Source organism: Mycolicibacterium nivoides (assembly GCF_003855255.1).
GTDB lineage: Bacteria > Actinomycetota > Actinomycetes > Mycobacteriales > Mycobacteriaceae > Mycobacterium > Mycobacterium nivoides.
In genome coordinates, this window is record NZ_CP034072.1 from 6112660 (window position 1) to 6228002 (window position 115343).

A 115343-nucleotide genomic window follows, 5' to 3' on the forward strand; every position below is an offset into this window, starting at 1 on the left:
CACCCGGCGTCGGTGCCCATCAGGATCTTCGCGTCGGCCCCGATGAGCGTGCGCTCGTTGTCTGCGAAGGCACCACTGCCTAACAGGGCGGCCCAGCTGCCGACTTGTTCCAGGCCCTCGCGGTGGTCGTCGTGAATGGTCTGCAGTTCGGCATAGGAGTCGCTGGCGACGATCTTGTCAACGAGGTGGTGCGGAATCGGTTGGCCCATCGTGTAGTTGGCGTGGATCAGAACATCCGCGCCAAGATCGACAGCGGTTTCGAGTGATTCCACTGAAAGGCTGTGACTCAAGACTGGGACCCCGGCCGACCGCGCTTCTTCGACCATGAGGTCGAGCACTGGCCGGGTGAAGGTGAGATAGGAACGGTCCAACCCAACTGTCATGAAGATGTGGTCGCTGACGGCGATCTTGAGCATGTCCACGCCGCGGGCGAGGTAGTCGCGGATGCGGGGACGAATCTCACGGCGTGGCAACAGACTGAGTTGATGGCCCACCCCGGCCTCGAACAGCGCGTCGACGCGGTTGACGAACGACTGCGTGGCGGCCTTACGGCCCGCGAAGTGAAAGTCGGCGCTGAACGGGCCCCCCATGCCGACGATCGCTCCGGCAGCGAAGATGCGTGCACCCTGGGCGGTTCCGGCGTTGATACGGTCACGCGCGGCCAGGACCGGTTCGAGGGCGTTGTAGGTGTCGAACACGGTGGTGACCCCGTTGCGGAGCTCCAGCTGCGCTGCCTCTTCGATCACCTCGACGTAGCGACCCTCCCAGCGAGCGAGGTACTCAATGGTGCCTGGTCCCACCATGAACATCCAGGCATCCAGCAGGTGGACATTGCCGTTGATGAATCCGGGCAGCATCCAACGGTGTCGCCCGTCGACGACAGTGGCGCCAGCCGGCATTTCAACGCTCGCGGCGGATCCGATCGTGCGGAACGTGTCTCCGTCGATGATGACCGTCGCGTCGCGCTGGGGCAGTCCGCCGAGGCCGTCAATCAGGTGAACATTGGTTACCGCGGTGAGTGTCGACGTCATGAAGATGCTCCTTGTGTGATTCAGACCTCCCCAAGAGTATCCGAATCGTTCGATTCGGTAAAGACGGAGGGAGGTCCTCAATAAGATGGTGGGATGGCGAACGCGATCGACGGCGACTCGACGACCACGGACGGGCGGTCCCTCCGTTGGGAGCACAGAAGGCCTGAGTTACTGCGTGCAGCAACGGAGTACGTCCTGGAGAAGGGTGTCACCGATCTGTCACTGCGCCCGTTGGGCGCTGCCATCGGCGCGTCCATCACCACACTGATCCGGCAGTTCGGCAGCAAGGACGAACTGATCCAAGAGGTGTGCCAAGAAATTCACGGGCAGATGGTCAGCGCGTTCGACGGGTTCTGGGCTAGCAGCGAGGGCCGTCCACTCGAGGTGCTACGGGAACTGTGGAATCTGTGGCTCGCCCCCGAGTACTCCCGACAGTTCATCTTCCTGTTCGAGTTGTACGGGCTGGCGCTTCGCAAACCCGAGAATTACGAATGGTTCGCCCAGTCGGTCGTGCACGCATGGATCGCACCGTTGGAGGACGCGTTGTGCGCCCAGGGTGTCGACGCAGACAGCGCCCGGGAACTGGCGACGCTTGTTGTCGGCATCATTCGCGGCCTCTACCTCGACATGGTGGCAACCGGAGACGACGACCGGGTAAACCGGGCTTATGAACGCTCGCTCGTGCTGCTCACCCCCGCCTTGGAGCCCGATATGGATTGACGGGCGACGCGCGTCTCCGTGAATTCGGCCTACGCTTCGACCCGGCGCCGGGCCACTTGCTGAATCGACAACGTCACCCTGACTGGCCTGTAACGTCACCCTGACTGGCCTGTATTGAAGCGAAACTTAGGCTGGTGCGTCAGTGCACGGTCGCCGGCCAGAATCAACGGCCCGCGCAACGGCTGGGCTGCACACTGGCAGCCTTCCGGCATGAAGCTCAAAAGTCATACCTTTTGCAGTCCGAGATGGCGAATTCGCCATCGTCTGCCATTCCGAAATGCACAATGCCACGGAGAATTGCAACCAACAGTCCTTGAAAACACCCCTTGTCACATAACGCTACGGCGCGTAGCGTAACGCCGCGTGACCCGGAGCTTCCATGTCGGCCAGCCGTTCACCACGCCCGACGCCGACATCGCGGCGGCATTAGAGCAGGTCAGCATTCCGACGCTGCTGCTCTCGCTCGTGCACATCACCGGCGACCCGCGCTACATCCGCGAGTTCAAGCAGGCCGGGCTGTTCCTCAACGAGGTCCAGGGCTTCATGAGCGAGGAGGACAAGGCACGGGTCCGTGAGGTCGCGCTGCCCGTGCTCACCGACTACCGCGACCGCGGTTGCCCGGTCCCCGACCCGCTGCCCGCCGAACTGGTCAGGGAGATGCTGGACTGGGCGGCCTGCGAGGCGGTCGACGACGACAACCTGCCGCTGGTCCTGGAGGAACTCGACCTCGAGGGTGTCGATCCGCGCCGGCCCACCACGCTGGAGAACACCGACGATTTCCGCGTCGTCGTGATCGGCTGCGGAGAATCCGGCGTGCTGGCCGGGGTGCGCCTCAAGCAGGCCGACATCGATTTCACGATCGTGGAGAAGAACGCCGGTCCGGGCGGAACCTGGTGGGAGAACAGCTATCCCGGCGCCCGCGTCGACGTGGCCAACCACTTCTACTGTTACAGCTTCGAACCCAGCAACCACTGGGACCACTTCTTCGCCGAGCAGCCCGAGTTGCGCCAGTACTTCCGCGATGTGGTGGACCGCCACAACCTGGAACCCCACATCCGGTGGAACACCGAGGTGGTCTCCGCCGAGTGGGACGGCACGATGTGGAACGTCACGGTGCGCTCGGCCGCAGGCACCGAGACGCTGCGGGCCAACGCGGTCATCACCGCCGTCGGCCAGCTCAACCGGCCGCAGATCCCCGACTTCCCCGGCGCGGAAACCTTTGCGGGACCGGCATTTCACTCCGCGGCGTGGGACCACGACGTCGACGTCACCGGCAAGCGGGTCGCCCTGATCGGGGCAGGCGCCAGCGGCTTCCAGATCGCCCCAGCCATCGCCGACAAGGTCGAGCACCTCACGGTCTTCCAGCGCACCGCGCAGTGGATGTTCCCCAACCCGATGTACCACGAGCCCGTCGCCGACGGGGTGCGCTGGGCAATGGAGCACCTGCCGTACTACGGCCGGTGGTACCGCTTCCTGTTGCTGTGGCCCGGAGCCGACAAGGGCCTGGACGCCGCACGGGTGGACCCTGACTACGACGATCAGGGCAACGCGGTCAGTGAGATCAACGCCATCGCCCGAATCATGTTCACCGACTGGATCACCACCCAGGTCGGCGACGACCCCGAACTGCTGGCCAAGGCGCTGCCCGACTACCCGGCCACCGGGAAGCGCACGCTGCAGGACAACGGCAGCTGGCTGGGCACCCTCAAACGCGACAACGTGGACCTGATCCGCACCCCGATCGAACGCATCACCCCGACCGGGATCGTCACGGCCGACGGCCAGACCCACGACGTCGATATCATCGTGTACGCCACCGGTTTTCGCGCCACCGACGTGCTGTTCCCGATGACCATCACCGGGCGCGACGGCGTCGACCTGCATGACGTCTGGGGCCAACGTCCATACGCCTATCGCGGCATCACGGTGCCCGGCTTCCCCAACTTCTTCATGACCTACGGCCCGGGGACACACCTCGCGCACGGCGGCAGCCTCATCCTCAACTCCGAACTGCAGATGCGCTACATCAACAAGTGCCTGGAGCACCTCATCACCGAAGGCCTACGGACCATGGAGCCGCTGCCCGAACCGACCAGGGAATGGCACCGCCGCTCGCAGGAGGCGATCCGCCAAACCGTGTGGGCACAGCCCTCGGTCAAACACTCGTACTTCAAGAACGCTGACGGCGAGATCCACACAGTCAGCCCGTGGAGGTTGAGCGAATACCGCTCTGCCATCAACGAACCCATCTGGTCAGACTTCACAGTGCAGGAGGCGTGAGTATGCGCGCGGTCGTCGTCGATAGCTCGGGTCAGGTCAGCGTCGAGACCCGGCCGGACCCGGTCCTGCCCGGCCCGGACGGGGCGATCGTCAAGGTCGAGGCCGCCTCGATCTGCGGGTCGGACCTACACTTCCTGGAAGGCCACTACCCCATCGCCGACCCGGTGTCCGTCGGACATGAGGCTGTCGGCACGGTTGTCGAAATCGGGCCGGAGGTAACCGGATTCGCCGTCGGCGACCGGGTGCTGGTGTCCTCGGTCGCGGGATGTGGGCACTGCGGCGGCTGCGCTACCCAGGACCCGATCCGCTGCGTGCAGGGACCGCAGATCTTCGGCACCGGATTCCTCGGCGGCGCCCAGGCCGAGCTGCTGGCCGTACCCGCCGCAACCTTCCAGCTGCTGAAGATGCCGGATGGCATCAGCACCGAGCAGGCGCTACTGCTGACCGACAACCTGGCCACCGGCTGGGCGGCGGCCAAACGCGCTGAAATCCCGATCGGCGGCTCCGTCGCGGTGATCGGCCTGGGCGCGGTCGGCATGTGCGCCCTGCGTAGCGCCATCACCCTCGGTGCGGCAAAGGTTTTCGCCGTCGACCCGGTCGAGGCCAGACGCGACCGCGCAGCGGCCTCGGGGGCGACCACCTTCGCGCCGCCCTCTGCACAGGCGATCCGGGAGGCCACCGGCGGCCTCGGCGTGGACTCCGTCATCGACGCGGTGGGCATGGACGCCTCGATCAACGACGTCATCGACGCGGTCCGCGCCGGCGGCACGGTGTCCATCGTCGGCGTGCACGATCTGCAGCCCTACCCGATGCCCGCACTGGCCTGCCTCCTGCGCAGCCTGACCATCCGGCTGACCACCGCACCGGTACAGCAGACCTGGCCCGAGCTGATCCCGCTGCTGCAGGCCGGCCGGCTCGACGTCGACGGAATCTTCACCACCACGATGTCGCTGGATGAAGCGGCCGATGGTTATGCCGCGGCGTTCTCCCGTTCGGGTGAGCACCTGAAGGTTCAGCTCAAGCCGTAGTTGGCGCGGGTCAGCCGCCACCGGCCGCGAACGTGGCACGTATGCACGAAAACCGTGGCAAACGCGTGCAGGAACGCCACGGTCGGCACCGCCCGGCCGCTACAACACATCGTTGCACTATGCAAATTTTCGTGAGTCGCTTCACATTTCGGAATTTGCTCGCCGCCAACGGAATAACACCTCCGGCGTGGGCAGTTAAACGGACACGTGCGCCAATCGAACTCGTTAGTTGACTGTCCGAACTTGGCGCCACTGCGCCAGGCACTGCCGACAGCCCTCACCGGGCTGCGCTGATGCGCCAGGGTCCGCTCGCCGGCCGGTATCCCGCGGTGGCCGCCATGGTCACCTTGGCGTTGATCCCCTACCTGGCGTTGTCCGCCGCGGTCGATCCGCTGGTGCCGATCATCTCGGCACAGCTGCACATGTCGGCCCAGGCCATGAGCCTGGGCTTCGGTCTCGGCAACGCAGCCTATGCGGTGGGGACCGTCCTGGCCGTCCAGTTCGCCCAGCACCTACCCCAGCGCCGGATGCTGCTCGCCTACGCGGTGGTACTTGTCCTGGGCTCGATTCTCGCCGCTTCGGCAGTCAACGGGGCCATGTTCATCTCCGGTCACGTCCTGCAGGGACTGGCGACCAGCATGCTGCTGATCGCCGCGGCGCCGCCTCTGACCATCGGCTTCCCGAGAGACAAACTGCGCTACACGGCCGTGATCATGAACATGTGCGTGTTCGGCGCCGTGGCTCTCGGCCCGTTCATCGGCGGAGTGCAGGCCGAGGCCCACGCGTGGCGTCCACTGTTCTGGATCATCGCGGGAATCTCCGTCCTCGCTCTGCTGATGGCCGCTCTGACCTTCGAGGACGCGCCGCCGGCCGATCTCGACGCGCCGCGGGACTTGAAGGCGATCGGACTGGCCGCCGTTGGCTGCGCCGCTGCCTTCATCGGTGCCGCACAACTCACCAGTCACAGTTTCACCGACCCGGCGGCGCTCGCGCCGATGGTGGGCGGCCTGGCCCTGATCGTGGTGCTCATCGCCTACCAGTTCCGGGCCCGTCGCCCGTTGCTGACCGTCCGCACGATGCTCACCAGTTCGATCCCGGTCGCCGGTGTCGGTCTCGCACTTTTCGCGGCCGCGGCATCGGTGGCGGCGACCGCGTTGACGGCCGAGGTCTTCATGCAGACCTACAGTCCGGTGCAGGTCGGGCTGCTGTACCTCCCGGAACTCGGCGGTGCCATCGTGATGGCCTTCGTGTTCGGCGCCGTCATCTCCAGGCGAGCGATGCACTACCTGCCACTCGTCGGCATGGCGCTGCTCGCCGCGGGGATCCTGGTGTTCCGGCTCGCCATCCCGGCGAACCAGCCACTTGCCCTTCTCGCCTCGGCGCTGACCGGGCTGGCGTTGGGCGCCACGGTGGCCCCCGCATTGTTCGTCGCCGGTTTCTCGCTGCAGTCCAACAGCCTTCAACGCGTGTTCGCGATCATCGAATTGCTGCGGGCCGTCGCCGCCTTCATGGTGGCGCCGATCTTCGCCCACTTCGCGGCCACCGCCGCCGGCGGTCTCACCGTGGGAGCCGGCGACGCGTTATGGGTCGGATTCGGACTGTCGGTCGGCGGCGCCATCTTCGGGGTGGCCGTCTACGTCCTCAGCGGCGCCCGGCCCCAGCAGCCCGACCTTGATCAGTTCCTCGATGGCGAATCCCCAGCCTGGTACTCGCCGCCACTGCTGGCACGGCTCCGTCGCGGCCTGCCCGCACCGATCACCCCGTCCGGCGCCGCCCATCCCGCTGTGCCGATCGCACAGGGCTCGAGTTCGATCTCCCCCGGGCCGGTGCTGCTGGCCTACGACGGAACACCGCGCGCCGCGTCCGCCATCGAACATGCGGCAGCCGAGCTGTCAGCCCACCGCGACGCGCTGGTGGTGTGCGTCTGGCAGCCGGTCGATGTCGGATTCACGCCGGTCGAGACCATGCACTTCGATGCCGATCAGGCCACCGAAGTGCGCCGCGTCGCCCAGCAGACGGCCGCGCACGGCGCATCGCTGGCCAACCGGGCGGGCTTCTCGGCCCAGGCGTTGGCCGTCGAAGCCGCGCCAATTTGGAAGGGCATCGTCGAGACCGCCGACGAGCACAACGCGAGCCTCATCGTGGTCGGCCCGCACCGGCGCAACGGACTACTGGGCCACTTGGAAGGCAGCGTGGCCGCCGCCGTCGTCGCGCATTCCACGACTCCGGTGATGGTCGTGCCCGAGGAGCACAGCTGTCAGACGCTGTCCTGAACGTGCTTACGGAGGTTGTCCCGGAGCGTGGAAACTCCGCGCTGCATGATCCTGAGTTCGTCCAGTGACAGACCGGTGGCCGCCACGAGGTCCATCTCGAACGCCTCCGCGCGGAGTTCACGGCCGGCCTCGGTGAGGCTGACCACCACCTGACGCTCGTCGCTGGGATCACGCTGCCGTGTGACGTATCCCAGCGCTTCGAGCTTCTTGAGGATGGGCGTCAACGTGTTGGACTCCAGGAACAGCTTTTCGCCCAGCCCGCCCACGGTCTGACGGTCCTGTTCTGAGAGCGCGACAATCGCGATGTACTGCGTGTACGTGATGCCCTTGCTGTCCAGGATCGGCTTGTAGGCCTTGCCGTACGCGAGGTTGGCCGAGTAGATGGCAAAGCACAGAAAATCGGAGAGCTGCGGAGCCTCAGGTGCCATGCCAAAATTATATCGGATCCGATTCAATCGGATGGGATGGAATGCGGAGCATCCTGCGTTCATCTCTAACGCATCCAATTGCGTCGGACCATCCATACAAAGGAGACCGCAGTGACCAGCAGCCAGACCGACAACGTCCTCTACACCGCGCAGACCCACACCACCGGCGGGAGACAGGGCGAGTCCTACAGCTCCGACGGCAACCTCGACATCCAGCTCACCCCGCCGGGTGGCAACGGCGCCGGCACCAACCCCGAGCAGTTGTTCGCGGCCGGCTGGTCGGCGTGCTTCCTGAGCGCCATGGGCCTGACCGCGGGCAAGCACAACGTGAAGCTGCCCGCCGAGACCGCGGTGGACGCCGAGGTCGACCTGCTCAACACCGATGGAGCTTTCTCATTGCGGGCCCGGCTCAACGTCACGATCCCGGGTGTCGACCGGGAAACCGCCCAGGCGATCGCCGATGACGCGCACCAGGTCTGCCCGTATTCCAAGGCGACCCGCGGCAACATCGACGTCACAATCAGCGTGGCCTGACACGTTGCGCCCGGCCGGGGTTACTCCTTCATGTCCAGCACCGGCGTCGGCCGCTGGAAACCACGGGTAACCCCGGCCAGCCACACGAATCCCACTGCCAGCCAGCACAACCCGACGATCAGCGTGGTCCCGGACAAACTCGTCCACAGCCATACGGTCAGCAGGAAACCGGTCAGTGGCAGGACGAGCTTGCTGAACACCTGGAAGCCGTCGCGTTCCTGTCGGTCGACGAAGTAATGCTTGATAACCGACAGGTTGACCACCGAGAATGCCACCAGCGCACCAAAACTGATCAGCGAGGCCAGCGTGGCCAGGGAGATGACGGTCGCCAGCAGCGATACGACCGACACCGCCAGGATCGCGTACACAGGGGTGGCGAACCGCGGCGAGACGTAACCGAAGACCGGGCGCGGCAGGATGCCGTCGCGTCCCATCGCGTACAGGATTCGGGCCACCGAGGCCTGCGAGGTGATGGCGGATCCGAGCGCACCGGCGACGTAGGCCGCGGTGAAGAAGGTCTGCAGGAACTGCCCGCCCGCGGTCAGCATCAGGTCCAGGGACCCGGACTCGACATCGGCGAACTGGTTGGAAGGAAACACCAGCTGCCCGAGATAGGACAGCACGACGAAGATCACGCCCGACACCAGCGTTGCGATCATGATCGCCTGCGGCACAGACCGTCTGGGTTCCTTGGCCTCCTCGGACAACGTGGACACCGCATCGAATCCCAGGAACGACAGGCACAGGATCGCCGCTCCGGCCAACACAGGGCTGAATCCGGTCGTGGTCCCGTCGCCGTGGATCGGAGCCATCAGATCGAGCGTGCCCAGGCTCAACACCTTGGAGGTGGCCAGCACCAAGAAAGTCACGATGAAGATCGCCTGCACCGCGATGATGACGAAGTTCGCCCTGGCCACCGACACGATGCCGACGATGTTGAGCACGGTCACGATCGCGATGGACAGTACGACGAACACCCAGGACGGAATCGCGGGCAGTGCGGCGTGCAGATAGATCCCGATCACCAGGTAGTTGATCATGGGCAAGAAGAGGTAATCCAGCAGGAGCGACCATCCGGCGAGAAACCCGACCGGGGCGCCGAAAGTCTTCTGCGTGTAGGTGTATGCCGATCCAGCGACTGGGTAGGCGACCGCCATCATGGCGTACGACCGGGCGGTGAACACCATGGCCGCCAGCGTCACCAGATATGCGACCGACAACCGGCCGCCGGTGGTCTGGGTGACGATGCCGTAGGTGGTGAACACCGTGAGCGGCACCATGTAGACCAGACCGAACAGCACCAACGACGGCAACCCCAGAGCACGGCGCAGCCGCCCCTCGGTCACTTCAGCCACATCGGACATGCCAGTTCCTCTCATTGCTCGGCCGAATAGACCTGTGCGCCCTGCAGATAGGTGGCGCGCACCTTCAGCGCCGGAAGCTCGGATGGTGAGAGATACCTCGGATCGCGGTCCAACCACACCAGATCAGCACTCGAGCCGGGAACGATGCGGCCCCAATTCTCTTCCGCGAAAGCCTGATACGCCACGGCAGTGGTGTAGGACGTCAGCGCGTGCTCGATCGGAAGGACCTCTTCGGGGGTCCAGCCGCCCGCCGGCTCACCCTCGGACGTGCACCGCGAGACCGCGACGGCGATACCGTCCAGCGGCGCACCCGAGGACACCGGCCAATCCGATCCGAACGCCAGCGCCGCACCTGAACTCTCCAGCGTGCGCATCCGATACTGCCGATCAGCCCGCTGCGCTCCCAGCCGGGGAATCGTGAGCACTGTCATCAGGGCGTCCATCTGCGCCCACAGCGGCTGCATGTTCGGGATGACACCGAGCTCGGCGAACCGGCCCAGGTCGGCGTCGTCCACTAACTGGGCGTGCGCGATCACGGGTCGCCGGTCCCGCGGACCGTTATGCCGCGCAACGTGTTCGATGGCATCGAGGGCCTGGCGCACCGCGGCATCGCCGATCGCGTGGATGTGGATCTGCAGACCCAGATCGTCGACCCTCTTGGCCGCCTCGGCCAGAGCGTTGCCCTCCCACAACTGCATGCCGTGCGAGTGCAGGCCCGAGCAGTACGGCTCCAGCAGCGCACCGGTCTCGTTCTCCACCACGCCGTCGGCGAAGAACTTCACGGTCTGCGCGGTCAGCAGCGGTGAACCCGCGGCCTGAACCCGGTCCCTGGCCGCAGCGTATTGCGTGACCTGGGTGTCGAAGTGGCGCGGGTCGGCGTAGAAGGCGAGATTGAACCGCATCCGCAGAGTGCCCTGCCGGACGGCCGCGAGGTAGGTGTCCAGCTCGGCCGGCTCGACCCAGGCGTCCTGAACCCACGTCACACCGCGCGCCAGATAGTAGTCGGCGGCTGTACCCAAGGCCGCGACCCGGACGGTCTCGTCAAGGGCCGGCATGACCGCGGTGATCAGGTCGGTGGCACCCCATTCACGCAACGTGCCCAGCGGTGAGCCGTCCTCACGGCGCGGAATCTCGCCGAGTACCGGCTCGGGGCTGTCCGCGGTGATGCCGGCGCGCTGCAATGCAACCGAATTGACCCAGAAGGTGTGGTAATCCCAGGCGCGCAACACCACGGGGCGGTCCGGGACCGCCGCGTCGAGCCATCGCGCGTCGAACAATCCACCGGGGGCAAGGCTGCCGTCGTACGACGCGCCGACGATCCACTCCTGGTCGGGGTTCGCGTCCGCGAACTCCTTTACCGCCGAAACAATTTCGTCGATCGACCGGCAGGGCCGGACCGCGGGGCCCGCCGACTCCAAACCGCCGAACAGCGGATGTGCGTGGCCGTCACCGAACGACGGCATCAGGAAGCCGCCCTCCAGGTCGATCTTCCGATCGGCCGCCGATGCCAACGCGTCGTCGCCCACAGCCTGCACCACCCCGTCGGCGACGAGCAGCGCATCGGTCGTCGTCGTGGGCGTCCAGATCGCACCGCCGTGGAAGAGGGTCGCAGCCTTGTCCGGCACGGAGAACGAAGTCACAAATTGGTCCTATTTCTCGGGCAGAAGCACCGCGATCCCGCGGAGCACGTTGGTGAGTTCATCGAGGTCAGAGCCACACCGACCCACCCGCACGAGCCGCCGCCGCGAGGCGGCACCGCATGGCAGCGGTGCGCGGGCGGCCGCAGTGAGCGTGGTCATGTCACTCCTAAAGCGAATGGAATTCGTTTATTCTGTGACCCAGACCACCCTTTGTAAAGTGGTGAGATGAAATCAGGGGGGAACAAGTCATGGGGCGTCCATCGATACCGATCCTGTCAATGGACCGGATTGCCAGTACGGCAATGGATCTCGTCAACACAACGGGGGGATTCACCATCCCCGAACTGGCCCGCAGGCTCAAGGTCAGCCCGTCATCGCTGTACAACCACGTGTCCGGGCGCGAGCAGATCGTCGAACTGCTCCGCGAACGGGCGATGTCGGAAGTCGAGTTACCCGACATCGACGCCGACCGGCCGTGGGCCGACATCCTGGCCGACATCATGCGGTCATACCGCAACAGCTTCGCCCGCTACCCGCGCCTGATTCCCCTGCTCACCGCCCATGCCGTCAACAGCAGCCAGGCCCTCACGATGTACAACGCACTGGCCGTCACCCTGACCCGCGCGGGGTTCAGCCCCACCGACACGCTGCGGACCATCACCCTGGTCGACAACTACGTGCTGGGGTCGGCCCTCGACCTCACCGCCCCCGACAAACCGTGGGAGTCCGGGGACCCGGTCGGTCCGGAGTTGACCGCCGCGCTGGCCACGGGCGCGCCCAGGCCGGCGCGCGCCGACGACGCGTTCGAGTACGGACTGGCGGTGCTGCTCCGCGGGCTGGTCCGGGCCTGACCCAGCCCACACTGTGAATCGCGATTACCCGCAGCGGTTACGGAAATCAGTCGCCGGTTGCCGCAGGCCCTGCAGTTCGGCCCGGATCTGCGGCTTGTCCTCGAGGTATACCTGCACCGAATCTTCCATCTGGTCGTTCGACTGCCCCTTGAGGCTGGTGAAGAAGTCATTGACGTCGGGATGGGTGAACAGGTAGGCCGAGGTGGCCGCGCGGACCCCGGCCATCACACCGGCCAGGTCGGCAGCCGTGCAGTTCGGCTCGTCCGCGACAGCGATAGGCGCGCCAACGGCCAAGAGCGACAGGCTGATTGCGCCGGTGGCGATCACACGGGTGAACATCGTGGCTCCTAAATCGACTCGGATAACTGAGCTAAGGCTCACGGACGCCCCGGCCGCCAGCCGCCGCCACCACCACCACCGTTGTCGGGCGGGCGGGGGTCGATGTTGATTTCCAAGCCCCCGCCGGCGCAGTACCAGTCGTTGGCGCAGTAATACGGGTAGTAGGGGCCCGCCTTCGGGGGTGTCGGCCCCCCGCCGCGGACGTTGCCCTGCGCGCACACCGTCGAACCGCCGGCATCGACACAATCAGCGGCGGCGGGCGGCGCGGAGGCGACGGCGATCGGTACAGTTAAACTGGCCAGGCCGAGTAACACTGGACGCCACATGCTCCGCATGACCACTCCTCGGTAGGTCCCCGTGAGTCGAGAGTAATTCCCGGGGGACGCCCTATATGCGGGATCGACAATAACCGGTCCAATGCCAGGATGCACCTCGTTCGTAACCGGTTGTATTCGCAGAGATCGCAAGGCTCCCCGGCGGTTTTGGAGCTCTCTAGCCTGACGCGCGTGAACGAAGACTGGCTGGCCGTGATCGTCGGCCTCACCCTACTGGCTCTCGTGCTCGTCGGTGCCATCCCCGGCAGCGTGATCCCATGACCAGCACCGAGGAACGCTCGCAAGAGCGCTCGCCGAAGATCGGCTACGCCGTCGCCGGCGTGCTGGTGGTCATCGCGCTCGGTGCGGCGACCCGCTTCCTGGAGACCCAGGTTCCTCACTGGGCCGCCGGAACTCCTTTGGCCAAGATCGCCAAATCAGTCGAATTCCCTGTCTACGCAATCGCTCTCGGGTTGATCGGCAACGCGCTTCTGGCCAAGTTCGCACTCCGCGACGTCCTGTCCCAGGGCTTTCGCACCGAGTTCTTCATCAAGACCGGCCTGGTCCTGTTGGGAGCATCGATCAATCTCAAGGTGCTTGCCACCGCTGCGGGACCGGCGATCATCCAAGCCCTGCTGCTGATTTCGATCGTCTTCGGGTTCACCTGGTGGCTGGGCGGACGACTCGGTCTCGACGACAAACTGCGAGCACTGCTCGCCTCGGCCGTCTCCATCTGCGGGGTGAGCGCGGCCATCGCAGCCGCCGGTGCGGTACAAGCCCGAAAAGAGCAACTGGCCTACGCCGCGTCGCTCGTCATCGTGTTCGCGCTCCCCTCGATCTTTCTGCTGCCCTGGCTGGCCGACGTGTTCGGATTGTCCGACGCGGTCGCCGGAGCCTGGATCGGCGGCAACATCGACACCACGGCAGCCGTGGCCGCGGCAGGCACGATCGCCGGCGAGCAGGCCCTGCAGATCGCCACGATCGTCAAGACCACCCAGAACGCACTTATCGGCATTGTCGCCATAGCCCTCACCGCCTACTTCGCGTGCAAGGTCGAGCGCCAGTCCGACACCCCCGACCCGGCGGTGGCCCGCCCGTCGCTGCGCGAATTCTGGGACCGCTTCCCCAAATTCGTGCTCGGATTCATCGCCGCCTCGGTCATCGGCACGCTGTACCTGCAGTTCGTGTCCGACGGCAAAACGGCGATCGCAACGGTCAACGACCTGCGGACCTGGTTCCTGATCTTCGCTTTCGTGGCGATCGGACTGGAATTCTCACTCCGCGGCCTCAAAGAGGCCGGCTGGCGGCCCATCGTGCTGTTCGCCGCGGCCACCGTGGTCAACATCGTGGTGGCGCTCGGGTTGGCCTCCCTGCTGTTCGGCGGTTTGTTCGGCAGCTTCGGCACGGGGTAACCGTTACCCTGGCTAAGTGCCGACAACCTGGTCACGACGAGGGTTTTTCGCGGTCACCGCCGCGATGACCCTCGTCGCCGCATGTAGCACGCAAAAGCCCGGCGAAGTCAAGAAAGACGGTTCGGTGACCGTCCGCCACCTCTTCGGGGACACCAACATCCCGGGACCACCGCAACGGGTGGTCAGCGCGGGATTCACCGAACAGGACGACCTGCTGGCCCTGGGTGTGGTCCCGATCGCGACGACCGAATGGTTCGGGGGCGAGCCGTACGCGGTGTGGCCCTGGGCGCAACCGAAACTCGGGGGCGCCCAGCCCACCGTGCTCGGCCTGAACGACGGCATCCAGGTCGACGAGATCGCAGCGCTCAAACCGGACCTGATCGTGGCCACCAACGCCGGGCTCGACGCCGACACCTACGCCAAACTCTCCGAGATCGCCCCGACCATCGCGCAGTCCGGACCTGACGCGTTCTTCGAACCGTGGCGCGACCAGGCCACCCTCATCGGCCAGGCGCTGTTCCAGAACGATGCGATGACGGCCCTCATCGCCGGCGTGGACGACAGGTTCAAGGCGGTGTCCACGAACAACCCGGGGTTCGCCGGCAAGAAGGCCATGCTGCTCGCCGGTACGTTGTTCCGCGACGGTGTGCAGACCCAGACGGGGTGGCGCACTGAATTTCTCACCCAGATGGGCTTCGTCGTACCCCCGACCCCCGAACTGATCCCGCGCTCGGACTTCGCCTCGGTGCTCGACGCGGCCGACGTGCTGATCTGGACCACCGAGAGCGATCAGGAGCGCGACGCCCTACTGGCCGACCCGACCATCGCCGAGCTCAGAGCGACCACCCGTAAACGGCACATTTTCACGCCAAAAGACCTGGCCGGCGCCATCGCGTTCGCCTCGCCGCTGTCCTACCCCGTGGTGGCCGATCAACTGCCGCCCCTGCTCAACCGTGCGCTGACCTGACAAGATGACCGGGTGACAAGCACCCAGGAGCACTCCGAGCACCGCGGTACCGCCATCGTCGGCTCGGCCTACTATCCGGTGCTCGTCGCGGTCTTTACGGCCTTGGTGATCATCTCCAACGTGACCGCGACCAAGGGCGTCGCCTTCGGGCCGGTCATCGGCAACTGGTCGATCATCACCGACGGCGGTTTCATCGTCTTCCCGCTGACCTACGTAATCGGCGACGTGCTCTCCGAGGTGTACGGATTCAAGGCTGCGCGCCGTGCGATCTTCCTCGGATTCTCCATGAACGCACTAGCCGCACTGGCATTCTGGATCACGATCTACCTTCCCGCGGCGGACTTCTACACCAACCAGGAGCACTTCGAGAACATCGTCCACGCCTACACCCAGTTGATCGTGGCAGGCCTGGCCGGGTTCATCGTCGGACAGACCATCAATGCCTGGGTCGTGGTGGCCATCAAAGAGCGGACCAAGGAGAAGCACCTGTGGGCCCGCCTGGTCGGATCCACCTTCGCCGGCCAGCTCGGCGACACCCTGGTGTTCTGCGGCATCGCGGCCAGTGCGATCGGTATCAGCACCTTTGGCGACTTCGTCACTTACACGGCGCTGGGCTGGGTCTACAAGACCGCGGTCGAGGTGGTCATGCTGCCGATCACCTACCGCGTGATCGCCACCATCAAGCGCCGCGAGCCCACATATCAGGCCGCCGTTTGAGGCTTCGATAAGGCACCTCTGGCAAGGTTCATAGAGCCGGAGCTTTCTTAGCTACCGACGGGTAGCTTCAGGTCATGAGTGTGACATCAGAGGTGATGGACGCGGGACCGAGCCTGAACCCAGGCACCGCCCGCGACTATGGCGATCAGGCTCTGCTGCTCGAGTTCGACAGCACTGCCGATGTTTTGGCGTGGACCGCCACGCTCACCGCGGCCCAACTGCTGGGTGTGCTCGATATCGTGCCGGCTTCACGCACGATCTTGATCAAGCTGGCCGATCCCCGCTACCAGGCACCCACGCGACAACGGGTGAGCAAGTTGCGGCTACAACCCGGATCGGCGCCTGTCCGCCCGGCCGGCCAGGCGGACGTGACCATCGACGTGACCTACGACGGCGCCGACCTGCACGAGGTCGCGACACTGACCGGGCTCACCCCGGCACAGGTGATCGCGGCGCACACCGGCACCCCGTGGCAGGTCGGATTCATGGGCTTCGCGCCCGGATTCGCCTACCTCGTCGGCGGCGACGAGCGACTACGGGTGCCACGCCGGGCCGAACCCCGCACCAGCGTTCCGGCCGGGGCGGTGGCACTGGCAGGCGAGTTCAGCGGCATCTACCCACGGCAGTCGCCCGGCGGCTGGCAGCTGATCGGGCGCACCGACGCGGTGTTGTTCGACGTGCATCGGGACCAACCGGCACTGCTCACCCCCGGTACATGGGTGCAGTTCCGGGCCATCGGCTAGTCGGCGAGGAGCAGACCCATGACCACAACACTGGAAGTACTGCGCACCGGACCGCTGGCCCTGGTCGAGGATCTCGGCCGTCCCGGAATGGCCCACCTCGGCGTCACCCGCTCGGGTGCCGCCGACCGTCGGTCCCACACGCTGGCCAACCGCCTGGTGGCCAACCCGGGCGAGCACGCCACCATCGAGGTGATGTTCGGCGGATTCTCCGCCCGGGTGGTCGGCGGGGATGTCTCCATCGCCGTCACGGGCGCCGACACGGACCCTGCAGTCAATGGAATCCCGTTCGGCACCAACAGTATTCATCACGTTCGGGAGGGCGAGGTGATCTCGCTGGGAGCCCCGCACTCGGGGCTGCGCAGCTACCTGGCGGTACGCGGCGGCATCGCCGTCGAACCGGTCCTCGGTTCGCGAAGCTACGACGTGATGTCGGCGATCGGCCCGGCGCCGCTGCAGCCCGGCGACATCCTGCCGGTCGGTGAGCACACCGCCGACCTGCCCGAGACCGACCAGGCCCCGGTCGCCTCGATCAGCGGGGATGTGCTGGAACTCAATGTGGTGCCCGGCCCGCGCGACGACTGGTTCGTCGACCCCGACGTGCTGATCCGGACCAACTGGCTGGTGACCACCCACAGCGACCGGGTCGGGATGCGTCTGGTCGGCATGCCACTGGACTACCGCTGGCCGGACCGTCAACTGCCCAGCGAGGGCGCCACCCGCGGGGCAATTCAGATACCGCCCAACGGTTTTCCGGTGATCCTCGGGCCCGACCATCCGGTCACGGGCGGCTACCCGGTGATCGGCGTGGTGACCGACGAAGACATCGACAAACTGGGCCAGGTCCGGCCGGGGCAGACCGTGCGACTGCACTGGGCGCACCCCCGCCGGCCGTTCGAGGGCTAGTCCACGGCAACGTAGAGACACCGGCGCGCAGCGCTGGTAGAACATGGGTGTGCCTTTCCAGGATGTCAGCTCGCCGTCCGTCCGAGGCGGGATCCTGCACACCGCGCGTCTGGTCCACACCTCCGATCTCGACCACGAGACCCGCGAGGGCGCCCGGCGCATGGTCATCGAGGCGTTCGAGGGTGATTTCACCGATGCCGACTGGGAGCACTCGCTCGGCGGTATGCACGCGTTCGTCTGCCATCACGGTGCGCTCATCGCGCACGCCGCCGTGGTGCAGCGACGCTTGATCTACCGCGACACGGCGCTGCGCTGCGGCTACGTGGAAGCCGTGGCGGTGCGCGAGGATTGGCGCGGCCAAGGCCTGGCCACCGCCGTCATGGACGGGGTCGAGCAGGTCCTGCGCGGTGCCTACCAACTCGGCGCGCTCAGCTCGTCGGAGATCGCCAGGGACATCTACATCGCCCGCGGCTGGGTGCCCTGGCAGGGCCCGACCTCGGTGTTGCGGCCCGCCGGTGTGACGCGCACACCCGAGGACGACCGGTCGCTGTTCGTGTTGCCGGTCGACCTGCCCGCCGGCATGGAACTCGACACCACCGCGGAGATTACCTGTGACTGGCGCGACGGGGACGTCTGGTAACCACCAGAAAAGCACAGGCTCACATCCATGTAGGTGAGCGGGTGAGCGGAATTTCACGGCCGGGTCACTGTGGGGAGCGCCTGCGCAATAATCGCTTCCTACTTTTGCGCCATGCCCACTCTGCTGAAGTCGAATCGCATCACCAACTGGGATCCCGAGGACACGCTGGCCTGGGAAGCCGGGAACAAGTACATCGCGCGCCGGAATCTGATCTGGTCGGTGTTCGCCGAGCACGTCGGATTCTCGATCTGGTCCATCTGGTCGGTCATGGTCCTGTTCATGCCCGAAGCCGTGTACGGCTTCTCGGCCGGGGACAAGTTCCTGCTGGGCGCCACCGCCACTTTGGTCGGCGGCTGCCTGCGCATCCCCTACACCCTGGCCACCGCCACCTTCGGCGGCCGCAACTGGACGGTGTTCTCCGCCTTCGTCCTGCTGATCCCCACGGTCGGAACGATGGTGCTGCTGGCCAATCCGGGGCTGCCGCTGTGGCCCTACCTGCTGTGTGCCGCCCTGGCCGGTTTCGGCGGCGGCAATTTCGCCTCCTCCATGACCAACATCAACGCGTTCTTCCCGCAGCGGCTCAAAGGCTGGGCGCTCGGGCTCAACGCCGGCGGCGGCAACATCGGCGTACCGATGATCCAGCTGGTCGGCCTGCTGGTGATCGCCACCGCGGGCAACCGCGCCCCGTACTGGGTGTGCGCCGTGTACCTGGTGGCTCTGGCAGTGGCCGGCATCGGCGCGGCGCTCTACATGGACAACCTCGACCAGCACAAGATCGATCTGGGCGCGATGAAAGCCATTCTGGCAGAACGGGATACCTGGGTGATCTCGCTGCTCTACATCGGGACATTCGGTTCCTTCATCGGCTTCGCGTTCGCCTTCGGACAGGTACTGCAGATCAACTTCGCCGCAGGCGGCCAGACCGCGGCGCAGGCCTCGCTGCACGCCGCGCAGATCGCCTTCATCGGCCCGCTGCTCGGCTCCGTGTCGCGGGTGTACGGCGGGAAGCTGGCCGACCGCATCGGCGGCGGCCGGGTGACCCTGGCGGTGTTCGGCGGCATGATCCTGGCGGCCGGAATGCTGGTCACGATCAGCATGTTCGACGATCACACCGCCGGTGCGGCCAGCGGCCTGATGATGATCGGCTACGTCGTCGGCTTCGTCGCCTTGTTCCTGCTCAGCGGCCTTGGCAACGGCTCGGTCTACAAGATGATCCCGTCGATCTTCGAGGCCCGCAGCCACTCCCTGCAGGTCAGCGAAGAGGAGCGGCAGCGGTGGTCCCTGTCGATGTCGGGCTCGCTGATCGGATTCGCCGGCGCCATCGGCGCGCTGGGCGGCGTGGGCATCAACCTGGCCCTTCGCCAGTCGTACCTGTCCAGCGGATCGGCTACCGCGGCGTTTCTGATCTTCCTGGCGTTCTATGTGTTGGCCTCGGCATGCACCTGGTTCCGCTACGTCCGGCGTCCGGCTGAGACGGCCGTCACAACGGCCCCTGCAGACCGACACGCCTCGGCAATGGCCGGGTAATCCCTTGGAAACACGAGGTGCCTTCACTGGATCCATGAACGAGCCCGACTGGGCACCGCTCACAGGTTTTCGTGTGGCGGTGACCTCCGCCCGACGTGCCGACGAACTGAGCGCGCTGCTGACCAGGCGTGGCGCGATGGTGACCAGTGCGGCCGCCATCACGATGGTTCCTTTGCCCGACGACGAAGAGTTGCGCGCGCACACCGCGTCGCTGATCGACGTGCCGCCGGACATCGTGGTGGCGACCACCGGGATCGGCTTCCGCGGCTGGTTCGCCGCGGCCGACGGCTGGGGCCTGGCCGCCGAGCTCACCGACTCGCTGAGTAGCGCCCGCATCGTCTCCCGTGGCCCGAAAGCCACGGGGGCGTTGCGGGCCGCGGGCCTGCCCGAGGAGTGGTCGCCGGAATCGGAATCCTCCCGGGAAGTGTTGCGCTACCTCATCGACAAGGGGGTCGAGGGGCAGCGCATCGCCGTGCAACTGCACGGGGCCACCGACGATTGGGACCCGTTCCCCGAGTTTCTCGATGAGTTGCGCGCCGGCGGCGCCGAAGTGGTGCCGATCCGGGTCTACCGCTGGCACCCCGCGCCACGGGACGGCGATTTCGATCAGATGGTCACCGGTATCGCCGAACGGCGTTTCGACGCAGTCAGTTTCACCTCGGCAATGGCTGTGGCCTCGGTGCTGATGCGCGCTACCGAGATGGATGTCGCCGACCGGGTGCTGGCAGCGCTGCGCACCGATGTCCACGCCATGTGCGTCGGCCCGGTCACCGCGCGGCCCCTGGTCCGGCTCGGGGTTCCGACCTCGGCACCCGAACGGATGCGATTGGGCGCCTTGGCCCGTCACATCACCGACGAACTGCCACTGCTGCAGGCGCGGACCGTCCGGGTCGCCGGGCACACGCTCGAGATCCGGGGCACCTGTGTCCTGGTCGACGGCACGGTCAAGTCGCTGTCCCCGGCCGGGATGGCGACCATCCGCGCACTGGCCAACCGTCCGGGTGCGGTGGTGTCGCGGTTCGATCTGCTCAGCGCGCTGCCGGGCACCGGCACCGACACCCACGCCGTGGAGACAGCAGTACTGAGGCTTCGTACTGCCTTGGGAGACAAGAACATCGTGTCGACGGTCGTCAAACGGGGTTACCGACTGGCCGTCGACGACGCCGAGATGGTCCGGACGCAATGAGCCTGGTCCTGGTCGCCCACGGAACCCGCAAGCCCGGCGGTGTCGCGATGATCGGCGATCTCGCCGCGCGGGTGTCCGACATGCTGAGCCGGCCCGTGCACGTCTCTTTCGTCGACGTGGTCGGCCCGACACCGAGCGAAGTTCTCGCATCGCTACCGATGGACTGCCCAGCGGTGGTGGTGCCCGCGTTCCTGGCTGCCGGGTATCACGTCCGGGTCGACGTGCCCGACCACGTGGCGGCCAGTGACCACCCGGCCGTCACCGTCACCCAGCCGCTGGGCCCGTGTCAGGGAACCGTCCGGGTTCTCGCCGAACGGCTGATCGAATCAGGTTGGCGGCCAGGAGATTCAGTGATCCTCGCGGCAGCCGGCACCTCGGACCGAAGCGCCCAGTCCGACCTCCGGCGCATCGCGGCGCTGCTGTCAGCGATGACCGGCGACCGCGTAGAAATGGCCTTCGCCGCGACCGGTGCGCCGAGCGTTGCCGAAGCCGTCGCCGCGCAACGCAGCCGCGGCCATCGCCGCATAGCTGTGGCGTCCTACCTGCTCGCCGACGGGCTTTTCCAGGACCGGCTGCGTGAATCCGGCGCCGACCTCGTGAGCGAACCACTCGGCACCCATCCCGGCATGGTCCGGCTGATTGCGAACCGCTTCCGCCGCGCCGGGGTACTGAGCCTGCCTGCCGCGGCGTGAGCGGATCGACTGCGCGATCAGCGGCCCGGCCGTCCCCGCCAGCAGGAGTGCCCCACCGGCACCCGCAACCACGAAGAACGCCGATCGCCGTTCGCCGACCAACGCTGAACATTGCTCGACGTAATCACTGGCCATGAATCCCGGTCCGGCGAGCGTGTGCTGGTCCAGGTTGAGCTGGTCCTGCTGGGCGGCGACGCTGTAATCCGGTCGCGCTCCGTTACCGCACGGGATGGGTTGACCGGCACGATCCACGGCGTCCAGGGCCAGGGGCACCAACGTTGCCCCGAGTGCGCCCAGCATCGCTGCCGCCCCCACCAGATTCACTACCGAACGCGCAAACATGCCTTGTCAGCCCCTCAGACGCCGCTTACTTGAGAGGGAGTCTAAACACACCCAGCGAACTATTCTAGTTAGCCAGAGAGACGCGCACCACAGCTTTGGTGAGATTGCAGACCATGCAATTCTGGCAAATTTTTCCGCGAAACCGCCCCTGTCCAGGTATTTGCCTGAGTAACGAGCCTCCGGCCGTTTGCCAGCGGATCGCGGCGTCAGATCCGGGTCGAAAACTCAGCTATCGTTATCGCGATCATTGGGCGATTTGGCGGGAGCAGAAGCAAAGGTGCAGGTGACAACACCGGCGGGCGCAAGCCGTCGAGACGACGTGCACGGCAGTGCGACCCGGTGACCGGGTCCCGGCCGAACGTCTGCGTCAGCACCTGCTCAATGCACTGGAACGCACGTCCCGGCCGATGACCACTGCCCAGCTACGTGACGATATGCACCAGCACTTCCGTGCACCGGTCGTAATCGAGTCCGTGTACCGCAATCTGACGGTGCTCGAGCGCCGCGGCGCCGTGGAGCGCCGCAAGCTCCAGGGGCGCGACGCGCACTGGAGCCGGGCGACCGATCAGGCTGAGATCTGAACGAACCCGCCCGGGGTGATCCGGGTCCGGTAGACCGGGACCGACACCGTGCCATCGTCGAGGCAACTGCCGTCGTCGAGCGCGAAGGCCTGCTTCTTGATCGGCGACTGCACGGTCGCCCGACCCGCACGATCCCCCACGATGCCGCGGGAGAGCACCGCAGCACCCGAGAACGGGTCGATATTGCCCACCGCGTGCAGCGAACCGTCGTCGAGGCGGAACAGTGCCGCCTGCGAGCCGTCAGGCAGCAGTACCGCGACGCCGCGGCACGGCATCAGGAAGTCATAGCGGCAGGCGGTCGTCCACTCCCCGGGCGTCGCGGCGTGAACGTCTTGGTGATCGTCGAGCAGTGTCATTTCGCCTCCTGGAATCCGCGGACCTTTGGCATCCCGATGTCTGTCGCCCCCGGCACCTTGCGGCCCCCGCGCTCGGTGAACGTGATGGTGGGGTCATCCACGTCGGGTGCATTGACGAACGACACGAAACGCGACAGCTTCTCCGGGTCCTCCAGGACGCCCTTCCACTCACACGCGTAGCCGGCGACGTGGCGCTCCATGGCCGCTTCGAACTCGGCGGCCAGACCAAGGGAGTCGTTGCACACGACGTCGCGCAAGTGGTCGAGGCCCGTCTTGCCCCCCGGGGAATCCATCGCCTCCAGCCACGGCGCGGTGCGCTGCAGGCGGTCGGCAGTACGGATGTAGAACATCAGGAAGCGGTCGATGTAGCGGACCAATGTCTCGTCGTCGAGATCACCGGCCAGCAACTGGGCGTGCCGGGGCGACATGCCGCCGTTGCCGCATACGTAGAGGTTCCAGCCCTGTTCGGTGGCGATGACGCCGACATCCTTGCTCTGCGCCTCAGCGCATTCACGTGCGCATCCCGAGACAGCCATCTTGATCTTGTGCGGTGAGCGCAGGCCCCGGTACCGCTTCTCGATCTCGACGGCCATGTTCACCGAATCCTGTTGGCCGTAACGGCACCACGTGCTGCCGACGCAGCTCTTCACGGTGCGCAGCGACTTGCCGTAGGCGTGCCCGGACTCCATGCCACCCTCGACCAGGCGCGCCCAGATCTGCGGCAACTGTTCCACCCGGGCGCCGAACATGTCGATCCGCTGGCCACCGGTGATCTTGGTGTACAGGTCGAAATCCCTTGCGATCTCGCCGATCAGGATCAACTGCTCAGGGGTGATCTCACCACCCGGCGACCGCGGCACCACCGAGTAGCTGCCGTTCTTCTGGATGTTGGCCAGGAAGTGGTCGTTGGAGTCCTGAAGCGAGGCCTGCTCACCGTCGAGCACGTGATCCGAGCTGGTGGATGCCAGGATCGATGCGACCGTGGGTTTGCAGATGTCACAACCCTTTCCGGTCCCGAACTTCTCGATCAAGCCGGAGAAAGTACGGATCTCAGTGGCGCTGACGATCTCGAAGAGTTCAGCCCGCGACTGGCTGAAGTGCTCGCACAACGCCTTGGACTGCTCGACACCTTCGGCTTCCAGCAGCTGCTTGAGCAGCGGCACGCAGGAACCGCACGAAGTACCGGCCAGCGTGCACTTCTTCAGGCTGGGCACATCGTCACATCCGCCGCAGATGGCTTCCTTCAGATCGCCCTTGGTGACGTTGTTGCACGAGCAGATCTGCGCGATGTCGGGCAGTGCGGCCACGCCCAAAGAAGCGGAAGCACCGGCCTCTCCCTCTGAGACCGGCGCGATCAATGCCAGCGGGTCTCCGGGAAGCTCGCTGGCGACCATGGGCCGCAATACGCCGTAGGCCGATGCGTCGCCGACCAGGATGCCGCCGAGCAGCGTCTTGGCGTCATCGGAGAGAACCAGCTTGGCGTAGGTCTGCTTGACCGGGTCGTTGACCACGACCTCCAGGCAGTTCGGCGTATTCCCTTTCGCATCACCGAAACTCGCGACGTCGACGCCGAGCAGCTTGAGTTTGGTCGACATATCGGCGCCGGGGAATTCGGCCTCACCACCGAGCAGGCGGTCGGCCACGATCTCGGCAGTGGTGTAACCCGGCGCGACCAGGCCGTAGCAGCGGCCCTCGATGGCGGCCACCTCGCCGATCGCATAGATGCTGGGATCACTTGTGACACAGGCCAGGTCGGTGAGGACACCACCCCGCTGCGCCATGTCGAGGCCGGCGGCACGGGCCAGCTCGTCGCGCGGACGCACACCGGCGGCGAAGACGACCAGGCCGGCGTCGATCGTGGTGCCGTCGTTGAGCGCAATCCGCATCGAGTCGTCGACGTCGGACTTGCGCAGCGGCTTGTGCCTCTGCACGGGCTGAATGCTGTCCGTGCCGACAGCTGTGTGCACCTCGATCCCCAGGCCCCGCATCATCCGGTTCAGCAGTGTGCCACCGGCTTCATCGAGCTGCGCCGACATCAGGTGCGGCGACATCTCCAGGACATGCGTCCGTAAGCCGAACTGCCGCAACGCGTTGGCCGCTTCCAGGCCCAGCAGACCGCCGCCGATCACAACGCCGACCGGCGACTTCGAGTCCAGCGCTGCCTTCGCACTGGCGCGGATCGCGTCCAGGTCATCCAGCGTGCGGTAGACGTGCACACCCGGCAGGTCGCGCCCCGGGACCGGAGGCACGAAGGCGTACGAGCCGGTGGCCATCACCAGCGCGTCATAGTCGAAGCTCTCGCCGGTGGTGGTGCGCACCGTGCGGGCCTCCCGGTCGATCTCGGCGACCGCACATCCCAGGCGCAGATCAACCCGGTCGTCACCTGCATAGTCATTACCCGGCAGAGCCAGCCGGGCACGGTCCCAGTGCTCGGTGTAACCGGTCAGGCCGACCCGGTCATAGGCCGCGTCAGCTTCCTCGGACAGCACGGTGATCCGCCATGAGCCTGCGGCGTCACGCGACCGCAACGCCTCGACGAAGCGGTGGCCCACCATGCCGTGTCCGATGACCACGACGTTCTGTGTTGACGACATATGGCGAGGTTAGGAACCCGAAGTTGCCGAAATGTCGCCCTGTGTGAAGCGCCCGTCACGGTGTGCTCACGGCCCACGCGACGCACATGTGAGATTGGGCGGCCGTGAGGTCCAGCTAACCCGTCTGCCGGGCCAGAGCCTCCCCGATGACCCGGGCTGCCTCGGGAAAACGTTGCGGATCCGGCCCGCAGTAGTTGAGTCGCAGGTACGGCCCGGACGGCTCGGCGGGAAACCATTCGTTGCCCGCCGCCACCAGCACGGAGTCGGCCTCGCACTCGCGGACCAGCCGTTGCGGGTTCGTCGCATCGGGCAGTCGCAGCCACAAGTGCAGCCCACCGCGGGGCACATGCTCCAACTGTGCGCCCGGCGCATGCTCGGCCAAGGCGGTGATCAGCAGGTCACGCCGGGCCTGTAGCTGCTGGCGCAGGTCACGCAGGTGAGTTCGCCAGGCCGGCTGGGTGACAACGTCGAGTGCCGCCGCCTGTAATAACCCACTGACATACATCGACTCCGCACCGCGGTCGGCCAGGATCCGGTCGCGGGCGGGGCCCCGGGCGACCATCGCGGCCACCCTGATCGAGGGCGAGACGCTCTTGGTCAGCGACCTCAGATATATGACGTGTCCGGCGTCGTCTGAGGCCACCACCGGCCTGGAGGCGGTCTCGATGCCGAAATCGTGCGCCCAGTCGTCCTCGACCAGGAAGGCACCGTGACTGCGCACCACCTCCAGAATCTGACTCGAGATTTCTGGATCCCATTGGGCACCAGTCGGATTGGCGTAATTCGGCTGCGCGTAGAACACCCGGGCACCGGTCTCGGCGAAGGCCCGCGAAAGCTCCTCGGGCTCAGGACCCCGCGGCCCACTGGGCACCGGCACCAACCGCACACCGGACTGGGCAGCGGCCAGGATGGCTCCCCAGTAGCTCGGAGACTCGATCAACATCGGCTGCCCGAACCCGACCAGAGCGCGGAAGATCGAGCTCAAACCGCTCTGGCTGCCGGGCAGAACGATCACCTCGCGGGCCGTCGGCGCGGTCACACCCGCACCGAACGCCTCGGCCAGTTCCTGGGCGAACCAGGCCTGCAGGTCGGGCCGGCCGGGCGCGGGTGCCGGGCTCAACGCGGCGTCCCCGCGGGCAGCGCGCGCGAATGCCGTACGGACCAGTCGCTGGGGAAGCAGTTCGCGCACGGGATAGCCCGAGTGCAAGGCGATCACGTCAGGCGCGACACTGCGCAGCGGCGTCGACAGCGCGGGGATGCGCGCCTGCGGGGACCGCAGCGCCGCGGTCTGCCAGCCGTAGTCGGGCAGACGCGCGCTACGCACCGCTCGCACGAACGTCCCGACCCCTGGCCGGCTCTCCACCAGCCCCAGGCTGCGCAGCGTGCGCATGGCCTTGGCGACCGTCACCGGGCTGGCCGCGTAGTCCGCCACCAGGGTCCGGTTGGACGGTAGCTGCGCGCCCGGTGGCGCCGTGGTGATCCACTTTCGCAGGCCGGACACGATCCGCTCGGTGCTATCGTTATCCATGTTGATACAGAGTAGCGCTACTCGAAATAGTTCGTCAGCGCTATCCCACCCGGGATTGTGGTGGGGCCTGCTGGGCGTGACGGCGTTCTCGTTCACCATCGTGTTCACCAAGGTGGCCACCGGTGGGCTGTCCCCGCTGTTCATCGGCGCCGGACGGGCCGTCGTCGCCGCGGCCATCGCGGTGGCCGCTCTGGCACTGACCCGGCAGACCTTGCCTTCGTCCCGGCAGTGGGCCCGGCTGGCCGTGGTGGCTGCCGGTGTCGTGGCGGGATTCCCGCTACTGACCTCCTATGCGCTCACGGTCGTTCCCGCCAGCCACGGCGCCATCGTGGTCGCGCTGCTACCGGCCGCCACAGCGGTGTGCGCGGTGCTCCGCGGCCACGAGCGTCCGCCGGCCGCGTTCTGGGTCATGGCGGCCGCCGGAGCGCTGGCCGCAGTCGTGTTCGCCATGGTGCACGGCGCCGGATTCGGCCATCTGAGCTGGCCCGACCTGTTGCTGTTCGGAGCGGTGCTGGCGGCGGCGGTGGGCTACGCCGAGGGCGGTTTGCTCGCCCGGGAACTGGGCGCCTGGCAGACGGTGTCGTGGGCCCTGGTGGTCGCGGCGCCGGTGATGCTGGCCTTGACGGTGCTGGCGTTCGTCCAGCAGCCGCCGAATGCGACGCCGGTGCAGTGGGCCGCGTTCGGTTATCTGGCGGTGGTCAGCATGTATCTGGGCTTCTTCGCCTGGTACCGCGGCCTGGCCATCGGACCCATGACCCAGGTGAGCCAGGTCCAGTTGATCCAGCCGGTGATGACCATCGGCTGGGCGGCACTGTTGCTGCACGAGCGCCTGGAGTGGTCGACGGTGCTCGGCGGTGCGGTGGTCATCGGGTGCGCGGCCCTGGCCGTCCGTATCCGCCTCCGGTAGGTCGACCACGACGAAAGCCGTTGGAAACCATGGGTTTCCAACGGCTTTCGCGCGAGTCAGAGATTTACCGGGTAGTCCGAGCTGTAGACGTCACCGCGAATGCGTCCCGGCGCCGGTGGACCCTCGACAACCACCCAGGCCTGCGTAGCGTCTTGCGCCAGTGACCCGGCCACCGTGACGGTCGCCGTCCCACTGGCGTCGGTATGCAGCACCGCGCCGGACACACCGGGATCTCCGGCGTTGCACGTCGCGTGCGACGGCCGCGGCAGCTGGATGAGCCGGACCTGGTAATCGGTGTCGGCCCGGGCCGACTGCAGCGACACCTCGGCACCTACGTGCGAGCCATCGGCGCCGATGCTGGCCCGGCCGGAGCCGGTACCCGAGCCCATACCGCCGAGAAACAATGCCTTCGTGAAATCACACCCCCGGATGGAATTCGACAACGGCACCATCGTCGTCGCCCCAGCCGGTGGGGCGACGATCCCGCTCAGCACCACCCCACCGGCCGCCGCCAGTGTCACCACACTTCTCATGCGCCAAACCATCGCTGCATCCCGCCCGCTCGACGTATCAGTGCGCAATTATTGGCACAAATCGCGGGCCGAGAAGCGGCAGTTCGCCCAAAATCCCTGTTCGGCTCGGATGGGAAACGGTCAACCGACGATGGCTACCGCCAGCGCGCCAGCACTTCCTTGGCCCGCGCGCTCAACACGCCCTGCAGGAACGGCCCGAAGGTGATGCGGCCGACGCCGGCCGCCGTCAGCTCGGCGAGATCGGCGGTGTCGGGCGGAACGGTCACGCTGACCGGCAGCGGAACCTCGGACACCAAGCGTGCCAACGCTTCCGGGTCGCGCAGGCCAGGCGGGAACAGCGAGTCGGCGCCGGCGGCGGCCGCCTCGGACAGCCGAGCGATCGCGCGGTCCACGCGGTCGGCATCATCTCCGTCGTTGTGCAGGAACAGGTCCGTACGCGCGTTGATCACCACGTGCACACCCGCGGCGTCCGCGGCGGCGCGCAGCTGCCCGACCAACTCGGCGTGCTCCGCCGAACTGCGCAGCCGCTTGCCCTCCTTGTGCACGGTGTCCTCGATGTTCAAACCGACAGCCCCGACGTCGAGCAGCCCCTCGATCAACCGCTCGGGCCGCTCGCCGTAACCGGACTCGATGTCCACCGACACCGGCACATCGACCGCGTCGGTGATTTGCCGCACGCGGGTCAGCAGATCGTCGAACGACATCACCTCGCCGTCAGCCTTGCCGATCGAATCCGCCAGCGGATGGCTTCCCACGGTGAGTGCGGAAAAGCCCTCGCCGACCGCGAGCCGGGCCGACCAGGCATCCCACACCGTGGGCAACACAACGGGGTTGCCGGGTTGGTGCAGCGCCAGCAGTGCCGCCGCCCGCTCCTGCAACGTGGTCTCACTCATAAGTCCTCCAGGTGCTCAGATGTCCTGCTCAGATGTGCTTCTGCCAGGCGCGATGCCGGCGGAACCAACCCTACGACCAGGGTTCCGGCAGCCCATTGGCAGCGGCCCGGGATGACCCTTCCGACGTGATGCGCATCACGTCTCGATCGTGATGTGGCTAGCATTGGTTGTCGTACTGTGAGCCCTGACACCTTCAGCCCGAGGAGGTCACTTGTCCACCACCACCGAGTTCTCTGAACTGCACAACCTGATCGGCGACATGCGTCGCTGTGTCACCACGTTGGCGTCGAAGTACGGGGATTCCCCTGCCATGCGCCGCGTGGTCAACGACGCCGAGCGGATCCTCAACGATATCGAGCGGTTGGACATCGACGCCGAAGAGTTGGAGATGCGTCACGGCGTGACACGCCAAAAACAGACCCGCGAGAAAATCGGCATCCCCGACACCCAATACGGAAGCGAGTTCTGGCAGGACGTCGCCGACGAGGGTCTCGGCGGATACCGCTGAGCTCACGGGCGTTTGACGCCCGACGAAACAACTGAACCTCAGAAAGGGAACCGTGAGCGCACCCACCGCTGACCGTCGCGCGACCGGGGTCTTCTCGCCCACACGAGCGCAGATACCCCAACGCACCCTACGGACCGACCGGTGGTGGCAGGCACCACTATTGACCAATCTGGGGCTCGCGGCGTTCGTCATCTATGCGACGGTCCGGGCGTTCTGGGGAAGTGCGTACTGGGTAGAGGACTACCACTACCTGACGCCCTTCTATTCACCGTGCGTCAGCACGGCGTGCGCGCCCGGATCGAGCCACTTCGGCCAGTGGGTGGGCGAGCTGCCCTGGTTCATCCCGATGGCGTTCATCTCACTGCCGTTCCTGTTGGCCTTCCGGCTTACGTGTTACTACTACCGCAAGGCGTACTACCGGTCGGTGTGGCAGTCACCGACCGCCTGTGCGGTGGCCGAACCGCACGCGAAATACACTGGTGAGACCAAGCTTCCGCTGATCATGCAGAACCTGCACCGGTACTTCTTCTACGCCGCGGTGCTCATCTCACTGGTCAACACCTACGACGCCGTCATGGCGTTCCATTCGCCGTCCGGCTTCGGGTTCGGCCTGGGCAACATCGTCTTGACGGGCAACGTCATCCTGCTGTGGGTCTACACGGTGTCTTGCCACTCGTGCCGGCACGTTACCGGCGGCCGGCTCAAGCACTTCTCCAAACACCCTGTGCGCTACTGGATGTGGACACAGGTGAGCAAGCTCAACACCCGCCACATGCTCTTCGCCTGGATCACGCTGGGCACCCTGGTCCTCACCGACTTCTACGTCATGTTGGTGGCCAGCGGCACCATTTCGGATCTCAGGTTCATCGGCTGAGTCGGCCAGCTGAATTCGTTGGCCGACAAGTACATACACGTACATACACGCGAAAGGGCGAGTGGGGATTTTCATGGGTGAGCTGGAACGGCACTCCTACGACGTTGTCGTGATCGGTGCCGGAGGAGCGGGTCTGCGCGCGGTGATCGAGGCACGCGAACGCGGTCTGCGGGTGGCCGTGGTCACCAAGTCGTTGTTCGGCAAGGCCCACACCGTGATGGCCGAGGGCGGCTGCGCGGCAGCCATGCGCAATGTCAACACCAAGGACTCCTGGCAGGTGCACTTCGGTGACACCATGCGCGGCGGCAAATTCCTCAACAACTGGCGGATGGCCGAACTGCACGCGCAGGAAGCCCCTGACCGGGTGTGGGAGCTGGAAACCTATGGCGCGCTGTTCGACCGGACCAAGGACGGCCGGATCAGCCAGCGCAACTTCGGCGGGCACACCTATCCGCGGTTGGCCCACGTCGGTGACCGCACCGGCCTGGAGATCATCCGCACGCTGCAGCAGAAGATCGTCTCGCTGCAGCAGGAGGACAAGAAGGAACTCGGCGATTACGAGGCCCGGATCAAGGTCTTCCACGAATGCTCCATAACGGACCTGATCAAAGACGGCGACCGGATCGCCGGGGCCTTCGGCTACTACCGCGAGACCGGCAACTTCGTGTTGTTCGAAGCGCCCGCGATCGTGCTGGCCACCGGCGGTATCGGCAAGTCGTTCAAGGTCTCGTCGAACTCCTGGGAGTACACCGGCGACGGCCACGCCCTGGCACTGCGCGCCGGGTCGGGCCTGATCAACATGGAGTTCATCCAGTTCCACCCGACCGGCATGGTCTGGCCGCTCTCGGTCAAGGGCATCCTGGTCACCGAGGGTGTCCGCGGTGACGGCGGGGTGCTCAAGAACTCCGAGGGCAAGCGGTTCATGTTCGACTACATCCCCGCGGTGTTCAAGGGCCAGTACGCCGAGACCGAGGAAGAAGCCGACCAGTGGCTCAAGGACAACGACTCGGCACGACGCACCCCTGACCTGCTCCCCCGCGACGAGGTGGCACGGGCCATCAACTCCGAGGTGAAGGCGGGGCGCGGCTCGCCACACGGCGGTGTGTACCTCGACATCGCCTCCCGCATGCCGACCGAGGAGATCAAGCGCCGGCTGCCGTCGATGTATCACCAGTTCATGGAGCTGGCCGAGGTCGACATCACCAAGGATGAGATGGAAGTCGGCCCGACCTGTCACTACGTGATGGGCGGAATCGAGGTGGATCCCGACACCGGTGGCGCCACCACACCCGGCCTGTTCGCGGCGGGCGAGTGCTCGGGCGGCATGCACGGCTCCAACCGCCTTGGCGGGAACTCACTTTCGGATCTGCTGGTGTTCGGCCGGCGCGCCGGTCTCGGCGCCGCCGACTACGTGGCGACGCTGCCGGAGCGGCCCAAGGTTTCAGAGGCCGCGATCATCGAGGCCACGGAGTTGGCGTTGTCTCCGTTCGAGTCTCACGCGCATCCCGAGAATCCGTACACGCTCCACGCCGAACTCCAGCAGTGCATGAACGACCTGGTCGGCATCATCCGCAAGGCTGAAGAGATCGAGGAAGCTCTGGCCAAGCTCGCCGAGCTCCGCACCCGTGTGCACAACGTCAGCGTCGAGGGCGGTCGCGTCTTCAACCCGGGCTGGCACCTGGCCATCGACATGCGCAACATGCTGCTGGTCAGCGAGTGTGTCGCCAAGGCCGCGCTGGCCCGGACCGAAAGCCGCGGCGGGCACACCCGCGACGACTACCCGGACATGGACGCCAACTGGCGCAACACCCTGCTGGTCTGTCGCGCGACCGGCGACGATCAGGTGGTACCGGACGTGACGGTGACTCCCGAGTCGCAGCTGCCGATGCGGGAGGACCTGCTGGCCACGTTCGAGCTGTCCGAACTCGAAAAGTATTACACCGCACAAGAACTGGCCGAACACCCCGATCGGAAGGGCCGAGCATGAGTGCCTACAACGCGAACCTGCGCGTCTGGCGCGGCGATGACACCGGTGGCGGTTTGGAGGACTACACCGTCGAGGTGAACGACGGCGAGGTGGTGCTCGACATCATCCACCGGCTGCAGGCCACCCAAGCCGGCGATCTGGCGGTGCGGTGGAACTGCAAGGCCGGCAAGTGCGGATCCTGCTCGGCGGAGATCAACGGCCGCCCGCGGCTGATGTGCATGACCCGGATGTCGACGTTCGATCCGTCCGAAACCGTCACTGTGACGCCGCTGCGGACATTCCCGGTGATGCGCGATCTGGTGACCGACGTGTCGTTCAACTACGAAAAAGCCCGCCAGATCCCGTCGTTCACACCACCCAAGGAGCTGCAGCCGGGCGAGTACCGGATGCAGCAGGAGGACGTCGAGCGCAGCCAGGAATTCCGCAAGTGCATCGAGTGCTTCCTGTGCCAGAACGTCTGCCACGTGGTGCGTGACCACGAGGAGAACAAAGAGGCGTTCGCCGGGCCGCGGTTCCACATGCGGATCGCCGAGTTGGACATGCACCCGCTCGACGTTCTCGACCGCAAGGACATGGCCCAGGACGAGTTCGGGCTGGGCTACTGCAACATCACCAAGTGCTGCACCGAGGTGTGCCCGGAAAACATCAAGATCACCGACAACGCGCTGATCCCGATGAAGGAACGGGTCGCCGACCGCAAGTACGACCCGATTGTGTGGTTGGGCAACAAGCTCTTCAGGCGGTAGTTCCTGCGCCGAGCGTGCGCTCAGATCGCGAATTCGTTTCAGAATGCGATCTGAGTGCACGCTCGGTGTTGCTCGAGGCGCGTAGGCTCAAGAAAAGCAGCCAATCAGCGTCGAAAGGCGGCTCCATGAGCATGGGACAGACTCACAGCGTCAACGAGATCCGGACCGCGATCCGGGAACTGTCGGTCCGGGCCGACCTGGCCCGTAAAGAGGGCAGGCCCGGCGACGCCGGCGAGATCGAACAGCGCATCGCCAAGTACCGCGAGGAACTCGCCGCGCGGCCCTGACCTGCAGCAGCCGCGCCCGTTACGCGCCGAGCTTGCGGAACGTGCTGCGGTGGAACACGATTGGCGCCACATCGGCGTTGACCGTGATGTCGCTGACGCGCAGCACCACGATGGTGTGATCCCCGGCCTCCACCAGCTGCTCGATGGCACTCTCCAGCCACACACTGGTTCCGTGGATGAACACCGCGCCGGATTCGCGTGACTCGGTCTCCAACCCGGCGAACCGGTCCCCGGTCTTGGCCGCGAGTGTGCGGGCCGCCTCGTCATGGGATTCGCCGAGCACGCTGATCCCCAGCGACGGCAGGTCCTTGAGCTTGGGCCAGGTGGTCGAGGAGTTCTGAACGCAGAACGACACCAGCGGCGGGTCGAGCGACACCGGCACGAAGGTGCTGGCAGCCAAACCGACCAGGGTGCCCTCTACCTCGGCAGCAATCGCGATGACACCGGACGGAAAGTGGCCGAACGCTTCACGCAGCGACGTCGGGCTCAGTTCTGTTGCACTCATAACACCTCCATCTTCACACAGCGCCGTGTCACACCTGCTCCGCCCGTCCGTAGCCGTGAGCGGCGGCGACGTCCGGGTGCGCTCGCACCCGGCTCTTCCACGCATTGCGCCCGTACACCGCATAGATACGGTCGTTCGACGGGTCGACACTCACGCCCCGGGCGTGGGCCGCGAGTTCGTCGGGCAGCGTCAGCACCGGCAGGCTGGCGTCGAGCCGGGGATTGAAGAAGTACGGCACCGAGATGCGCTCGGCGGTACTCACCCGCACCCGGTGCTCGGTGGCCCGTAGGTAGCCGCCGCTGGCCATCTCGAGCATCTCGCCGATGTTGACGATGAATGCCCCGGGCAGCGGATCGACATCGATGTACGCGCCGTCGCTGCCACGGACCTGCAGACCTCGGGTGCCCGGTTCAGCCAGAAGCAGGGTCAGCACCCCCGCGTCGCGGTGCGCCCCGACCCCCTGGTCGGTCTCGGCCTGCGCCGGGTACCGAACGATCTTGATCAGGGTCGCCGGAGTGTCGGCGAACGCGGCGTCGAACACGCCGGGGTCGGCACCGAGGCCGGCGGCCCAGCACTGCAACAGCACGCGCCCGACCCGGGCGAGTTCGGCATCCCACTGCGCGATGACCTCGGGGAGCTCCGGCAGGCCCGCAGGCCACTGGTTGGGGCCCTGCAGCCGCAGATAGTCCTGATCGGGGTCGGCCAGCGGGGTGCGCTCAGGTCCGATGTCGATCTGTTCGCGCCAATCGACCCGCCCGCCGGTCAGCTCACCACCCAGCCGGGTATAACCGCGGAAATGCGGGCTGTTGGTCATCGCCACCGCATCCTTGGCCGCCTGCGGCAACGCGAACAAGCGGCGGGCGGCGGCCAGCAGCCGGTCCGACAACTCGGTCGGGACCCCGTGCCCGGTCAGGTAGAAGAAGCCCACGTCGTGAGCGACCTGGCGCAGCCGCTCGGGCGCGTCGTTCAGATCGACGACCGGTAAGGCCGTCCGCACAGACGTCACGCGCTCCATCATCGTCGCGACCAGCGGTATCGGCCAGGGTCGCAATCTCGCTGAACACAACCCGGAGCCCGGACGGTAAGTTGGCGCCCATCATGTGGATTCCGCTTCTGGTGATGGCCGCCGCCGTCAGCCTGGAGCCGTTCCGCATCGGCATGACCATCCTGATGCTCAACCGGCCGCGGCCGCTGCTGCAGCTGCTGGCCTTCCTCATCGGCGGTTTCGCCATGGGCACCACCGTCGGAATGATCGTGCTCTTCATCCTGCGGCCCGCCCTGGGGTCGGCCCATTTCACCCTTCCCAGAGTGCAACTGGCGGTCGGCGCACTGGCACTGTTGGCTGCGGCTGTGCTGGCCGCGGGAAGGCCTGCGAGCATGTTCGGGCCGAGACCCGATCGGGAACCCGGACCACTCATGACGCGCTTCCGGCAGGTGTTGGGCGGCCACTCGCTGTGGACGGCAAGTGTTGCAGGCCTTGGTATCGCGCTGCCGTCGGTCGACTATCTCGCCGCGCTCGCGCTCATCGTCGCCTCCGGCGCCGCGGCGGCCACCCAGCTGGGCGCCCTGCTGCTGTTCAACGTGGTGGCGTTCGGGCTCGTTGAGATCCCGCTGATCTCCTACCTGGTGGCCCCGGAGCGCACCCGTGCCGCCCTGTCGGCGCTGCACGAGTGGCTGCAGACCCAACGCCACCGCAAAGTCGCCGCCGTGGTGGCCACCGTCGGCGCGGTGCTGGTCGTCGTGGGGCTCGTCGGCCTGTGATTCGTCAGCCATTCCGCCGGGCTCGATGCAGCGTCGAATTCCTTTGACGGCAAAGCTATCTGACGGACCAACCCGTGCGCTCAGGCGTCCAAGCGGGTGAATTCGTCCTGTCGGTACTGCTCGACACAGGCGGCGCGCCGAACCTTGCCGCTGGTCGTCGTGGGAATCGACCCCGGAGATACCAGGACGAGGTCTCCGACATTCAGCCCGTGCGCATTGGAAATCGCGGAGGTGACGTCGCTCTTGATCTCCTTGAGCCAGTGCACCGCTTCTATCGTGGACTCTCCCCGCTTCTTGACCTCGATCACGGTCACCAGCTTCTCGGTGCTGTTCACCGGAACCGAGATCGCCGCGACCCGGCCGCCGGTGATCTGTTGGACCGTCGCCTCGATGTCCTCGGGGTAGTGGTTGCGGCCGCGGATGATCAGCAGGTCTTTGATGCGCCCGACGACGAACAGATCGCCCTCGGAGACGAAGCCCAGATCACCGGTTTTCAACCACGGTCCGGCAGGAGTACCCGGCGTCGGGTCGGCGAGTGTGGCGCCGAAGCACTGCTGCTCCTCCGGCGACCTGCTCCAGTAGCCGGCTGCGACATTGTCGCCGTGGACCCAGATCTCGCCGACCACGTCCTGCGCGCATTCGGTGTTGGTGTCGACGTCGACGATGCGCACCATCGGTGACTGCGGCAGGCTGTATTTGACCAGCGCAGAGCCGGTTCCGGCCGCACACCGCCGGACCCGGCCCGCTGCCAACTCATCGACATCGAACTGAGCAACCTCCGACGACTCACTCCAGGTACCGGTCGCCACGAATACGGTTGCCTCGGCCAGCCCGTACGACGGTCGCAGCATGTGCTCGCGAAAGTTGAAGTGGGCGAACCTATCTGCGAAGCGTTCCAGGGTGGCCGGCTCGACGCGCTCGGCGCCGTTGATGATGCCCGCCACCCCGCCGAGGTCGAGACCGGCGAGGTCGGCGTCCTTGGTCTTGCGGGAGGCCAGGTCGAAGGCGAAGTTGGGCGCCGCGGAGAAGGCACCCGTGTTCTCCGCGAGTGCTCGTACCCATCTGGCCGGTCGCTCCAGGAACGACACCGGGCTCATCAGGGCCGCGGAGTAGCCGCCCAGGATGGGTGCGCAGACACCTAGCACCAGACCCATGTCGTGGTAGAAGGGCAGCCACGAAACGATGGTCATATTGGACGAGGTCTTGACGTTGGTATCCGCGAACAGGCCGCGCATCAACTGCTCGAAATTCGCTTGAAGGTTGCGGTGGGAGATCATCACCCCGGTGGGCAGCCGGGTCGAGCCGGAGCTGTACTGCAGATACGCCGTGGCGGGGAATTCGGTTGTGCCGCTGTCGAACCCGTCTGGGCCATCGGCATCCAGCTTCAACCCATCGATTGCCACGATCTTCGGCGCCGTGTTCATCCGCGATTGATCCACGTAATCCCCGACGTCCTCGGCGACCGCCGATGTCGTCAGGACAACCGAGGGCTTGGTATCGGTGAAGACCGCGCTCACGCGGTCATGACTCGAGCCGCGGTGGGGCATGGGAAGCGGAACCGCCACCAGGCCGGCCTGCATGGAACCCAGGAACGCCAGGATGTATTCGAGGCCCTGCGGGGCCAGAATCACCGCCCGGTCACCGACCGACCCGTGAAGGCGGACCTCGCGCGCCACCTTCATCGTCCGACGTGACAGCTGCGACCACGTGAGGGTCTCGTCGATGCCCGCGGGATCGACGGCGTAATCAGTGAATGTGAAGGCCACGTCGTCGGGGCGCAGGCTGGCACGCGCATGCAGCATCGAGAGAATTGATGACTGAGGGGTAGGCATCACGTCACGTCCGTAACTCGTCGAATCCATCAGCTCGGAAGGCGCCGTCAGCCGGCGCCGTGGGGGTTCAGCACCGACAACGCAGCATTGGCAAGCTCCGACATGGGATCGGTGCCCCCGCCGAAGGTCGCCTCGTTGGCCGGTGCGGTGACTTCCGCAGGGTCGAACCCGTGCACCGGGTCCACCGTGATCGGCGCCGTCGCCGGATCGTCGTTTCGCGAGTATCCCGCATCGACCATGGGCAGGAGTACCGCGTCCAGTTGGTTGAGTGTGTTCTTGTCATAGCCGAGGTACTTGAAGGGCAACACCAGCGGAAGGTGCTCTTCGGGAACCATGTACGTCGTCGTCGTCGCACCTTTGGAGTTGACCGTCGTCCTGATGTTCTGCGCCGGGACATTGCTCGGATCGGTGAACGCGATCGCGGTGTGACCGGTGGCAAGGCCCGCGATCGCGTTGATCACGCTCATCCAGTTGTCGGGCCGGTCCGGCCAGTCGGCGATGCTGTCGTAGGCGGAGATGTACTGGTCAGTGTGATACTGGCTCTCCACGGGAGCCGGGATCCGGTAGTCCATGAACGGCACGACGCTGCCGACGGGGAAGTTCTGGGTCAGGAAGCTCTCACCGAAGGGATGCTTGGCAATCGGGTCGCCGAATGTCGCGAAGCTCAGTTGGTCCGGCGGCGGAGCAGTCGGGTCACCGGCCAGTCGCGTCTTCACGGCGTTGAGCACGAGCGCTCCCTCGGACAGCCCCATCGCTGTTCCCTTGCCACCATTGCGGATGGCCGCGTCGAGGTTTCCTTCCCCCTCGTCGACCGACTCGCCGATGCTGGGACCGTCGAGACCGATGCCGGGATAGAACTTCTCCCCGAGAGCACCGATCCCCGGGAAGAAACGTTCGAGGGTGTGACCCTGAACCTGACCGGCCGGGTAGTCGACCTTCGTCCGCTTCATGCCGGGGAACCACTTCTCACCCGTCATCCGGATGTACTCGTCGTAGGGGATCCCGAGGACGTGGGCGCCGCCCAGCGCGTACGCGGTTCCTGGGTTCGACGGCGTACCGGCGGCGGGGCCGCCCGGCGGCGGCGTCGGGGCCGGCGTGTCATCGGCCCAGGCATTCCCGAGGACCCCGAAGGATCCTGTGACGCTGGTGGCCATCAACAATGCAAGTCCTGCAAGGAGTTTCTTCATCTCCACGCCCTATCGCCCCGCTTCGTTTCGTAGTCTCACACACATCCCACGTGCGCGCTCACCCGTACTTACGCGCGCAACTTCCTGACTCCTCACGTGCGCACCCTCCCTCCGGCCACCCGCGACGGCCACCAGTTCGCCTTACCGACCAGCGCAGCGATGGCGGGCACCGTGATGGTGCGCACCACGAAGGTGTCCAGCAGGATGCCCACGCCGATCATGAAGCCGCCCTGGACCACTATGCCGATGGACGAGAACATCAGACCCGCCACCGAGGCGGCGAAGATCAGACCCGCCGCGGTGATCACGCCGCCTGTCGAACTCAGCGTGCGGATCACGCCGTACCGCGTGCTGTGCGGCGACTCATCCCGAAGTCGCGACACCATGAGCATGTTGTAGTCGGCACCCACCGCGATCAGCACCACGAAGGCCAGTGGCGGCACACTCCAATGCAATTGCTGGCCAAGGAGATTCTGGAACACCAGGACGCTGATACCGAGTGCCGCGAAGTAGGAGACCACCACGGATCCGACGAGGTACAAGGGTGCGATGAGCGAGCGCAACAGCAACATCAGGATCAGCAGCACCACGATGAGGGTCGCCGTCATGATGAACCGGATGTCCTGCTGGTAGTAATCCCGCGTATCCCGAAGTCCGGCCGGGAATCCGCCCATCGATATCGAGGCGTCGGCCAGCGTGGTGTTCGGCTGGGCACCGCGGGCGATGTCCTGGATCTGGTTGACCTGATCCATCGCCTCAGAACTGAACGGGTTGAGCTTGGTCTGGACCAGATACCGCACCGACCGGCCGTCCGGAGAGACATACGCCGCGGAGGCCTTTTTGAACTCAGGCAGGCCCAATACCTCAGGCGGAATGTTGAATCCCGCCTGCGACGGATCCGTCGCCTCGTTGCGCATCGTCAGCAGGAACGCCGAGGCCTGGTTCAGACCCGCGGAGATGACCTTGATCTGTTTGACGAGTTCATCCACGCCACCGGCCACTTCTCGACTTCCGCCGGCCAGGCGGTTGGCGCCGGACTGCAGATCCTTCAAGCCCGACTGCGGACCGCCCGGCTTGTTCAGCCCCATGGCGTTGACCGCCTTGTTGACGCTGGCCAGGGCCGCATTCAGCTTGGTGACCGTGGAGTTGATCGATTGATTGCCGTCGCCCGCGCCGTTCAGCTGATGGGCGAGATCGTTGATCTCGTTGAGGCTGCCGGAGTTGTTCTCGTCGACCAGCCGCTGAAACTGGATGCGGGTCTCGGCGCAGGACGGGTTGTTGTCGCAGACCGCGTTGTTCTGGAGCGCCGCCAGCACCGGCTCGATCCAGCCGAAGATGTTCTTGACCGCCGACAGGTTGTACCCCATGGCGTTGGAGAGCGCGTTGATGCTCTGCACGAGCTTGGCCGCGGTTGCGACGTCCTTCACCAGTTTGTCGCCGCCGTACTCGCTGCGCGCCGAGGAGAACGTGTCGACCACACTCTGGAGACTGGGCGCGATCTGGTTGATCTGAGCCCGCACGTCGGCGAGGCTGCCGGCCAGCGTATTGGCCCCGTTCGCCAGCCGGTTGAGATCGCCGGAGCGCTGATCGATCTGCTGGGAACCATCGGCCAGCCGGGTACCGACGATGCCCGCCTGGAACGTGGCCCGGAATTCCGCGGGCACCTCGCCCAGGGGACGGCTGATGCCACTGACCAGACCGACATCGGGTAACTGGGCGACGCGCGAAGCCATCTGCTCCAGATCTGCCAGGCCGCGCGGCGTCCGCAGGTCGTGCGGCGACTGGATGAGGATGTATTCGGGAATCGACTGACTGATCGGGAAATGACGTTCGACCGCGGTGTACCCGATCGAACTCGGGGCCGATGCCGCCACGACCTTGCGATCGTCGTAGTTGTACTTGGCGAAGATCGCGGCGCCGGCCAGCAAGGCCAGCACCAGAAGACTGGCGACGAGATGCGGCACCGGACGGCGCACGATGCGGATGCCCGAACGCCGCCAGAACCGGGCGGTGAGTTCGCGCCGCGGCTTCACCCACCCCCGAGGCCCGACCAGCACCAGGATGGCCGGCAGCAGAGTCAGCCCGGCCAGGTACGCGACGGCGATACCGATCGCCGCTGCGATTCCGACTGTCTTGAACACTCCCATCTTGGTGAAGCTCAACAACAGGAAAGTCAGCCCCACCGTCGCGGCGGACGCGGTGATCACCTTCCCGATCGACAGCATCGCCGCCCGGACCGCCTCGTCGAAGTCTTTCCCCGACCGCAGATAGTCGTGATAGCGGCTGATCAGGAACACCGCGTAGTCCGTGCCGGCGCCGGCCATGATCGCGCTCAGAAACACGACTGACTGGTTCGAGACCCCTGCGCCCGTCAGCTCGGAGAACCCCGCCACCAGTGCCTGCGCGATGAGTAGGGACGACCCGATCGTCACCAACGGCAGCAGCATCGTCACCGGACTTCGGTAGACCACCAACAAAACCGCCAGGACCAGTACCGCGATCGCGATCTCGATCGGGAGCCGATCTTTCTCTCCAGCGACGGTGAGGTCGGCGGCGGTGGCCGCGGGACCGGTGAGGTGCACTTGCAGCGGGCTGCCGGCGGTGCTGAGTTTGACGATCTCGGAAACCCGGTTGAACGAGTCGATCGCGCGCGGGGTGCCCAATTCACCAACCAGACCCACCGGCAACACCCAGGTGGTCTTGTCCTTGCTGGTCAGGAACTGTCGCAGTTGCGGGGTGCCGACGAAATCCTGAACGCTCTCGACATCCGTCACGTCGTCGCGCAGCGCGTCCACCAGCTTGCGATAGGTCGCCTCGTCAGAGGGGCCCAGGCCGTCCTCATTGATCAGGGCCACCAGCAGCAGGTCGTTGTTGCCCGACTCGTGAAAGGCCTCGGTCATCTTCTGCGCGGTGACGCTCGACGGTGCATCGCCGGGAAGGATCGCGAGTGGATGCTTCTGGGCCATGTCGCTCAGCGACGGACACGCGAGCGGCAGGGCGACCAGCAGTGCCGCCCAGATCCCGATCACCGCCCAGGGCCACCGCACTACGAAATCGGCTAGCCGTCGCATCTCGCCCTCACCCTCGTACCGCTTCCATGGCAATCGCCCTTTTGCTCGCCGCTACGCGACGCGCCCCCAGTGCCCGCTGTCAGCAACCCTGGAAGACACTGATTTCATCGCCTCCATGTACCGCGTAACCGACTTCTCGGCAACGGGATTGTCCGGATGCATGATCGCCATGACCGTGCCCTCTCCGTACCTGAATATGTAGATCGTCAATTGGTACGAGAACCGGTTGTCGGGGTACATCCCGATGTTGTTCGCGAGGCCCAAGTCACCTGCCGCGAGGATCGCGTTGAGCGGTGCGGCACCACCGTGAAGGAAATTCGAGACCGGAAAGTTCGGCTGCGGCCAATTCAACCACGGCGCCAGCTCGAGTACGCGATAATACGGCACCCTCGCCATATCCAGGCCCGAATCGAAAGATGCCTGTGCGGCTCCGGCCGCGTCGCTGAAAGAGGTCGCCGCGACCGGCACAACAATCGGGATCAACCCTGTAAACCAGCCCTGCGTGTTGAAATTGTCGCTGGCCGTGCGGGAATCTCTCGGCGTGAGTCCGTAATACGTCATCGCACCGGTGAACTCATGCTCGACCAGGCCCAGACAGGCGAACAAGCCGCCGACGAAACGTGCGCCTGCAGCCGCGCAGGCCGCGTCGAAGCGTTCTGTCTGCGCCGTGTCCATCAGGACCATAGAGCTCCAGGCACTGCTGGTCGACTTGTCCGGATTGCCCAGTGGCAGTGGGAATTCCGGAAATCCGTCACCGTTGTTCTCGGCAAAGTCTATCCACGCCTGCACTCCTGGCGACTCCAGGGTCAACGTATCGGTGTATTCCCGTTCACGGACGCAGAAGTCGTCGAAACTGCCGGGTTCGGGCAGCTGAAGAGCATGACCGCTTCCGCTCATCGCGGAATACATGCCATTGGCTTCCATCATCGTCGTGCCGATCAACGTGGCATCCCCGTGCACGTGATCCATGGCCGCGAAGAATGTGAAGTGATCGTCGTTCTGAATAATTCCGAAAGTGAAGCAGCCCCATTCCAAGGGATTGGGTATGCCCACCACATGGGCGTGTATTTCTTCGACGGTCATGTCGCCCTGATCGACCGGTACGAACTCGATATCGTCCGGACTTTCGATCGTTCGCCTAACGAATTTGCCATCATCGGCCTTTTCGAACCAGCTGCGGAATGTGTCGTGCCGACGCAGGTAGGTGTTGACCGCGTGGTCCATGGCCGAGATGTCACACTGGCCGGCCACCTCACAGCTCGCGATGATCTGCCGCGAGAAGTTCAGGCCCGCAGCCTTCCGCTCGCTGTAATTTCGAAGATGTTGACTCTGCATGTAGCTAACTGGCACCGAGCTCACAGGTGCCCGATCGGCCGTTTCCTGAGCGGCAGCCGTCGGATGCCAGGACGTGACCGATCCCGGACTCAACGTCCATTCCTCAAGTGCGCCAACAGTTATCTTCCCGATGCGCAAAGCGTCGCCCTCCCGTTCGGCCGGCTGTGGCCGTGATCACCCGTGGCTGCCAAACATACCCCCGGTCCGCTGGCAACCGCTGCCCCCGCCTCACCGCGGACGCTGCGCCTCACGCGTCACAGGTTCACGTGTAATAGTGCTCTAGTGCCGTCGGGGGGTGGACAATTTTTCGCGTGCGACAAATGTCCGGCGTAGTCACGTTGTGACCGCCGATGCTAGGAGGACAACGGCCATGGGAACCGCTGAACATCCGATCGACAAGAGCCCCCGCTTTGCCATTGTCGGCTACGCGGCGCGCTTTCCCGGCGCACCGGACGCCGACGCGTTCTGGGAGGTATTGCGCGAGGGCCGCGACGCGGTGTCGGAGATACCCGAGGACCGGTGGGACGTCGACGAGTTCTTCGACCCAGAACCAGGCGTACCCGGCAAGGTGGTGACCCGCCGTGCCGGGTTCGTCGACGACGTGACCGGGTTCGACGCGCCGTTCTTCGGCCTGTCGACGCGCGAGGTTCGGTTGATGGACCCGCAACATCGGCTCCTGCTCGAGACGGCATGGCGCGCAGTTGAGCATTCGGGCACTGCGCCAACGGCTTTGGCCGAAACCAACACCGGCGTGTTCGTGGGTTTGGCCACCCACGACTACCTGGGAATGGCGTCCGACGAGCTGACTTACCCCGAGATCGAGGCCTACATGGCCATCGGGACGTCGAACGCCGCCGCTGCGGGCCGGATCAGCTACCGGTTGGGCCTGCAGGGTCCCTCCGTCGCCGTCGACACTGCATGCAGCTCCTCGCTGGTGGCGATCCACCAGGCATGCCAGGCGCTGCGGCTGGGTGAGTGCGACCTCGCGTTGGCGGGCGGTGCGAATGTGCTGCTCACACCGGCCACGATGATCACGTTCTCCAGCGCCCACATGCTCGCCCCCGACGGCCGCTGCAAGACATTCGACGCCGCCGCGGACGGCTATGTGCGCGGTGAGGGCTGCGGCGTCATCGTCATCAAGCGCCTCGAGGACGCGATCCGTGACGGCGACCGAATTCGGGCTGTGATCCGCGGCAGCGCAATCAACCAGGACGGCGCATCCGGCGGGTTGACGGTGCCGAATGGCGTAGCCCAGCAACGGGTTATCACCGACGCCCTGGAACGCTCCGGCCTCAAACCCAGCGAAGTCAACTACCTGGAAGCACACGGCACCGGGACTTCGCTGGGCGACCCGATCGAGGCGCAGGCCGCAGGCGCGGTGCTGGGCGCAGGACGCGAACCCGACCGCCCGCTCTTGATCGGCTCGGCGAAGACGAACATCGGTCACCTGGAAGCGGCCGCGGGCATCGCGGGCGTCATCAAGGTCATCCTGTCGCTCGAGAACGAGATCTTGCCCAAGCACCTCCACTTCGAGAACCCGTCGCCCCACATTCCGTGGGACCGGCTTGCGGTGGAAGTGGTCAAAGAGTCCATCCCCTGGGAACGCAACGGTGAGCCCCGCATCGCCGGCGTCAGCTCATTCGGGTTCGCCGGGACCAATGCGCACGTCATCCTGGAAGAAGCTCCCGAACCGACGGCACGGCCGGCGGCAGAGCCAGGCCCGACCGGGCACCCTGAGAGCAAGCGGTTCAGCATCCTTCCGGTGTCCGCACGGACACCGGAAGCGTTGGTGCAGGTCGCCGACGAGTACCGCAACTGGCTGGGCGCACATCCGGACGCCACCTTGGCGGATGTGTGTCTGACGGCCGGAGTGGGACGCGCACACCTGGAGCACCGCGCCGCATTGGTGGTCAATTCCAGGGAGGCCGCGGTAGAGCTGCTCGGTGCACTCGCGGACGACCGCCCGGCACCCGGTTTGGTTCGCGGGGAATCCCATGACACGCCGAAGACCGCGTGGCTGTTCACCGGCCAGGGCAGCCAGTACCCCGGCATGGCCCGCGAGTTGTTCGACATCGAGCCGGTGTTCGCCGAGACTCTGACTCGCTGCGCGGCGGTGGTCGCCGATGTCCTCGAAAAGCCGCTGCTGGACGTGATTTTCGACCTCGACAGTCCCGACGCCGAAGAGACACTGCGGCAGACCTCCTACGCCCAGCCCGCGCTGTTCGCCCTTGAGATGGGCCTGGCCCGGCTGTGGCAGTCATGGGGCTTCGAACCGGACGTCGTGCTGGGTCACAGCGTCGGCCAGTACTCGGCCGCGTGCGTCGCGGGAGTGTTCAGCCTCGAAGACGGCGCGCGGCTCATGGCCGAACGCGGCCGCCTCTTCGGCAGTTTGCCCGCGGGTGGCCGCATGGTGGCGGTGTTCGCCGGAGCCGAGCGGGTGGAGAGCCTCACCGACGAGTACCCGACACTGTCGGTCGCCGCCTACAACGGGGCCAACACCGTGCTGTCCGGGCCTGCGGACGACCTGGAGCAGGCAGTGGCCAGGTTGACGGCCGACGGCGTTCGGTGTGACTGGCTGGAGACCAGCCACGCATTCCACTCGGCACTGCTGGACCCGATCCTCGACGAGTTCGAGGCGTACGCGAACCGGTTCACTTTCAAAGCACCACAACGGATTCTGATCGACAACCGCACCGGCGCAGCCCTGGGCCGGAGCGTCAAGATGGATGGCGCCTACTGGCGTCGCCACGCACGCCAACCGGTGGAGTTCGCCAAGAGCGTGCGCACCCTCGCGGACCTGAACTGCAAGGTGCTGCTCGAGGTCGGCCCACGTCCGGTGCTGACCGCGACGGCCCTGGGCGCATGGCCCGATCCGGCCACCGCGCCTCGGGTGATCACCTCGCTGCGGCGGAACACCGCCGACCACCGGCAGATCACCGAAGCCGTCGCCGATGCCTACGTGCTGGGCCACCTGCCCGACTTCGGCGCCTTCCGGCAGGCACACGCGCAGAAACTGGACCTTCCGACGTACCCGTTCGAGCACCGCCAGTACTGGTACCGCGACAATCGTGAAGAGCCCAACCAGCAGCAGCATGTGGCCGCCCGCACCCAGGCCATCCGACTGCTCGAGGACGGCCGGATCGAGGAACTCGCAGCCCTGCTCGACGGCGCAGGCGAAGACGATCAGACGTTTGCGGTGCTGACCAAGCTTGCGGCGCAACACAATCAACAACGCTCGACGCAGTCCATCGCGGACGACCGTTACGAGTTCCGATGGGAAAAGGCGGTCACCCCCCTCTCCGGCGCGGAAGCCGGGGACAGTTCCTGGATCCTCATCGGCGACGAGTCCGAAGCCCTCAAGCCTCTGGTGGACACCCTTACCGCGCGTGGGCAGCAGTATCGATTCCTCCAGTTGCCCGCCTCCGACGCCGACGAGGTGCAACTCGCAGCGACGTTGCGCGCCGCGGCAGCCGGTGATTCGACGCTGCGCATCGTGCACGTCGCCGCACTCGACTCCGGCGCCACCCCCTCGATGCGATCACTGCTGCGGATGCAACACCAGGTCCTGGCCGGAACGCGGCGGCTCTTCCGCGCCGCGGTCGCCGCTGACCTGAGGGCGCCCGTCTGGCTCGTCACCCGCGGGGCACAACACGTCACCGAGGCCGACACCGTGACGCCGGAGCAGAGTGCCCTGTGGGGATTCGGCCGCGCCGCGGCCCTCGAGCTTCCTCAGCTGTGGGGCGGTCTGGCCGATCTCTCCGAGGGAACGACCGGCGAATGGTCCGCACTGCTCAATCGGATCCCGACGGCATCCGAATCGGCCGTCAAGGAAGACCAGGTCGCACTGCGGGGCCACGAGGTCTACGTTCCCCGGCTGGTTCGGCCGGTGGACCTACCGAGCGGCAAACCGCTGGAACTACGCGCTGACGCAACGTATCTGGTCACCGGAGGGCTCGGCTCCATCGGGCTCGAGATCGCCGGGTACCTGGCCGCGCACGGCGCCAAGCAACTGGTACTGACCAGCCGGCGCCAGCCCGGCGACACCGCCCAGAAGCGCATCGACGCACTGCGCGACCAGCACGGCTGTGAAATCCGGGTCGCCACGGCCGATGTCGCCGACGCACACGACGTCGCCCGCCTTCTGGCCGGTGTGCGGGCCGACCTGCCACCTTTGGCAGGCATCGTGCACGCCGCGGGCGAGATCGGCACGACTCCGCTGAGTGAGCTCGACGACGCTGAAGTGGATCGGGTCTTTGCCGGGAAGGTCTGGGGCGCCTGGCATCTGAGCGAGGCGGCGGCCGACGAGAAGCTCGACTTCTTCATCAGCACCTCCTCGATCGCCTCGGTGTGGGGCGGATTCGGCCAGACCGCATACAGCGCGGCGAACGCCTTCCTGGACGGCCTTTCCTGGCGGCTGCGTAAGCAGGGCATCGCCGGCACCAGCGTCAACTTCGGTCCGTGGTCGGCGGGTATGGCCGATGCGGAATCCCGTGCACGGCTGGAGCAGCGCGGGATCAAGACGCTGTCGCCCTCCGACGCTCTGGCCGGTCTGGCCGATGTCGTGGCGGCAGCTTCGGCAGATGGCCCCGCCCAAGGAGTGATAGCCCGGATCGACTGGTCGCGCTTCCTGCCGCTCTATCAGCAGGCAGGCCGACGGGCATTCCTGTCCGAGCTGGAACGCGAATTGCCCGCTGCGCTGTCGGGAGCAGCGACTCCGGTCACCGCGTCCGGGAAGACCAAGCTGGTCGAGCAGCTCACGAATGCACCGGTGCAGCAGCGCAAGAAGCTTTTGACCGATTACCTGCGCGACGCCGTGGCAGAGGTGACCCGCGTCGACGCAGCGGAAATCCGTGAGGACGCAGGGTTCTTCGACCTCGGCATGGATTCGCTGATGGCCGTCGAACTGCGCCGCCGCATGGAACAGGGAGTTGGAGCGGAGATCCCGATCACCCTGGTGATGGATTATCCCCGAATCTCCGATGTGGCCGACTACCTGCTCGGTGACGTGCTGGGACTCAGCGAGCAGGCCAAGCCCGCACCGCAACTGGCAGCGGCGGCGACGCGCACCGACGAACCGATCGCGATCGTCGCGGTGTCGTGCCGCTTCCCCGGTGCGCCCGACCCGGAGGCTTTCTGGGACGTACTCTCCGGCGGTGTCGACACGATCCGGGAAGTTCCGGAAGATCGGTTCGACATCGACGAGTTCTTCGACGCGGATCCGGACGCTCCGGGCAAGACCTACACGCGCTTCGGCGGATTCCTCGACGGCATAGACGGATTCGACCCCGAGTTCTTCGGCATCTCCCCGCGTGAGGCCGTCTGGATCGAGCCGCAGCAGCGGCTGATGCTCGAAACGGTCTGGGAGGGCTTGGAAAGAGCGGGATACGCGCCGGCGACCTTGCGCGGCAGCCAGACCGGCATCTTCGTGGGTGTGGCGGCCAACGAGTACGCGCATCTGCTGTCGTCGGAGTCCATCGACAAGATCGAGCCGCACTTCATCACCGGCAACGCCCTCAATGCCATTTCCGGTCGCGTGGCCTTCGCGCTGGGACTCGAGGGACCCGCGGTGGCGATCGACACCGCCTGCAGCTCGGCGTTGGTGGCGGTCCATCAGGCCTGCCAGGCACTGCACTCGGGTGATTGCGACATGGCGTTGGCCGGCGGCGTGAACGTCCTGCTCTCGCCGGTGACCGTCGTCGCCGCATCCCGCGCCAGGATGCTGTCCCCCGTAGGGCGGTGCAAGACGTTCGACGCCTCCGCGGACGGGTATGTGCGCAGCGAAGGCTGTGGAATTCTCGTCCTCAAGCGGTTGAGCGACGCACAACGCGACGGTGATCGGATCTGCGCGGTCATCCCGAGCAGCGGGGTGAACCAGGACGGCGCTTCGAGCGGTTTGACCGTGCCCAATGGTGGTGCGCAGCAACGGCTTATCGGCTCCGTACTGGCCCGCGCAGGGCTGTCCGGCGGCGACGTCGACTACCTCGAGGCGCACGGAACGGGAACTCCGCTGGGTGACCCTATCGAGGTGCAGGCGGCCGCAGCGGCCTACGGCGGCTCACGCGACACGGACCGGCCGTTGCTGATGGGGTCGGTGAAGACCAACATCGGCCACACCGAATCGGCATCGGGGGCAGCAGGTCTGATCAAGGTCGTGTTGTCGTTGCAACACGAGACGTTGCCGCAGAGCCTGCACTTCGACAATCCGTCGCCGCACATCCCGTGGGACTCGCTGCCGGTGCGCGTCGTCGACAAGGCGATTCCGTGGCAGCCCAACGGCAGGCCGCGACGCGCCGGCGTGAGCTCCTTCGGCTTCACTGGCACCAACGCCCATGTGCTGGTCGAGGAGGCGCCCCTGCAACCGGCACCGGCACCGGCCGACGACCTCGCCGATGGAGATCTCGCCGAGGGCGCCGCGCCGGAATCGACGCCGGAAATCCAGCCCGAACAGGTGAATGTGCTGACGCTGTCCGCACGGTCGCCGGAGGCACTCGTCGCGTTGGCGCAGCGTTACGCGACCTGGTTGACCGCGCATCCGGATGCCGACCTCGCGAACTTGTGCCTCACCGCGGGCACCGGCCGTTCGCATTTCGAGCACCGTGCCGCACTGGTGGTGGACTCGGTCGACGATGCGCGCATCTACCTGGAAGATCTGGCCGAGAATCGCACGCGGCCCGGTGTCGTACGCGGCGAGCACTTGAACCAAGTGACCACGGCATGGTTGTTCACGGGACAAGGCAGTCAGTACCCGGGAATGGCCCGTGAACTGTTCGACTCCGAACCGGTTTTCGCGGAAACCGTGAAACGCTGCGCAGACGCGGTCAAGGACATCCTGCCGAGCCCGCTGCTCGAGGTCATTTTCGCCACCGATCGCGAGACCGGCGGCAAGGCCGGAGAGACGTTGCGGCACACCTCCTTTGCCCAGCCGGCGATCTTCGCCGTCGAAATGGGCCTGGCTCGGCTGTGGCAGTCGTGGGGCATCGAACCCGACGTGGTGCTCGGGCACAGCGTGGGCCAGTACGCAGCAGCATGCGTGGCCGGAGTGTTCAGCCTCGAGGACGGTGCGCGGCTCATGGCCGAGCGCGGCCGGCTGTTCGGCAGCCTGCCCGAAGGCGGACGAATGGTGGCTGTCTTCGCCGACCCCAAGCACGTCGAGCAGATCGCCGGCGAGTTTCCCCGGGTGTCGGTCGGCGCCTACAACGGGCCCAACACAGTGCTGTCGGGTCCGGGTGACGATCTCGAGCAGATCGTCGACAAGTTGGGTGACGAGGGAATCCGCTGCACCTGGCTGCAGACAAGCCACGCCTTCCACTCTGAGCTGCTGGACCCGGTGCTCGATGAGTTCGAGTCGTACGCAGCGCAGTTGCAGTTCGCCACCCCGACATTGCCTCTGGTCTGCAACCGCACCGGTAACGTGCTCACGGCCCAGACCCCGCTCGATGCGAAGTACTGGCGCCGACACTCACGCCAACCGGTGCAGTTCGCCGAGAGTGTTCGCACCGTGGCGGCACTGGGTTGCTCGGTGTTGATGGAGATCGGTCCGCAGCCGGTGCTGACCGGGGCTGCGGTCCAGGTCTGGCCGGAGCACCTGCCGGCGCCGCGCGCAATCGTCTCGATGCGTAAGGGCGTGGCCGACCGGCGCCAGATCGCCGACGCGCTGGCCTCGGCCTACGTCGGCGGTCACCGACCCGATTTCACCGCGCTGCATCGTCAGCCCGGTCGCCGGCTCGAATTGCCGACCTATCCGTTCCAGCGTCGGCGCTTCTGGCCCAAGGGAAGCGGCATCGTCGGCTCCGGCATGGACGGTGCCATGGAATCCGGAATTTTGGGCAGTGAAAAAGACCTGGCCTCTGGCGATTCCGTGTACACCAGCAGGTTGTCCGTCAAATCCCAGCCGTGGCTTGCCGACCACGTCATCTACGGCACCGTCGTCGTCCCCGGGGCGACGTACGCGGCCATGGCACTGGCCGCGGTCGGTACCCCGGCACGGGCAAAGGACGTGTTCTTCTACGAGCCGATCATCCTGCCCGAGAAGAGCTCTCGCGAGGTGCAGCTGACGTTGCACCCGCTGGACGACGGCGGTGGGTGGAAGTTCCAGGTGCACAGCCGTCCCTACGGGGACCGGATCGCCGACTGGTCGCTGAACGCCGAAGGCACGGTTGTGAGCGGTCTGGAGGACGCGGCCGAGGCGCCGGCGTCGGAGGACGACCCGGTCGACGAGGCGATCGAGCGCATGAACCGGATGCGCCCGCAGGAACTGTTCGAGACCTTCGCCGACCTGGAACTGTCGTGGGGCCCGAACTGGTCCGGTTCGCTCAAGTCGCTGTGGCTCGGTGAGGGTGAGGCGATCGGCGACATCCTCGTCGGCGCGGAACTCGCCGAACAACTCGGAACAGAGCCGATGCACCCGGTGCTGATGGACCTGTGCACCGGCGTCGCCTTCCCGGCATTCCCGGCACTGTTGGCGGCCGAACAGGGCGTGAACGACCTGTTCCTGCCGCTGCGCTACGGGCAGGTGACGTTGAAGGAGAAGATGCCCCGGCGGTTCTACTGCCGCGCGAAGTGGCACGAGAGCGCCCTGGACAGCGAAACCCAGGTCTTCGATCTCGATTACCTCGATCGAGATGGCCGCTACCTGGGCGGAATTCGGGAGTTCACGGTCAAGCGGGCACCTCGCGAGGCGCTGCTACGCGGCCTCGGCGGTGACGCCACCCGGCTGCTGTACACCCTCGGCTGGGCCGAGGTCCCGGTCCCGGCTTCTGCCGACGAGGCAGTCGACGCAGCGGCAACCGGCACCTGGCTGGTCGCCGGATTCGACGACCTTGCGGGCAAGGTGCCGGGCTGCATCCCGTTCGATCGGAACACCGGTCAGCAACTGGGTGAGGTCCTGACCGAGGCCAAGGAGCGCGGCCTGCCGTTCTCCGGTGTCGTCTGGCGTGCCGCCGCACCGAGTCCGGGAGAGTCGAGCGCTGACGGCCAGGCTCGACTCGAGACCGAGATCGCCAACCTGCTCGGCGCGGTGCACACCGTGCAGGGCGGGGAGATCAAACTGCCCGGCGGACTCTGGATCGTCACCGAGCGGGCGGTCGCCACCGAATCCGGTGAGCCTGTCGATCCCGTACAGGCCGCGCTGTGGGGATTCGGACGCACCACGATCAACGAGGAACCGGCGCTGCGCGCCAAGCTGGTCGATACCGACGGATCACCCGAGGCCGTGCAGGCGCTGGCGAAACTGTTGGCCACACCGGTCGAGGAGCCGGAAATCGCTGTGCGGCAGGGTAAGCTGCTGGCCTCCCGGTTGCTGCCGTGGTCGCGCAGCGGGCATCTCACGGTGCCGCGCGGGAGCGACTACGCCCTGTTGCCCACCGAACGCGGGGCGATCGACAACCTGCGGATCACCGAAAAGGAAGTACCGGCGCCGGACGAGGGCTACGTGCAGGTGCGGGTCGAGGCCGCAGGTCTCAACTTCCGTGACGTGCTCAACGTGCTGGGCCTGTACCCGGGTGACCCCGGACCGATCGGTGGTGACTTCGCCGGTGTTGTCACGCAATTGGGTGAGGGCGTCACCGAAGTCGAGGTGGGCCAGCGGGTCTACGGCTCCATGCAGGGTGCCTTCGCCAGCCGGTTCAACGCGCCGGCGCAGTTCCTGGCACCGATCCCCGACGGGGTCAGCGCGGTCGAGGCCGCCACGATTCCCGCCGCGGCGCTGACGGTCCGGCTCGCATTCGACTGGGCGCAACTGAAGCCGGGCGACAAGGTGCTCATCCACGCCGCCAGTGGTGGTGTGGGACTGGCGGCCATCCAGATGGCGCAGCAGTGCGGTGCCGAGGTCTATGCGACGGCGAGCACCTTCAAGCGGGCAACGGTTCGCAAGCTCGGCGTCAAGTACGTGTATGACTCGCGTACAACTGATTTCGCCGACCAGATCCTGGCGGACACCGGCGGCGCCGGCGTGGACGTGGTGCTCAACAGCCTGACGAGTGAAGGTTTCGTCGAGGCGACCGTGCGCGCCACCGCCAAGAACGGCCGGTTCGCCGAGATCGCCAAGCGCGATATCTGGACCCCGGAGCAGATGGCCGAGGCCCGACCCGACATCGCGTACGAGATCGTCGCGTTGGACACGGTGATGTTCCAAGAGCCCGAACGCATTCGCACCTTGCTGACCGAGGTGTCGGACGGATTGGCCAAGGGACAATGGACGCCACTGCCCGCCGAGATCTACCCGCTGACGGAGGCCAGGACGGCGTTCCGGCGCATGCAGCAGGCCCGGCACATCGGCAAGATCGTGTGCCAGATGCCGAACCCGCTTGCACCGCGCCCGGATCGGACGTACCTGATCACCGGTGGCCTGGGTGCGATCGGTCTGCACACGGCTGCGTATCTGGCCCAGCTGGGCGCCGGTGACATCGTGTTGACCAGCCGCCGGGCACCCGATGCGGACGCTCAGCGGTTGATCGAGGAGATCACCGAGCGTTACAAGACCCGCATCCACGTCTTCGCCGCCGATGTCGGCGAGGAGTCCGAAGTGGTGAAGCTCCTCGAGCGGATCCGCGCCGAATTGCCCCCGCTCGCCGGTGTGGCACATCTGGCGGGTGTGCTCGATGACGCGCTGCTGGGCCAGCAGAGTGTGGAGCGATTCCGGACCACCCTGGCGCCCAAGGCCTTCGGCGCCGAGTACCTGGACAGGTTGACGAAAGACGACGAGCTGGACTTCTTCATCGTGTCCTCCTCGGTGTCCAGCTTGTTCGGTTCACCCGGTCAGTCCAACTACGCGACCGCCAACGCGTTGCTCGACGGTCTGATCGCGCAGCGTAGGTCTCAGGGCCTGCCGGCCACGGGGATCAACTTCGGTCCCTGGGGCCAGGGCGGCATGGCCTCCTCGGAGGCGGCGACCGCGAATATCAGTGCACAGGGCCTGATTCCGCTGGAGCCGTCGGCGGCGCTGAGTGCCCTGTCCGAGGCCATCGCCAACGGAACCGGCCAGGCCACCGTCATCAAGGCGAACTGGCAGCGGGCCGCCAAGGTGCTGGGCAGTCAGCGGCCGCCGATCCTCGACCTGGTGTTGCCGAGTGCCGTCGGCGAGGTCGTCGGTGACAGCGAGGTTCTCAAGCAGCTGCTCGAGATCCCGGTGCCACAGCGTGCCGGGTTCGTGACCGAGTTCCTGCAGAAGGAAGTGCAGAACTTCCTGCGGCTCGCCTCACCGCCTGCCGCGACCAGTCGGTTCCTGGATCTCGGCACGGACTCGCTGATGGCGATCGAACTCCGCAACCGGCTGCACACTCAGTTCGGCGGCAAGTTCACGCTCAACGCCACCGCGGTGTTCGACTACCCGACCATCGGCGGGCTCGCCGAATACCTCGTCGGTCAGCTGCCCGACGCGGAATCGGCGGAGTCACCGACGGATTCCCCGGACGCACCAGCGGAGTCGACGGAATCGCCGGAGGCGTCACAGCAGGAGGCTCAGGAGGAGTCCGCCGCAGAGGCGCCCTCCGACCCCGAGCCGCAGGCTGACGCGGCCGAGACCACCTAGCGCGACAAGACGCAAAACTGCCCCTTTTCACACGAAAAGGGGCAGTCTTGCGTCTGCTCGGCGATCGGGAGGATCAGATCCAGCGGGTGGCCTCGACCTCAGGAGGAAGCGGTGGGTGCAACGGCACGTCGAGTCCGTCGTAGATACCGGGCTTCTGGGTGGCCAGCCAGTCGATCGCGCCGAGCAGGCGGTTGGCCGCGGTGGTGTTGCCGCCATCGGCCCGGGTGCCACCCGGCACGTCGGCGCGCACCACGATGCTCAGCTGTGGATCGCCGTCGACGATCACCCGGTGGTCGCCGACGCCTTCGTCCGGCTGCGGCCAGTCCGGCGCGCAGGCGGGGTCGATGCGGGTGATGTGTTCGATGACGACCCGCTCGACACCGTTGGCCCATCCGATGACCTGCAACCGGAACGCGCCCTGCGTGCCGGCCTCGAACCGGCCCATGACGTTGTCGACGGCCTCGGTCAGCGGCAGCCGTTCGACCGTCTCGGTGATGTCGTCGATCTCCAGTCCGAGGCCGCGGCCGATCAGCCGGACGTTGCCGCCCCACACCATGGTGGGGATGGACGGCAGCAGCATCATCGGGGTCTCGTCCATCGACCCGCCGAAACCGCACAGCACCCGCACCGAATGCGGTTGGTTGTAAGTGGAGTAGTCGAAGATCTCCTGACACCGGATGGTTCGGACCCGGGTACACAGTCCGGCCGCGATCACGGCGAGGGCGTCATTGCCCCAGCCCGGGTCCACACCGCTGACCAGAAGTGCGGAGTTTCCGGCCACCGCGGCCTCGGTGAGCCGGTCGACCCACTCCGCCGGAGCCGAGGCCGGGTCGTAGAGCGAGTAGAGCGACGGTGTCACCACCTGTTTGCCCGCCCGCAGGCACCGTTCGATCTCGACGATGGCCTCCTCAGGCCGGATATCGCCGGAGGACATATAGGCGACGGCATCGCACTGGGCGAGCGCCGCGTCCACGTCGGTGGTGGCGCTGACACCGGTGAGGCCGTCGAGCTTGGCGAATGTCGCGGCGTCACGACCAGCCTTGTCCGGGGATGACGTGATGACAGCAGCCAGTTCCAGGCCCGGGAATGCAGTGGCCGACCTGATGGCCGTCGCACCCATGTTCCCCGTACCCCACACCGCGATTCGACGCATCCGCCCACCCTAAGTGGTGATATTCGTGAGGATCGTCACAATCCGATAACACTGCTGGTCAGCCGCGTTTTGCACGGGAGGTACAGAGGTCGATCAACCACTGGGTTGGTTAGCTTCCAGAAATTGCTCAGAGTCTCTTTGCGTTGAAGTTACCGAACGGTATAGTTAGCCGCAGTTACTGGTGGGTAACTTATCCAAAGTACCCAACCTCAGGTGGCATTCCACAAGGAGGAAAAGTGAGCCACTACAAGAGCAATGTCCGTGACCAGGTCTTTAACCTGTTCGATGTCTTCGGGATCGACAAGGTGCTCGGCACCGGTGCGTTCGCGGACCTCGACCAGGATTCGGCCCGTGAGATGCTCGCGGAGATCGCCCGGCTGGCTGAAGGCCCCATCGCCGAGTCGTTCGCCGACGGTGACCGCAATCCCCCGGTGTTCGACCCCACGACCCACAGCGTCAAGCTGCCCGAGGCCTTCAAGAAGTCGATGCGCGCACTCCTCGACGGTGGCTGGGACAAGGTCGGCCTCTCCGAGGAACTCGGCGGCATGCCGGTGCCTCGCGCCCTGCAGTGGGCCCTGATCGAGCACATCCTCGGCGCCAACCCCGCGGCCTACATGTACGCGATGGGCGCGGGCATGTGCGAGATCTTCTACAACAACGCCACTGACGAGCAGAAGAAGTGGGCCGTGCTGGGCGCGGAGCGCGGTTGGGGCGCCACCATGGTGCTCACCGAGCCCGACGCCGGTTCGGACGTCGGCGCCGGCCGCACCAAGGCCGTCAAGCAGGAGGACGGCTCCTGGCACATCGACGGCGTGAAGCGGTTCATCACCTCCGCCGACTCCGACGATCTGTTCGAGAACATCATGCACCTGGTGCTGGCCCGCCCCGAGGGCGCAGGCCCGGGCACCAAGGGTCTGTCGCTGTTCTTCGTGCCGAAGTTCCTCTTCGACTTCGAGACCGGTGAGCTGGGCGAGCGCAACGGCGCCTTCGTCACCAACGTCGAGCACAAGATGGGCCTCAAGGTCTCCACCACCTGTGAGCTGACCTTCGGCCAGCACGGTGTCCCCGCCAAGGGCTGGCTGGTCGGCGAGGTACACAACGGCATCGCGCAGATGTTCGACGTCATCGAGCAGGCCCGAATGATGGTGGGCACCAAGGCCATCGCGACCCTGTCGACCGGTTACCTCAACGCTCTCGAGTACGCCAAGGAGCGCGTGCAGGGTGCCGACCTGACCCAGATGATGGACAAGACCGCCCCGCGCGTCACCATCACCCATCACCCCGACGTGCGTCGCAGCCTGATGACGCAGAAGGCCTACGCCGAGGGACTGCGCGCGCTGTACATCTACACCGCGACGTTCCAAGATGTCGAGGTCGCCAAGGCCGTGCACGGCATCGAGGGCGAGCTGGCGCACAAGGTCAACGACCTGCTGCTCCCGATCGTCAAGGGTGTCGGCTCCGAGCGCGCATACGAGAAGCTGACCGAGAGTCTGCAGACCTTCGGTGGCTCCGGCTTCCTGCAGGACTACCCGGTCGAGCAGTACATCCGCGACGCCAAGATCGACTCGCTGTACGAGGGCACCACCGCCATCCAGGCGCAGGACTTCTTCTTCCGCAAGATCGTCCGCGACAAGGGTCAGGCGCTGGCATTCGTGGCCGGTGAGATCGAGCAGTTCATCAAGAACGAGACCGGCAACGGCCGCCTCAAGACCGAGCGCGAGCTGCTGGCCACCGCCCTGGCCGACGTCCAGGGCATGGCCGCCACCCTCACCGGCTACCTGATGGCCGCGCAGGAGGATGCCGCCAGCATCTACAAGGTGGGCCTCGGTTCGGTCCGCTTCCTGATGGCGGTCGGCGACCTGCTGCTCGGCTGGCTGCTGGCCCGCCAGGCCGCGGTTGCGATCGAGAAGCTCGACGCAGGGGCCACCGGCGAGGACCGCACCTACCTCGAGGGCAAGATCGGCGCCGCATCGTTCTTCGCCAAGAACATGCTGCCGCTGCTCACCAGCACCCGTCAGGTCATCGAGACCATCGACAACGAGGTGATGGAGCTCGACGAGGCTGCGTTCTAAGAAGCTGCCAACGATGAGGCCCCGGGTTCGCCCGGGGCCTCATTGCATTTGGGAGACAGGCAAACTGGTTCCATGACCGAAGCCCGTGGCATCCTGCTGGTCGTGTCGCTGATGGCGACCACAGCACTGACCCTCGCTCTGGGGATCACCGATCCGGCCGCACCGATGTCCTACCCGACCAAGTTTCTCGTGTGGAACCTGGTGCTGGCATGGATCCCGATGGTCGTCGCGATCGCGTTCGATCTGGTCGAGCGCCGGTTGTGGCTGCTGCCACTGGGTCTGGCGTGGTTGGCGTTCCTGCCCAATGCGCCCTATCTCGTGACTGATCTCGTCCACCTCGGCGAGGGCTACGAACTGTGGCGCCACGTGCTGCAGTACGGGTTCGCCGCGTGGACCGGGATCCTGCTCGGCGTCGTGTCTCTCCTGCTCGTGCATCAGCGCATCGACGACGAGTTCGGCGTGTTCTGGGGCTGGTTGGCCGCCGTCCTGTCCGTTACGGCGTGCGCGGTCGGCGTGGTCATCGGACGGTTCCAGCGCTGGAACTCCTGGGATCTGGTAACCCAGCCGGACGCGGTGGTCGCGGCGACGTTCGACTGGATGCGCTCACCGCTGTCCTACGTGCAGTCGACGGGCGTGGCGATAGCGGTCGCGGCTTTCTTCGGGTTGGCCTATCTGACGATCTGGGCACTCAACGGATTGAATGTGCGCAGATAGTGTTCTGATTGTTATCGAGGTTTATCCCATTTGCCACATGGGTAACTCCTGTATCAGCGGAGCAAACCCGCGACCGCACTGAAACAGAAAGAGGCGAATGGATCGTCACCATGAACACCGTCCTATATTTCAGCGTCTATGGCGCCGTCTATGAAACCCGGGCCTACACCACTGCTGATATCAACCAACTTGTCCACGACCACGGGCTGCACTGCCTGACCTCCGCCGATCGGCAGTTCGACTTCTGGTTCAGCCCGTCGGCACACTCGTGCCAGCGTCACGTGAATCGGAAGGCAACCGAACTCCTGCTGGCCACAACAGCTTTCACCCCCAAGACAGTTCCTCTGCTGCGTGGATGTGTCGTCGTCGCCACACACGACGCCGACGGTGAACTCGACGGGCTGAGCTGGCAGCAACTGGATCGCCTGGCCCGCCGTGACCGCTCACTGACCAAGCAGCAAAGACGTGCGCTCGGCCGGCACATCAACCGCGCCGACAGCCGCCGAAACGACCCGCTCACCCCTGCCGCACGCTGCGACGGGTCGCACCACGTCGCGGTCAGCCGCGTCCGCGCGACCAGCCGGCGGGCCTGGTCCGAATGACCGGGCAGAACGCTGCTGGCGGTCCGACGCTCAGAAGCGGGTCAGGCTGGGCATCAACACATCGTCGACGAGCGTGCGAACCCTGGCCTCGGTCGGCGGACGTCCGCGGATGAGGGACCGGAGCACCAGATACCCCGGCAGCACGCGGACTGCGTTGAGGTGTCCTGACAGCCAACGGGTTTACCTCGTTTGTCATATGGGCATCCCGGTCGCGACGAGTAATCCATCCATCGGTCGTCCTCCGTCGGCCGGCTTCGGGCCGGCTCTGGCATCTTGCGAGGAGAACCCGTGACAGATCCGCCGCTCCCCGCTAGCGCTTTGCGAGTTCTGGTTACCGGCGCGACCGGATACATCGGCGGCCGCCTGGTTCCTCGGTTGAGACAGGCCGGCCACCGGGTGCGGGCAATGGCCCGCAACCCCGACAAGATCAGCGACGTGCCCTGGGCATCGGATGTGGAAGTCGTTCGCGGCGATCTCACCGAGCCGGACACGCTCGACGACGCCTGCCGCGACATCGACGTCGTCTACTATCTCGTGCACTCGATGAACGCAGGCGGAGAGTTCATCGAATCCGAGAGGCGCAGCGCCGAGAACCTCGTCAGTGCCGCCCAACGCGCCGGAGTGCGACGCATCGTCTATCTCGGCGGCTTGCATTCGGAATCGGATCGACTGTCGATGCATTTGCGCTCACGCGGCCAGGTCGGGGAGATACTGCTGAACTCAGGCATCCCCACCCTGGTCCTGCAGGCAGGCGTGGTCATCGGTTCCGGGTCGGCGTCTTTCGAGATGATCCGGCATCTGACCAACAGGCTGCCTGTCATGACCACGCCGCGCTGGGTCAACAACCGCATACAGCCCATTGCGGTGCGTGATGTCATGTACTACCTGTTGGAAGCCGCCACCGCGGAACTTCCGCAGAGCCGCGCCTACGACATCGGTGGCCCCGACGTCTTGCAGTACGGCGAAATGATGCAAATCTATGCCGACGTCGCCGGCCTGGCTCGACGACGGATTCTCGTACTCCCCGTTCTCACACCGAAACTCGCCGGACTGTGGATCGGGCTGGTCACCCCTGTGCCCCCGAAAATCGGGCGCGCCCTGATCGAATCCCTGAGCACCGATGCCGTTGCCGCTGAGCACGACATCGATTCGATCATCGCGCCGCCGCCGGCAGGGGCGACCCCATATCGGGAGGCCGTTGCACTCGCACTCCGTCGCATCGAAACCGGCGAAGTCGAAACCACGTGGGCCAACGCGTCTCCGACCGGTGCACCCGCCGACCCACTGCCCTCTGATCCCAGCTGGGCCGGCGAAGTGATCTACACAGATGAGCGCAGCCTCGACTGCAACGCAACGATCGAGCACGTGTGGGAGGTTGTCGAGGGCGTCGGTGGTGAAAACGGTTGGTACTCGTTTCCGCTGGCCTGGACCATTCGCGGATGGCTGGATCGACTTGCCGGGGGCGTGGGCCTGTCTCGCGGTCGCCGCAACCCTCACTCCCTGCACACCGGTGATGCCCTGGACTTCTGGCGCGTCGAACGCATCCAGCGGCCGCACTTGTTGAGGTTGCGTGCAGAGATGCGCACGCCCGGCAATGCCTGGCTCGAATGGCGACTCGAACCTCGCGGCAAGCACGCCACCCGACTGCACCAGCGTGCCATCTTTTTCCCGAAAGGTCTTGCGGGACGGGCCTATTGGTACTCGCTCATGCCGTTCCACGGCATCATCTTCACAGGCATGATCAACAACATAGGCGTCGCCGCCCAGAACGGATCCATGAACCGCGGTCTGGCAGCAGCGGAAGATGACGAGTCATAACCCCTGCGTCGACGTCGGCATCGGATCGATAATGGTCATTTCGAATCTGCCCCGGACAGCCTAACCGGAGTAACAGAGCTCAGAAGCGGGTCAGGCTGGGCATCAACACATCGTCGACGAGCGCGCGAACCGTCGCCTCGGTCGGCGGACGTCCGGGGATGAGGGACCGGAACACCAGATACCCCGGCAGCACGTCCCACAGCTCGTCGTGGATGGCCGCGGCCTCGATCTCGCCCCGCTCCACCGCATTGGCCAGAACATCGGCCATCAGTTTCTTGCGCTGTAGCACGAACTGACTCTGCAGGGCCGCACTCAACTCCGGGCTGTGCGCCACCTCGGACATGATCGCGCTCATCGTGCTTCCGTGTTCGCGTGCCTGTGCACACACCGAAGCCCCGATGCTGAGCAGGTCGGTGCGTAGCGAGCCGGTGCGGGGCGGGACCAGCTGGACCCGGGTGCCCTCGATGAAGGCCGCCAGCACGAGCTCGGTCTTCGAGGGCCACCGGCGGTAAATGGTGGCCTTGCTGGACTTGGCTTCGGTCGCAACGGCTTCCACGGTCAACCGGTCGTAGCCGTGCTGCTGCAACAGCCGCAGCGTCACCGCCAGCAGCTCGGCCTCGCGCTCAGTCCACTGCGACGCCGGAGCCGGCGGTGACACGTCGTGCGTCGAAGCGGAAGCCACGCGGGGAAACCTTTCGGTAGCGGGAGCCGATGTCCATCGGCCGTAAGTCTTGCCCCCTCGAGGATAGTACCGTACGGTACCGTTCAGATACTTGGTACGGCCAAAGACATCCGCCTCAAGGCGCGCGGGGCGCCCGTTGTCGAAAGGCTCTGAGATGCAGGGGATCTCGGTAGGAAGCCTGGTCAGGCGGCGCTGGACGGTGATCGTTGCCGTGCTGGTGGTGGCGGTCGTCGCCTTCACCGTCGACCGGTTGCACGGCATATTCGGTTCCGACAACGAGGTGTCGCGGCCCAGCGCTGACACCCTGGAGAACACCGGCTACAACCCGAAACGGGTTCTCTTCGAAGTGTTCGGATCACCCGGTTCGGTCGCCACCATCAACTACCTGGACATCGACGCACAACCCCAGCGGGTCGACGATGTGGCCTTGCCATGGTCACAAACCCTGGTCACAGACGACCCGACGCTGTTCGCCGACCTCAGGGCACAAGGGGACGGCGAGACCATCGGGTGCCGCATCACCGTCAATGGCGTGGTCAAGGACGAAAGGTCCACGAGCAACGTGAACGGTTACATCGCCTGCTTGGACAAGTCCGCATGAGCAGCCGGCACGCCGAAGATGAAGTCGTCGGCTCCAGGACGGCCTGGACCATCCGCGTGCTCGCCGTACCGATCGTGCTCATCTGGCTCGCCATCGCCGCACTGACGAACATCCTTGTGCCGCAGCTGGAAGTGGTCGGAGCAGCACGCTCTGTGGGACTGAACGCGCCCGACGCGCCATCGACCGTGGCGATGCGACACATCGGCCAGGTCTTCGACGAGTTCAACTCCGACAGCGCGGCCATGATCGTGCTCGAGGGCGACCAGCCTCTCGGCGATGACGCCCACCGCTTCTACGACACCCTGGTGAAACGGCTGGCCGAGGACACCAAGCACGTCGAGCACATCCAGGACTTCTGGGGTGACCCGCTCACGGCCGGCGGATCGCAGAGCAAGGACGGCAAAGCAGCTCTGGTGCAGGTGTACCTGGCCGGTAACCAGGGTGAAGCGCTGTCCAACCAATCGGTCGACGCCATCCGCGAGATCGTGGCCAGCGTCCCGCCACCGCCCGGGGTCAAGGCCTACGTGACCGGCGCCGCACCGCTCATCACCGACAACTTCGAGGTGGGCAGCGAGGGCACCGAAAAGGTCACCGGCATAACCTTCTTGGTGATCGCGGTGATGCTGCTCGTCGTCTACCGATCCCTCGTCACGATGCTCCTCATGCTCGTCACGGTCCTCATCGAACTGGCGGCCGCTCGAGGCGTCGTCGCCGCGCTCGCGCACTCCGGGGTCATCGGCCTGTCCACCTACTCGACGAACCTGCTGACCCTGCTGGCGATCGCCGCGGGCACGGACTACGGCATCTTCATCGTCGGCCGCTATCACGAAGCACGAAGCCGTGGAATGGACCGGGAAGCCGCGTACTACGACATGTTTCGCGGTACCGTGCACGTCATCGTCGGCTCCGGGCTGACCATCGCCGGCGCCGTGGCCTGCCTGCACTTCACCCGACTGCCCTACTTCCAGACCCTGGGCATACCCGCCGCCATCGGCGTGCTCGTGACGCTGGTGGCCGCGCTGACGCTGGGGCCCGCCGTACTGACCATCGGCAGCCGGTTCGGACTCCTTGAGCCGAAACGCAATCCACGCGCACCGCGATGGCGCCGCATCGGCACCGCGATCGTGCGTTGGCCCGGCCCCATCCTGGTGGTGTCGTGCCTGATCGCGCTCGTCGGTCTCCTCGCCCTGCCGGGATACAAGACCAGCTACGACGGCCGTCCCTACCTACCTGAATCAGCACCGGCGAACGTCGGTTACGCAGCCGCGACGCGCCACTTCTCCGAGGCCAGGCTGAATCCCGAGCTACTGATGGTCGAAGCCGACCACGACATGCGGACGCCCGCAGACATGCTGGTACTCGAACGCATCGCCAAGGCCGTTCTGCACACCCGCGGCATTGCCCTCGTCCAGTCGATCACCCGACCGCTGGGCACGCCGATCAAGCACAGCTCCATCCCATTTCAGATCAGTGCGCAAAGCGCCAGCCAGATCATGAATTTGGGTTACCAGCAGGACCGCGCCGCCGATCTGCTCAAGCAGGCCAACGAGCTGTCGAACACGATCAACATCCTCAAGCAGCAGGTCGCGTTGCAGCAGGCCAGTGCTGCCGCCACCCACGAGCAGACCCAGGCCTTCCACGACACCGTCGCGATCGTGAACGACCTGCGCGACAAGATCGCCAACTTCGACGATCAGTTCCGCCCGCTGCGCAACTACTTCTACTGGGAACCGCACTGCTTCGACATCCCCATGTGCGCGGCGCTGAGGTCGGTGTTCGACGCACTCGACGGCATCGACAAGCTCAGCGACCAGTTCGGCCAGATCACAGCGAGTTTGGACAAGCTCGACGCCCTCCAGCCGAAACTCGTGGCGCTGCTCCCACCGCAGATCGCCATCCAGGAGAGAAACCGTGACCTGACCCTGTCCAACTACGCCACCACGTCCGGGACCAACTCGCAGTCCCAGGAAGCCCTCGAGAATTCGACCGCGATGGGACAGGCCTTCGACTCCGCCAAGAACGACGACTCGTTCTATCTGCCGCCGGAGGCCTTCGACAATCCCGACTTCAAACGCGGCCTGAAACTGTTCATGTCACCCGACGGCAAAGCTGCCCGCATGATCATCACTCATGAGGGCACCCCCGCTACGCCCGAAGGCATCTCACACATCGACGCGATCAAGGACTCCGCGTTCGACGCGATCAAGGCCACTCCCCTGTCCGACGCCAAGATCTATGTGGCGGGAACCGCCTCGGCATACAAGGACATTCAGGACGGCGCCAAATACGACCTGCTCATCGCCGCGTTGGCCGCGATCAGCCTCATCCTGCTCATCATGATGTTCATCACCCGCAGCCTGGTCGCCGCAATGGTCATCGTCGGGACGGTCGTGCTGTCGTTGGGAGCGTCGTTCGGCCTGTCGGTCCTGGTGTGGCAGTACATCTTCGGCATCCAGTTGTACTGGATCGTGCTGGCACTGGCGATCATCCTGCTACTGGCGGTCGGAGCGGACTACAACCTGCTACTGATATCCCGGTTCCAGGAGGAGATCGGGGCAGGGCTGAAGACCGGCGTCATCCGCGCCATGGCCGGGACCGGCCGGGTGGTGACCGCCGCCGGCCTGGTGTTCGCGGCCACCATGTCCTCGTTCATCTTCAGCGATCTCATCGTGCTCGGCCAGATCGGCACCACGATCGGCCTCGGCCTGCTCTTCGACACCCTGATCGTGCGGTCGTTCATGACACCGTCCATCGCGGCGCTACTCGGCCGGTGGTTCTGGTGGCCACAGATCGTGCGGCCCCGCCCGGCCAGCCGCATGTTGCGTCCCTATGGTTCGCGCACCTCGGTACGCGAACTGCTCGAACCAGAACCAGAACCCGAGTCGAAGGCCGAGGCTGGGGCGACCACCTGAGGCTGAGCGTTGCCCGGCGAGCAGACACATATGTACCCGAAAACAGGTGATCTGCGGTACATATGCGTCTGCTCGGCCACGAAACTTGGTCTAGGAGTTCAGGTAGGTGACGACCGCCAGCACGCGGCGGTGATGCGCGGTCGACGGCGGCAGGTCGAGCTTGGTGAAGATACTGCCGATGTGTTTCTCCACGGCACGCTCGGAGACCGAAAGATGTTCGGCCAGGGCACTGTTCGAGTGCCCCTCGGCCATCAGGGCGAGAACCTCACGCTCGCGGGGAGTCAACCGGGCCAGCGCATCACCGCTGCGCCGGGTTCCCATCAGCTGGCGCACCACTTCCGGATCCAGCGCGGTGCCGCCGGCGGCGACGCGCCGCACCGCGGCGTCGAACTCGCCGATGTCGGCCACCCGGTCCTTGAGCAGATAGCCCACCCCTTCCGGATTCCCGGCCAACAACTCGGCGGCATAACGAGTCTCGACCCACTGTGAGAACACCAGCACACCGACATGCGGATGCGAGCGCCGCAACGAGACTGCAGCGATCAGCCCCTCGTCGGTGAAGGTCGGCGGCATGCGGATGTCGATGACGAACACCTCCGGCCGCAGCGTTTCGGCGATCTCCCGGATCTGGTCGGCCGTGCCCACCTTGGCCACGACATCGTGCCCGCGTTCGACGAGCAACTGGGTCAGGCCGTCACGCAGGATTGCATTGTCCTCGGCGATCGCCAGCCGGGTCACCGCTGTGCTCCCGACGGTACGACGGCAGTCACCGTGGTGGGCCCGCCGGCGGGACTGTCGATGTCCAGCCGGCCGTCAACCATCCGCAGCCGATCCGCCAGTCCGGTCAACCCCGAGCCGTTGGCGGGCTCCACCCCACCTGACCCGTTGTCCGCCACGGTGATCCGCAATTCGTCGGCATCGCTGTGCAGCCGCACCGTGGCCTGAGTGGCACCGGAATGCTTCGATACGTTGGCGAGCAACTCGGCAACACAGAAGTACGCCAGCGTCTCCACACCCAACGACGGCCGCACGGCGAGATCGTCGACCAGCTCGACGGGGATCGGGTTACGCGCCACCAATGTCTGCACAGCCGGCACCAGGCCGAGATCCAATGCAGGCGGCCGGATTCCGCGGACCAGGTCACGCAGTTCGGTCAGGGTGTCCTTGGTGTTCGCCAGTGCATCGGAGACCAGTCGCCGGGCCCGATCGGCCTTGTCGGGGTCGGCCAGCTGTTCCTCGGCGCGCGCCAGCGTCATCGCCACCGCGATCAGCCTGGCCTGGGTTCCGTCGTGCAGATCACGCTCGACGCGGCGCAGCGTCGCTGCCGAATCGTCGACGACATCGGCACGGGCCCGCTCCAGTTCGCCGACCCGGCGGTCGCGGTCGTTCGGGGCGAGCAGCGCTTCGGCCAGCCAGACATGGGCACGCCCGATACCGATCATGACCCACGCCAACAGATACAGCGCGAGCAGTCCACCCGCCGACAGCAGTAGGTAGATACCGAGGGAGTCCACGGGTTCGTCGAAGCTGACGATCGCTTCTCCCGTGATCGCCCAGATCACCGGGGAGACCACCAGGACCGCCGAAATCACGACTCCCAGCACGACCCCGTATCCGAGAGGTGTCATCACGATGCTCTGCAGCAGAAGGAAACCCAGGCTGCGCCAGCCGACACCGTCTGTCAGCGCAGCGGCCACGGTCTGGGGCCAGCTGGCCTGCCGGGCGAACGGCGCCGGCGGGTCGATGGTGACGCCGACCAGCCGGGCCAGCAACCGGTACAGCGCGTTCCACCGTCGTCCCGACAGCACCACGAGCGCCAGCAGCGGTATGCCGACCAGGGTGATGAGCAACAGCCCCGAAGTCAGGCCGGTCACGAACAGGTAGACCACGCCGACGAGTGCCAGGACGCTCACCAGCAGGAAATAGAGATAGCCACGGCCCGCCGCCGCGGTGAACGGGGTTCTCAGTGTTCGGCGCCGGCCTTCGGGTGCGGAGGTAGAGGTGATTGCGGTGGTGGTCACGGTCATCATCGTTGCCGGATACGTTGGCACCGGGCGATGGTGCTGTCCAGCCAATATGGGGTGTGGCTGGCCACACCGTCAGCTGTCGAGTGAACGCAGCAGCGCCCGAGTGCGGGCCCTGGTTTCGGGCGATGCGTCGAACACCACCCCGACGTATTCGTCCACGCCCACCCCGCCGAGCGCCCGAATACGTTCAGCCACAGTGCTTTCGTCGCCGATGATCGCAGCGTCCTCAGGACCGGCGTAGCCCTCCCGGTCGAGCATTGCCCGGTAGGACGGCAGATGCCCGTACATCGCGAACTGTTTGGCGGCCTGGACGCGGGCCCCGTCGACGTCATCGGTGACGCTGACCGGAAGTGCCGCCACCACCCGGACCGGACGGTCCCCGGCGGCGTCCCGCAGCGTCGGGACAACGTGACCGGCCAGGGTTGCCGGACCCGTCATCCAGGTGACCGTGCCCGCGGTGCGACGCCCCGCCAGTTTGAGCAGTTGCGGCCCCAGTGCGGCGATGTACACCTCGGGCGCCGACGCCCCCGGGATCTGCAGTGCGCCGCGAGTGGTCACCGTCTCCCCCGGCGCGTCAGCGGGCTCGCCGTCCAGCAGGGGCTGTAGCCCGTCGAGATACTCGCGGAGCCGGCGGACCGGCTTGTCCCACGGAATTCCCCACATGCCCTCGGTCACCGCCGCGTGCGTCATGCCGAGGCCGAGCAGGAAGCGGCCTCCGCTGATCAAGCTGAGCGTGAGCGCGCGCTGGGCCAGCAGCATCGGGTGTTGATTCTGGATGGGGATGACACCGGTGCCCACCTCGATGCCGTCGACCTCGCGGAACGCGACCGCGAGAACGGTCAGCAGGTCCGGTTCATAGGGCATCTGTGTCATCCAGACCCGCCGGAATCCCTCTTCGTGCAGTTGCGCGAGATTCTCTACGGTGGCGTCGACCGGGGAGCGTCCGCCGGTTTCACTGAGCGAGGCGATGAGGCTGATCTGCATGGCACCACGCTATGCGGAGGGCGGGCCGGATGGGACCAGAAGTAGCGGCCATTCAGACAAAAAAGGGCGGGTTCGGGAGGACACTTGGGGGCGTTTCAATTCGTCTCACGCAGCCGGTCTTTCACCCCTGTACCGACTCTTTGGATCAGTCACTCCCGAACCCGTCGTAGGCTCGATCGTACGCCTCGGGTACCCCTCAAACCAGAGAAAAGTACGGCCGAATTTGCCGAGAATTCGAAGCTAGGTCGCTCCGTGTTGCCGTCGGGTCGGGGGGTCAGACGGCAACACGGAGCTACCCGTGTATCGACCTCTATGCCGCGGCCGTTACACATCCCCGAAAGAAACTTTTCGGATGTTTTTCGGCCTGCGGTCGGGCCTGGTCAAGCCCCGGCTATGCCTCCGGCCCGATGGTCGGACTCCGCAAGCTACGCCTCCGGCCCGATGGTCGGACTCCGCAAGCTACGCCTCCGGCCCGATGGTCGGACTCCGCAAGCTACGCCTCCAAGATCGCCGTGACGCCCTGCCCACCCGCCGCACAAACGGAGATCAGGCCGCGCACCGGCTGACCGGTTTCCTTCTTCTTCTCCGCCAGTTGCTTGGCCAGCTGCGCCACGATCCGGCCGCCGGTGGCCGCGAACGGATGACCCGCGGCCAACGAGGAGCCGTTGACGTTGAGCTTGGTGCGGTCGATGCTGCCCAGCGCCTTGTCCAGGCCGAGGCGCTCCTTGCAGTACTCGTCGGATTCCCAGGCCGCCAGCGTGGCCAGCACCACCGATGCGAACGCCTCGTGAATCTCGTAGAAATCGAAGTCCTGCAGGGTCAGCCCGTTGCGGGCGAGCAGCCGGGGTATCGCATACGTCGGCGCCATCAGCAGGCCGTCGGGCCCGTTGACGTAATCCACCGCCGCGGTCTCGCCGTCGACGAAGTAAGCCAGCGGTTCGTGTCCATGCGCCTGGGCCCAGTCCTCACTCGACAACAGCGCCACCGAGGCGCCGTCGGTCAGCGGGGTCGAGTTGCCAGCGGTCATGGTCGCGTCGCCGGCCTTGACGCCGAACACCGGCTTGAGCTTGGCCAGCTTCTCCACCGACGAATCAGCCCGGAGGTTGTTGTCCCGGTACAGCCCGAGGAACGGGGTGACCAGGTCGTCGAAGAAGCCCCGATCGTAGGCGGCGGCCATGTTGCGATGGCTGGCGGCGGCCAGTTCGTCCTGGTCGACCCGCTTGATACCCATCTTCTTGGCGGTGACCGCGGCGTGCTCGCCCATCGACATCCCGGTGCGCGGCTCGCTGTTGACCGGGATCTCGACGCCCAGCGCGGCCGGTAGCTTGCCGACCAGCTTGAGCCGGTCCAGGTTGGACTTCGCCCGGCGCAGGCCCAGCAGAACCTGTCGCAGGTCGTTGCCGAACGCGATGGGGGCGTCCGATGCGGTGTCCACACCACCGGTGGCCGCGGACTCGTATTGTCCCAGCGCAATGGCGTTGGCGGCGACGATCGCGGACTGCAGGCCGGTGCCGCAGGCCTGCTGAAGGTCGAAGGCCGGGGTGTACGGCGACAACGAGCTGCCCAGCACGCATTCGCGCATCAGGTTGAAATCGCGGCTGTGCTTGAGTACCGCACCGCCGATCACCGCACCGAGCTGCTCACCGGCCAGACCGAAGCGCTCGATCAGCCCGTCCAGGGCGGCGGTGAACATGTCCTGGTTGGAGGCGTTTGCGTAGGCGCCGTCGGACCGTGCGAACGGAATCCTGTTGCCACCCAAAACGGCAACGCGTCGCCGGGTCGTGTTGTTGGCCATCTGTTTGCCCTCCACTGTCGGGTTGTCCGGGGCCATATTACCCACTGTTCTTACTCTGGAGTAAGTTCGGTGTGGACAACGCAGTACTGCGAAGCGAAAGGCAGCTGAAGTGGCTTCCGACCTGTTCTCCCAAGTGGTCAACTCCGGGCCGGGATCGTTCCTGGCCAAGCAGCTGGGCGTGCCGCAGCCCGAAACGTTGCGCCGCTATCGCCCCGGGCAGCCGCCGCTGGCCGGCTCCCTGCTGATCGGCGGCGAGGGCCGTGTCGTGGAGCCCCTGCGCGCAGCGCTGGCCGGCGACTACGACGTGGTGTCCAACAACATCGGCGGCCGCTGGGCCGATTCGTTCGGCGGCGTGGTGCTCGACGCCACCGGCATCGCCGACGCCGCTGGGCTCAAGGAGCTCTACCAGTTCTTCACCCCGGTGCTGCGCAACCTCGCGTCGTGCGCCCGCGTGGTCGTCATCGGCACCACCCCGGATCAGGCCGGCAGTGTCAACGCCCAGATCGCCCAGCGCGCCCTCGAGGGCTTCACCCGCTCACTGGGCAAGGAACTGCAGCGCGGCGCCACGGCGTCGCTGGTGTACCTGGCCGCCGACGCCAAGCCCGCCGTCACCGGCCTGGAGTCCACCCTGCGCTTCATCCTCTCGGCCAAGTCGGCCTACGTCGACGGACAGGTGTACCGCGTCGGCGCCGCCGACTCGACCCCGCCTGCCGATTGGGACAAGCCGCTGGCAGGCAAGGTCGCGGTGGTGACGGGTGCGGCCCGCGGCATCGGAGCGACCATCGCCGAGGTGTTCGCGCGTGACGGCGCGACGGTGGTCGCGGTGGACGTTCCCCAGGCCGCCGAAGACCTGGGCAAGGTCGCCGAGAAGGTCGGCGGCAGCGCGCTGACACTGGACGTCACCTCAGAAGATGCAGTCGACGCGATAATCGCCCATGTCACCGCACAGCACGGTGGCAAGGTCGACGTGCTGGTCAACAACGCCGGCATCACCCGCGACAAGCTGCTCGCCAACATGGACGAGAGCCGTTGGGATTCCGTGATCGCGGTGAACCTTCTTGCCCCGCAGCGACTCACCGAGGGCCTGGTTGCCAGCGGCACGCTCGGTGAGGGCGGCCGGGTGATCGGCCTGTCCTCGATGGCCGGCATCGCCGGTAACCGCGGGCAGACCAACTACGCCGCCACCAAGGCCGGCATGATCGGGCTGACCGATGCGCTGGCACCCGTGCTGGGTGAGAAGGGCATCACGATCAACGCCGTGGCCCCCGGCTTCATCGAGACCAAGATGACCGACGCCATCCCGCTGGCCACCCGTGAGGTCGGCCGCCGGCTGAACTCGCTGTTCCAGGGCGGGAAGCCGGTGGATGTGGCCGAACTGATCGCCTACTTCGCGAGCCCCGCGTCGAATGCGGTCACCGGCAACACCATCCGTGTCTGCGGCCAGGCCATGTTGGGGGCGTGACCGCGTGAACAACATGCTGCGCGCCGTCGTCGGCGCCCTGCCGTTCATCCCGCGCGACGAAACCCTGCCGGCCCGCACCGTCACGGTCGACAACCTGCCCATCGACCCGGCCAACGTTGCCGCCTATGCGCAGGTGACCGGGCTGCGGTTCAGCGACACCCTGCCGCTTACCTACCCGTTCGCGCTGACCTTCCCGACGGTGATGTCACTGGTCACCGGATTCGATTTCCCGTTCGCCGCAATGGGTTCGGTGCACATCGAAAACCACATCACCCAGTACAAGCCGATCAAGGTGACCGACGCCGTCAGCGCGGCCGTGCATGCGGAGAACCTGCGTGAACACCGCAAGGGACTGCTGGTCGACATCGTCACCGAACTCAAGGTCGGCAACGACACCGCCTGGCACCAGGTGACGACGTTCCTGCACCAGCAGCGGACCAGCCTGTCCGGTGAACCCAAGCCGGAGCCGCAGAAGCAGCCGAAGCTGCCGCCGCCCAACGCGGTTCTGAACATCACCGCGGGCCAGATCCGGAACTACGCGTCGATCGGCGGGGACCACAACCCGATCCACACCAACGCGATCGCCGCCAAGCTGTTCGGCTTCCCGACCGTCATCGCACACGGGATGTTCAGTGCGGCAGCGGTTCTGGCGAACATCGAGGGGCAGCTCCCCGATGCGGTCAAGTACTCGGTGCGCTTCGCCAAGCCCGTGGTGCTGCCGGCCAAGGCCGGGCTGTACGTCGAGCGTGACGCCGACGGCTGGGAGTTGACCCTGCGGAACCTCTCGAAGGGTTACCCGCACCTGACTGCCACGGTGAGCCCGCTGCGCTGAGCCCTCGAGTGTGCGTACAGATCGCGTTTTCACGGTCGATCTCGATCTGTACGCACACTCGGCAGCGGACCTACGCTGAGCCTGGACCACGTACGGCCCTCGTCAGCAACCACCCGATGAACGAAAGTTCGGCGACCGCCGCAACTGTCAGGGCGATCGGCGAGATGGCTGCGCCGAAGTCCGGGGCCAGGAAGCGGGCGAACACATCAACGAGGTGACCGAGACATCCGGTCATCAGCAGGACACCCAGGACCTTCGGGAAGTAGCCCGACCTGACGACGAGGTAACCCAGCGGCAGCAGCCACAGGCCGAAGAACGTCTGGGCGATGAGGTACCCATCGCGTTGCAGGTCGGAGAACAGCATGACCAGCTGGTCGGAATCAGTTGGACCGAAGGCGTAGTGACTGGTGGCGATCAACAGCGCCGCATTCTGATTGAGCAGGCTCAGGCTCTGGATCGCGACACTGACCGCGACAAAGGTGACCATCGCGGCGGCGGCGAGCTGGTCGACATGCTTGAAAAGCGCGTATAGGGCCATGCCGGTCGACAGAAAGGCCGTGGCCCCCAGGAGTTCGCTGACGAAGCCGACGCGGAACAGGTCGGCAGAAGTACTGATGTTGGCGGTCGTGGCCGCTGCGTTCCCTGGCTCCACCATGCGTGAGTTCACCAGCCCAGCGAAGATCGTGAGCACGGCGACGGCCAGATAGAGGGACCCGGCGATCCTCGCGAGCGCCCTGGGTGTGACATGCGGGGCGGACGCGAACCCGACGTTCACGCCGGACCACTGGCGTGGGCGAGGGCAGACGCGGTCAGCCGACCGACGATGGCCGGTGCCTCATGGACGAGGGCGTCGTTCTCCACGGCCTCGACCATGAAAAGCGCATAGTCCACGCGACGGGTCAGGTTGCTCGCCAGGACAGGATCACCCACGTGCCGGCTCCAGACCGGCAGACCCTGACTGTCGCCCTCCTCCAGGTCACTGCCACGCACGACTGTCCAGCGGGTGTCACTGGCGAAGATCCTCCGGCACGCCTCCACCTGGTCGTACAAGTCCACGACCCGGGCAAGCTTGGCCAGCCGCCCGAGCACGGCCGCATACAACTTGAACTTCCGGGTATAGCGGTCCTTACCGTCGCGGGTGATGTGCCACCCGCACGAGAACACCAGGCGGGCATCCGGGCCGGCGTGGTCGAGCACCGCTTGGGCCGTACCAGAGGCGTAATGGTTCATCCCCCACGGCACCAGGACAGTCAGGACGGCATCGCATCCGCTCACCGCCCGTGCGATAACGGCACGGTCGTCGGTCGCTCCAGGGATCACCGTGATCTGCCCCTCAAAGTCGGCGAGCTTGGCCACGCTCTGCTCGCGGCAGACACCCACGACTTCGTATCCACGGTCCAATGCATGCTTCACCAGGTAGCGCCCGAGCTTCCCGGAAGCGCCGACGATGCACACCTTCCTCCCCGTGCCCGTCTTGCTCACTTCGTCTGACCCGATCGGTTTCACGATCCACTCCTCTACTCGCGTCGCCCACTAGCCTTACGCCGTAAGGTACAGCCTTGCAGCGTAAGGTTGTCAAGCGTCTTCTGGACCGAGACAGGAGGACCCTTCGTTGACCACCGACCCAGCCGGGACACCTGCCGCCCGCCGCAACCCGCTCAGCAAGGAGCTGGTGCTTCGCACAGCGGTCGCATTGGCTGACGAGGCCGATGGCGGTGTGCCGAGTATGCGCAGGCTCGGCGAGCGGCTCGGCGTCGAATCGATGTCGCTGTACCACCACTTCCGCAACAAGGAACTGATCCTCGACGGCATGGTCGACATCGTCTTCGACGAGATCGAACTCCCACCGGACGACGCCGACTGGCGGACGGCGATGCGACAGCGGGCAGTTTCGATGCGCGCCGCACTGATCCGTCACCCGTGGGCGATCCGCCTGATGGACTCACGGACGAACCCCGGTCCCGCTACTCTGCGCCAGCACAACGCGGCCATCGGTTGCCTCCGGTCAGGTGGCTTCTCCATTGCCGGTGCGGCACACGCATTCTCGGTTCTGGACAGCTACATCTACGGTTCCACACTGCAGGAACTCAGCCTGCCCTTCCAATCACCGGCCGAGCTCGAGGACGTGGGAGGCTCGATTCTCGAGCAAATGCCCGGCGGCGAGTTCCCGCACCTCACCGCGATGATCGTCGACCGCGCCCTGAAGCCCGGTTACGCGTATGTCGAGGAGTTCGGCATCGGACTCGACCTCATCCTCGACGGACTGGAGCGACAGCGCGAAAGCTGGCTCTAACCCACTAGGCGCAAGGTCAGGCGCTGGGAACCGCGTCCCCCGAAGTCTTTCGCAGATCGGCGAATTCGGAGATCGACGCCGAGGTGACCGACGCGACGGGCCGGGCATTGGGCGCCGATGCGTCGGACTTGGACACCATCACCACGTTGTCGATGTAGGGCTGGATCGTCGTGCTGTTCTGCACGGTCGACACGATCACCAACTGGAAACCGAACTTGCGGAACGCCGACAGTGCCTGCTGGGCGAACTGCGGATCCGACTTTGAGAACGCCTCGTCCAGCATCAGCTGGGCGAACAACGGCCGGGTGTCATTGCTGTCCGGGCTGGCCAGGTTGAAGCTCAGCGCCCCGGCCAGGCAGAACGCCATGAGCTTCTCCTGCTCACCACCCGAGTTGTCACCGGAATTGCTGTAGGTCCGGATGACCTCGCCGGTCTCGGCGTCGCGCTCTTCGCAGTACAGCACGAACCGGTTGCGCACATCCAGCGCATCGCGTGTCCACTGCCGGTCCTCGGGTGTGTTGCCGGCCAACAACTTCCGCAGCTGCAGGATGTCGGTGTACTGATCGAACATCGCGGTCTCGTCGCCGAAGCTCACCAGCGACACCCGCGAGGAGATGCGCTGGGCCTTCTCGTTGAGTTCGTCGACCGCGGCCAGATGCCGGGTACCGGCGTGCAGGGTCAGCCGGGTGCCGCGGTTGAACTCCACCGCACCCAGGCCCGTGTTGACGCGGGCGATCTGCTCGGTGATCCGCCGCGCCTCGTTGTCGGCGATCATGTGCAGGTTCAGGATCGCGCCCGGCGCCTGTTCGGTGATCAGCCGCTGCATGCGCTCGTAGGCGTCGGGCAGCTCCCGCTCGTCGATCCGACGGCACAACGCCACGTAGTCGTGCACCCGCTCGTCGAACACGTCGCTGTCGTTGGGGATCGCATCGGGGAACGAGCTGTCGTAGGCCGCCATGATGCCGGCCAACTCGTCGTGCGAACGGTTGCGGTCCGCCCGCAAGCGGTCCCGCTCGCGGCTGATGACGCGGGTCAGTTCGCTTCGGTACGGCTCGGGTTCGAGCAACTCAAGGGTCAGGGCGATGTCGGCGGCATAGCCGTCGATCGTGTCGCGGGCGTGCGACGGGAACTCGCTGGACCCCAGGCGCTCGGTCAGGACCTCACTCAACTCCAGCAGCGCGGTCCGCCTGCGGTCCAGTGTGGTCTCACGTTCGTTGAGCGAGCCGATCTGCTGGATGACCTTCTCGACGCGCTCCCAGCATTCGTCGGCCCGCTGTTGCAGCCGTTCGGCGTCGGGGTTGTCGGAGACCAGCAGATCGTGTTCGTCCTGCAGCCGCTCGAGCATCTCGTCGACCGAATCGGTGTCGATGTCGCTCCACTGCATGAACTGATCGCACAATGCCCGGCAGGCCCGCTCGCGGGATTGCAGCTGGCCGCGGTGCTCGTCTAGCCGCTCACGCGCCGTGCGCGCCACCTGGTACACATCCTGCGCGGCGGTCAGATCATCCTGCAGCGCTTCGACTTTGGCAGCGGTGCCGCCGAGGAAGATGTAGTCCGAGGGCCGCAGCCTCGATCGATCGTCCTTGATCGAGAGCCGGCCGCTGTCCTTGCGCAGGCCCTGGTCGGTGACGGCGCGGGACTGCTCGGTGAACTCCTCCGGCCCGTCGACGCACACGTAGTCACCGATGCCGGCGATCACATTGAGCGCCTCCACGGCACTGTCGTGTGTCGGGTCGGCGAGCTGGAGTTTGGTGGCCAAGGTGCCGGGAGGCGGGGTCCGCAACTGCGAACCGTGCTGGACATGCTGCAACTGGATCCGGCCGCGCATGTCGTTCTCGTTGACGAACCGCAGTGCCCGTTCCATGTAGGCATCGGGGACCAGCAAGCGTAATCCGGCGCCGCGCAACACTTTTTCGACTGCCAGCCGCCACCGCGACTCGTCCGGCTTGAGCTCCATCAGCTCGGCCACGTACACCAGATCGCGCTCGGAGATGTCGAGAGCACGGGCGATGCGCGCCCGCATCTCGTACTCGGTCCTCGGCAGCGGAGAGCCCAGCCGCTGCACCCGTTCCAGCTCGGCTTCCACACTCTCCCGCGCCTCACGGGCCCGGACTTCCTTCGCCGAGGCCTCGACGTAGGGCTGGTTGCCGGTGAACAGTTCGCGATGCAGCCGGTCGGCTTCCTCCATCAATGTCTCACGCAGCGACCAGAATTCCTCGCCGTTGTCCGGCGGCGTCAACCCGAGCGAGGTGACCTTGTCTTCGTAGCCGCTGCGCCGGCGGGACACTTCCTCGCTGATCCGCTCGGCCTCGGTCAGCCGTTGCTGCAGCGGCACCAGATCCACGGTGACGGTGTTGATCTGCGCCATGAGCGAGTTGTGTTCGTTCTTGAACTGGCGCTGCTGGGAACCGAACTCATCGCGCTGGGCACCGAGCTGCGTGATCTGATCGTCGAGATTGGCGATCTCCGGACCGGCCTGGGCCAGCCGCACATGGTCGACGTAATCGCGGATCATCACGTTGTCGATGGTGTCGATCACCCCGAACTTGGCCGCCTCCTCGGCGTACCGCGCCTGGACCGCGGCGATATTGCCGAGGGTATTGCGCTTGCGCCGGGCCACGTCGAGCAGGCCGCGCGCCTCGACGAGCGGGTTGATCTGCTCGAGGGCCTCCTCTACGCCGCTGAGACTGGCGGGCTCGTCGAGCATGAACTCGCGCACGAACTGCTCAAGTCCACCAACGCTTTTCAACGACTTGGCCTTACCGAGCAGCTGTTGGGCCGCCTCGGAGGCACGGATGCCGATGCTGGAGTACAGCTGGGCCAGGTACTGGCTCTCGCTGCGACCGCCGGTCCAACCGTCGTCGCGGAACACCGCGGCGTCATAGCCGTTGGCCGCCCAGCGGTTGCACAGGCCGAAGATGTCGCGGTCGTCGTCGATCAGGTAGTACCGGCTGCCCGGGTCCGAGGTCTTCTCCGCGGCCAGCCATTTGAGCACCAGCCCGGTGACCGAGCGCCCGGTGCGGTCGCTGTAGGTGACCGCGACAGCCGACCAGGCCGGCCCGGTCCCGCGCAGATACATGATCTGGCGGCTGGTGCCCTCGCGTCGCTCACCCCAGGCACCGCGGACGTACTTGTCGACCGTGCGCTTGCCGGTGCCCGCACCCGCAGCGGTGGTGTCGCCGGAGGCATTGAAGTTGCGGCGGTGTGAAGGCAGGAAGGCCAGCGAAATCGCGTCCAGCAGTGAGGATTTACCGCTGCCCGAGGATCCGGTGATCAGAGTGCCGTGCCGGCTGAACGGGATCGAGTGGTACCCGTCGAACACGCCCCAGTTGATGACCTGCAGGCGCGACAGAGAGAACTGATTGGTCGGTTCAGCCATGAGCGTCCACTTCGTCCTCGAGCCGTTCGGCTGCATCGGTGTCGTCGGAATCCTCGACCGTGCCGTTGGCAGCCCGCTTGAGCTGCTCGAACTGTTGCTGCAGTTCGGTGATCATCGAGGCCGTCATGATCGCGTTGACCACCGGGCTGATGGTGAAGCTGTCCTCGTCCTCCCGGTTGCGGGCGAGCATCTCGATGTCGGTGAGCCGCTCGATTGCGTTGTCGATTCGCTTGTCGAACGAGGCGGTGTCGCGGTCGGTGTCGTTGTTGACCCCGGCGAACAGCTCGTGGATCTCGTCACGGCTGATCAACACGTTCTCGTCGCGCGCCGCGGCACGCATGAGCTTGGCCAGGTGCAGGGCCAGGATCGAGTCGTAGGTGTTGAGGGTCTCGCGTCGCAGCAACCGGCGCCGCCACTGCGATTCGTAGTCGGCCTGCTCGACGTAGGCGATGTCGTGATCGTCCGAGATGCACAGCCGCATATCGAGTTCCGACAGCCGCACGGTGAGTTCGGTGCGGTACCGAGTCACCCACGACCACAGCTCGGAGTGGTTGTCCTTGCTGACGTAACGACGCGAGAGCAGGTGCTGCAGTGCCCAGCAGGCCCGGTCGGGCAGTTCGCTGACATCGCCGTCGAAGCGGGGCGCGCGGCGCTGGTCGGTGGACCGCTCGACGGAGTCGATGCTGGGCAGAGCGTCGAAATCGATCGCCGCATCTGAGACCGGCACTGCATCTGGGTCGCGCGACGTGTCCGGGGTGTCGGTCATAGAATGCTCTCGCTGGCAGTAGGGATCGGCTCGGTGAAAACCAGTCTGGGGATCTCGATTTCGCGGTCGGTCCCCTCAAGGGACCGGAACCGGACTTGGACCGATTGCGCGGATTCGACTCCTGACTGATGCTGCTTGAGCGCCCAGGACCACAGCACGATCACGTGTCCGAGGTAGGCCGAGTCCAGCATGCCGATCGCGTCGGGCAGCGACAACGGCCCGGCCGCCACCGCGCCGTTGATCAGCTCGGCCAGTTCCGCGGCGTCCACCTGCGAGGCCAGGGCCGAGAACGCCGACAGATTCACCTCGCCCTCCGACGATTCGGCCTGCGACGGCGGGATGGCGTCACGAATCTTGAACGCCACGGCGCCAATCGAATTGAAGTCCGTCCGGACCAACGGCACCTCGATGCCGATACGGCTGTCGGCGAGCGAGACGCTGAGCAGTTCGTGCGCACTGGCCAGTGCGTCGTTGAGCTGACGGGTGACGCCGCGGCTCTGCTCGAGCGTGCCGGACGCGACGAAGCGCTTGATCCGGCGAGCGCAGCGCTGCCTGGTCCGGCCCACCTCGGCCGTCTGTGCCGAGACCAGGCTGAAGAACCCCGTCATCACCGCACGCAGGTCCGGATCCAGGTGCGGCAGCTGACGGGTCACCATCTCGATGTCGCTCACCAACGCGGCCCGCTGCTCAGGATCCTGGATCATCCGGGTGAAGGCGGTGTAGGACGCGCTCTCGCGGGATGCGAACAGCGACTCGTAGTCGTCGAACAACTGGCGCTGACGTTCGCGGTAGCCGAGATCGGTGTCGGCGGAGGCATCCAGCAGCCGGGTGGTGATCCGGTTGAGCATGCTGCCGTACTGCCCGATGTCCGAGACGATCTGCTCCATCTGCAGCGCGATGGCACGGGCCTCATCCTCGACGTCGACCAGGTCGGGTTCGGGGCGCTGACCTTGGTCCAGGGCATCCAATTCGTCACGCAGCTTGGCGATCTCGGCTTCGATGTCGGCGCGGATGCGCTCGGGATCGTTGCTGACCTGTCCGGCCACCCGCCGCAGCCCCGCGGCGATGCCCGTGATCGAGCCGCCGGTGGCGATGGTGTCCTCGCGACGCATGCGGCGCGCGAAATCCAGCACGGCTCGCGCCTCGTAAGTGAGGTAGCAGACGTTGCGTTCGGTGTCGCCGGCCTGTTCGGTGATCCGGTGTAGCCAGCCCTGGCTGGCCCAGTACTTGATCAGGGCCAGGCCCGACTGTTCGGTTTCGGAGCCGAGATCGGCCAGGTCACGTTCGAGCCGGATCACCAGCTCCATCTCGGTGAGCTTGGCCCCGCGGTCCAGGTGGCGTTCCATCAGCGTGATGTAGGTGGCCAGGTTGTTCGTCACCAGCAGCCGCGCCGAGCGCGAGTCGGCGACCTCGCGGTTGAGCTGGTAGAGCTGGTCCAGCGACCCATGGCCGGGGACAGCGGCGGCATCAGGCATGACCGGCCCCTCGTTTCGCGTTGGACATCGGCACTACTTTAGGCGGCTGACGGGACAGGGTCCGACTCCAGTTCGGTTTGCTGTTAGCTGTCAGACCGGCCATTGTGACCGACACCGCAGCCCACCTGCCCTAGAGTCATCCGGTGACTCCTGCCAAGGTGCCGCCCGCCGGATTGGTCCGCGCGGCCGAACGCGTCCGCCATCACCTGCGTCGCCTGCATCAGCGCGCGGTCCCGCCGCCCGCGGCGATGCTGGAGATGATCCTGGGCGCGTGGGTCGCCCAGGGCATCGCCGCCGCCGCACAGCTCGGGGTTGCCGACGCACTGGCCGACGGCCCGCTGCGCGCCGAGGAGCTGGCGCGCAGGGTCGAGGCCAACCCCGACACCCTGGACCGGTTGATGCGGGCGCTGGTCAGCGAGGGCGTCTTCCGCCGTACCCGAGACGGCCGCTACGCGCTGAACGCGCTGGGCGACACGTTGCGCAAGGACGCCCCGGTCTCGATCGCGGGGATGGCGAAATTCGTCGGCTCGCCGCAGCATCGCGAGCACTGGAGCCACCTCGCCGAAGCGGTCCGCACCGGTGAGGCGGTCATCCCCAAGCTGCGCGGCAAAGGGGCGTTCGACTACATCGGCTCCGAGCCCGAACTGGGCGCGATCTTCAACGACGCCATGACCAGCATCTCAGAGCTTGCCATCGCCCCCGTGGTGGCCGCCTATGACTTCACCCGGTTCGGCACCATCGCCGATGTCGGCGGCGGGCACGGCCGGCTGCTGGCCGCCGTACTGACCGCCACCCCGGCCGCCCGTGGGGTGCTCTACGACCTGCCCCAGGTGGTCGACGGGGCACCGGCGATGTTGGGCAAGTACGGAGTGGCCGATCGGGTTCAGGTGGTTCCCGGGTCCTTCTTCGACAGTGTCCCCGGCGGCGCAGACGCCTACCTGCTGAAGAACATCATTCACGACTGGCCCGACGACGAGGCGTTGGCGATCCTGCGCAATGTGCGGGCGGCGGCCGCGCCGGGCGCCACCCTGCTGCTGATCGAAGGTGTGATCCCCGACCACGACCGGGAGTTCCTGGGCAAGTGGACCGATATGGAGATGCTGATCGGCATCGCCGCCCGCGAACGTACCGCGGCCGATTACCGAAAGCTCTACGAGCAGGCTGGATTCCGGCTCACGCGTGTGGTCGAGACGGCGTCACCGTTCAGCCTCGTGGAGGGTGTGGCGGTCTAGTCGTCGTTCGCGCACGGCGAGGTGGCGGCCACATTGAGTCCGTAGATACCGCCCGCCGTGGTTTCGGCCTTGACCGAGACGATGTACCCGCGGCCGTCCTCGTAGGCCTTGCTGTTCGGCGGTTCTGGTTCCGGCCGGGTCCACGGGATGGGGGCAAAACCTTCGTCGACCAGGGTTTCGATGCGTTTGAGCGCCGATTCGACGAGGTCGGGCGCCGGGTCGACGATCCACGCGTTGCGGTACACCCGCCACGGCGGGCCGTCCGGCATCATCCCGGCATTCGTCCGGCAGCCGTGCAGGGCCGCGTGCGCGGGATCGGGATCGATGGGCTTGCCCACGATCATCGACACATAGCCGGCCACCACCCGGGCGGCCTCGGTGACGGTCAAGGTGGTGGGTTGCATCGTCGCCTCATCGTCGGTGGGTGGCCGGTCTTTGTGGAGGAATCCGCAGGCACTGGTGGCCATCAGGCTCAGTGCCACAAAAAGCGTTGTGAGAAGCCTCATTTGACCTGCACTTTGGGGCCGGCTTCGGGATGATCCGTCACCCGCGGATTTTCCCACGGATGCTGCCGCCGTTCGTAGGATCCATCATCATCCCAGGGCAGTTCGGGGATCTTCGGTCCGGCGCCGGCCCGTGCCTGGTCACTGGCTTCGGCCTGGAAATTCCCGTCATCACCGACGTCGATGTCCACGTAGTTGGTCTCGATCCCACGCTCCACATAGCCGGTGGCCTCGCCACCGTTGATAACCGCGACCATGTTGTGGAACGCATCTGAATCGGGGTCGTTCCAGTACTCGCCGTGCGCGTTCTGTCCCACGATCACCTCGCCGTGGTGCGGGCCCTCCCGCCCGTAGTACCCGGTGTCCAGACGCGTGACGCCGGGAATCTTGTCGGGGTCGGTTGCCGAGGGCAGCCCTCCCAGCGGGTTGCCGAGCTGCCCGTCGACGGTGTGTGGAATCCAATCCGGCAGGCCGATCGATCCGTTGTCGACGAGCTCGCGTGGCAGGGACTGAACCAGCGCGATGGGGTCACCGGGTGCGGTCATCGAATAACGCTGCACGTTCGGGTTCGGATTGGTGTACTCCCCGGTGAGGATGCCGGTGCCCGCCGACGATGCGTGCAGGACGCGGTCGGCCCGCAGCCCCATCTGTTCGGCGGTCCCGACGATGGCACCGCCGTAGGAATGGCCGATGTAGGTGACCGGCGTGCCGGGTGCTCCCGCACCCACCGCACGGTCGATCTCATGACCGAAGGACACCAACTTCGGCGCCATCGACGCGGCGTAGGACGGGTCCGACGCCTTGCCGAGATCCTGGGGAAAGTCGTCGCCCATATAGAGGAAGATCGGGGATCCGGTTTGTCGTGCCAGTTCCACCGCCGCGTTGTGGTTCGAGGCGCTGCCGTTGAGGTTGGTGCTGGTACCGGGGACCACCACACCGACACCCTTGATGCCGGGCTTGATGTCGCCGATCATCTCGATCATCCGGCCGTTGCCCTCGGTCGAGAACCCGACGAACTTGCGCGGCACCATGGTGCCGCTGCCGGGCGGAAACTCGATCGGGGTGAGCATCGCCTGCAACTGCTTGACCCGGGCGTCGTCGGGTGGTTGCTTCTTCAACTCCGCGTCCAGTGCGTTGCGGATGTTGATGTTGTTGGCTTCGATCCTGGTGTCGAACGGCACACCGTCGGTGTTTCCCATCACCTGCGGGTCGGCGAGCACCATCTCGTGCAGGGTTTCCGGGCTCAGACCCGCGAGGAACGCGGCCCGCTCGTCGGGCGTCATGCCGGCCAGCCGGTCGACCAATGCCTTGGGGCTGTTCGGATCGGGCGACTGCTTGGGATCCGGGGTGCTGAGCGCCGCTACCGCATCGCGTACTTGTTGACCGACCTTGTTGTCGGTGGTCTCGAACTGCGCCAGCATCGACTTCAGGTCCAACGAGGCGTTCGCCGCCATCGCCTGCAGCATCAGCCGATTCACCGGACTCAACCGAGCGAAGAAATCGAGTGCGCTGCCCGGGCGGATCGACACCGTGCCGTCGTCAGCGACCTGCCATCCTTGCCCCTCGAGCCGTTCGACGGTCCCGAGGATGCGGCTGCGTTGTTGCACCAGTTCGCCGCCACCGTCCTGCAGGGCGGAACTCAACGCGGTCAGGCTCTGATGGAGCCGCTGCATTCTTTCCAAAGTCGCTGTGGCGCTTGCGATCGCGGCATCGGCCGACGTCCCCGTCCAGCCGGCACGCAGCTTGTCGATGATGGCTCGCTGCTGATCCATCTGGGTCGACAGCGTGGAGGCGCGGCTGCTGACGTCGGCGCCGCCTTGCACGAGTGCCTCAGGATTGGACGACTCCACCTGCGAGATCGTCACCGGCATGTCAACCCGCTGGCTGGGCTGACTTCAGCCGGCGTGCGGACTCGTCGTCGGCGGTCTGGTACGAACGGGCGGCGGTGTTCAGATTGTCGGCATGCGTGCCGACCTCGGCGCCGATTGCCTGGACCGAGCTGTCCACCACCGTGGCGGCCTGGCCGCAGGCCGCACCGCTCTGCAGACCCGGCATGGCCGCTGCTGCTGCGGTCAACAGCTGCCCGACCGCCAGTCCGGTGATGACCCCGCCCACCGCGGTCTCGGCGGCGGCGGCCGACTGCAATTCGGCCGGAGCAACTTTCAGCACGGAACCCACACAGGGAGCCTAACGCCGGGAAGAGGTTCGCTCAGACACCAATTTTCCGATGGCGCCGCACCCTGGCACTGCCGCGTGAGGCTAACCGGCGACCGGATGACTTCCGGCGTCCGACGGCGTGCCCTTCAGGCCGCGCCAGAACAGATTGATCATCAACTCGGCGGCCTCGTTGACGTCGGCGTCCCCGGTGCTGACCCGGCTGGCGATCGCCTCGCCGGCACCCACCAGCGCCACCGCCATCATCTCGAAGTCGCTGTCGGGCTGAGGGTTACGTGTTCCTGTACTGAGCAGTCTGGCCACCAGGTCGATGATGCGGTCGCGGCCCTCGCGGACGGTGTGGGCAAATGCCTGCGAGCTGGTGGCCTGGGTGTAGAGCACCATCCACGAGGCCCGGTTGGAATCGATGTAGGTCAGGAACGCGAGCACGGCGCTGCGCAGCAGATCCTTGGGGCTCTGGGTGAAGTCGATCTCGCCACGCACCACATCCACGAACCGGGTCAGCTCCCGGTTCAGGCAGGCCCCGAACAACTCCTCCTTGGAGCCGTAATAGAGGTAGAGCATCGGCTTGGAGATCTCGGCCTCCGCGGCGATCGCGTCCATCGAGGTCTCGTGGTAACCGTTGACCGAGAAAATCTGCACCGCAGCATCGAGCATCTGCTGTTCGCGTACGGCCCGCGGCAGCCGCTTGGTTCCACCTGCCATCCGAACAGGATAAGCGTCCTGTTGACGGTCAGGGCAGCAGCTCAGCGCGCCGTTGTCCCTCCCACAGCGCCATCCTGGTCCGTGCGGGTTCCCCGACCGCATCCATCACCAGCGGGATGAGGAGTTCGGTGAGCAGGAATCCGGCCGCCATGCTCTGGTACGTCGTGCCCACGGTGCTCGACGCGGCCAGCACGACCTCGGCGTCCGGCGCCACCGGACAGGCCAGGTCGTCGGTGATGAGCAGCACGGTGGCCCCGGCCCGATGCACCCGGTGGGCCAGATCGGCCGCACTGCGCTGATAGCGGTGGTAATCGAACAGCACCACCACGTCGCTGCGGGACAGTTCCAGCAGGGCGCCGAGATCGCTGCCGGTGGGGTCGCCGAGCACTCGCACCCCGGGCCGTAGTTGTTCCAGATGCACGGCCAGATGCAGGGCCAACAGGTGCGAGAAGCGGCCACCGTGCAGATACACGGTCCGGTTGGTGTCGCACAACAGCGCGACAGCGGCCTCGAGGGCGGATTCGGGGAGCATCGACAGCGTTTGTTCGGCCTGGTCGTTCTGCGCACGCGCCTGCTGCAGCAGCCGATCGAGCAGGCCACCGGCCGGCGGCGCGTCCGGCAATCGGGTGATCGGTCCGCTCGATCGGGTCGACAGTTCGGCACGCAGCGTGACCTGAAGGTCGGCGAAACCGTCGTAGCCGAGAGACTGCGCGAACCGCAGCACGGTCGGCGGGCTGACCTCGGCGCGCTCGGCGAGCCTGGCCGCACTCGCCAGCCCGGCGCTCGGATAGTCGGCGAGCAGCGCCCGCCCTACCCGTCGTTCGGCTTTGCTCAACGTCGGCAGGGCCGCGGTGGTGCGCGCCTCCACCGTCGGTGCACCCGCCGCGGCTTCTGCGGCAGGTGTCGGTTCCGGGCGCGATTCGGGGGCCACAACGGTCAATCTGCCATGACCGGCACCGAGGTGATCGACAAGTCACTCATCGAGATCGCGGTGACACTTTCGGGCGGTAACGCCTGCCAGTCCAGATCGCCGAATCCGGTCGACCCGACGACGAGGGTGCCGTCGGCCGGACGCGCCCAGCGCAAGGCGAAGTAGTCCTCGAGGTGCTCGGTCGGCAGGTCGGCAGCGGTGATCTCCTCGACGTCGTCGTCCGGCAGATAGCTGTGGGCGTGCGCGTGCACCGCGATCAGCTGTCCCTCGCCGAGCACGAGCGCGTTGAGGCTCGCCTCCGGATACAACGGTCGCAGTTGCGCGACCGCCCGGCGGACCGCCTCCGCCAGATCCGGCGCTGCGCGACGGTGCTGCCGGATGATGCCGAAATAGCGTTCGCTGTCCGTGGTGCCGCGCAGCGACGCCGCGACATCCGGATCCAACAGCTCGTCGAGCGGCCCGGCGGGCTTGATGGAACCGTTGTGCGCCATGGCAATTCCGTCGGCCACGAACGGGTGCGAGTTCCGCGGCTCGACCGCTAGACCATTGGTTGCCCAGCGCAGGTGCACCACGCTGGCCACCGCAGCCGGCCCTGCCACCGCCGCGGCGAATGCCGGGTCATCGAGCGCGCTGCCCGGTGACACCGCGACGCCCGGGGCCTGTCCGGCCTGCTCGGTCCGTGCGACACCCCAGCCGTCGCCGTGCACCTTGGTCAGGGCCACGAAGTCTTTCAGGACATGCGCCCCGACCGCATCGAAGACAGATATCGGCTGCGCTGACACCACGCCGAGCAGTCGGCACATGGGCTCCACCCCTTCGTCCCCGGACCTCAGCCGGACCCTCGCTCCCAAAATCTAACAAATCAATCGTGGATCGACGATATTAAAGATTCTGAAACATTTATGACATAGCGTACGCGGAGAGTGAGCACCTCAGGAGGACTTATGCCGGCATCCATCACGTCACGCACCGAGGAACTGCGCGCCCGGGGTGTCGAGATCGTGGCTGGATCACTGACCGATCTCGCCGGCGTGACCCGCGCCAAATATGTTCCACTGCAGCGTCTTTCCACGTTCGAGAAGTCCGGGATGGGCGTGTCGCCGTCGTGGAGCGTGTTCTGCGTGGACAGCGGCATCGCCTTCACCCCCGACATCGGCGTGGTGGGCGACCTGCGGATCCGCATCGACCCGGCCGACATGCGCGTCATCGACAACGGCGTGGCCTGGGCCCCCGCGGGCCTGTATGACCAGCACGGCAACCCGGCCCCGCTGTGTACCCGGTCGCTGCTGGCCGGCATCGAACGCGGTGCGACAGACCGCGGCTTGAACGTGTTGGCAGGAGCGGAGCTCGAGTTCACCCTGCTCTCGGCCGACGGTGACCACGCCAGCGCCGGACCCTGGTCGCCGTACGGCATGCGGACATCACTCGACCGCTCCGGTTTCCTGGTCGATCTCGCGGTCGCCGCCGAACAGGCCGGGCTCGAAATCGAACAACTGCACACCGAATACGGTCACGACCAGGTTGAGGTGTCGCTGGCTCCGGCCAGGCCGGTAGCCGTGGCCGACAGTGTCGTCCTGGCGCGGATCGTGATCGGCCGGGTGGCCGCCCGCCACGGGCTGAAGGTTTCCTTCTCACCGGTTCCGTTCGAGGGCGAGGCCGGCAACGGTGCACACCTGCACCTGTCACTGGGCGATGCCGACGGCCCGCTGCTGTCCGGCGGCGAGGGTCCGCACGGCCTGCGCGAGGCCGGGGAGTCCGCGATCGCGGGAATCCTGGACGGCCTACCGGACCTGCTCGGGATATACGCCGGATCGACGCTTTCGGCAGCCCGTCTCAAGCCAGGGAACTGGGCCGGTGCCACCAAGTGCTGGGGCCTGGAGAATCGCGAGGCCGCGGTGCGGTTCGTCGCGGCGACACCGGGAAATCCGCACGGCGCCAACGTCGAACTGAAGATCATCGACCCCAGCGCCAACCCGTACCTGGCCGCCGCGGCGCTACTCGGTAGCGCGTTGCGTGGCATCGACAAGACCCTGCCGTTGCCGGTCGAGGTGACCGACGATCCCGCCGCCAGTGCGTCTCAACCGCTGCCGACGGATCACCGCGAGGTGATCGAGACGCTGGAATCCTCGTCGCTGGCAGCGGATCTGCTGACCCCGGCCGTCGTCGAAGGCCTCTCGGCCGTGCGGCGCCACGAGCTCACCACCTACGGCGACCGCCCGCTCGCCGAGACCTGCCAGGCGCTGCGCCTGGCCTGGAGTTGCTGACCCGTTCATCCCCGAAGGGAGCATCGATGACAACCAGTGCCACTGCCGACTCCGATCAACTACCCCACCGCCGCCTACCGTTCTGGGTGGCGCTGGCGCTGTCGGTCGCGACGGTCGGCCCCACCCTGGCGATGTCCGGGAACGGTCAGGGTCTGATCGGCACTGTGGGCAAGGCCATCCCCCTGGTGTTCCTGATCGGCCTGGTCGGCGTCGCGCTGGTCGGCTACAGCTTCGTCCGGCTCACCCGCCACCTCAACCATGCCGGCTCGGCCTACGCGCTGGTCGGCGGCACCGTCGGTCCACGCGCCGGGTTCTTCTCCGGCTTCGCGATGCTCGGCGCCTACGTCGGGTTCTCGATCGGAACCCTCGCCCTGACAGCGGCTTTCACCAACGCGTTCATCGCGCAGCTGCAACCGGGCAACGACAACCCGTACCAGGTGCCGTGGCTGGTCATCGTGGTGATCGGCGCGGTCATCTCGTTCGCACTGGCCGGCCGTGACATCAGGGTGCTGGCCAAGATCCTGCTGGGCATCGAAGGCATCGGCATCGTCGCGATGATCGTGCTGGTCATCGCGATCTTCGCGCAGGGCGGTGCTCCGACCACCGGATTCGACTTCAGCGTCTTCTCCTTCTCCGGCAGTGGTGTATCGCCGTCGGCGGTTCTCAGCGGTGTGGTCGCCGCCTTCCTGTCCTGGGCCGGATTCGAGGCCTGCGCCTCGATGGGCGAGGAGACCGACAACCCCGGCCGCAACATTCCGCGGGCACTGGGCGGGACCCTGATCCTCACCGGCGTGCTGTTCGTCGTCGTCATGTTCGCCCAGGTGATCGGCTTCGGCACCGACGAGGCCGGCCTGGCCGCGTTCCAGGGCTCGGGAAATACGCTGGGAGACTTGGGAAGCAGCTACATCGGCCAGTGGTTCTCGCTGCTCATCATCTTCACCGCGACCGTCGCCGCGTTCGGCTGCCACATGGCGACCGCAGCGACGTCGGGCCGGATGCTGTTCGCCTTCGGCCGTGACGGCTTCGGCCCGAAGTCGTTGGCACACATCCACGAAGCGACCGGCGGTCCGCGGCGGGCCACCTGGCTCGTGGTCGGACTGGCCCTGGTGGTGGACGTGATCTGCGGCCTGCTCGACTGGCCGGACATGGGTACCGGGAACGATGCGATCGATACCTACTTCCTGTTCGCGGTGGCCGGTTCGGTCTGCCTGATGGTGTGCTACCTGTTGGTCGAGATCGCCGCGGCGTGGTTCGTCGGCGCACCCAGGTTCGTCGGGGTGCACGGCGGCCAGGACAAGGTGCTCGGACTCGCGTTGCCGTTGCTGGGCGCCGTGGTGATCGCCGTGGTCTTGTGGTTCAACGTCAAGGACGCCGAAACCTGGACCGCCGCACCATTGTTGGGCCTGTACTGGTGTGTTGTCGGGCTGGTGATCGCGCTGGCCGCCTCGGGTATCGCCAAACGGGTGGGTGAATCACTGACCGCCGAGCTGGCGCTGACGCCTCCGGTGGAGGTCGGGTGAGCACGCTCTACGCCCGCGACGAAGCAGCCATCGCCGGGATCGAGAAGCTGCGCTTCTTCCCGCTGGAGGTGGTCTCCGGGCACGGCTGCACATTGGTCACGCCCGACGGCCGGGACCTGCTCGACCTGTCGGCCACGTGGACGGCATCCGGTCTCGGGCACGGACATCCCGCGGTCGCCGAAGCGGTCAGCCGGGCCGTGCGCAGCGCACCCGGTGCCGGCGGCCTGTCGGCGGTGCACCCCGACTCGGTGGGGTTGGCCGAGGATCTGCTGGGCCTCGTCCCCGGATCCGGTGAGCGGCGCGTCTACCTCGGCCATGCCGGCTCCGACGCCAACGACGTCGCATTGCGCGCCTGCCGCCATGCGACAGGGCGGCGGACCGTGCTGGCGTTCGAGCACAGCTACCACGGTGGCGTCGGTATCGCGATGGGGGTCTCGGGCGTCCACGTCGACGCCGGCGTCACACCGGACCCCGACGTGGCCTTTCTGCCCTACCCCAACCCTTTCCGCCCCTCAGCCGGTGATGTCGCCGCCGACGTCGCGGCCTGTCTGAAGCTGGCCGATCATCACCTGGCGACGGGTGCGATCGCGTGTCTGATCGTCGAACCGATCCTGTCCGACGGCGGCCTCGTGGTCCCGCCCGACGGCTTCCTGGCCGAGCTGCATGCCCTGTGCCGGCGCCGCGCCGTGCCGATGATCTGCGACGAGGTCAAGATGGGCCTGGGCCGGCCGGGCACGCTGCACGCGTTCGAGCATGACGGGGTGGTGCCCGACATCGTCACGTTCGGCAAGGTCCTGGGCGGAGGCCTGCCGCTGTCGGCGGCGGTCGGGCCGGCCGAACTGCTCGACGAACCGGCCGCCTCGGCACTGCTGACCACCGCGGGCAATCCGGTCTGTACCGCGGCCGGCCGGGCAGTGCTGGCGACCATCACGGGTGAGCAGCTACCCGAGCGGGCCGCCAAAGTCGGTGCGGTTCTCCAGGATGCGTTGCGCGCACTGGACTCCGAGCTGATCGGTGACGTGCGGGGCCGCGGACTGGCCATCGGGCTGGAACTGGTCGACCCGGCGACCGGCGAACCCGACCCCCGACTCGCGGCGCAGGTGAGTTACCGGGCCTGGGAACTCGGTGCGGTGGTGTACTACGTCGGCGGCAACGTTCTGGAGATCACCCCGCCACTCGTACTGTCCGAAGACGAGGCGCACCGTGCCGCCGAGATCCTCGGCGCGGCGATCGCCGACACCGCCGCGGGGAGGGTCGATGCCGAGGAGGTTGCACGCTATGCCGGATGGTGACATCGCCGGCCCGATGATCGACGTGTTCGACGGGGTCCACGGTGCGGTGCCCGACGCACTCGCCGAGCACCTGCGCCGCATCCGGTTGATCGACCACCATGTGCACGGAACGTTCCACAAGCCCGTCGACCGGGCGGGCTTCGAGGCGTCGATCAACGAAGGGTCCACCGACCCGATACCCGATTTCATGACGCAGTTCGACTCACCACTCGGCCTGTCGATCCGGCGTTGGTGCGCACCGGTTCTCGGGTTGCCCGCCCATGCCGACGCCGACGACTACTGGAAGCGGCGCAGCGAGTTCACCCCTGACGAGTTGGCGGCACTCATGTTGCCGCCGGCCGGGGTCGAACGGTGGATCGTCGACACCGGATTCCAGGGCGATCTCATCACCACCCCGCAGCGACTCACCGAACTCAGCGGCCGTCCGTCCTCTGAAATCCTGCGGCTGGAGCAGCTGGCCCAGGACCTCCTGGAGTCCGGCACCGGCCCCGAGGCGTTTCCCGGGGTCTTCCGGTCCGCCCTCGCCGAAGCGGTTGCCTCGCCGGAGATCGTGGGCACCAAGACGATTGCGGCCTATCGCACATCGTTCGACATCGACTGGTCGCGTCCCACCGATCAGCTGGTGATCGAGCATGCCCGGGAACTGGCCGCCCGTGACTCCCAACGGGTGGACAGTCCGGTGCTGATCGCGTTCGGGGTACACGAGGCCGCCCACCACGGGCTGCCCATCCAGGTCCACGTCGGGTTCGGCGACCGCGACCTCGATCTGCACCGCACCGACCCGATGCTGCTGCTGCCGTTGTTGCGCGCCATGGCGCCGGTTCCGGTGCTGCTGCTGCATTGCTATCCGTTCCACCGCCAGGCCGGTTACCTGGCCCAGGCCTTCGACCACGTGAATTTCGATGTCGGCCTTGCCATCAACTACCTCGGGGCACGCTCGAACGCCGTGGTCTCCGAAGCACTCGAAACCGCGCCGTTCGCCAAACAGCTCTACTCCTCGGACGCCTTCGGCCCACCCGAACTGCACCTGCTCGGCTCGGTGTTGTGGCGCCGCACCATGGGACTCACGCTGGGCGAGTGGGTGCGGACCGGGGACTGCAGCGAGGCCGATGCCATCCGCATCGTCGACATGATCGGCGTGCACAACGCCAACCGGGTCTACTCGCTGTGAACCATGACGCCGCACCGCTTCTCGAAGCGCTGCGCACATTCGTCGAACGCGACCAGGCGCCGCTGTACAGTCCTGGCCACAAGGGCGGGCGCACACTCGACCCCTGGTTCCGCGACCACATCGCAGCCGTCGACCTCAACAATCTGCCCGACACGGACACCCTGCACTGTCCCGAAGGGCCGATCCTCGCCGCCGAACAGCTGATCGCCGATGCCTGGGGCGTCGGGCAGAGTTTCATCCTGGTGCAGGGATCGACCAGCGGGAACATCGCCGTGGCGCTCTCGGCGCTGCGCCCTGGTGAACCCGTGCTGGTTCAGCGCAATGCGCACAAGTCCGTGCTCGCCGGACTCGTGCAGGTCGGTGCGCGCCCGGTCTGGCTGGAACCACGCTGGGATCCGCGGTTCGGGATCGCGCACGGGCTGGATGCCGACGTGGTCGAAAAGGCCTTGGCCACAAGTCAAGCCAAGGCGTTGTGGGCGCTGCACCCGACGTATTACGGCACCACCGCCGACATCGCGGTGCTGGCCGATGTGTGCCGCCGGGCCGGGGCCCGGTTACTGGTCGACGGCGCGCACTCTCCCCACTTCGCGTTCCATCCCGACTTGCCCGTACCGGCCGAGCGGGCCGGTGCGGTGACCACCGTGCAATCGGTGCACAAGGTCTTGTCCGGGCTGAGCCAGGCCGCCGTCCTGCACATCGACCCGGCCGCGCTGGACCCGGTGACGGTGCGGCGGTCGTTGCAGCTCATCCAGACCACGAGCCCGCATTTCGCGATCATGGCCTCGATCGACCTGGCCCGCCGCCAGATGATGTGCGAGGGAACCGAATTGCTCGGCGCGGCACTGGACCGCGCTCGCCGGGTAGCGGCCAGGTTGGAGAACATCCGGGGCCTGCGGGTGTTGCGACCAGCGGACGCCACCGGAACCGGGACCGGGTTCCATCAGCTCGATGAGACCAAACTGCTGATCGGTACCCGTGACCTGGCGGCCGATGCCCGCGACATCGTCGAGCGCCTCAACCGGGTGCACGGCGTCCAGCCCGAACTCAGCGGTGCCGGACATGTGCTGTGTATCAGCACCATCGGCAACACCGACACCGACATGGACCGCCTCGCCGAGGGGTTCGCCGAAGTGGCCGCCTGGGCCGGACATGCGACCGCGGGCCCGGGCGGTGACGACGACACCCTGATCGCCGACCTGATCGCGCATCGCGCCGAGACCGTACTGACCCCGAGGGAAGCGTTCTTCGCCGACACCGAGACGGTGCCGCCGGCCCACGCCACCGACCGCGTCGCCGCCGAGGCCATCACGCCCTACCCGCCGGGTGTCCCCTTGGTCATGCCGGGCGAACGGCTGACCGCCGACGTCATCACGCTGCTGCGCGCGCTACGCGGGGCCGGCAATCCGATCAGCGCGTCGGATCCGAGCCTCGAGGTCGTCACCGTCGTGCGGTAACCGGTACTAGCAGTGCACCCCGCCCTTGGCGTCGGCATTGCGCTGCACCGCGGCATCCACGGCTGCCTGGTTCAGCTGACCGTCGGCCAGTGCCTTCTCGAGGCCGTCCAGGACCGCGGGCACCTCGTCGGTGGTGATCCACAGTGCGTTGTCGGCCCCGGCCTGCAATGCCTTGAGCACCGCCGCCGCCACGCCATAGCGCTGGTTGATCGCCGCCATGCTCGAGAGGTCGTCGGTGTAGATGACACCGTTGAAGCCGGGTCCGCCGTAGTTGCCCGAGCGCAACAGGTCATAAGCCGCGGGGCTGAGGCTTGCCGGATCCGCTCCGGTCAGGCCGGGCACCTCCAGGTGCCCGACCATCACCGCGACCGGAGGCTGCGTGGTCAGGGTCCGGTAGGGCACGAGGTCGTTGTTCTGCAGCTCGGCCAGGGGCGGCGTGGTGACGGCGCCCGCGGTGTGCGAGTCGCCCGAGCCGTGGCCGTGGCCCGGGAAGTGCTTGAGCACCGGCAGCACGCCGGCATCCCGCAGCCCGCGGGCGTAGGCACCGGCGTATTCGGTGACCTTGGCCGGGTCATCGCCGAAGGACCGGTCACCGATGACGGTGTCGTCGGCATCCGAGGTGACGTCGACGACGGGCGCGAAGTCGACGGTGATCCCGAGATCGCGCATCTTCTTCCCGCGCTCGAGCGCGATGCCGTACACCTCGTCGACAGACTTGGTCTGGGCCAGTACCCGTGCCGACGGCTGCTCGCCGATCAACGAGGCCAGCCGCGACACCCGGCCGCCTTCCTCGTCGACGGTGACCGCGAGCGGCAACGGGCCGGCGGCCGAGATATCGGGCAGGGAGCCGTCGGTGAGCATCGACAGGTCGGTCCAGCTGCCGATCATGATGCCGCCGACGTGCTGCTCGGACACCACGGAACGGGCGTCGGCCGCGTCTTTGATGCCGACGGTCAGCAGCTGCGCCAGCTTGTCGCGGGGTGACAGGCTGGCCAGATCACACACCGGCGCTGCCGGCATCGGCGCGTGGGTGGACATCGGCTTCGTGTCCGAGGATTGGGACTCCGGCGCCTGGGTGCTCGGAGAGCAGGCCAGCAACAGACCGGACAACGCTGCGAAAGTTGCGACGAGACGCGGTGAAGCCATGGGCCCCGACCTTAGCCGCTGAGCAAGCGGTAATCGATTCTCCGCGTGTCGACCCAGGTCCACCTCCCAGGGATCCGGGGTGTCGCCATGCTAGGTTGGCCGGGTGAATCGGTTCGTCGTACCCTCCGCGGCCAGCATTGTCGTCGGCCTGCTGTTGGGGGCGGCTGCCGTCTTCGGTGTGACGCTAATGGTGCAGCAGGACACGAAGCCTCCGCTGCAAGCGGGCGACCCTGCGTCATCGGTGCTCAACAGGGTCGAGTACGGCGACCGGTCCTAGCTTGGATGTGCCGCTGACGCGGCGGGCAGCTGACTCGCCACTGTCGCGGCGCTGGTTGTGGGTGGTCGCCGCGGCGACACTGCTCCTGACTTTCGCCCAGTCGCCCGGAGAGATTTCACCCGATACCAAGCTCGACCTCACCGCGAATCCGCAGCGGTTCCTGGCGCGCGCGTTCAATCTGTGGAACAGCGACCTGCCGTTCGGGCAGGCGCAGAACCAGGCCTACGGCTACCTCTTTCCACACGGCACCTTCTTCCTGGCCGGTGATCTGCTCGGAATTCCGGGCTGGGTGACCCAGCGACTGTGGTGGGCTCTGCTGCTGACCGTGGGTTTCTGGGGCGTCATCAGGGTCGCGGAGGCACTGGGCATCGGCAGTTCCAGTTCACGCGTGCTCGGTGCGCTCGCCTTCACGCTGTCACCGCGGGTGCTGACCACACTGGGCGCGATCTCGTCGGAGACGCTGCCGGTGATGCTGGCACCGTGGGTGCTGCTGCCGGTCATCCTGGCGTTCCGGGGAGCCGCCCCGGCGGCGACATCCGGTCAAGGCGACCGGAGCCTACGGATGTTGGCCGCCCGGTCCGCGGGCGCGGTGGCGCTCATGGGTGCGGTGAACGCGGTCGCCACCTTGACCGGGTGTCTCGCCGCAATCATCTGGTGGGCCTGCCACCGGCCGAACCGGTTGTGGTGGCGATTCACCGCATGGTGGGCGCTGTGCGGGGCTCTGGCCGTCACCTGGTGGGTGGTGGCGCTGCTGCTGCTGGGCCGGATCAGCCCGCCGTTCCTGGACTTCATCGAATCCTCGGGCGTCACCACACAGTGGATGTCGCTGACCGAGATGCTGCGCGGTACCCACACCTGGACCCCGTTCGTGGCGTCCACCGCCACTGCGGCGGCCTCGCTCGTGACGAGCACCGTCGCGGTGCTGGCCACCACACTGGTGGCAGCCGCCGGACTGGCCGGACTCGCGTTGCGCTCCATGCCCGCGCGGGGCCGGCTGATCACCATGCTGCTGATCGGTGTGGTGCTGCTGGCCCTCGGCTACTCCGGCGGGCTGGGCTCACCGGTCGGGGCGGCCGTTCAGGACTTCCTGGACGGGACCGGCACGCCGCTGCGCAACCTGGCCAAGCTCGATCCGGTGCTGCGACTGCCGCTGGCACTGGGCCTGGCTCATCTGCTGGGGCGGATTCCGCTGCCAGGAAGCGCGCCTCGGATCGTGTGGGTGCGAGCCTTCTCCCGGCCCGAACGCGACAAGCGGATCGCGGTGGCGATCGTGGTGCTCGCCGCCCTGGCCGCCGGGACCTCGATCGCCTGGACGGGCCGCATCGCGCCTGCCGGAACGTTCACCGCGATCCCGCAGTACTGGCACGACACCGCGGACTGGCTGGATGCGCACAACACCGAGCGGGGCCGGGTCCTGGTCGCCCCCGGCGCCCCGTTCGCCACCCAGACCTGGGGCAATAGCCACGACGAGCCACTGCAGGTGCTCGGATCCAGTCCGTGGGGTGTGCGCGATTCGATACCGCTGACGCCGCCAGAGACGATCCGCGCCCTCGATTCGGTGCAGCGGTTGTTCGCCGCCGGCCGACCCTCCGCGGGACTGGCCGACACCCTTGCCCGGCAAGGCATTTCCTACGTGGTGGTGCGCAACGACCTGGATCCCGACGTATCCCGTTCGGCCCGCCCGGTATTGGTGCACCGCTCATTGGAGGGATCGCGCGGGCTCACCAAAGTCGCCGAGTTCGGCGACTCGACAGGGCCGGGAACGCTGGAAGGCTTCGTCGCCGACAGTGGATTGCGGCCGCGGTATCCCGCCGTCGAGATCTACCGCGTCGACACCGGCGGAACCAATCCGGCCGCGCCCTATCTCGTCGACGCCGATGCGATGACCCGGGTGGCCGGCGCACCCGAGGCCCTGCTGCGCCTAGACGAGCGCCGGCGCCTGGCCGGCCGGCCGCCACTGGGGCCGATGCTGCTGACCGCCGACGCCGAACGAGCCGGGCTGCCAGTGCAACCGGACGGGGCCGCCGGGGTGATCGTCACCGACACCCCGACCGCCCGCGAGATCGACTACGGCCGCGTCGACGACCATGCCTCCGCGATCCGCGCGCCCGACGATGCCCGCCACACCCACAATCGGGTCCCGGACTATCCGGCCGACGGCGCCGCACCGGTGTACGGCAAGTGGAACGGCGGGCGGGTATCGGTTTCGAGTTCGGCGGCGGACTCCACCGCACTGCCCAACGTGGCACCGGCCACCGGGCCAGCCGCCGCCGTCGACAGCGACGGTTCGACGTCGTGGGTGTCCAACGCTCTTCAGGCCGCCGTCGGCCAGTGGCTTCAGGTCGATTTCGATCACCCGGTCACCAATGCCACGCTGACCATCACCCCAAGCGCGACGGCCGTCGGCGCTCAGGTGCGCCGCATCGAGGTGGCCACCGCCACCGGCACCAGCAGTCTGCGTTTCGACACCGCGGGCCAACAGTTGACCGTGCCGCTGCCGGTCGGTGAGACGCCGTGGGTGCGGGTCACCGCGGTCGCCACCGACGACGGTTCTGCCGGTGTGCAGTTCGGCATCACCGATCTGTCGGTGACCCAGTACGACGCGTCGGGCTTCGCCCACCCCATCAACCTGCGGCACACTGTCGAGGTCCCCGCCCCACCAGCGGATTCTGTTGTCGCACAATGGGATCTCGGAACAGAACTCCTGGGCCGCGCAGGATGCGCGGACAGTCCGGCCGGGGTGCGGTGCGCGGCGGCGCTGGCGCTGGCCTCCGAGGAACCCGTCAACCTGAGCCGCACACTGGCGGTGCCCACCCCCACCGACGTCGAGCCGACGGTGTGGATCCGGTCGCGCCAGGGACCCAAGCTGGCCGATCTGGTCGCCCAGCCCGGGACCACCCGCGCCTCCGGTGACGCCGACCCGATCGACGTCCTCGGTTCGGCCTACGCCGCCACCGACGGCGACCCCCGGACATCCTGGACCGCACCGCAGCGCGTTGTTCAGTTCAAGGCGCCGCCCACGCTGACGCTGAAATTGCCCGCACCGACCGAAGTCGGGGCGCTGCGCATCGATCCCGGCGCCAGCCAACCGCCCGCACACCCGACACTGGTGGCGATCGACCTGGGCGACGGCCCGCAGACCACCAGGCTGTCCGGCAACGGCGAACCCCAGACCGCGAAGCTCAAACCACGGGTGACGGACACCATCACCGTGTCGCTGCTGGGGTGGAACGACATCATCGACCGCACCTCGCTGGGCTTCGATCAGCTCAAACCGCCCGGTCTGGCCGAACTGACCGTCCTGGACGTGCACGGCAAGCCCATCGCCGCGGCCGACTCCGCCGCCAATCGCAAACGGACGGTGTCCCTTCCGTGCGGACAGGGACCGATCATCGGTGTGGCCGGGCAGTTCGTCCAGACCTCGGTGCGCACCACGGTGGGGGCACTGCTCGACGGCGATCCGATTGCGGCCCATCCCTGCCGGACCGGGCCGATCGCCCTGCCCGCCGGGCAGCAGGAACTCCTGGTCAGCCCCGGATCGGCGTTCGTCGTCGACGGTGTCGTTCTCAACACGCCGTCCGCCGCAGAACTACGCACGGCCACAACGACTCCCGTCGAAACCCCGGTGTGGTCAGCGGATCGGCGGGAGGCGCAGGTGCCGGCCGGAGCCAACGCCCGGGTCCTGGTGGTGCCCGAGAGTGTGAACCCGGGCTGGATCGCGCGCGATGCCGAGGGTGCGGCGCTGACTCCGGTGAAGATCAACGGCTGGCAGCAGGGCTGGGTGGTCCCCGCCGGCCCAGGCGGTCCGGTGACGCTGTCCTTCCCCTCGAACCGGCCCTACCGCATCGGGCTGATCGCCGGGCTCGCGCTGCTGCCGGTACTGGCACTGCTGGCACTGTGGCCGGCCCGGCGCCGCAATCCGGATCTCGAACCGGTGCGGCCATGGCAGCCGGCCCCGATGCTCGCCGGCGCGGCGGTACTCGCAGTCGGGACCGCCATCTCCGGCCTGCCCGGACTATTGGTGGCCGGTGGCGCGCTCGGAGTGCGCTACGTGCTGCGCGATCGTGAACGCTGGCGCGACAACCTGACCGTGGCGGTAGCCGCGGGCGGGCTCATCCTGGCCGGCGCGACGCTCAGTCAGTACCCCTGGCGGTCGGTCGACGGGTACGTCGGACACTCGCCGTGGGTGCAGCTGCTCGCACTGCTGTCGGTCACCTTCGTCGCGGCCTCCACGGTCACTCCCCAGCGAACTCGCGAGCGCACGACGGACCCCGTCCAGGAGCCGGCACCGGCACCGGCCGACCACGGCTGAACTGGGGTTGTGCGGAATCACTCGGCGGAGCTGTTGACAACGTGGGTATGCAGTACTTACGGTACCGGCACGCGTTGCACAGTCCCGGAAATCGCTTTGCTGCGTGGGGGACGGCAGGTGGCCGACCTGGATTGGGTACGACTGGGTGCAGTAACTACGCAGTCAGTTGACAGCGTGGCCAACAGGCTTAGCTGTGTTCGCGCGGCGTGCGCACTATCCAGTGCGCACGGCTGCGGTGTCGGCGACGGAGGGGTTCGCCGACACCGCACGCTCGGGGCCTACGCGGTGGCCGCCAGCGCCCGTGCGTCCTCGTCGGCGAACGTGTCCTCCAACGTCAGCGGTGAATAGTCGAGGTCGATCTCCTCGAGCGGGCGGCCCCTGGCACTGCTGATCGTGCCGAATCGGCGCATGCCCTTGTCGGCGGAGTACTGCATGAACTCGTCCTGCTCCAGGCCGAAGGGGATGTCCGGCGCATAGAGGGCGAATCCCTCCTCGGTGAGTCGCAGCGCCAGCGGGATGAGTTGGTTCATCCGGTCCTCGAAGACCGCCCAGTTGGCATCGTCCGCGGCAACGTGGCGCCGACAGGTGAACGTGCCCCACGCCATGTGGCGACGCTCGTCGTCCCCGATCCGCTGGACCAGCTCCTGCATCCCGGGCAGGATTCCTCGGTCGACGCAAATCTTGTGCCACGCATAGTATCCCGTGAGCGCCAGCATTCCTTCGACAATGTGGTTGTAGGTCACGGACGCCCGGACCTGGGCTGCGGGAGACGGGTCTTTGTACAAGGCATCGAGCGACTCCGGCAGCTCCTCGTAGAACACCTGCCGGTACGCCGGGAGCTCGTCGAAGTAGTTGTGCAGATCGTCGGTGATCCCGACGGCGTCGAGCCACATGCGGAACACCTGCGTGTGTTTGGCTTCCTCGAAGGCGAACTGCGTCAGATACATCTCGTCGCCAAGGCGCCCCTCGGACCGCATCGCACTCATGAACGGCTGGATGTCCTTGGTGACGGCTTCCTCACCCGCGATGAACTCCGCGCACAGCCGGGTGGCGTACTCGCGCTCCCGGTCCGTCAACGCCTCCCAGTCCGCCCGGTCGCGGGAGAAGTCGATATCGGCCGGATTCCAGAACTTCGCATTCCCCCCGGCGAACAATCGCAACGGCACACTGTCCCAATTGAGACCGCCCTTGGCCAGCGAACCGAACTTTGTGTGTGACATGGGAATTGACCTCCTCAGGTCTGGTGGGCTGCTTCGGTGGCCGGTGAGAATGCGGCCGCCAACACTGCGACGAGCCTGCGCACGGCGAGTGTCGGCTGCTCGGGGCTGGGCTCATCCAGGCCCAGGATCGGGTCCATCCCACGCACGTACGGCGCGAGGGCCAGATGCGGAAAGATCATCAACAGCAGCGACAACAACGCGCCTGCGTCGGCGTCCGCCCGCAGATCGCCCCGGGCCTGCGCCTCCTGCACGAGGGGTCGCAGCACCTCCAGATAGTGGCGGTGGATGACAGTCCGCACGCTGACCCGGGCGTCGGTGTCCACCTCGAAGCTCGCCGCGGCGTGCAACGAACGGTCCTGGGGATGGTCGGCGAAGTAGGCCACCCAGTCGTCGAGCAGGTCGGTCAGGAAATCGAAGAACGGCCGGTTCGGATCGAGCGTGCGGATCCGATCCTCCATGTACACCCGCACGCGCTGGCTGCCGATGTCCGCGATGAAGGCGTACAGGTCGCGCTTGTCCGCGAAGTACTGGAACAGACTGCCTTTCGCCACGCCCGCGCGGCGGGCTATGACGTTGAGGCTTCCACGCGAGTACCCGTGCGCTCCGAACTCCGCCTCCGCGGCTTCCACCACAGCGGCTCGTCGAGCGGGATCCAAACGTGCCCAGGTGACCGTCGGCATCTGACTCTCCAGCCTGTATGACCACTGGTCATATTACTGTGATCGGCCTCACAGTCAAGGAGTCTTCACCGCGATCAGATGGTGCGAGACCGGTTCGCCCTCGACCCAACGCTCAACCGCCTGCTCGATGACCAGGTCGTTACCTGTCAGCCGGGTGCGGTGCTGCCGCACGTGCTCATCCCAGGACCGCACCACGAAGGCCTCGACAAACACGCCTTCGCGCTCCACGGCACGAAACAACCGCCATTGCGTGGCCCCGGTGCGCTGCCGCGACCGGCCCAACACGCCCATCGCGGCGAAGAACTCAGTCTCGTGGTCAGGTTCGACGCGGTAGGAGGTCAGCACCAGCACCGGACCGTCGGGCGGCTCCGGTTCGAACACCAGGGCGGGTTCGGGCCAGTGCGCCGACGGGGTCATGTCCAGATCACCGGTGCGCGCATGCAACGGCCACCACCACGCCGACACGGCACAGAACACCAGCAGCCCGGCGCTGATCAGCAGCGCCGTGACGGTGCTGGTGGCACCGGCGACCAGCCCCCACACCAGGGAGCCGATGGCCTGACCACCCATGAACGTCAACTGGTACACCGACAGCCCGCGCGCCCGCACCCAGGCGGGCAGGCTCAACTGCATCGAGGCGTTGAGCGTGGACAGTGCCAGCAGCCACGACGAGCCGCCGACAACGAGCGCCGCCAGGACGATGCCGAAACTGTGGACCAGGGCGAGAACCGCAGTGGCACCGGCGAATCCGAGAGCCGCGACGATCAACAACGTGTTCAGGCCGAAGACCGACTGCAATCGGCCCAGAACGAGGGCACCGAGCACGGCCCCGAACCCGAGCGCACCCAACAGCAACCCGTAGCCGGACGACGACAATCCCAGCTGCCTGTCGGCGACCACCGCGAGCAGGCCCCACAGCGCGCTGCCCGGCGCGATGAACAACACCGCCCGCAGCAGAATTCGCCTGACCATCGGCGACCTGCGGATGAACCGGCCGCCGGCGCCGAGTGCCGCCAAGGGCCGCTCGGCGGGCAACAACTGTTCCGCGACGGGGCGGCGCCAGAGCAGCAGTACCACAACGATGCCGACGAACGACACCGCGTTGAGCGTGAACACCAGGGTCGGACCGGACAGGGATACCAGCGCCCCGGCGATCGCCGGGCCGATCGCCCTGGCACCGTTCAAGCTCATGCTGCCCAGTGCGGCGGCGGCGGGGATCTGTTCGCGGGGAACGAGGTCCGGCTGGATCGCCTGCCAGGCCGGGGCCGTCAGCGCCTGCCCGCAGCCGATCAGAAACAGCAGGGTCAGCAGCACCGTCGGGGTGGCCAGCCCGGCACCGGTCAGGGTCGCGAGCGCCGCCACGCCGGCCGCCATGGCGGCCTGGGTGGCCAGCAGCAGCCTGCGCCGGTCGACCAGATCGGCGAGCACGCCGGAGGGCAGGGCCAGCAGCATCACCGGCAATGTCGTTGCCGTCTGCACCAAGGGCACCAGCACCGGGGCGCGCGGATCGCCGACCAGCATCCACTGGGCACCCACCGTCTGCATCCACGTTCCGAGGTTGGAGACGAACTGCGCGATCCACAGCGCGCGGTAGATCGGCGACGCCAACGGCGCCCACGTCGACGTTGCGGTGACGGCCATCTGCCTGATCGTGCCAGCGGGGCTGCGGCATAGTGAGGACATGGCTGAAGTCCGCAACATTCCCGAAGCACGCCATTACGAGATAACCGTCGACGGCGAGCATGCCGGCCTTGTGGCCTACGTCGACTCCGGCGACCAGCGCATCTTCTACCACACCGAGATCGACGACAAGTTCGGCGGACAAGGCCTGGCCGCCGAACTGGTGTCGGCTGCGCTGACCGATGCCCGCGCGGCCGGCAAGCGCATCGTGGCGGTCTGCCCGTACGTCGCCAAGTACGTGCAGAAGCACCACGACTTCGACGACATCCTCGACCCCGTCACCCCCGAGCTGCTGGCCGTGGTCGAGGCCGCCAACTAGATCTTCGTCGCGGTCACCAGGAACCCGGGCATCTGCGTGCGGCCTTCGGGCAGGACCGCGTGCAGCTGGGCCGGGCGGATATCGTCGACCTGCCAGTACTTCGAAACCTCTTCGCGCAATTGGTCTTCGGTGAACTGGGTGGGGCCCGGGCCGTCGTGCTCGCCGAATGCGCCGGTGCCGAACGCGAGGATGTAGAAGCGGGCACCGGGAGCCGCCGCGTGATACATCGAGCGCAGGTAGCCGTCGCGCAGTTCTTCCGGCAGGGCGTGCAGCAGCCCGCTGTCGAAGATCGTGCCGAACCGCCCTTCGTACCCGGTGAGCGACGAGATGTCGGCGGCCGCGAACGTCGCGTCGGCGAGCCCGCGTTCCTGCGCGGCCGCGGCTGCAGCGGCGACGGCCGTCGGGCTCAGATCGATGCCGACGACGGTGTGGCCACGCGCCGCCAGCGCCAGCGCGAGCTCGGCGTGGCCACAGCCGGCATCGAGCACTTCGCCCCCTACGGCGCCGTCGGTGTCGATGATCGCGGCGTATTCCGGCTGTGGTGCGCCGATGCTCCAGGCAGGGGTCTGCTGCTGCCGGTAGGCGTCGTCCCAATCGATTCGATGAGTCATGCCATCCGTCCCTTCATTTAGTTAAAATCTGTACTATATTGACTGTAGGTCGATATTTACCCATTGACAAGGCGATGCTTCACACTGTTCAAACCTGAATCAGTTGGCCGATTGGAGGAACGTGGCGCGCAAGCTGTCCACAGCCGAGGAGCGGGCCTGGCGGCCCTACATCGAGTCCAGCCTGCGCCTGGAAACGCTGCTCGACGAGCGTCTCCGGGAGGCCACGAATCTCACCCTGATCGACTACCACCTGCTGATGATGTTGGCGAACGCCACCGATCAGCGCCTGCGGATGAGTGAACTCGCCGAGAAGATGGTGTTCTCCCGCAGCCGGATCACCTATCAGATCAACTCGATGACCAAACGGGGTCTGGTGCTGCGCGAATCGGTCCCCGAGGACCGCAGGGGCTACCGCGCGGTGCTGACCGCCACCGGCGCCGAGGCGCTGCGCATCGCCGTGCCACTGCACAGCGAGTCGGTGCGCGAACTGTTCTTCGACCAGATCGAGCCCGACGAACTCGACTGCATCGAACGGGTATTCACCCGGCTACACACCCACTTGCAGACCGATCTCCTGCGACACGACGACTGAAAGCAGGCACCATGACGTTCACCGCATCCGAACTGGCCTACCTGCGCGAGCAGCCGATCGGACGACTGAGCACCGTCGGCCGCGCCGGCGACCCGCAGATCCGCCCCGTCGGCGTCCACCTCAGTCCCGACGGGTCCGGCATCGACATCGTCGGACACGCCCTGGCGTCGACGCAGAAGTGGCGCAACGTGCTTCACAACCCCCAGGTGGCGTTCATCGTCGACACGGTGCTCTCGGTACGGCCACCGGATGCCCGCGGCATCGAAATCCGTGGTACCGCAACAGCATTGTCCGGCGCGGGCACCACCGACGGCGGGCTCAGCGGCGACATCATCCGGATCGCGCCGCGCCGGATCATCAGCTGGGGACTCGACGGCGTGGGCACCACCGCCCGCGACTGGACCGAATCCACGCCCACAGCGGACTGACCGACCTAGCATCGGCGGCGTGCCGACAGTCAACACCGCCCACGGATCCATCGACACCGCAGACCTCGGCGTCACGCTCATGCACGAGCACGTCTTCATCATGACGGCCGAGCTGACCCAGAACTATCCGGAGTCCTGGGGTGACGAGGCCAGCCGGGAAACCGATGCGATCGCGCGGCTCACCGAACTCAAGGCCAACGGCGTCGACACCATCGTCGACCTCACGGTGATCGGTCTGGGCCGCTACATTCCGCGTATCGCCCGGATCGCCGAGGCCACCGACCTCAACATCGTGGTCGCCACCGGCTTCTACACCTACAACGACCTGCCGCTGGCCCTGCACTTCAACGGGCCCGCTCCGGGCCAGATCGACCCGATGACCGAGATGTTCGTCCGCGACATCGAACATGGCATTGCCGACACCGGGATCAAAGCGGCGATCCTCAAGTGCGCCACCGACGAACCCGGCGTCACCTCCGGCGTCGAGCGGGTCCTGCGGGCCGTGGCCCAGGCCCACCGGCAGACCGGGGTGCCGATCTCCACCCATACCCACGCGGCCAGCCGGCGCGGCCTCGAACAGCAGCGCATCTTCGCCGAGGAGGGCGTCGATCCGTCCCGGGTGATCATCGGCCACTGCGGCGACACCACCGATATCGGCTACCTCGAGGAATTGATCGCCGGCGGCTCCTACATCGGCATGGACCGCTTCGGCGTCGACGTCTACCTCCCGTTCGAGGAGCGGGTCGCGACCGTCGCGACCCTGTGCGAGCGCGGCCACGCCGAGAAGATGGTGCTCTCGCACGACACCTGGTGCTACTTCGACGCACTGCCCGACGACCTGACCGCCCACGCCCTGCCGAACAGTCACTACCTGCACATCCACAACGATGTGCTGCCTGCGCTGCGTGAGCGCGGGGTCACCGAGCACCAGATCACCACGATGCTGGTGGACAATCCACGGCGGATCTTCGACCGCAAGGGCGGGTACTGAGATGACCGGCGTCATTCCACCGATCCCCCACCCGACCAGCCGGCGGTGACCTGCCAGGGCATCACGCGCACCCGCGCCGAACTGGACCGCTCCGCCAATCGACTCGCCCGCTCCTACGCTGAATGCGGTTGCGTGACGACGTCATCGCGCGGCTGGGGCAGGCTCCGGCTCGTCGGTGATCGAGCTGTCCAGCGGCGGCACGGGGCTCTCGTTCCGGTACTCCCAGCGCCGCAACGCTTCCCGGCACGGTGATTCCACCAGCGCGTAGCTCACCGCGGCGAGGGCGAAGCCGAACACCAGGGTCAGCACCAACACCACCAGCATCTGCCCGTTGAACAGGAACTCCCCGATCATCGGGAACACCATGGCCAATGCCGCCAGATGCCAGACGAACAGCCCGTACGACCAGCGGCCCAGCGTCACCATCACCCGGTTGCCCAGAATCGGGTGCCTGGTGTCGGGGTGATCGAGGACCAGCGGTGCCAGCAGCGCGCCCGCGACGATCGCGCCCATCGCGGTCTTCAGCGTCACCTGGCCGACCGAGCCCGGGCGCAGCCCTTCCAGCCCGGCCAGCGGCGAGGCCGCGATCCCGAATGCCACCGCGGCGATGACGCCCATCAGGATCCGGCGCCGGGCCAACCGGTGCACCCAGCCGAATGGACTCACCGTGAGTTCAGCGAGCACCATGCCCGCGGCGAACCAGGAGAAGAACGCCGGCGGCCAGTTCCACGGGTTGAGTCCGGTGGTGCCGGAGAACGGGATGCGTACCCACAACAGGCTCAGCGCCGCCAACGCGATGATCACGCCGACGCGGGCCCGCACCGGCAACCGCCGTGCCAGCAGCGCCAGTACCGGCAACGCAAGATAGAAACTGACCTCGACCGACAGGCTCCACATCTGGGTCAGCCCCGCGGTCAGCGTCAACGGCACATAGATCTGGGTCAGGGTCAGGTTCGCCAGCCACACCGTCAGATCGGCCTTGGCCTCCGGAAGCAGCAGGATGATCACCACGACGGCGACCACATAGCCGGGCATGATGCGCACGATGCGGGATCGCAGGTAATGGCCGGTGCGCGGGCGAGGGCGCAACCCTCGCGCCGCCGCGGCATGGCCGCGCCACAGCAGGAACCCCGAGAGCGCGAAGAACACGGCGACCGCGAGGTCGAACCGGCCGAAGAACCGGCCGCTCACCCCGGTGGTGTGTCCGGTCTGGAAGGCGACGTGGGTGAGAACCACACCCATGGCCGCGCACGCGCGCATGCCTTCGACGGCCGGCAGGAAGCTGCGGGTTCCTCCGACCTCTACATCCGGACCGGTTTCCGGGTCCGATGCTCGGGTGGCCACGGCGACCAGTGTGCCGCGCCGTGGCAACCCCGCCAAACTGCGGGTTAATGCACCCGCGGCGTGCCACCGGAGTAAGTGATGGCCTTAAATAGTGCTGTTAGGGTCGAACGGGTTTGCCTCACGACGAGTTGGCCCACACCGAAGGAGGCCCGGTTTGAACCGCGCAGTGGCGCTGCGTATCGCGGCATGTGGACTGATGGGGCTGGGTGCTGCTCTGCTCATCGCCGCACTGTTGCTGACCACCTATACCAAGGGCAAGATCGCCAAGATCCCGCTCAATCTGGATGCCAGCCTGGTCAGCGATGGAACCGCGACCGCTTTCGATCCGGCATCGCTGGTGGCACCGAAGTTCTCGGTGGACCGCAACGTGCCGGTCGCCCTCCAGCAACAGGTCAGCGTGGAATCACCGTCGAACGCCGAGGTGGTGACGCTGCAAGTGGGCAGCACACTGCGGCGCACGGACCAGCAGAAGGACTCCGGTCTGCTGTTGGCGATGGTTGACACCGTCACGATGAACCGCAGCACCGCGCTGGCCGTGTCCAGCGACAACAACCCGGGCGGCGCGCTGCAGAAGCCGCGGGCCATCGAGGACGAGAAGCCGCCGACGAACGTGGCGCTGCCGCACGAGGGCCTGACCTACCGGTTCCCGTTCGACACCGAGAAGAAGACGTACCCGTTCTTCGACCCGATCGCGCAGAAGCCGTTCGACGCGAACTACGACGGTGAAGAAGACGTCAACGGGTTGACCACCTACCGGTTCATCCAGAACGTGGGCTACGACTCCGACGGCAAGCTCGCCGAGCCGGTCAAGTACTCCTCGCTCTACGAAGACGACGCCGACAGCTCGGTCACCGCGAGCCCCGAGATGTGGGGCGTGCCCGGCGAACCCGACGAGCGGATCACGATGGACCGCTTCTACGCCGCGCAGCGCACCTTCTGGGTCGACCCGGTGTCCGGCACCATCGTCAAGGCGCAGGACCACGGCTACCAGTACTACGCACGTGACGCGCTCAAGCCCGAGGTGACCTACGTCGACTACAAGGTCACCTACAACGAGGAGACCGTGGAGTCCCAGGTCGCGGCCGCTCAGGATGAGCGCGACCGGGTGTCACTGTGGACCCGCGTCCTGCCGATCACGTTCACCGCGCTGGGCCTGCTGGCACTCATCGGTGGCGCCGTGGTGGGGTCGTTCGCAGTACGTGCCGAGTCCACCCTGATCGATCCGGGACTCGACACCGCCGATCACGGCTTCTTCGACACCCAGGGCTTCCAGGTTCCCGGCGCTGAGGCGAAGACGGAGAAACTACCCGCTCAACGACCGTCCGACCTACCACCGGACCGGCCGATCTGAGCCTGCGCTCTGCTCTGCTGCCGGCCTATGCGCTGGCACTGTCGTTGTCGATAACCGGGCCCCTGTTGGGGCCCGGTTATCTGCTTTTGCGCGACGCGGTCTCCACCCCGCGGTCGCATCTGACCGACGCGGCGCTGGGGTTGACCGAAGCCGCACCGAGGGCGCTGCCGCAGGACTTCTTTGTCGCGCTGACCTCCGCCGTGCTCGACGGCGGGGTGGTCGTCAAGATCATGTTGGTGGCGGGTCTGTGGCTGGCCGGCTGGGGAGCCGCGCGGCTGGCCTCGACCGTCCTGGGACCCGGCTTGCCGGGTCAGTTCATCGCGGCGACGCTGGCCATCTGGAATCCGTACGTGGCCGAGCGGTTGCTGCAGGGGCACTGGAGCCTGCTGGTCGGCTACGGCTGCCTGCCCTGGGTGGCGGTGTGCGTGCTGCGCCTGCGGGGCAAGCCGGAGACGGGGCCGGTGTGGGGCCTGCTGTTCTGGATCGCGCTCGCCGGGTTGACGCCGACGGGCCTGATGCTGGCGGCGACCGTCGCGATCGTGTGCGTTGCGGCCCCCGGCGATGGCCGGCGGCGCCTGCAGGTCGCAGGGCTCGGGTTGGGGGCTGCCGTGCTGGCCGCGACGCCGTGGCTGGTGGCCGCGGCTGTCGGTGGAACAGTGTCATCCCCGGTGTCGGCGGTGGGAGTTCACGCCTTCGCGGCCCGCGCCGAGCCCGGGCTGGCCACCCTCGGCAGCCTGGCCGGCCTCGCCGGTATCTGGAACGGTGACGCCGTGCCCGGTTCGCGCACAACGCTTTTCGCACTGGTTGCCACCGCTGTCCTACTCGGAATCGTCGCGCTCGGCCTACCGGTGGTGGCGCGCAACCGCACGGCGGCACCGCTGCTGATCCTCGCCGCCGCGGCGGTATTGATCCCGGCAGCCATGGCTACCGGCCCAGGGCTCGCGTTCGTGGACGCGACGATCCGGGCAGTGCCCGGCCTCGGCGTGGTGCGGGACGGACAGAAATGGGTGGCGCTGGCCATGCCGGGCTACGTGCTGGCCGCGGCCGCCGCGCCGGTCACGTTGAGCCGGCTGCGGGTGCCGCCGGCCGCATCGGCCGCGGTGGCCTGCGCGGCGCTGATCGCGGTCTTGCCCGATCTGGCGTGGGGTGTGGGCAATCACATGCGGGCCGTGCAGTATCCGCCCGGGTGGACCGTCGCCGCGGCGGCGATCAACGCCGATCCCCGACCGGTGGCAGTGCTGCCACCGGACAGCATGCGGTCGTTCTACTGGGCCGGTGCCGCACCGGTTCTCGATCCGCTGCCCCGGTGGCTGCGCGCCGAAGTGCTGTCCACCGGCGATCTGGTGATCGGTGCCGAAGTGGTGCCCGGAGAGGGAACGCGGGCCCAGGCAGTGCAGGACCTGCTGCGCTCAGGCGCAGACCGACAGACGGTGGCCGACGCCGGTGTCGGCTGGTTGGTAGTCGAAACCAACGGTGTGCCGGCGAAACTGGAACTTCCGGTGGCATATCGGGATGGCGATATCGCCGTGTACCGGATCGGCGGCGACCACCCGGCCTCACCTCACCGAAACCTGTTGATCGCTGCCCACCTGGTGTGGCTGCTGGCTCTGGCCGGCGGGGCTGCCGGGATGGCGGTCAGTTTCTGGCGCCGTCCGCGCGTGCGGAACTCCGCGTTGACTTTGAGCTGACGCCGAATTTGTGCGGGTAGCGGTGTGCGTGGTTTCAAAGTCAAGCTACGCCGGCATTCTCAGCGGCTCACACCAAGCCGCTGACGAAATTGCCCTCGTGCACGGCTCCCAGCACGGCGTGCATCGCGTCCGCGCTGAGCCTCCAGGAGAATTCGTCGCTGCGGGTCTGAGCCTTGCTACCCAACTGCACGCGCATCACCGGGTCGCTCAACAACTGGCGGATCCCCGTCACCAGGGCGTCACGATCCTCGACCAACAGCCCGGTGACCCCGTCGACGATCGAGTCGGTCAGCCCGCCGGACGCGCGATAGCCGATGGTTGGCACCCCGTGCTGGGCGGCCTCGGTGACGGCAAGCCCCCAGCCTTCTTTGCGCGACGGCAGCACATGCACCCAGCTCTGCTGCAGGACACGGTGTTTGGTCTCTTCGTCGACATGACCGTGGAACGTCACCGAATCGGAGATGCCGAGAAGTTCGGCGTGCTCGACCAGCCGCCGCTGCCACCAGCCGCCGCCCAGGATGTCCAGGTGCAGTCCGGGGACCTCGGCACGCAGTGCCGCGACCGCCTCCAGGGCGTCTTCGATCTGCTTGTGTGGCACCAGCCGCGACAGCACGACGAGCCGGGGGCTGGTCGACCGGGGCAGCTCCAGCGTCGGGCCGGGAGCTTCGTCAAGTCCGTTGCGCACCACCGCAATCCGGCCGGAGTCCACCCCGAGCTCGTTGAGATCGCGAGCGGAGGGAAGTGACACGGTGACGTACTGGTTGCGGCGGTGCAGTCGCGGAGACAGTTTGGACTCGACGAACCAGCCGATCCGGCCCTTCATCGGGCCGGCCACCGGCCACAGTTCCCGGTGACAGTGATGCACGAGCACCGCCACCCGACGACCGAACGCCAGCCGGGCCAGGAACGGCAGCCCGTTCTGGGTGTCGACGACCACGTCGGGCCGGACCCTGCGCAACGGCCCGAGGCCGACGCGGGAGGCCACCATGGCCAGCCCGGCCCAGATGTACACGCTGTAGGGACCGCCGGCCCGGCTGATCTGCACCCCGTCGACGATCTCGCGGCGGGCCGCCCCCGGGTAACGCGCGGTGCGCAACGTGACGTTGACACCGTCGTCGGCCAGACACGCGCCGATGCGCTGCAGATAGGCCTCGCTGCCGCCGCCCTGGGGGTGCCCGGTGTCGCGCCAGCACAGGAGCAGGACGCTCCTCAGGCGTGGATCAGGACGGGCAGACATCGTGTTGAGGGTACCGGTCAGTAGGTTGGGCGGGTGCAGCCCAGCGACATCTCCGCGCACTTCGCCCGCCGGGCGACCCTGAGCCGGTCGGTGCGCCTTCTGGCGCAGTTCCGGTTCGAGCAGAGCGAACCGGCCCGGTTCTACGGGGCGCTGGCCGCCGATACCGTCGCCTTGACCACCGATCTGTGGACGGCCGCCACCGGGGAATCCCCTGCCGGACGCACCGTCCTCGACGTCGGCGGTGGACCCGGCTACTTCGCGTCGGCGTTCGATCAGGCGGGCATGCGATACGTAGGGGTGGAGCCGGATCCTCGGGAGGCGCATGCCGGAGCCGCGAGAGCGGCGACATCCAGCCTGAGCCCGGCTGTCGATTCCGCATCGGGCACGTTCGTCCGGGCCTCCGGGATGGCCCTTCCGTTCGCGGACGGCAGTGTCGACATCTGCCTGTCCTCCAATGTCGCCGAGCATGTGCCGCACCCGTGGCGGCTGGGTAACGAGATGTTGCGTGTGACGAAGCCCGGCGGCCTGGCGGTGTTGTCCTACACGGTCTGGCTCGGCCCGTTCGGCGGCCACGAGATGGGGTTGACGCACTATCTGGGCGGGGCCCGGGCAGCCGAACGGTACACCCGCAAACATGGTCATCGCCCCAAGAACGACTACGGCTCGTCGTTGTTCGCGGTGTCGGCGGCCGATGGCCTTGAATGGGCCGCCAGCACCGGCGCGCTGATCGCCGCTTTTCCGCGCTACCACCCACGATGGGCCTGGTGGATGACCGCGGTACCAGGGTTGCGTGAGTTCCTGGTGAGCAATTTGGTGCTGGTTCTGCGGCCGTCCTGACCATCCACTGGAACAGGTTCTCGTTTTTCTGGGAAATCTGGGTAATGTGACGCCCATGACACAAAGCGCAGCCGCCATAAGGACGGAATTCGACAAACTGTTCATCGGCGGCCACTGGGTGGAGCCTTCGACCTCCGAGGTCATCGAAGTCTTCTCCCCCGCGACCGGCGAGAAGGTCGGCCAGGTTCCGCTGGCCGCCGAGGCCGACGTCAACGCCGCGTGCGCCGCGGCCCGCAAGGCCTTCGACGAGGGCCCGTGGCCCCACAAGACGCCAGAGGAGCGCCAGGCCGTGCTGGCCAAGGCCGTCGAGCTCATCAACGAGCGGGCCGACGAGTTCAAGCACCTGCTGAAGCTGGAGACCGGGCAGCCGCCGACCATCGTCGACATGATGCAGTTCGGCGCGGGCGTGTCGAGCCTGCAGTACTACGCCGGCGCAGCCGACAAGTACGACTGGAAAGACATCCGCGACGGCATTTACGGCCAGACCCTGGTCATCAAGGAGCCGATCGGCGTTGTGGGCGCCGTCATCGCCTGGAACGTGCCCTTCTTCCTGGCCTGCAACAAGCTGGGTCCGGCCCTGCTCGCCGGCTGCACCGTCGTGCTCAAGCCGGCCGGTGAGACCCCGCTGACCACCAACCTGTTCGCCGAGGTGCTCACCGAGGCCGGCCTGCCCGAGGGCGTGCTCTCGGTCGTGCCCGGCGGACCGGAGACCGGTCGCGCCCTGACCGCCAACCCCGAGCTGGACAAGTTCACCTTCACCGGCTCCAGCGGCGTCGGCAAGGAGATCGGCAAGATCGCCGCCGAGAAGCTCAAGCCCTGCACGCTGGAACTCGGCGGCAAGTCCGCGGCGATCATCCTCGAGGACGCCGACGTGGACTCGACCCTGCCGATGCTGGTGTTCTCCGGCCTGATGAACTGCGGCCAGGCCTGTGTGGGCCAGACCCGCATCCTGGCACCGCGGTCGCGTTACGACGAGGTCGTCGAGAAGCTGTCCGCCGCCGTCGCGGCGATGCCGGTCGGCCTGCCTGACGACCCGGCCTCGATGATCGGCCCGCTGATCTCCGAGAAGCAGCGCGACCGGGTCGAGGGCTACATCAAGAAGGGCGTCGAAGAGGGTGCGCGCATCGTCACCGGCGGTGGCCGCCCCGAGGGCCTGGATTCGGGATGGTTCGTGCAACCGACCGTGTTCGCCGACGTCGACAACTCGATGACCATCGCCCAGGAGGAGATCTTCGGGCCGGTGCTCGTGGTGATTCCGTTCGACACCGAGGAAGACGCGGTCCGCATCGCCAACGATTCGCCGTACGGCTTGGCCGGCAGCGTGTACACGACGGACTTCCCCAAGGCCGTCGAGATCGCCTCGAAGATCCGCACCGGCACCTATGCGGTGAACATGTACGCCTTCGATCCCGGCGCCCCGTTCGGCGGCTTCAAGAACTCGGGTATCGGACGCGAGAACGGCCCGGAGGGCATCGACGCCTACACCCAGGCCAAGAGTGTGCTGCTGCCGTTCGGCTTCACCCCGGAGTAAAACTCGTGGGGAATCATCCCCGCGAACAGCCGCAAAACTGCCCCAGAACACCGGTTTTGGGGCAGTTTTGCGTCTTCTCGGCCAGGAGATGGACAGCGTGCATTCAGGTTGGGCAACTACGGTGGGCGCCCCAACAACAAGGAGGCACCATGGCAGTTTCCGTTGATCTGGCGAAGTCGCTCGACAAGGCCTACGAGGACAAGTCGCTCAAGGAGATCCTGGACGCCTCGCCCGCGGCACTGGCCGGGGTAACCGACGCCGACGCCGAACATCTCGCCGCGGCGTTCAACATCAAGACCGTGCGCCAGCTCGGGTCCAACAAGTTCTTCGCGGTTGCCGCGGCGCTGGTCGCGCTGGAGGCCGCCGGCTGATTCTCAGCGGCCCTGGAAGTTCGCGGCGCGTCGCTCGATGAAGGACTGCACACCTTCGGCGGCGTCAGCGGTGCCGAACAGTTCGGCAACCACGGGCCGCAGCCGGGCGATGGCCGCGGCGTCCCCTTCGCGGTGCGCGGTGTGCGCCGAGGCGAGGGTGGCCCGGACCCCGAGCGGCGCGGCGCGATCGGCGATGGTGTGCGCGATCTCCCGGGCTCGGGCGACGGCCGTATCGGTATCCGGCGCGACCTCCTGGATCAGCCCGATGCGGTGCGCCTCGGTCGCGTCGAACTCGTCACCGGTGAGCAGCCACCGCATGGCATTGCCCCAGCCGGTCTGGCGCGGTAGCCGCATGGTGGCGCCGCCGAACGGATAGATGCCCCGGAGCACCTCGATCTGCGCGAACCGGGCGTCCTGGGCTGCGACGCGGATGTCGGCGGCCAGGAGCAGTTCGATGCCGAGGGTCAGGCATCGGCCCTGGGCTGCCGCGACGACCGGTTTCGTCCACTCGCCGTCGAGGCGCCACGGGTCGCGTCCGCCCTCGGGCATGGGCAGTTCACCGCTGGCGACATACGGCGCCACGTCGACGAGATCGAGGCCTGCGGTGAAGTGCTCACCGTGGGCGAACAGCACACCGACGCGCAGGTCGTCGTCGGATTCCAGCAGTCCGTAGGCGAGCGAGAGATCGGTGAGCATCGCGACGTCGAACGCGTTGCGTTTCTCCGGGCGATTCAGTCCGATCAGCAGGACGTGGCCATCCCGCTGCAGGGTGAGGGTGCCCAGGGCCGGGTCTGTCGTCATAGGGGCAGTCAACGCCCCTTCACAGAATTATGCAAGACATCATAATTTTGCTTCGATCCGTCACCCCGGCGAGGACCTGTTCAGAAGCAGTTCACCTGCTAGTCTCTTGCGTACAAGCATGTTCGTTGGATACTCGACACCATGCGAGGATTCCATCATTTCTATGGTGG

At 66.6% G+C, this 115343-nt stretch carries 92 protein-coding genes and 2 pseudogenes (1 of these 94 running past the window's edge); 50 read left to right on the top strand and 44 right to left on the bottom strand.

What is annotated here, in order from left to right; translation table 11 throughout:
* On the bottom strand, positions 1-1031 hold the 5' portion of the coding sequence (locus EH231_RS29855; protein WP_090433754.1) for an amidohydrolase family protein. Its footprint begins 385 nt before the window's first position; 1031 of the gene's 1416 nt are visible here — the first part of the coding sequence; the start codon lies at positions 1029-1031; the stop codon falls past the left edge of the window.
* A gap of 93 nt (positions 1032-1124) precedes the next feature.
* On the opposite strand from EH231_RS29855, the gene EH231_RS29860 reads away from it, so the two are divergent.
* The 4 genes from EH231_RS29860 (at position 1125) to EH231_RS29875 (ending at position 7332) form a co-directional block, all read left to right on the top strand.
* On the top strand, positions 1125-1751 hold the full coding sequence (locus EH231_RS29860; protein ID WP_090433752.1) for a TetR/AcrR family transcriptional regulator: 627 nt from the start codon (positions 1125-1127) through the stop codon (positions 1749-1751).
* 363 nt (positions 1752-2114) lie between these two features.
* Positions 2115-4031 (top strand): flavin-containing monooxygenase, encoded by a 1917-nt coding sequence (locus EH231_RS29865; protein WP_090433750.1) that lies wholly within the window; start codon positions 2115-2117, stop codon positions 4029-4031.
* A gap of 2 nt (positions 4032-4033) precedes the next feature.
* Positions 4034-5059 (top strand): alcohol dehydrogenase catalytic domain-containing protein, encoded by a 1026-nt coding sequence (locus EH231_RS29870; protein WP_124714423.1) that lies wholly within the window; start codon positions 4034-4036, stop codon positions 5057-5059.
* A 293-nt stretch (positions 5060-5352) separates the two neighbouring features.
* Complete coding sequence (locus EH231_RS29875; protein WP_124713892.1) at positions 5353-7332, top strand: universal stress protein; 1980 nt, start codon at positions 5353-5355, stop codon at positions 7330-7332.
* On the opposite strand, the gene EH231_RS29880 is transcribed toward EH231_RS29875, so the two are convergent.
* On the bottom strand, positions 7317-7760 hold the full coding sequence (locus EH231_RS29880) for a MarR family winged helix-turn-helix transcriptional regulator (RefSeq protein ID WP_090433745.1): 444 nt from the start codon (positions 7758-7760) through the stop codon (positions 7317-7319). The two genes, EH231_RS29875 and EH231_RS29880, sit on opposite strands and share 16 nt — an antisense overlap.
* A gap of 111 nt (positions 7761-7871) precedes the next feature.
* Between EH231_RS29880 and EH231_RS29885 the strand changes: the two genes are divergently transcribed.
* Positions 7872-8294, top strand: a complete 423-nt coding sequence (locus EH231_RS29885) for an organic hydroperoxide resistance protein (RefSeq protein ID WP_044514805.1) — start codon at positions 7872-7874, stop codon at positions 8292-8294.
* 20 nt (positions 8295-8314) lie between these two features.
* Here the strand turns inward: EH231_RS29885 and EH231_RS29890 are convergent, their stop codons facing one another.
* From EH231_RS29890 to EH231_RS34030, 3 genes are read right to left on the bottom strand one after another with little or no spacing between them, the layout of a single operon-like run.
* Positions 8315-9658, bottom strand: a complete 1344-nt coding sequence (locus EH231_RS29890) for an APC family permease (protein WP_090433743.1) — start codon at positions 9656-9658, stop codon at positions 8315-8317.
* Positions 9659-9669: 11 nt separating this feature from the next.
* A complete protein-coding gene (locus EH231_RS29895) occupies positions 9670-11298 on the bottom strand; it encodes an amidohydrolase (RefSeq protein WP_124713893.1) in 1629 nt (542 codons plus the stop codon).
* 9 nt (positions 11299-11307) lie between these two features.
* A complete protein-coding gene (locus EH231_RS34030) occupies positions 11308-11457 on the bottom strand; it encodes a hypothetical protein (RefSeq protein ID WP_164481079.1) in 150 nt (49 codons plus the stop codon).
* Between the two features lie 89 nt (positions 11458-11546).
* Here EH231_RS34030 and EH231_RS29900 point away from each other — a divergent pair, with 89 nt between their 5' ends.
* Positions 11547-12149: a TetR/AcrR family transcriptional regulator C-terminal domain-containing protein gene (locus EH231_RS29900; RefSeq protein WP_090433739.1), complete on the top strand. Its 603-nt coding sequence runs from the start codon at positions 11547-11549 to the stop codon at positions 12147-12149.
* A gap of 24 nt (positions 12150-12173) precedes the next feature.
* Here the strand turns inward: EH231_RS29900 and EH231_RS29905 are convergent, their stop codons facing one another.
* Together EH231_RS29905 and EH231_RS29910 are read right to left on the bottom strand one after the other, a co-directional pair.
* Positions 12174-12488 (bottom strand): heme-binding protein, encoded by a 315-nt coding sequence (locus tag EH231_RS29905; protein ID WP_090433737.1) that lies wholly within the window; start codon positions 12486-12488, stop codon positions 12174-12176.
* Between the two features lie 38 nt (positions 12489-12526).
* The gene (locus EH231_RS29910; protein ID WP_090433837.1) at positions 12527-12814 is read right to left on the bottom strand and encodes a hypothetical protein; all 288 of its coding nucleotides are present in this window, start codon (positions 12812-12814) and stop codon (positions 12527-12529) included.
* Positions 12815-13080: 266 nt separating this feature from the next.
* Here EH231_RS29910 and EH231_RS29920 point away from each other — a divergent pair, with 266 nt between their 5' ends.
* From EH231_RS29920 to EH231_RS29965, 10 genes are all read left to right on the top strand, one after another.
* On the top strand, positions 13081-14214 hold the full coding sequence (locus tag EH231_RS29920; protein ID WP_124713894.1) for a YeiH family protein: 1134 nt from the start codon (positions 13081-13083) through the stop codon (positions 14212-14214).
* 16 nt (positions 14215-14230) lie between these two features.
* The gene (locus EH231_RS29925; RefSeq protein ID WP_124713895.1) at positions 14231-15181 is read left to right on the top strand and encodes an ABC transporter substrate-binding protein; all 951 of its coding nucleotides are present in this window, start codon (positions 14231-14233) and stop codon (positions 15179-15181) included.
* Positions 15182-15193: 12 nt separating this feature from the next.
* Positions 15194-15898, top strand: coding sequence for a queuosine precursor transporter (locus EH231_RS29930; protein ID WP_044514793.1), 705 nt, complete (start codon positions 15194-15196; stop codon positions 15896-15898).
* Between the two features lie 74 nt (positions 15899-15972).
* Positions 15973-16641 (top strand): 5-oxoprolinase subunit B family protein, encoded by a 669-nt coding sequence (locus EH231_RS29935; protein ID WP_164481080.1) that lies wholly within the window; start codon positions 15973-15975, stop codon positions 16639-16641.
* Between the two features lie 18 nt (positions 16642-16659).
* On the top strand, positions 16660-17544 hold the full coding sequence (locus EH231_RS29940; RefSeq protein WP_090433730.1) for a 5-oxoprolinase/urea amidolyase family protein: 885 nt from the start codon (positions 16660-16662) through the stop codon (positions 17542-17544).
* 43 nt (positions 17545-17587) lie between these two features.
* Positions 17588-18184 (top strand): aminoglycoside N-acetyltransferase AAC(2')-Ib, encoded by a 597-nt coding sequence (gene aac(2')-Ib / locus EH231_RS29945; RefSeq protein ID WP_234940087.1) that lies wholly within the window; start codon positions 17588-17590, stop codon positions 18182-18184.
* Between the two features lie 111 nt (positions 18185-18295).
* Positions 18296-19711 carry a nitrate/nitrite transporter gene (locus tag EH231_RS29950; protein ID WP_124713896.1) on the top strand — a complete coding sequence of 472 codons (1416 nt, stop codon included), beginning with the start codon at positions 18296-18298 and terminating at the stop codon, positions 19709-19711.
* Positions 19712-19745: 34 nt separating this feature from the next.
* Positions 19746-20897, top strand: a complete 1152-nt coding sequence (locus EH231_RS29955) for a uroporphyrinogen-III synthase (RefSeq protein WP_124713897.1) — start codon at positions 19746-19748, stop codon at positions 20895-20897.
* Positions 20894-21589 carry a sirohydrochlorin chelatase gene (locus EH231_RS29960; protein WP_124713898.1) on the top strand — a complete coding sequence of 232 codons (696 nt, stop codon included), beginning with the start codon at positions 20894-20896 and terminating at the stop codon, positions 21587-21589. Before EH231_RS29955 ends, EH231_RS29960 begins: the two co-directional genes overlap by 4 nt.
* Before the next feature lie 671 nt (positions 21590-22260).
* Complete coding sequence (locus tag EH231_RS29965) at positions 22261-22512, top strand: transcriptional repressor (RefSeq protein ID WP_090433722.1); 252 nt, start codon at positions 22261-22263, stop codon at positions 22510-22512.
* On the opposite strand, the gene nirD is transcribed toward EH231_RS29965, so the two are convergent.
* The 3 genes from nirD to EH231_RS29980 all read right to left on the bottom strand — a co-directional run bounded on the left by nirD (position 22497) and on the right by EH231_RS29980 (position 26990).
* Positions 22497-22868, bottom strand: coding sequence for a nitrite reductase small subunit NirD (gene nirD, locus EH231_RS29970; RefSeq protein ID WP_090433718.1), 372 nt, complete (start codon positions 22866-22868; stop codon positions 22497-22499). The genes EH231_RS29965 and nirD overlap by 16 nt on opposite strands.
* Positions 22865-25462, bottom strand: coding sequence for a nitrite reductase large subunit NirB (nirB, locus tag EH231_RS29975; protein WP_124713899.1), 2598 nt, complete (start codon positions 25460-25462; stop codon positions 22865-22867). Before nirB ends, nirD begins: the two co-directional genes overlap by 4 nt.
* A 115-nt stretch (positions 25463-25577) precedes the next feature.
* On the bottom strand, positions 25578-26990 hold the full coding sequence (locus EH231_RS29980) for an aminotransferase-like domain-containing protein (protein ID WP_124713900.1): 1413 nt from the start codon (positions 26988-26990) through the stop codon (positions 25578-25580).
* Between EH231_RS29980 and EH231_RS29985 the strand changes: the two genes are divergently transcribed.
* Entirely contained in the window at positions 26989-27897 is a 909-nt protein-coding gene (locus EH231_RS29985; protein WP_124713901.1) for a DMT family transporter, read from the top strand. The two genes, EH231_RS29980 and EH231_RS29985, sit on opposite strands and share 2 nt — an antisense overlap.
* A gap of 56 nt (positions 27898-27953) precedes the next feature.
* Here EH231_RS29985 and EH231_RS29990 read toward each other — a convergent pair whose 3' ends face one another.
* Together EH231_RS29990 and EH231_RS29995 are read right to left on the bottom strand one after the other, a co-directional pair.
* On the bottom strand, positions 27954-28430 hold the full coding sequence (locus EH231_RS29990) for a hypothetical protein (RefSeq protein WP_234927357.1): 477 nt from the start codon (positions 28428-28430) through the stop codon (positions 27954-27956).
* A 134-nt stretch (positions 28431-28564) separates the two neighbouring features.
* Positions 28565-29323, bottom strand: a complete 759-nt coding sequence (locus tag EH231_RS29995) for an isocitrate lyase/PEP mutase family protein (RefSeq protein WP_090433707.1) — start codon at positions 29321-29323, stop codon at positions 28565-28567.
* A 211-nt stretch (positions 29324-29534) separates the two neighbouring features.
* Between EH231_RS29995 and EH231_RS30000 the strand changes: the two genes are divergently transcribed.
* The 5 genes from EH231_RS30000 (at position 29535) to EH231_RS30020 (ending at position 33725) form a co-directional block, all read left to right on the top strand.
* Positions 29535-29831 carry an Rv0250c family protein gene (locus EH231_RS30000; RefSeq protein WP_090433705.1) on the top strand — a complete coding sequence of 99 codons (297 nt, stop codon included), beginning with the start codon at positions 29535-29537 and terminating at the stop codon, positions 29829-29831.
* Between the two features lie 52 nt (positions 29832-29883).
* Entirely contained in the window at positions 29884-30705 is an 822-nt protein-coding gene (locus EH231_RS30005; protein ID WP_090433703.1) for a succinate dehydrogenase subunit SdhC, read from the top strand.
* 73 nt (positions 30706-30778) lie between these two features.
* On the top strand, positions 30779-32692 hold the full coding sequence (locus tag EH231_RS30010; protein WP_090433828.1) for a fumarate reductase/succinate dehydrogenase flavoprotein subunit: 1914 nt from the start codon (positions 30779-30781) through the stop codon (positions 32690-32692).
* Positions 32689-33438, top strand: a complete 750-nt coding sequence (locus EH231_RS30015) for a succinate dehydrogenase/fumarate reductase iron-sulfur subunit (protein ID WP_090433701.1) — start codon at positions 32689-32691, stop codon at positions 33436-33438. The genes EH231_RS30010 and EH231_RS30015 overlap by 4 nt, the downstream gene beginning before the upstream one ends.
* 125 nt (positions 33439-33563) lie before the next feature.
* Complete coding sequence (locus EH231_RS30020; protein ID WP_090433699.1) at positions 33564-33725, top strand: hypothetical protein; 162 nt, start codon at positions 33564-33566, stop codon at positions 33723-33725.
* A gap of 19 nt (positions 33726-33744) precedes the next feature.
* Here the strand turns inward: EH231_RS30020 and EH231_RS30025 are convergent, their stop codons facing one another.
* Both EH231_RS30025 and EH231_RS30030 read right to left on the bottom strand, forming a co-directional pair.
* A complete protein-coding gene (locus EH231_RS30025) occupies positions 33745-34230 on the bottom strand; it encodes a flavin reductase family protein (RefSeq protein WP_044514767.1) in 486 nt (161 codons plus the stop codon).
* Between the two features lie 28 nt (positions 34231-34258).
* Complete coding sequence (locus EH231_RS30030; protein WP_420891940.1) at positions 34259-35236, bottom strand: isopenicillin N synthase family dioxygenase; 978 nt, start codon at positions 35234-35236, stop codon at positions 34259-34261.
* Between the two features lie 92 nt (positions 35237-35328).
* Between EH231_RS30030 and EH231_RS30035 the strand changes: the two genes are divergently transcribed.
* Complete coding sequence (locus tag EH231_RS30035) at positions 35329-35991, top strand: GAP family protein (protein WP_090433697.1); 663 nt, start codon at positions 35329-35331, stop codon at positions 35989-35991.
* Positions 35992-36071: 80 nt separating this feature from the next.
* Here the strand turns inward: EH231_RS30035 and EH231_RS30040 are convergent, their stop codons facing one another.
* From EH231_RS30040 to EH231_RS30055, 4 genes are all read right to left on the bottom strand, one after another.
* Positions 36072-37823 (bottom strand): AMP-binding protein, encoded by a 1752-nt coding sequence (locus tag EH231_RS30040; protein WP_124713902.1) that lies wholly within the window; start codon positions 37821-37823, stop codon positions 36072-36074.
* Between the two features lie 47 nt (positions 37824-37870).
* A complete protein-coding gene (gene pe / locus EH231_RS30045) occupies positions 37871-39010 on the bottom strand; it encodes an acyltransferase PE (RefSeq protein ID WP_124713903.1) in 1140 nt (379 codons plus the stop codon).
* 92 nt (positions 39011-39102) lie between these two features.
* Positions 39103-42081, bottom strand: coding sequence for an MMPL/RND family transporter (locus tag EH231_RS30050; RefSeq protein WP_124713904.1), 2979 nt, complete (start codon positions 42079-42081; stop codon positions 39103-39105).
* Between the two features lie 51 nt (positions 42082-42132).
* A complete protein-coding gene (locus tag EH231_RS30055) occupies positions 42133-43554 on the bottom strand; it encodes a condensation domain-containing protein (RefSeq protein WP_124713905.1) in 1422 nt (473 codons plus the stop codon).
* A 232-nt stretch (positions 43555-43786) separates the two neighbouring features.
* On the opposite strand from EH231_RS30055, the gene EH231_RS30060 reads away from it, so the two are divergent.
* The gene (locus EH231_RS30060) at positions 43787-54943 is read left to right on the top strand and encodes a type I polyketide synthase (protein WP_124713906.1); all 11157 of its coding nucleotides are present in this window, start codon (positions 43787-43789) and stop codon (positions 54941-54943) included.
* 73 nt (positions 54944-55016) lie between these two features.
* Here the strand turns inward: EH231_RS30060 and EH231_RS30065 are convergent, their stop codons facing one another.
* Positions 55017-56096: an NAD(P)H-dependent amine dehydrogenase family protein gene (locus EH231_RS30065; RefSeq protein WP_090433688.1), complete on the bottom strand. Its 1080-nt coding sequence runs from the start codon at positions 56094-56096 to the stop codon at positions 55017-55019.
* Positions 56097-56332: 236 nt separating this feature from the next.
* On the opposite strand from EH231_RS30065, the gene EH231_RS30070 reads away from it, so the two are divergent.
* From EH231_RS30070 to EH231_RS30080, 3 genes are all read left to right on the top strand, one after another.
* Positions 56333-58168 (top strand): acyl-CoA dehydrogenase, encoded by a 1836-nt coding sequence (locus EH231_RS30070; RefSeq protein ID WP_124713907.1) that lies wholly within the window; start codon positions 56333-56335, stop codon positions 58166-58168.
* A gap of 72 nt (positions 58169-58240) precedes the next feature.
* The gene (locus tag EH231_RS30075) at positions 58241-58882 is read left to right on the top strand and encodes a DUF1361 domain-containing protein (protein ID WP_090433684.1); all 642 of its coding nucleotides are present in this window, start codon (positions 58241-58243) and stop codon (positions 58880-58882) included.
* A 110-nt stretch (positions 58883-58992) separates the two neighbouring features.
* The gene (locus tag EH231_RS30080; RefSeq protein WP_124713908.1) at positions 58993-59484 is read left to right on the top strand and encodes a hypothetical protein; all 492 of its coding nucleotides are present in this window, start codon (positions 58993-58995) and stop codon (positions 59482-59484) included.
* Between the two features lie 30 nt (positions 59485-59514).
* Here EH231_RS30080 and EH231_RS30085 read toward each other — a convergent pair.
* Positions 59515-59628, bottom strand: a pseudogene (locus EH231_RS30085) (TetR family transcriptional regulator); the annotation flags it as partial.
* Positions 59629-59772: 144 nt separating this feature from the next.
* On the opposite strand from EH231_RS30085, the gene EH231_RS30090 reads away from it, so the two are divergent.
* The gene (locus EH231_RS30090; RefSeq protein ID WP_090433680.1) at positions 59773-61302 is read left to right on the top strand and encodes an SDR family oxidoreductase; all 1530 of its coding nucleotides are present in this window, start codon (positions 59773-59775) and stop codon (positions 61300-61302) included.
* 79 nt (positions 61303-61381) lie between these two features.
* Here the strand turns inward: EH231_RS30090 and EH231_RS30095 are convergent, their stop codons facing one another.
* Positions 61382-61984 carry a TetR/AcrR family transcriptional regulator gene (locus tag EH231_RS30095; RefSeq protein WP_124713909.1) on the bottom strand — a complete coding sequence of 201 codons (603 nt, stop codon included), beginning with the start codon at positions 61982-61984 and terminating at the stop codon, positions 61382-61384.
* Between the two features lie 154 nt (positions 61985-62138).
* On the opposite strand from EH231_RS30095, the gene EH231_RS30100 reads away from it, so the two are divergent.
* Both EH231_RS30100 and EH231_RS30105 read left to right on the top strand, forming a co-directional pair.
* Entirely contained in the window at positions 62139-62585 is a 447-nt protein-coding gene (locus EH231_RS30100) for an MmpS family transport accessory protein (RefSeq protein WP_090433676.1), read from the top strand.
* Positions 62582-65497 (top strand): MMPL/RND family transporter, encoded by a 2916-nt coding sequence (locus tag EH231_RS30105; protein ID WP_124713910.1) that lies wholly within the window; start codon positions 62582-62584, stop codon positions 65495-65497. The genes EH231_RS30100 and EH231_RS30105 overlap by 4 nt, the downstream gene beginning before the upstream one ends.
* Positions 65498-65587: 90 nt before the next feature.
* On the opposite strand, the gene EH231_RS30110 is transcribed toward EH231_RS30105, so the two are convergent.
* The 4 genes from EH231_RS30110 to EH231_RS30125 form a co-directional block, all read right to left on the bottom strand.
* The gene (locus tag EH231_RS30110; protein WP_090433672.1) at positions 65588-66235 is read right to left on the bottom strand and encodes a LuxR C-terminal-related transcriptional regulator; all 648 of its coding nucleotides are present in this window, start codon (positions 66233-66235) and stop codon (positions 65588-65590) included.
* On the bottom strand, positions 66232-67524 hold the full coding sequence (locus EH231_RS30115; RefSeq protein WP_234927517.1) for a sensor histidine kinase: 1293 nt from the start codon (positions 67522-67524) through the stop codon (positions 66232-66234). Before EH231_RS30115 ends, EH231_RS30110 begins: the two co-directional genes overlap by 4 nt.
* 72 nt (positions 67525-67596) lie before the next feature.
* Positions 67597-68508 carry a TIGR03564 family F420-dependent LLM class oxidoreductase gene (locus EH231_RS30120; protein WP_124713911.1) on the bottom strand — a complete coding sequence of 304 codons (912 nt, stop codon included), beginning with the start codon at positions 68506-68508 and terminating at the stop codon, positions 67597-67599.
* Between the two features lie 493 nt (positions 68509-69001).
* Positions 69002-70339: an acetyl-CoA C-acetyltransferase gene (locus EH231_RS30125; RefSeq protein WP_420891983.1), complete on the bottom strand. Its 1338-nt coding sequence runs from the start codon at positions 70337-70339 to the stop codon at positions 69002-69004.
* Positions 70340-70412: 73 nt separating this feature from the next.
* Between EH231_RS30125 and EH231_RS30130 the strand changes: the two genes are divergently transcribed.
* Positions 70413-71765 carry a 3-oxoacyl-ACP reductase gene (locus tag EH231_RS30130; RefSeq protein WP_044514730.1) on the top strand — a complete coding sequence of 451 codons (1353 nt, stop codon included), beginning with the start codon at positions 70413-70415 and terminating at the stop codon, positions 71763-71765.
* Between the two features lie 13 nt (positions 71766-71778).
* Positions 71779-72597, top strand: coding sequence for a MaoC/PaaZ C-terminal domain-containing protein (locus EH231_RS30135; protein ID WP_044519053.1), 819 nt, complete (start codon positions 71779-71781; stop codon positions 72595-72597).
* Positions 72598-72667: 70 nt separating this feature from the next.
* Here EH231_RS30135 and EH231_RS30140 read toward each other — a convergent pair whose 3' ends face one another.
* Both EH231_RS30140 and EH231_RS30145 read right to left on the bottom strand, forming a co-directional pair.
* On the bottom strand, positions 72668-73372 hold the full coding sequence (locus EH231_RS30140) for a DUF4386 domain-containing protein (protein WP_090433666.1): 705 nt from the start codon (positions 73370-73372) through the stop codon (positions 72668-72670).
* Entirely contained in the window at positions 73369-74103 is a 735-nt protein-coding gene (locus EH231_RS30145) for an NAD(P)-dependent oxidoreductase (RefSeq protein ID WP_090433664.1), read from the bottom strand. The genes EH231_RS30140 and EH231_RS30145 overlap by 4 nt, the downstream gene beginning before the upstream one ends.
* A gap of 106 nt (positions 74104-74209) precedes the next feature.
* On the opposite strand from EH231_RS30145, the gene EH231_RS30150 reads away from it, so the two are divergent.
* Positions 74210-74890, top strand: a complete 681-nt coding sequence (locus EH231_RS30150) for a TetR/AcrR family transcriptional regulator C-terminal domain-containing protein (protein ID WP_090433662.1) — start codon at positions 74210-74212, stop codon at positions 74888-74890.
* Between the two features lie 16 nt (positions 74891-74906).
* On the opposite strand, the gene EH231_RS30155 is transcribed toward EH231_RS30150, so the two are convergent.
* The 3 genes from EH231_RS30155 to EH231_RS30165 are packed head-to-tail and all read right to left on the bottom strand — an operon-like array spanning position 74907 to position 80510.
* A complete protein-coding gene (locus EH231_RS30155; protein ID WP_164481081.1) occupies positions 74907-78269 on the bottom strand; it encodes an ATP-binding protein in 3363 nt (1120 codons plus the stop codon).
* Complete coding sequence (locus tag EH231_RS30160; protein WP_090433658.1) at positions 78262-79035, bottom strand: DUF4194 domain-containing protein; 774 nt, start codon at positions 79033-79035, stop codon at positions 78262-78264. Before EH231_RS30160 ends, EH231_RS30155 begins: the two co-directional genes overlap by 8 nt.
* Entirely contained in the window at positions 79032-80510 is a 1479-nt protein-coding gene (locus tag EH231_RS30165) for a DUF3375 domain-containing protein (RefSeq protein ID WP_090433656.1), read from the bottom strand. The genes EH231_RS30160 and EH231_RS30165 overlap by 4 nt, the downstream gene beginning before the upstream one ends.
* Positions 80511-80653: 143 nt before the next feature.
* Here EH231_RS30165 and EH231_RS30170 point away from each other — a divergent pair, with 143 nt between their 5' ends.
* Positions 80654-81742 carry a methyltransferase gene (locus EH231_RS30170; protein ID WP_164481082.1) on the top strand — a complete coding sequence of 363 codons (1089 nt, stop codon included), beginning with the start codon at positions 80654-80656 and terminating at the stop codon, positions 81740-81742.
* On the opposite strand, the gene EH231_RS30175 is transcribed toward EH231_RS30170, so the two are convergent.
* The 6 genes from EH231_RS30175 to EH231_RS30200 form a co-directional block, all read right to left on the bottom strand.
* Positions 81739-82248, bottom strand: a complete 510-nt coding sequence (locus EH231_RS30175) for a hypothetical protein (protein WP_124713912.1) — start codon at positions 82246-82248, stop codon at positions 81739-81741. The two genes, EH231_RS30170 and EH231_RS30175, sit on opposite strands and share 4 nt — an antisense overlap.
* Positions 82245-84116, bottom strand: a complete 1872-nt coding sequence (locus EH231_RS30180; protein ID WP_090433652.1) for an alpha/beta hydrolase — start codon at positions 84114-84116, stop codon at positions 82245-82247. Before EH231_RS30180 ends, EH231_RS30175 begins: the two co-directional genes overlap by 4 nt.
* Position 84117: 1 nt before the next feature.
* The gene (locus EH231_RS30185; RefSeq protein ID WP_124713913.1) at positions 84118-84423 is read right to left on the bottom strand and encodes a type VII secretion target; all 306 of its coding nucleotides are present in this window, start codon (positions 84421-84423) and stop codon (positions 84118-84120) included.
* Between the two features lie 81 nt (positions 84424-84504).
* Positions 84505-85125 (bottom strand): TetR/AcrR family transcriptional regulator, encoded by a 621-nt coding sequence (locus EH231_RS30190; RefSeq protein WP_044514716.1) that lies wholly within the window; start codon positions 85123-85125, stop codon positions 84505-84507.
* A 28-nt stretch (positions 85126-85153) separates the two neighbouring features.
* Positions 85154-86056: a MurR/RpiR family transcriptional regulator gene (locus EH231_RS30195; protein ID WP_241177840.1), complete on the bottom strand. Its 903-nt coding sequence runs from the start codon at positions 86054-86056 to the stop codon at positions 85154-85156.
* 5 nt (positions 86057-86061) lie between these two features.
* Positions 86062-86859 (bottom strand): class II glutamine amidotransferase, encoded by a 798-nt coding sequence (locus EH231_RS30200; protein WP_124713914.1) that lies wholly within the window; start codon positions 86857-86859, stop codon positions 86062-86064.
* Between the two features lie 141 nt (positions 86860-87000).
* Between EH231_RS30200 and EH231_RS30205 the strand changes: the two genes are divergently transcribed.
* The 5 genes from EH231_RS30205 to EH231_RS34675 are packed head-to-tail and all read left to right on the top strand — an operon-like array spanning position 87001 to position 93757.
* Positions 87001-88320, top strand: coding sequence for a type I glutamate--ammonia ligase (locus tag EH231_RS30205; protein WP_090433646.1), 1320 nt, complete (start codon positions 87001-87003; stop codon positions 88318-88320).
* A gap of 26 nt (positions 88321-88346) precedes the next feature.
* A complete protein-coding gene (locus tag EH231_RS30210; RefSeq protein ID WP_124713915.1) occupies positions 88347-89840 on the top strand; it encodes an APC family permease in 1494 nt (497 codons plus the stop codon).
* The gene (locus EH231_RS30215; protein WP_124713916.1) at positions 89837-91132 is read left to right on the top strand and encodes an aspartate aminotransferase family protein; all 1296 of its coding nucleotides are present in this window, start codon (positions 89837-89839) and stop codon (positions 91130-91132) included. Before EH231_RS30210 ends, EH231_RS30215 begins: the two co-directional genes overlap by 4 nt.
* Positions 91119-92303, top strand: coding sequence for an amidohydrolase family protein (locus EH231_RS30220; protein ID WP_205265353.1), 1185 nt, complete (start codon positions 91119-91121; stop codon positions 92301-92303). The genes EH231_RS30215 and EH231_RS30220 overlap by 14 nt, the downstream gene beginning before the upstream one ends.
* The gene (locus EH231_RS34675) at positions 92300-93757 is read left to right on the top strand and encodes an aminotransferase class I/II-fold pyridoxal phosphate-dependent enzyme (protein ID WP_124713917.1); all 1458 of its coding nucleotides are present in this window, start codon (positions 92300-92302) and stop codon (positions 93755-93757) included. Before EH231_RS30220 ends, EH231_RS34675 begins: the two co-directional genes overlap by 4 nt.
* A 6-nt stretch (positions 93758-93763) precedes the next feature.
* Here EH231_RS34675 and EH231_RS30230 read toward each other — a convergent pair whose 3' ends face one another.
* Complete coding sequence (locus tag EH231_RS30230) at positions 93764-94903, bottom strand: glycoside hydrolase family 3 N-terminal domain-containing protein (protein ID WP_124713918.1); 1140 nt, start codon at positions 94901-94903, stop codon at positions 93764-93766.
* A 103-nt stretch (positions 94904-95006) separates the two neighbouring features.
* Between EH231_RS30230 and EH231_RS30235 the strand changes: the two genes are divergently transcribed.
* Positions 95007-95180: a DUF2613 domain-containing protein gene (locus EH231_RS30235; RefSeq protein ID WP_003891682.1), complete on the top strand. Its 174-nt coding sequence runs from the start codon at positions 95007-95009 to the stop codon at positions 95178-95180.
* 7 nt (positions 95181-95187) lie between these two features.
* On the top strand, positions 95188-99492 hold the full coding sequence (locus tag EH231_RS30240) for an alpha-(1->3)-arabinofuranosyltransferase (protein WP_241178208.1): 4305 nt from the start codon (positions 95188-95190) through the stop codon (positions 99490-99492).
* Between the two features lie 278 nt (positions 99493-99770).
* Here the strand turns inward: EH231_RS30240 and EH231_RS30245 are convergent, their stop codons facing one another.
* The 3 genes and pseudogenes from EH231_RS30245 to EH231_RS30255 all read right to left on the bottom strand — a co-directional run bounded on the left by EH231_RS30245 (position 99771) and on the right by EH231_RS30255 (position 103033).
* Positions 99771-100712: a R2-like ligand-binding oxidase gene (locus EH231_RS30245; RefSeq protein ID WP_090433635.1), complete on the bottom strand. Its 942-nt coding sequence runs from the start codon at positions 100710-100712 to the stop codon at positions 99771-99773.
* Between the two features lie 4 nt (positions 100713-100716).
* Positions 100717-101392 (bottom strand): annotated as a pseudogene (locus EH231_RS30250) (TetR/AcrR family transcriptional regulator); the annotation flags it as partial.
* A gap of 54 nt (positions 101393-101446) precedes the next feature.
* Positions 101447-103033: an MFS transporter gene (locus tag EH231_RS30255; RefSeq protein WP_124713919.1), complete on the bottom strand. Its 1587-nt coding sequence runs from the start codon at positions 103031-103033 to the stop codon at positions 101447-101449.
* 40 nt (positions 103034-103073) lie between these two features.
* Here EH231_RS30255 and EH231_RS30260 point away from each other — a divergent pair, with 40 nt between their 5' ends.
* Positions 103074-103391, top strand: a complete 318-nt coding sequence (locus EH231_RS30260) for a GNAT family N-acetyltransferase (protein ID WP_164481083.1) — start codon at positions 103074-103076, stop codon at positions 103389-103391.
* Here EH231_RS30260 and EH231_RS30265 read toward each other — a convergent pair.
* Positions 103388-104002 (bottom strand): class I SAM-dependent methyltransferase, encoded by a 615-nt coding sequence (locus tag EH231_RS30265; RefSeq protein WP_124713920.1) that lies wholly within the window; start codon positions 104000-104002, stop codon positions 103388-103390. The two genes, EH231_RS30260 and EH231_RS30265, sit on opposite strands and share 4 nt — an antisense overlap.
* 121 nt (positions 104003-104123) lie before the next feature.
* On the opposite strand from EH231_RS30265, the gene EH231_RS30270 reads away from it, so the two are divergent.
* From EH231_RS30270 to EH231_RS30280, 3 genes are read left to right on the top strand one after another with little or no spacing between them, the layout of a single operon-like run.
* Positions 104124-104594 (top strand): MarR family winged helix-turn-helix transcriptional regulator, encoded by a 471-nt coding sequence (locus tag EH231_RS30270; protein WP_124713921.1) that lies wholly within the window; start codon positions 104124-104126, stop codon positions 104592-104594.
* Positions 104595-104605: 11 nt separating this feature from the next.
* Positions 104606-105022, top strand: coding sequence for a PPOX class F420-dependent oxidoreductase (locus EH231_RS30275; protein WP_090433625.1), 417 nt, complete (start codon positions 104606-104608; stop codon positions 105020-105022).
* A gap of 19 nt (positions 105023-105041) precedes the next feature.
* The gene (locus tag EH231_RS30280) at positions 105042-106013 is read left to right on the top strand and encodes a phosphotriesterase family protein (protein WP_124713922.1); all 972 of its coding nucleotides are present in this window, start codon (positions 105042-105044) and stop codon (positions 106011-106013) included.
* A gap of 141 nt (positions 106014-106154) precedes the next feature.
* Here EH231_RS30280 and EH231_RS30285 read toward each other — a convergent pair whose 3' ends face one another.
* Positions 106155-107273 carry an acyltransferase family protein gene (locus EH231_RS30285; protein WP_164481275.1) on the bottom strand — a complete coding sequence of 373 codons (1119 nt, stop codon included), beginning with the start codon at positions 107271-107273 and terminating at the stop codon, positions 106155-106157.
* Between the two features lie 238 nt (positions 107274-107511).
* Between EH231_RS30285 and pgfA the strand changes: the two genes are divergently transcribed.
* Positions 107512-108708 carry a cell envelope lipid trafficking protein PgfA gene (gene pgfA / locus EH231_RS30290; RefSeq protein WP_090433619.1) on the top strand — a complete coding sequence of 399 codons (1197 nt, stop codon included), beginning with the start codon at positions 107512-107514 and terminating at the stop codon, positions 108706-108708.
* A 17-nt stretch (positions 108709-108725) separates the two neighbouring features.
* The gene (locus tag EH231_RS30295; protein ID WP_124713924.1) at positions 108726-110396 is read left to right on the top strand and encodes an MmpA family trehalose lipid delivery protein; all 1671 of its coding nucleotides are present in this window, start codon (positions 108726-108728) and stop codon (positions 110394-110396) included.
* Between the two features lie 67 nt (positions 110397-110463).
* Here the strand turns inward: EH231_RS30295 and EH231_RS30300 are convergent, their stop codons facing one another.
* Positions 110464-111633, bottom strand: coding sequence for a glycosyltransferase family 4 protein (locus EH231_RS30300; RefSeq protein ID WP_090433615.1), 1170 nt, complete (start codon positions 111631-111633; stop codon positions 110464-110466).
* A gap of 48 nt (positions 111634-111681) precedes the next feature.
* Here EH231_RS30300 and EH231_RS30305 point away from each other — a divergent pair, with 48 nt between their 5' ends.
* The 3 genes from EH231_RS30305 to EH231_RS30315 all read left to right on the top strand — a co-directional run bounded on the left by EH231_RS30305 (position 111682) and on the right by EH231_RS30315 (position 114372).
* On the top strand, positions 111682-112470 hold the full coding sequence (locus EH231_RS30305) for a class I SAM-dependent methyltransferase (RefSeq protein ID WP_170856485.1): 789 nt from the start codon (positions 111682-111684) through the stop codon (positions 112468-112470).
* A 55-nt stretch (positions 112471-112525) separates the two neighbouring features.
* The gene (locus EH231_RS30310) at positions 112526-114001 is read left to right on the top strand and encodes an aldehyde dehydrogenase (RefSeq protein WP_164481084.1); all 1476 of its coding nucleotides are present in this window, start codon (positions 112526-112528) and stop codon (positions 113999-114001) included.
* A 149-nt stretch (positions 114002-114150) separates the two neighbouring features.
* Positions 114151-114372, top strand: a complete 222-nt coding sequence (locus EH231_RS30315) for a hypothetical protein (protein WP_090433610.1) — start codon at positions 114151-114153, stop codon at positions 114370-114372.
* A gap of 3 nt (positions 114373-114375) precedes the next feature.
* Here the strand turns inward: EH231_RS30315 and EH231_RS30320 are convergent, their stop codons facing one another.
* Positions 114376-115173: a crotonase/enoyl-CoA hydratase family protein gene (locus tag EH231_RS30320; RefSeq protein WP_124713925.1), complete on the bottom strand. Its 798-nt coding sequence runs from the start codon at positions 115171-115173 to the stop codon at positions 114376-114378.
* Between the last annotated feature and the right edge of the window lie 170 nt (positions 115174-115343).

Excerpts from the sequence above, each read along its gene's own strand:
- EH231_RS30230 (WP_124713918.1), bottom strand. The coding sequence starts at position 94,903 with ATGGCTTCACCGCGTCTCGTCGCAACTTTCGCAGCGTTGTCCGGTCTG.
- EH231_RS29890 (WP_090433743.1), bottom strand. The coding sequence starts at position 9,658 with ATGTCCGATGTGGCTGAAGTGACCGAGGGGCGGCTGCGCCGTGCTCTG.
- EH231_RS30265 (WP_124713920.1), bottom strand. The coding sequence starts at position 104,002 with ATGACTCATCGAATCGATTGGGACGACGCCTACCGGCAGCAGCAGACC.
- EH231_RS34030 (WP_164481079.1), bottom strand. The coding sequence starts at position 11,457 with ATGACCACGCTCACTGCGGCCGCCCGCGCACCGCTGCCATGCGGTGCC.
- nirD (WP_090433718.1), bottom strand. The coding sequence starts at position 22,868 with ATGACACTGCTCGACGATCACCAAGACGTTCACGCCGCGACGCCCGGG.
- EH231_RS30125 (WP_420891983.1), bottom strand. The coding sequence starts at position 70,339 with ATGGCCCCGGACAACCCGACAGTGGAGGGCAAACAGATGGCCAACAAC.
- EH231_RS30175 (WP_124713912.1), bottom strand. The coding sequence starts at position 82,248 with ATGAGGCTTCTCACAACGCTTTTTGTGGCACTGAGCCTGATGGCCACC.
- EH231_RS30035 (WP_090433697.1), top strand. The coding sequence starts at position 35,329 with ATGTGGATTCCGCTTCTGGTGATGGCCGCCGCCGTCAGCCTGGAGCCG.
- EH231_RS30080 (WP_124713908.1), top strand. The coding sequence starts at position 58,993 with ATGAACACCGTCCTATATTTCAGCGTCTATGGCGCCGTCTATGAAACC.
- EH231_RS30020 (WP_090433699.1), top strand. The coding sequence starts at position 33,564 with ATGAGCATGGGACAGACTCACAGCGTCAACGAGATCCGGACCGCGATC.
- EH231_RS30210 (WP_124713915.1), top strand. The coding sequence starts at position 88,347 with ATGACAACCAGTGCCACTGCCGACTCCGATCAACTACCCCACCGCCGC.
- EH231_RS30135 (WP_044519053.1), top strand. The coding sequence starts at position 71,779 with ATGCTGCGCGCCGTCGTCGGCGCCCTGCCGTTCATCCCGCGCGACGAA.
- pe (WP_124713903.1), bottom strand. The coding sequence starts at position 39,010 with ATGAAGAAACTCCTTGCAGGACTTGCATTGTTGATGGCCACCAGCGTC.
- EH231_RS30100 (WP_090433676.1), top strand. The coding sequence starts at position 62,139 with ATGCAGGGGATCTCGGTAGGAAGCCTGGTCAGGCGGCGCTGGACGGTG.
- EH231_RS29960 (WP_124713898.1), top strand. The coding sequence starts at position 20,894 with ATGAGCCTGGTCCTGGTCGCCCACGGAACCCGCAAGCCCGGCGGTGTC.
- EH231_RS29985 (WP_124713901.1), top strand. The coding sequence starts at position 26,989 with ATGTTGATACAGAGTAGCGCTACTCGAAATAGTTCGTCAGCGCTATCC.
- EH231_RS30060 (WP_124713906.1), top strand. The coding sequence starts at position 43,787 with ATGGGAACCGCTGAACATCCGATCGACAAGAGCCCCCGCTTTGCCATT.
- EH231_RS29880 (WP_090433745.1), bottom strand. The coding sequence starts at position 7,760 with ATGGCACCTGAGGCTCCGCAGCTCTCCGATTTTCTGTGCTTTGCCATC.
- EH231_RS30285 (WP_164481275.1), bottom strand. The coding sequence starts at position 107,273 with ATGCGCGCGTGCGCGGCCATGGGTGTGGTTCTCACCCACGTCGCCTTC.
- EH231_RS30105 (WP_124713910.1), top strand. The coding sequence starts at position 62,582 with ATGAGCAGCCGGCACGCCGAAGATGAAGTCGTCGGCTCCAGGACGGCC.
- EH231_RS30300 (WP_090433615.1), bottom strand. The coding sequence starts at position 111,633 with ATGTCTGCCCGTCCTGATCCACGCCTGAGGAGCGTCCTGCTCCTGTGC.
- EH231_RS29875 (WP_124713892.1), top strand. The coding sequence starts at position 5,353 with ATGCGCCAGGGTCCGCTCGCCGGCCGGTATCCCGCGGTGGCCGCCATG.
- EH231_RS30025 (WP_044514767.1), bottom strand. The coding sequence starts at position 34,230 with ATGAGTGCAACAGAACTGAGCCCGACGTCGCTGCGTGAAGCGTTCGGC.
- EH231_RS30310 (WP_164481084.1), top strand. The coding sequence starts at position 112,526 with ATGACACAAAGCGCAGCCGCCATAAGGACGGAATTCGACAAACTGTTC.
- EH231_RS29995 (WP_090433707.1), bottom strand. The coding sequence starts at position 29,323 with ATGAGTGAGACCACGTTGCAGGAGCGGGCGGCGGCACTGCTGGCGCTG.
- EH231_RS30200 (WP_124713914.1), bottom strand. The coding sequence starts at position 86,859 with ATGTGCCGACTGCTCGGCGTGGTGTCAGCGCAGCCGATATCTGTCTTC.
- EH231_RS30255 (WP_124713919.1), bottom strand. The coding sequence starts at position 103,033 with ATGGCCGTCACCGCAACGTCGACGTGGGCGCCGTTGGCGTCGCCGATC.
- EH231_RS30190 (WP_044514716.1), bottom strand. The coding sequence starts at position 85,125 with ATGGCAGGTGGAACCAAGCGGCTGCCGCGGGCCGTACGCGAACAGCAG.
- EH231_RS30220 (WP_205265353.1), top strand. The coding sequence starts at position 91,119 with ATGCCGGATGGTGACATCGCCGGCCCGATGATCGACGTGTTCGACGGG.
- EH231_RS30050 (WP_124713904.1), bottom strand. The coding sequence starts at position 42,081 with ATGCGACGGCTAGCCGATTTCGTAGTGCGGTGGCCCTGGGCGGTGATC.
- EH231_RS30075 (WP_090433684.1), top strand. The coding sequence starts at position 58,241 with ATGACCGAAGCCCGTGGCATCCTGCTGGTCGTGTCGCTGATGGCGACC.
- EH231_RS30320 (WP_124713925.1), bottom strand. The coding sequence starts at position 115,173 with ATGACGACAGACCCGGCCCTGGGCACCCTCACCCTGCAGCGGGATGGC.
- EH231_RS30040 (WP_124713902.1), bottom strand. The coding sequence starts at position 37,823 with ATGCCTACCCCTCAGTCATCAATTCTCTCGATGCTGCATGCGCGTGCC.
- EH231_RS30245 (WP_090433635.1), bottom strand. The coding sequence starts at position 100,712 with ATGTCACACACAAAGTTCGGTTCGCTGGCCAAGGGCGGTCTCAATTGG.
- EH231_RS30165 (WP_090433656.1), bottom strand. The coding sequence starts at position 80,510 with ATGCCTGATGCCGCCGCTGTCCCCGGCCATGGGTCGCTGGACCAGCTC.
- EH231_RS30160 (WP_090433658.1), bottom strand. The coding sequence starts at position 79,035 with ATGACCGACACCCCGGACACGTCGCGCGACCCAGATGCAGTGCCGGTC.
- EH231_RS30010 (WP_090433828.1), top strand. The coding sequence starts at position 30,779 with ATGGGTGAGCTGGAACGGCACTCCTACGACGTTGTCGTGATCGGTGCC.
- EH231_RS30015 (WP_090433701.1), top strand. The coding sequence starts at position 32,689 with ATGAGTGCCTACAACGCGAACCTGCGCGTCTGGCGCGGCGATGACACC.
- EH231_RS29860 (WP_090433752.1), top strand. The coding sequence starts at position 1,125 with ATGGCGAACGCGATCGACGGCGACTCGACGACCACGGACGGGCGGTCC.
- EH231_RS29935 (WP_164481080.1), top strand. The coding sequence starts at position 15,973 with ATGAGTGTGACATCAGAGGTGATGGACGCGGGACCGAGCCTGAACCCA.
- EH231_RS29900 (WP_090433739.1), top strand. The coding sequence starts at position 11,547 with ATGGGGCGTCCATCGATACCGATCCTGTCAATGGACCGGATTGCCAGT.
- EH231_RS30205 (WP_090433646.1), top strand. The coding sequence starts at position 87,001 with ATGCCGGCATCCATCACGTCACGCACCGAGGAACTGCGCGCCCGGGGT.
- EH231_RS29980 (WP_124713900.1), bottom strand. The coding sequence starts at position 26,990 with ATGGATAACGATAGCACCGAGCGGATCGTGTCCGGCCTGCGAAAGTGG.
- EH231_RS29910 (WP_090433837.1), bottom strand. The coding sequence starts at position 12,814 with ATGTGGCGTCCAGTGTTACTCGGCCTGGCCAGTTTAACTGTACCGATC.
- EH231_RS30120 (WP_124713911.1), bottom strand. The coding sequence starts at position 68,508 with ATGCAGATCAGCCTCATCGCCTCGCTCAGTGAAACCGGCGGACGCTCC.
- EH231_RS30275 (WP_090433625.1), top strand. The coding sequence starts at position 104,606 with ATGACGTTCACCGCATCCGAACTGGCCTACCTGCGCGAGCAGCCGATC.
- EH231_RS30065 (WP_090433688.1), bottom strand. The coding sequence starts at position 56,096 with ATGCGTCGAATCGCGGTGTGGGGTACGGGGAACATGGGTGCGACGGCC.
- EH231_RS29990 (WP_234927357.1), bottom strand. The coding sequence starts at position 28,430 with ATGAGAAGTGTGGTGACACTGGCGGCGGCCGGTGGGGTGGTGCTGAGC.
- EH231_RS30115 (WP_234927517.1), bottom strand. The coding sequence starts at position 67,524 with ATGACCGTGACCACCACCGCAATCACCTCTACCTCCGCACCCGAAGGC.
- EH231_RS29940 (WP_090433730.1), top strand. The coding sequence starts at position 16,660 with ATGACCACAACACTGGAAGTACTGCGCACCGGACCGCTGGCCCTGGTC.
- EH231_RS30260 (WP_164481083.1), top strand. The coding sequence starts at position 103,074 with ATGGCTGAAGTCCGCAACATTCCCGAAGCACGCCATTACGAGATAACC.
- EH231_RS30155 (WP_164481081.1), bottom strand. The coding sequence starts at position 78,269 with ATGGCTGAACCGACCAATCAGTTCTCTCTGTCGCGCCTGCAGGTCATC.
- EH231_RS29920 (WP_124713894.1), top strand. The coding sequence starts at position 13,081 with ATGACCAGCACCGAGGAACGCTCGCAAGAGCGCTCGCCGAAGATCGGC.
- EH231_RS29870 (WP_124714423.1), top strand. The coding sequence starts at position 4,034 with ATGCGCGCGGTCGTCGTCGATAGCTCGGGTCAGGTCAGCGTCGAGACC.
- EH231_RS30180 (WP_090433652.1), bottom strand. The coding sequence starts at position 84,116 with ATGCCGGTGACGATCTCGCAGGTGGAGTCGTCCAATCCTGAGGCACTC.
- EH231_RS29955 (WP_124713897.1), top strand. The coding sequence starts at position 19,746 with ATGAACGAGCCCGACTGGGCACCGCTCACAGGTTTTCGTGTGGCGGTG.
- nirB (WP_124713899.1), bottom strand. The coding sequence starts at position 25,462 with ATGTCGTCAACACAGAACGTCGTGGTCATCGGACACGGCATGGTGGGC.
- EH231_RS30315 (WP_090433610.1), top strand. The coding sequence starts at position 114,151 with ATGGCAGTTTCCGTTGATCTGGCGAAGTCGCTCGACAAGGCCTACGAG.
- EH231_RS29950 (WP_124713896.1), top strand. The coding sequence starts at position 18,296 with ATGCCCACTCTGCTGAAGTCGAATCGCATCACCAACTGGGATCCCGAG.
- EH231_RS29905 (WP_090433737.1), bottom strand. The coding sequence starts at position 12,488 with ATGTTCACCCGTGTGATCGCCACCGGCGCAATCAGCCTGTCGCTCTTG.